Origin of the sequence: Rhodococcus sp. 3258, assembly GCF_031456475.1 — a bacterium.
In the GTDB taxonomy this organism is placed as follows: Bacteria; Actinomycetota; Actinomycetes; order Mycobacteriales; family Mycobacteriaceae; genus Rhodococcoides; species Rhodococcoides fascians.
In genome coordinates this window covers 1-115,343 of record NZ_JAVDUT010000009.1, presented here as the reverse complement: position 1 = coordinate 115,343, position 115,343 = coordinate 1, and the positions used below count along the sequence as shown (strand labels likewise).

Below are 115,343 nucleotides of genomic sequence, written 5' to 3'. Positions count from 1 at the left end.
CCTGCCGTACACGACCGGTTCGATCGTGCACCAGTACTTCCTGTCGTGGCGAACCATTGCCAAGCTGTCGCTTCCGAACAAGTACTTGAAGGCGACCAGCGACGACGCGCCGGAAACCGCGTCCGAGCGTAAATGGGAACAGGCACCTGCAGGTCTGTTCGCCGTCGACCCCGACACCGGAAAGCGGCGTGGCCTCCGGACCGCGATCGCAGAAACCAAGAAGCGCAAGGGAATTCGCAGACTGGTCGGCAAAGCAGCCTGACCGCCTCCGATTTCGAGCAGCGAAGCCTGGTACAGACCCCGTGGGTCTCTACCAGGCTTCGTTCGTTCGAACCGCTTCCAGCAGGAGCCGTACGGCAGCCACCCGTCGTGCTGCATCCCCGGTGAGCGTGTCGAGAGCGCACTCGGGATCTGCCGGCGGACCCAGGTGAGTGCAGCCGCGGGGGCAGTCCTCGATGGTCTCGGCGAGGTCGGAGAATGCGGCCACGACGTTCTCCGGCGAGATGTGCGCCAATCCGAACGATCGGATGCCGGGAGTGTCGACCACCCATCCGCCGCCCGGTAGCGGCAGCGCCACCGATTGTGTCGACGTGTGGCGGCCCTTGCCGACGCCCGAGACCACCCCGGTCGCGCGATAGGCGTCGGGCACCAGTCTGTTGACAAGCGTCGACTTGCCGACACCGGAGTGTCCGATGAGCGCGGTGACCTTGTTCGTCAGCATGGCGGTCAGTTCGGTCAGGTCCTCGGACTGGCCCGCCAGTACCACCGGGACGTCCAGATCTGCGAACGACGCGGTGAACTCGTCGGGTGCAGCGAGATCGCTCTTGGTCAGGCACAGCACCGGTTCGAGTCCGCCGACGTACGCCGCGACGAGAGCGCGCTCGACGAAGCCGGTGCGGGGAGGTGGATCGGCAAGCGCTGCGACGATCAGCAGTCGGTCGGCGTTGGCCACCACGACGCGTTCGAACGGGTCGGTGTCGTCCGCGGTGCGGCGCAGCACCGTTCGCCGCTCGGCCACGCGCACGATTCGGGCCAGAGTGTCGACCTTGCCCGACAGATCTCCGACGATGCCGACCTCGTCGCCCACCACGATCGGGGTTCGACCCAGCTCGCGGGCCCGCATCGTCACGACCGGCCGAGACGGGTCACCGTCGAGTACGCAGCCCCAGCGGCCGCGGTCCACGGACACCACCATGCCGGCTTCGGCGTCGTTGTGTTCGGGTCGAGTCTTGGTGCGCGGACGAGAACTCTTGCCCGGCCGGATGCGGACGTCGGACTCGTCGTAGCGGCGCGCGGTCAGGATCCGACCCCGCTGGGTGTGGAAGCGGACAACATCGTGTCCCACAGGTTCTCGAAGCCGGGGAGAGTCTTGGCAGTGGTGCCGATGTCGTCGACCTCGACGCCCGGGATGCGGAGCCCGACGATCGCGCCGGCAGTGGCCATGCGGTGGTCGGCGTAGGAGTGCCAGGTGCCGCCGTGCAGCGGTGCGGGATCGATGCGAATGCCGTCGTCGGTTTCGACCGCTCGCCCGCCGAGGCGCACTATCTCGGTCGTCAGTGCGGCCAGTCGGTCGGTCTCGTGACCGCGTAGGTGGGCGATGCCGCGCAGGATGGACGGCCCCTCGGCCAGGGCGGCGAGCGCTGCGACGGTGGGGGTCAGCTCGCCGACGTCGTGCAGATCGAAGTCGATGCCGCGCAACGTGTTCGGACCTTCGACGGTCAGCACCCCTGCGCGTAGTTCGACCACCGCGCCCATCTGCGTGAGGATCTCGCGGAACACATCGCCGGGTTGAGTCGTCGACTCAGGCCAATTCGGTACTCGCACAACACCTTCGGTGACAGCGGCGGCAGCGAGGAACGGGGTGGCGTTCGAGAGATCCGGCTCGATGCTCCAGTCGACGGGGGTGACCGAACCGGGATGCACGCGCCAGGTGTTCGCGTCTCCGCTCGATTCCGGGGTGTCGACTCGGACGCCCGCACGGCGCAGCATCTCCACGGTCATGTCGATGTGCGGCATGGACGGGACGGGCTTACCGATGTGATGGATCTCGATTCCCTCGTCGAACGCCGCGGCCGAGAGCATCAGGCCCGAGACGAACTGCGACGACCCCGAGGCGTCGATCTCGACGGATCCACCACGCAGCGAACCGGTACCGCGCATCGTGAACGGCAGCGCGCTGCCGTCGACGTCGGCGCCCACAGCGCGCAGTGCGTCGAGGATGGTGTCGAGCGGCCGGATGCGAGCCTGCTCGTCTCCGTCGAAGGACACCACGCCGTCGGCGAGCGCGGCCAGGGGAGGGACGAAACGCATGACCGTTCCGGCCAGGCCGCACTCGACGGATCCACCGTGCAGCGTTCCCGGCGTCACACGGAGAGACGTCGGATCGTTGCGGTCGGCGGCCACCTGCACGCCCAGTGTCTCCAGAGCATGGATCATCAAGTCGGTGTCGCGGCTGCGAAGCGCGCCGGTGACGGTCGACGGGCCGGATGCGAGCGAGGCGATGATCAACGCGCGATTGGTGATCGACTTCGATCCGGGCAGAGTGACTGTCGCGTCGATGGGTCCATCGGCGGCGGGGGCTATCCAAGTGCTCACCGGTCCATCTTCGCTCATCGGCGGTCAGTGTGCGGCGATGGGCGCGGTGACGGCGCGCGTGAGGCGAATCAGATCGGCCGGAGCGAGTTCGATCTCCAGGCCGCGGCGACCCCCGCTGCACAGCACACGGTCGAACTCGAGTGCCGAGTCGTCGATGACGGTGGGCAGGGATCTACGTTGGCCGAGCGGAGAAATTCCACCGAACACGTAGCCCGACGACCGTTCGGCGGCAGCTCTGTCGGCCATCGCTACCTTCCGCGTGTCGAGAGCTGCTGCTGCCGCTTTCAACGAGAGCAATCCGGTGACGGGGACCACCGCGACGGCCAGCGAACGATCTGCGCGTTCGACGACCAGGGTCTTGAACACCTGCTCCGGGCGCACGCCGAGGCGCTCGCCCAGAATCTCGGCGGCCTCGCTGCCGAACGACTGCGTGCGCGAATCGTGCTCGTAGGTGTGCACGATATGCGCCACCTTCCGTGCGGTGAGCAGCGCAAGAGCGGGAGTCGACGCAGCCATTCGTCGGACTCTATCGACTGCGACGGGAACACCGTGGCGCGCGGCAGTGTTGTGACAGGGCAGATACGGATGCAGGCGGAAGGAATGACGAATGGCAGTGCTGACCGCGGGACGTCCCTTGGCGATCAAGGGGGTGATCTCGTCGCAGAAGCCGACTTCGGGCGCGGTAGCCTGGGTGGTGGAAGCTACCGAAGGGATCAGCGTGACAGAAGCCAGGACTCCCACCGAAGCGGACGAGAAGGCGATCGCCGAGCAGCGGGCAGCCGAGACCGAGGCCCAGCTGACCGAACGCTTCGAGCGTGACGCGTTGCCGATGCTCGACCAGCTGTACGGTGCCGCGCTGCGGATGACGCGCAACCCCGCAGATGCCGAGGACCTGGTGCAGGAGACGTTCGTGAAGGCCTACTCGGCGTTCCGGTCGTTCCGTGAGGGCACGAACTTGAAGGCGTGGCTCTACCGAATCCTGACCAACACCTACATCAACTCCTATCGCAAGAAGCAGCGTCAGCCGGCGCAGTACCCGACCGACGAGATCAGTGACTGGCAGCTCGCCGCAACCGCTGAACACACGTCCACCGGACTGCGCTCGGCCGAGGTCGAAGCGCTGGACGCATTGCCGGACGACGACATCAAGGCCGCTCTGCAGTCGTTGCCCGAGGAATTCCGGATGGCGGTGTACTACGCCGACGTCGAGGGTTTCCCGTACAAGGAAATCGCGGAGATCATGGGAACGCCCATCGGAACGGTGATGTCGCGCTTGCATCGTGGGCGTAAGCAACTTCGAGGTTTGCTGGCGGGTGTGGCCCGCGACCGTGGATTCAACCGGGACGGCGCAGTCGACCGGCACGAGCAGGAGGTAGTCCAGTGACGCGCACCGGTGATTCCGGCGATGACATCATCGGCGGCGGTTCTGTGGGCGACGGCGGAGCCGACGCCGAATTCGAGCGACTGGATTGCTCGGCCGTGATCGCGGACGTATGGATCATGTTGGACAACGAGTGCGACGAGGCCAGCAGGCAACGGTTGCAGAAGCACATCGACGAGTGCGGATCGTGCTTCGAGGCGTACGGCATCGAGGAGAAGGTCAAGCGGCTGATCTCCCGTAAATGTGGCGGAGATCAAGCGCCCGCCGGGCTTCGCGAACGACTCAGCGTGGAAATCCGACGCACGGTTCTGACCCGTAGCGTCGACTCCGAATAACCTGATCGTACCGACGACGAAGGGCCGAGAAGCAGTGCTTCTCGGCCCTTCGTGGCTGGTGGCAGAACGTCAGCTGTTGGGACGTTTGCCGTGGTTGGCCTTGTTGCCCTTACGAGCACGCTTCTTACGTCCACGCTTTCCCATGATGGGCTCCTCTCGTTTGTTCACTACAGTCTCCCACGTGTGATTGGCTTACTGTGACGGGCATGGTCTCCGGTGTGTGCCCGCCGCGGTTCGAGGTGTCGTGAGAGAGGGGTTCGCCGGTGTCCGAGGATGTTCGTGCGGAGATGGTGTCGACGGTGTTTCAGGTGGTCGTGGCCCGCGGTGATGCCGTCGAGGTCGGTGACACGTTGGTCGTGCTGGAGTCGATGAAGATGGAGATTCCCGTGCTCGCCGAGACCGCAGGCACCGTCACGTCCGTGGACGTCGCAGTGGGGGATGTCATTCAACAGGGCGATCTCATCGCTGTGGTGTCCTGACCGACGGCTGCGTGAGAACCTGTGTCGACCCTCAGTGACCTGCTGGCCGAACACACCGATCTGCCCGGTGCCGCGGTGGACCATCTGCAGCGCGTCGTAGGGGAGTGGCAGCTCCTGGCCGACCTGTCGTTCGCGGACGTATTGCTCTGGGTCGGTACCGACGATGTCTCGGACGGGTCGGCGGATGTGCTGTGTGTCGCCCAGTGCAGACCCACCACCGCGCCGACGGTGTTCACCCACGACATCGTGGGGACGACCATCTCCGAGTCCGAGCACCCCGAAGTGCTCGTCGCGTTGCAACAGCGAAAGATCGTGCAGGGTGGTGTTCTGACCCGCAGCGAGAGCATTCCCGTGCGGTGTGGAGAGCACGTCATCGCCGTGCTGACCCGTGACACCAATCCGGCCCAGCTTCGTCCGCCGAGTGCGCTCGAGGTCGCGTATCGGGAATGTGCGGACGATCTGTGCCTGATGATCAGCGAGGGAACGTTTCCGACGCCGGAGGAGCGAACCGACGTCAACTCGTCGCCGCGGGCCGGCGACGGCTTCATCCGCATCGATACCGAGGGACGGGTGGATTACGCGAGCCCCAATGCGCTGTCGGCGTACCACCGGATGGGTTTGACGACGGAACTGTCGGGCCGTGACCTCGCGTCGGTGACGCGGTCTCTGGTGACCGACCCGTTCGATTCGCAAGAAGTGGCCGACCATATCCGGTCGTCACTGTCCGGCAACGTCGGGCACCGAATGGAAGTGGACGCCCGCGGCGCGACGGTTCTGGTGCGCACGTTGGCACTGCAGCCGCACGGTCGATCCGCGGGCGCAGCCGTACTCGTCCGAGACGTCACCGAGGTGAAGCGCCGCGACCGTGCGCTGCTCAGCAAGGACGCGACGATCCGCGAAATCCACCATCGAGTGAAGAACAACCTGCAGACCGTGGCGGCTCTGCTGAGACTGCAGTCGCGTCGACTCGAGAACGAGGAAGCTCGCACCGCGTTGTCCGAATCCGTTCGCCGCGTGACGTCCATCGCGCTGGTGCACGAGATGCTGTCGATGTCGGTCGACGAAGAAGTGGATCTCGACGAGATAGTCGACCGGTTGGTGCCGATCATGCTCGACATCGCCACCGTCAACCCTCGGGTGCGGGTGGTCCGGGACGGCCAACTCGGTGTCTTCTCCGCCGAGCGGGCGACGCCGCTGGTCATGGTGTTGGCCGAGCTGGTGCAGAACGCGATGGAGCACGGGTTCGACGCCGGATCGGTCGGCGTGGTGCGCATCGGTGCCGATCGTTCGTCGAAATGGCTCGACGTCGTCATCCACGACGACGGCCGCGGATTGCCCGCAGGGTTCTCGTTGGAGCGTTCGGACGGACTGGGGCTGCAGATCGTACGCACTCTGGTGTCGGTCGAACTGAACGGTTCTCTGGGCCTGCATCCGGCTCCTGGAGGTGGCACCGACGCCATGCTGCGAGTGCCACTGGGCCGTCGGGTGCCGCGAGCCTGACGGGCCGCTCGTGAACAGTGCGTTACGAACCGGCCGCACTGTGACGTGAGAACGCCCGATCTGTGGAAGCGCCCGCTATGCAGTCCGACATGCAGAAGGCCCGGTATCCGCTGAGCGGATACCGGGCCTACCGAGTGTTGTGTGTCTGCGTCCTAGACGGAGCTACGTGCGCGCGTACGTGCGTTGCGTCGCTTGAGTGCACGGCGCTCGTCTTCGCTCATTGCGCCCCATACTCCTGCGTCCTGGCCGGATTCGAGTGCCCAGGACAGGCATTCTGCGGTGACGGGGCACCGAGTACAGACGACTTTGGCATCGGCGATCTGCGCGAGCGCCGGACCACTGTTTCCCACCGGGAAAAATAGTTCCGGATCTTCATCGCGACAAATTGCCTTGTGGCGCCAGTCCATCCTCTGCTCCTTACCGGGCGCCGAAGCGCCGTTTCGTTTCTCTTCTGTTTCACGAGTGGGTAACCAATGTTTCCGCACTGTTGCTTGTGAATGCTTTCACGAACTCAGGTGAAGTCAAGGGATACGCGCGTGACCGTGGTCAAGCTCACTCTGTTAGGCTCGCTTTAGCCTTCTGCGCTCCTTTGTACCCCGACTCGGCGGATATTGCTCGTGATTTCGCAGGAAATTGCCCATCGAGCTTCTTCGCGCCCAGGTCACAGTGGGTCTCACGTGACGGGCGCGACAACATCCAATGCGTCGGGAGTCGAGAAGAACTCCGCCTCGGTGCGTTCACCCAGGTAGTCCCCGTCCATCTGCAGCCCCATCGGTTCTGTAGACGTAATTCGAACACTCGGGACGTCGTCGACTCGAATCAACTTGCGAGACTTCGGTTCTGCACCTTTGGCCAACAGCTGACGCGACACCCGCAGCGTGGGGAACAGTGCCGTCGAGCGCATCGCGAACACACCGAGACCCGAATCGAAAGCGGTCCCGGGATTGGTATGGACCGGACGATCGTTCAAGAAGGTCCACGGACTCGAGTTCGACACGAACGCATAGTGCACGTTCTCGAACGGATCCCGCCCGGGAACCTCCACCGTCAACTGCGCCGGACGACGCTTGTGCTTGAAGAACTCCTGCACCGAGAACCTGAGATAACGCGTCGCCGACACCGGCGTACCGTCCTTCCGGCTCGCATCGATGGCCCGACACACCTCCGCGTCCAAACCCATCCCGGCATTGAACGTGAACCACCGGTTGTCGCAATGCCCCAGACCGACCGTCCGCCGCGCCCGCGCATCCAGCAGACCGATCAACTGATTCGTGGCCGCTACCGGATCCGCCTCGATTCCGAGAGAGCGCGCGAACACATTCGCACTACCACCGGGAACGACCGCAATAGGCGGAATCGCGCCGATCGTCACCGCCTGCATCGACGTCGGCAACGGAACCCCGAGCAGACCGTTGATGACCTCGTTCACCGTGCCGTCACCCCCGTGAACGATCACCAGGCCCACCCCGTCCTCACGGGCACCCCGAGCCAACTCCGACGCATGATCACGATGCGTCGTCTGCGCCACCGTCACCCGCAACCGACTCGACAATGCATGAGCCAACAGATCCCGAGCTGCAGCCGTCGTAGAAGTCGCATTGGGATTGACGATCAGCAGCGCACGCACAGGAACAAACACTAACCGGGTGGCTCGGCGGACTCCACCGGCACCACCCGGCTCGTTCCGCAGGCTCCACTCCCGCCCCCTGGGTCGTTCCGCAGGCTCCACTCCCGCCCCCTGGGTCGTTCCGCAGGCTCCACTCCCGCCCCCTGGGTCGTTCCGCAGGCTCCACTCCCGGTTGCCTAGGCTGGTCCCGTGTCCACCCAACCCGAGAACCTCACCCCACCGGCCACTTTTCGATCCGCCGGGGTCCTCGTCGCAGCACAAGGTGCCGTCTCGCTGGTCGCGGCCTTCGTTCTCGTCGTGCGCGCGGTCTCCGGAGAGGGCGACAACGCTGTCGCCAACGGGTACGGCACGGCCGGGTGGTTCGGCGTGCTGGGCCTGGGTGTCGGCGCGGCAGGCGTCGCCCTGATTCTCGGCAAACGGTGGGGGAGAGCACTGGCAACCGTCGTCCAGCTATTGCTGCTTCCCGTCGTGTGGTCGCTGCTCACCGGTTCACATCAGACCGTCTACGGCATCGTTCTGGGAGTCGTTGTGGTTGCGGTATTGGTGCTGCTGTTCAGTCCACCCTCGTCGCAGTGGATGGCGGCCGAGTACAGCGACGTCGACGACGAACCGCGTCTCTAGGACGCTTTCGCTGCCAGGTCCCGCAGGGCACCGTCGGTCAATCGGAATGTGGTCCACTCGTCCTGAGCCTGCGCGCCCAACGCTCGGTAGAACCCGATCGACGGGGTGTTCCAGTCCAACACCGACCAGGTCAGTCGCGTGTAGCCGTTGGTTTCGCACTCGGCCGCCAACGCTGCGAGTAGTGCGGTTCCGAACCCATGGCCGCGTGCGTCCGGCTGCACGTAGAGGTCCTCCAGATAGATTCCGTTGACCCCGTCCCAGGTGGAGAAGTTCAAGAACCACAGAGCGCACCCCACCACCACGCCGTCGTGCTCGGCGACGTGCGCGAATACCGACGGATTCTCACCGAACAGAGCCGACCGAAGTTTATCGTCTCGGACCGTGCACAACGAGGACGCCTTCTCGTACTCCGCCAGTTCGTGGACCAACCCGCAGATGGCGGATACATCGTCTTCGGTGGCGCGTCGGATCATCGTGGTCCTCCGGTCGGGTCGGTGCCGATCGAGCGATCGGTGGCTGCAGAGAGAATCGAGGGGTGAACATTGTGGGCGATGAGCTGTCGAAAGGAGTGCTCGAAACCGAGCAGTGAGTAGGCGGCCGGGGACAATGCGAAGCGCTTCCCTTCGGTGATGGACGCTTCCGTCCAGCCGGCGATCAGTGCTCTCGAGAAATGGCCGTGTCCCACCAGCACCACGTCCCGGCCTTCGAGCAGTGGAAGAACAACGGACAACACCAGTTCGACGCGAACAGCGATGTCACCGATCGACTCTCCGCCCGGGCACGGGTGCGTCCAGACGGTCCAGTGCGGCACTGTCTCGTGGATCTCCGACGACGTGATGCCCTCGTAGTCGCCGTAGTCCCATTCCGACAGTGCATCCCATGTTCGATCGACCTCGAGCCCCGCGAGATCGGCTGTTCGACGGGCCCGTTCGCGCGGGCTGCTGATGACCACCGGGTCTCGCAAATTCAGGAGAGTCAGCAGTGAGCCGGCCTCGACTGCCTGCTGCTCACCGTGCGCGGTGAGTGGAACATCGGTGTTTCCGGTGTGCTTACCTGCGAGGGCCCATTCGGTTTCCCCGTGACGGAGTAGAACGACTCGGCCGGCCTCGACGGCTCCGTGGTTGGTCATGCACACGATCATGCCTGCCGGTCGGGTGTGGGCTTCGTCATACCGAACCGGCGGATGTGTCCGAAAACGCGATTGAGTCCAGACCTACCGGACGGTTATTCTCTTCTGGATCTTCACCGTCGCAGGCAACGCAGTCCTGCCCGTCAGTGTGCTCACTGCATTGACCTCGTAGCTCTTCTCATCGATCTGGAGAACAATGACCGACTTGCAGAAGCCCGCGCCCTCCGGTGCCCCGGAGAAGCTCGACGGAGCGTTGCTGAAGATCGCCGGTGTCGTCGTTCTCGGCGCGATCATGTCGATTCTCGACGTCACCGTCGTCAGTGTGGCCCTGAGGACGTTCACCGACGTGTTCGAGACCACGTATGCCAACGCGGCCTGGACGATGACCGGTTACACCCTCGCCTTGGCCACCGTCATCCCGTTGACGGGCTGGGCTGCGGACCGTTTCGGCACCAAGCGTCTGTACATCACCGCCCTGGTGCTGTTCGTACTCGGTTCGGTGCTGTGCAGTTTCGCCTGGGACATCACGTCGTTGATCGTGTTCCGCGTACTGCAGGGCCTCGGCGGAGGCATGTTGATGCCCCTGGGCATGACGATCATGACGCGTGCCGCCGGCCCCGAACGGATCGGCCGCGTGATGGCCGTGCTCGGTGTGCCGATGCTGATCGGGCCCATCGCGGGCCCCATCCTCGGCGGGTGGCTGATCGAGGCCGCGAGCTGGCACTGGATCTTCCTCATCAACTTGCCGATCGGCATACTCGCGCTGATCGCCGCAATCGTGATCTTTCCGCGAGACAATCCGACCCCGTCGGAATCGTTCGACTTCCGCGGGATGCTGATGCTCTCGCCCGGTCTGGCCCTGTTTCTCTACGGTGCGTCGTCGGTCGTCGAAACCGAGACCGTGTTGGCCGTCAAGGTGCTGGTTCCGGTCATCGTGGGCCTGGTGCTGATCGTGTTGTTCGTCTTCCACGCTCTGCGCGTCGAGCATCCGTTGATCGACCTGAGGCTCTTCCGGAACCGTTCACTCACCGTCGCAGTCATCACGACCACCTTCTTCATGGTCGCGTTCATGGGCGCAGGGTTGCTGTTTCCCAGCTACTTTCTGCTCCGCGGCGAGTCCACACTGTCGGCCGGGCTGCTTCTCGCACCGCAGGGTATCGGCGCGATGATAGCCATGCCGATCGCCGGAGTGATCGCGGACAAGACCGGTCCAGGACGAATCGTGCTGATGGGCATGGTCCTGATCACCGCAGGCATGGCGGTGTTCACCCAGGTCGGCACCAGCACGTCGTACACGTTGTTGATCGGAGCCTTGTTCGTCATGGGGCTGGGGCTCGGCTCGACGATGATGCCCATCATGACTGCTGCGCTGCAGACGTTGACGAACGAAACAGTCGCTCGCGGTTCGACATTGATGAACATCGTCCAGCAGGCCGCCGGATCGATCGGAACCGCGTTGATGTCGGTGGTGTTGACCGCGCAGCAGAAGCCGGCGCTGACGGCCTCGAGCCAGCTCGAAGCATTCGACATCTCGGCGCGCGCGTTCGGGACCACCTTCATGGTCGCGTTGGTGCTCATCGTCATCACGTTCGTGCCCGCGTTCTTCCTGCCCCGAACCAAGCACGTTTCTCAGGAATCCGCGCCGCCGATCGTGATGCACTGACGCGCCCGGAACCGACAAACCTCGCTCGAGCGGCGAATCTAGGCAAGGATCAGGGCGTGACGACAATTCTTGCGGTAGCGAATCAGAAGGGCGGCGTGGCCAAGACCACTACGGTCGCCTCGCTGGCAGCCGCGCTGCACGCACTCGACCGACGCGTTCTGGTGGTCGATCTCGACCCGCAGGGATGCCTGACGTTCTCGCTCGGTCACAACCCGGACAAGCTCGACTCGTCGGTGCACGAGGTATTGACCGGGGACGCACAGGTCGAGGACGTGCTGATCGAGACGGCGGAGGGGATCGTGCTGTTGCCCGCCACGATCGACCTCGCGGGTGCGGAGGCGCTGTTGCTCATGCGCGCCGGTCGCGAGTTCGCACTCAAGCGTGCTCTGGCACCGATTCTGCAGGATTTCGACGTGGTCGTCATCGATTGCCCACCCTCGCTCGGTGTTCTCACGCTGAACGGTCTCACTGCAGCGCAATCGGTTCTGGTCCCGCTCCAGTGTGAGACGCTCGCTCACCGCGGCGTCGGACAACTACTGCGGACGGTGTCCGAGGTACAGCAGATCACCAACCCCGACCTCGCACTGCTGGGTGCACTGCCCACCCTGTTCGATGCCCGTACCACCCACAGCCGAGACGTGCTCGGCGATGTTTCCGATCGGTACTCGCTGCCGGTCCTCGCTCCGCCGATCCCCAGGACGGTGCGTTTCGCGGAGGCGAGTGCATCCGGCGCAACGGTGCTGTCGGGGCGAAAGAACAAGGGCGCGCAGGCGTATCGCGAGCTGGCCGAGAACTTGTTGGCCCACTGGGAGGGCACAGCAGAACTAAAGACGTACGACCCTGCGGAGTAGCTCCTCCGATCGGCCGTCCTCGATCAACCCAGCGCGACCAGGTCGGAACCGCGCTGCTCGACGACGACATCGCCGATCACGGAGGTCTGCACCGGTCCGTCGTAGTCGCCGCGATCGATCGGAATCTCGGCAATCACCGTGCCGGTGGCGAGCTCGACCACCGCGATCGCGTCGGGCACGGGAACCAGTAGCCTGCCGGCCATGACGGCACCGCTGCCGAGGGCCCCGGGCATGGACCACGCCGGAGTCAGGTCGGTGGAGTTCAGTGCCTGCACTCCGGAGCCGGTGAACCAGGTGAACACCGAACCCTGTTTCGCTGCCGGCGAGGCGGGCGGTGCGGATGTTGGGCCGAGGCCCGCGGGGAGAGCGAACTCGGAGACGGCCGTGGCGGTGTCGTCGTAGAGCGCGATGCGCGCAGGGGCACCGTTTGCGGACGGAACATACAGCGCGACAAGGCTTCCCGTCAGAGCCAGGACGCGTCCGGATGTCGGCTCCTGCTCCGAGGTGACGAGATCCGGGACCACCGAGGATCCGTACTCCTCGGGTTCGCTCGCATCCTTGGGGGCAGGGTTGAGCAGAGACAGTCGTGCGGCCGGCTCACCCGGGCACTGTTCGAGTACCGCCGTCCGCGAATTGGACGACGTGGTGGACAGGAGCGTGCATCCGGTTCTCGGCTGAGTACCCGGGTTGACCGGAGCATCGACGCGCCCGTATTCGAGTGTGCGCACCATGTCCGAGCGCCACAGTTCCATCCGAGTGTCACCTCGCGAGGTCACGTAGGTGCCGTCGGACGAGAGGTACACCGAGTCGTCTGCGTCGGAAGTGCGCTGTGCTGTGCGGACGCCGGTCGATCCGTCGAGCGTGGTCACCTGCGAGCAACCGCGGTCGTCGCGGTAGACCGAGACGGCAGTGTTCCAGGAGGCGATCACCGAGCACAGGGGTAGGTCTCGCGAGTACGACCACGCCGGGTCGCCGGAACGGGGGTCGTGGCCGACGACCGAACCGCCATCGGCGGTCACGACTGCCGAACCGGTCACGACCGGAACCGGCGTATGCGCCGAATCCGTCGCCGAACTCGGTGCCCGCCACAACTCGGACAGGGCGGCGGGCACGGAGGCGGCCGCCTCGGACGGCGCGAGTGGATTGTCGGCCGTGACAGAGGTGGTGCCCCGAGCGTCACCCGTGAGCCAAGCGACGCTCGCGGCCACGACCACCGTCACCGCGATGACTGCCGCGACGACGAGATCGGTTCTCGACCTACGTTCTGGAGCCAGCACGGCTGGAGACTACTCCGACGCGCTCGCCGTCGACGGTCCGGTCTCGGCGGACGATCCGCTCGTGCGGCGACGGCGTCGGCGACGAGGAGCGGTCTTGGTCGACGCTTCCGGTGTCGACGAATCGGTCGAATCCGACTGTGCTGCAACAGGGTTCGCGGTCGATGCAGAGGCGTTGGCCGAGTCGGTCGAGGTCGAGGCCTGGTCCCCGTCCTGTCCCGCGCGGGTGCGACGGCGGCTGCGTGAGCGGCGCGGCTTGCTCGGTGCGGACGCCTCTGCCGACGGTGCTGCGGACTCGGTGTCGGGGGCCTTGTCAGCGGCCTGCTCTGCGGCTCGCGCGGGTGCCGCCTTGCGTACGGTGCCGGTCGCATCGGTGGGGATATCGAGCTCGGCGAACAGATGCGGCGAGCTCGAGTAGGTCTCGACCGGATCCGGCATACCCAGATTCAGGGCCTTGTCGATCAGCTGCCAGCGCGGGATATCGTCCCAGTCGACGAGGGTGACGGCGATACCGGTGCGCCCTGCACGGCCGGTACGGCCGATGCGGTGGACGTAGGTCTTCTCGTCCTCGGGGCACTGGTAGTTGATGACGTGGGTGACGTCGTCGATGTCGATACCTCGGGCCGCGACGTCGGTGGCGATCAGCACGTCGATCTTGCCGGTGCGGAACGCCTTGAGAGCCTTCTCGCGTTGGACCTGCCCGAGATCTCCGTGGACCGCGCCGACCGAGTAGCCACGCTCGGCGAGCTCGTCGGAGACTTTCTGCGCGGTGCGCTTGGTGCGGGTGAACACCATCGTCGCGCCGCGGCCTTCCGCCTTGAGCACCTTGGCGACCATCTCGACCTTGTCGAGTGCGTGCGCCCGGTAGACGTGCTGGGCGGTGCGATCGTGCACGGCGGAGGACTCAGCCTCTTCGGCCCGGATGTGCGTCGGCTGCGTCAGGAACGTGCGGGCCAGCGTGATGATCGGGCCGGGCATCGTCGCGGAGAACAGCATCGTCTGACGCTTGTCGGGGACCATGCCCAGGATGCGTTCGATGTCGGGAAGGAACCCGAGGTCGAGCATCTCGTCGGCCTCGTCGAGAACCAGGACGCCGACCTTGCCGAGGATCAGGTGGTTCTGCTTGGCGAGGTCGAGTAGACGGCCGGGAGTGCCGACGACGACGTCGACGCCGTTCTGGAGCGCGCTGATCTGAGCTTCGTACGGGCGGCCGCCGTAGATGGAAAGAACCTTCACCGGGCCGTTCGCGCCGCTGAGGTACTTCGATGCATTCTCGAGGTCGGAGCTGACCTGAACACACAGCTCACGGGTCGGCACGATGATCAGCGCGCGTGGCGTGCCGTCGAGCGGGGTCGTTCCGGAATTCTCCGTGGCGAGACGATGCAGAAGAGGCACACCGAAACCGAAGGTCTTGCCCATTCCGGTCCTGGCCTGCCCGATGAGGTCGTCTCCCGCGATCGCCAGCGGAAGAGTGAGCTCCTGGATGGCGAAGGTGCGCTCGATACCCATGTCGGCGAGTGCACGAACGATGTCGGCGTCGACGTTCAACTCGGCGAACGTCGGTGGCACATGCGTGTCGTCCAGTTGGGCAGACAGGGTCGTGTCGCCGGTCTCGGATTCTTGGTCTACGACTATCTTGCTCAGGGGACTGGCCTTCCTCGTGGTCGAACGTACGCACAAGGAAGGGCACAGGCCTATTGCCGGCCGAAGTCGATGCCCTCAATCCGATGTGATGTCGCCGTCAGCCTCAGCGCGGCCGCGAACTGTGACGTTCGCTGCGGCGAAGCTCTCGAGGCGACCCGGATCAGGTGCGCACACATTATCGATGATCGCCGCATCGGCTTTCGGTCCGTGTGACAGGTCCGCGAGCAACGATCGACACCATGGTAGCTTGCCCGGCCCGATTCTCCACGGTCGACGGGTCGCGGCAGGTGTGACGCGCCCCGCGACGGGGCGTCGGACACGGGTCTACGATTCGTGGAATGGGAGCCCATTCGTCGGAGTCGTCGTCGCCCGCAGTTGCATCCACCGCCCTCGTCGGGTCGAGCGATCCGGACAGAGGGGAGCCCGCGATCGCACACGATCACCCGGGCGTTCCCGACTTGTTCGCCGTGCTCGCCTACGGCGAGATCTCTGCGTTCTACCGGTTGGCGGAGGACGCTCGAATGGCTCCGTCCATGGAAGGCCGGGTGGCGCTGGCGAGTATGGCCGCCGCCGAGATGAGTCACTTCGAGACGTTGGAACAGGCTTTGTCCAACCGTGGCCTCGACGTGTATTCGTCGATGGATCCGTTCGTGCGGTCTCTGGACGAGTACCACGCCTCCACCACGCCGTCGACCTGGTTGGAGTCGTTGGTCAAGGCATACGTGGGTGACGGAATCGCCGCTGATTTCTACCGGCAGATCGCGCACAGCCTCGCCCCCGACGTCGCGGAGATCGTCCGCGACGTTTTGGCCGAGACCGGGCACTCGGAGTTCGTCGTCCACGAGGTGTCCGAACGGGTCCGGGCGAGCTCCCAGGACAAGGCACGCCTGATGTTGTGGGGGCGTCGACTGCTCGGCGAGGCGATCACGCAGGCCCAGTTCGTGCTCGCGCAGCGCGAGTCGCTGACCGATCTCGTCATCACCGCGTCGGGCGACCTCAACGGGGTCGTCGCTCTGTTCGATCGCATGCAGGAGCAGCATGCCGAACGGATGTCCTCGCTCGGGTTGGACTGATCGGCTAGATCGGGCACCGGGCGGAGCCGGTCCCCGCCGGTGTTCGCTGACAGCACAGGCCTGGAAGCGGCTGCGGCACGCGGGCTGCACTAGCCTGGCGAGAACAGCGTCAGTTGTCGAGAGTTCGGAGGTTGACCGTGGAGGTCAAGATCGGTGTGTCGGAGAGTTCCCGTGAGCTCGTCGTGAACAGTGCGCAGTCCCCGGCCGAGGTCGAAGCGCTCGTATCGACCGCCTTCGCAGGTAAGGACGGAGTGCTGTCGTTGGAGGACGAGAAGGGACGCAAGTTCTTGATCCAGACCGCCAAGGTGTCGTACGTCGAGATCGGCCCGTCCGATCCTCGCAAGGTCGGGTTCGCAACCACCTGAGACGGCCGGTAACACCACACGCCCCTCGTTCTTCTCGAACGAGGGGCGTGTGGCGTATGTGGGCGGGATGCCCGACCGGCTGGTTACGGAGACTGCAGCGGAACGTGCGACAGGCCGCCCCAGGCCAGTGAGACCGTGGTGTCGACGGCGTCTTCCTTGGAGATCGGCCGATCTGCTCCGAGCCAGTAACGCGCGGTGAACTGGCTGGCACCGACGAGGCCGACGGCCAGCACTCGTGCCCGGTACGGATCGAGTCCGGAATCGTGGGCAACCAGGTCGAAGACGGCGTCGACGCATGCTTCGGTCGCCTGCTCCACGCGGGCGTTGACCTGAGGGTCACCCATCAGATCCGACTCGAAGACCAGACGGAAGCCCTGGGTGTCGGTGTCGACGAAATCGTAGAACGCCAGAACGGCGGCGCGGACGCGTTGCTTGTTGTCGGTCGTCGAACGCAGAGCCTGACGAACCCCGGCGATGAGGGTGTCGACGTAGCTCTGCAGTACCGCCAGGTACAGCTCGAGTTTGCCGGGGAAGTGCTGGTAGAGAACCGGCTTGCTGACTCCGGCGCATTCGGCGATCTCGTCCATTCCCGACGCGTGATAGCCGCGGGTCACGAAGATTTCGCTCGCAGCAGCCAGCAGTTGCGCCCGACGGGCATCACGCGGCAGCCTGGCGCTGCGGCGGTTGCCGGTGGTGGCCGGACGGTCGGAGGACCTCCGGTCGTCGAGATCTGTCATCAAATATGTTCCCATCGCGTCGACAGCTGCGCTCGTCTTGGTTCGACAACGTGCGGTCCTTCGTGAACTTTCGGCGGGTGGCCTTCGGTTCGGACCGCTCGTAGCGCAGATCACGGGCAACGATACTCGTGGCCGTCGGCACCGCTGGGATCCTGGGGGATCCTTGTCGGAAACGGGCGATCTCGAATCACATCGGATGGTTTGTTTGTACGATGTTTGTCGTACCGAGAGCCCGATAGATCCGTCCCCGATACGGTATCGGCGTGCCGAGCGGCGAGCGAGCAGGATTGTGAGATCGTGAGCGAGTGACTGACCGAGGCGAGCCGCGAATTCGCGGCGGTGTGCAGTCCGGCGGGTTCGACGAGCGGTCGGACGATCTTCCACGCGGCGTGGGCGGTCGTGGGTCGCATCAGCCCTTGCGCGCTCAGTGGGACCCGACGCAGCGCGAGGTCAAGGACCGCAGTCGCCGTCCCGAGCGTGACGTGCGCAAACAGACCAAGCTGGGAAAGTTCGCCGCCACCTACGGTTGGCGGGCGTACGCGGTACCGATCCTGATCGCCGTCACCGCGCTCGTGGTCGTCGATGCCGTTCGGGCCGGTGACCCGGTCGTCGGCACCGCCTCTCAGGGCACCTCGCAGGACCCAGGGTTCGGCACGCTGAGCTCCGATACGTCCGGAACCGGAATCATCGGGGTCCCGCCGCAGGCCGACGGCAACTTCGCGGAAACGATCTCGTCCGGTGAGCTGCCCGACGGTGGACCGTTCGCGGTGCAGGGGGCAGGCACCTGGCACACCGTCGCCGGAAGCACCGAGCAGGTCGGCCAGGGAACCGAGCGGGTGTTCACCTATACCGTCGAGGTCGAGGACGGTGTGGACACCGTCGGTTTCGGCGGCGACGAGTCGTTCGGCCGTCTGGTGGATCAGACGTTGGCCAACCCCAAGAGCTGGACCAACGACCCACGTTTCGCGTTCCGCCGTATCGATCAGGGTGACCCGGATTTCCGGATCTCCCTGACGTCGCAGATGTCCATTCGGCAGGCGTGTGGATACGACATTCAACTCGAGGTGTCCTGCTACAACCCCGGCATCGAACGGGTCGTGCTCAACGAACCCAGATGGGTACGCGGAGCGATCTCCTTCCAGGGAGACATCGGTTCGTACCGTCAATATCAGATCAACCACGAGGTCGGGCACGCCATCGGCTACCAGCAGCATCAGCCGTGCGAAACCGACGGCGGGCTGGCGCCGGTGATGATGCAGCAGACGTTCGGAACGGCCAACGACGACATCGCGCGGCTCGACCCCGAGGGCGTCGTGCCCATGGACGGCAAGACCTGCCGGTTCAACCCGTGGCCCTATCCACGCGGGTGAGCGATCGCGGATTAGATTCGAAGGCGGCGAACGCAGTTATGTGGTCGCCCCGTCGAGTCGAGGAGAGTCGCTGAGCGTGGTCCACCTACCGCCACTGGTCGAAGCCACCGGTGAACTGACCTCCGAGGAGGTTGCCAGGTACAGCCGTCACCTGATCATTCCGGACGTCGGAACGGACGGCCAGAAGCGGTTGCGGAACGCCCGCGTGCTCGTGGTCGGAGCCGGCGGACTGGGTTCGCCTGCGCTGCTGTACCTCGCGGCCGCCGGCATCGGAACTCTGGGCATCGTGGAATTCGACGACGTCGAGCTGTCCAACCTCCAGCGACAAGTCATCCATGGGCGGTCCGACGTCGGACGACCGAAGGCCGACAGCGCACGGGACTCGATCCTCGAACTCAACGACGGCGTCTCGGTGGTGCTGCACAGGGTCCGCCTCGACTCGTCCAACGCGATCGACCTCTTCGGCAATTACGATCTCGTTCTCGACGGCACCGACAACTTCGCCACCCGCTACCTCGTCAACGACGCGGCCGCACTGGTCGGTATCCCGTACGTGTGGGGTTCGATCTACCGGTTCGAGGGGCAGGTCTCGGTGTTCTGGGATGCAGCTCCGGGCGGCGTCGGGATCAACTATCGAGATCTGTACCCCGAGGCTCCGCCGCCGGGAATGGTGCCCTCCTGCGCCGAGGGCGGCGTCCTGGGCGTGCTCTGCGCCTCGATCGGGTCGGTGATGGTGACCGAAGCCATCAAGTTGATCACCGGAATCGGCGAGACGCTGCTGGGACGGCTGATGATCTACGACGCGTTGGCCATGAGCTACCGAACCGTCGGACTGGCCCGTGATCCGCACCGAACCCCGATCACGGAACTGATCGACTACGACGCCTTCTGCGGGGTGGTGCCGGCCGTCGAATCCGACGACGCCTCGATCAGCCCCGAGCAGCTACGGGCGATGTTGGATTCCGGACGCGAGGTCGCCTTGATCGACGTGCGTGAGCCGGTGGAGTGGGACATCGTCCGCATCGAGGGCGCTCGGCTGATACCACGCGGGCGAATTCTGTCCGGTGCGGCGTTGGCCGAACTGCCACAGCAGGTACCGATCGTTCTGTACTGCAAAACCGGCATCAGGTCCGCGGAGGTTCTCGACGCTCTCGTCGGTGCCGGTTTCACCGACGCAACCCATCTCGACGGCGGAATCGTGGAGTGGGCCAAGCAGATCGAGCCCGGCCTGCCCATCTACTGACGTGGCGGCTGGGCCGCATGCGCGCGTCGTCCGCAGAGCTCTGCCCGATCGACGGTACCGTGGCGTTCGTGAGCTCTGTCGAACCTCCTCAGCACGTGATCTCTACGTTCGGGCTGCGCGATGTCGAGCCTGCGCCACTGGGTGCGGACTGGGACGGAGGGTGGCGTCTGGGTGACGTCGTGCTCTCGCCCGTCGCCGATCATGCTCGCGCAGCCTGGTCTGCGAAGGTGCGAGAAACACTGACTGTGGACGGTGTTCGCCTCGCTCGACCGGTGCGCTCGACCGATGGTCGATACGTCGTGTCCGGTTGGCGTGCAGATACGTTCGTCGCGGGCGAACCCGAGCCTCGCCACGACGAAGTGGTCTCGTTGTCCATGCGGTTGCACGCAGCGACCGCGCAGTTGGAACGTCCCCGCTTCTTGGTGCAGCCACCCGTCGCCCCGTGGGCCGACGTCGACGTGTTCGTCGCGGCCGACCGGGCTGCCTGGGAGGCCGTTCCGCTACGGACCGCTCGCGGTGCGGGTGCGCCCGAGCCGTCGTCGAGTGACGGCAAGAGCAGCCTCGAGTTGGTCAAACAGCTTGCGACACTGCGCAAGCCCGTCGAATCGCCGGATCAATTGGTACACGGCGACCTGTTCGGGACGGTGTTGTTCTCCGGCAGCGATGCACCGGGGATCAGCGACATCACCCCGTACTGGCGTCCGGCGTCGTGGGCTGCGGGCGTCGCTGTGGTGGACGCGCTCTCGTGGGGAGACGCCGACGACGGTCTGGTGGGCCGGTGGGACGATCTACCGGAATGGCCGCAGATGCTGTTGCGCGCGTTGATGTTTCGTCTGGCTGTGCACGCACTTCATCCGCGGTCGACGTCGGAGGCATTTCCCGGCCTCGCGCGCACGGCAGATCTGGTGCGTCTCATTCTGTAGGTTCGGGCGCGTGGCCCGGAGGGGCGGAGAGTTCGCGGAACAGCGACCGGGCGGAGGCGATTGCCCGGGCCGAATCACCGTCCACGATCGCGTCGACGAGGGCTGTGTGCTCGGCGACGTAGTCGTCGTCGTGAGCGGTGGCGTGTTCTCTGATCGTCTCGTGTATCACCGGTAGCAAGGAGTCGTAGAACTCCAGATAGATCGCGTTGTGGCTGGCGGCGACGATGCTGCGATGCAGGCGCGCGTCGATTCGCACGGCGTCGGCCAACGGCACGTCGCCGCTCGACCAGGCGACATTGCGGTTCTCGAGGGCGTCGTTCATCTCTCGGATGTCGTGCTCGTCGCGTCGATCCGCAGCCAATGCTGCTGCGGTCACCTCGAGAGTTTCCCGTAGCTCGGTGACGTCGCGATAACGGGCGTCCGAGAAGTACTTGCCCAGGGTGCCGCCGAGGTCCGAGCAGGTCATGACGAACGTTCCCGACCCCTGCCGTCGCTCGACCATGCCGGCGTGGACGAGTGCCTGAACGGCCTCACGAACCGTGTTTCGCCCGGTGCCGGTCATCTCGCACAGCTCCGGTTCGGTGGGAATTCTGCTGCCGACCGGCCATCGTTTCGACGTGATCTCGTCGCGCAGGGCTGCAGTGACCTGGGTGATCAGGCTCGATCGGTGGACCTGGCGCACGGAGGCTCCTCGTTCTGGGGGCGGTGCAGTGCTCGTGGTGCTGCGCCGACGATGATACTGCGTTGCACCCGATGATCCGGTCATCCTATGATTACGCGGTGAGTGCGCCTACCGTTTCCGAGACCACCCAGACCGGTACATCACTCGTTCGCGGCCGCCTACTGGTGTTCGCCGCCATCGTTCTCTCTGCGCTGACGCTGCGCGCCGCCGTGACGTCCATCAGCCCTCTGTTCGGCAGGATCGCAACGGATCTGCAGTTCGGGGACGCCGTGATCGGCGTCGTCGGGATGCTGCCGCCGGCGATGTTCGCCGTGTTCGGGTTGGCGACACCGTTTCTCGCCAAGCGCACCGGTCTCGAGCGCGCCGCCCTGCTCGCCATGGCGTTGACCACGATAGGGATGGCCACCCGGGCATTTGCGCCGAACACGGCGTCGTTGCTGGCGCTGTCCGCGATCGCCCTCGCCGGCATGGGTATCGGAAACGTCGTCATCCCACCTCTGGTCAAGCGGTACTTCTCGGATCGACTCGCAGTGGTCAGCACCATCTACATCTGTGCACTCCAGATCAGCACCATGATTCCGCCGCTGCTCGCGGTTCCGGTCGCCGATGCCCACGGGTGGCGGCTCTCCATCGGGGTCTGGGCGATCGTCGGTGTTGCCGCAGCATTGCCGTGGCTCGGTGTCGTGATCGCCCGACGTGGTCGCGACGAGAAGGACGTCTCTGCCGAGGCCGGTTCGGCGGCCGTGCACACCCGATCCGGCGGCCGCATCCATCGATCCTCGCTCGCGTGGGGAATGGTGATGATGTTCGCGATGACGTCGCTGATCACGTATTCGATGTTGACGTGGCTGCCGACGCTGTTGATCGACTCGGGTATCGGCGAGGGGTTGGCCGGAGCCTCGGTCGCCGCGTTCGGAGCGATGGGCCTGGTCACGTCGCTGGCCACGCCGACCCTCTGCGCAAAACTGCGAAATCCGTTCGGCCTCGTCCTGGTCGCCGCGGTGTGCTACCTCTGTGGGTTCTCCGGCTTGCACTTCTCGCCTGCCGCCGGAACGGTGATCTGGGTGTGCCTGATCGGCCTCGGCACGATGACCTTTCCGATGTCGCTGACGCTGATCAATCTAAGGACCCGCACCGCGGTGGGCTCATCCTCGCTCTCGGGCTTCACCCAGGGGCTGGGCTACGTGGTGTCGGCCACCGGACCGATACTGTTCGGCTTCCTGCACACCGTGTCCGGCGGTTGGGGATTGCCGCTGACGCTGCTCACCGGATGCGTTGTGATTCTGCTGGTCGGCGGCTATCTGTGCTGTCGACCTCGGATGCTCGAAGACTCCTGGTGACCCGGCTCGTCGACGCGTTCGATCTCACGTACGCGCCGACGAGCGGGTGAGAACGAGTTAATCAGCGGGTCACCGCACGCAGCGCCGCTGCAACATGGCTTTCCTATCTTGGTGTCACTCACCGAACCAGGAGGCCATACGTGACCAGCCTTTCTCGCAGCGCTTCAGCCGAAACCGGCTCTGCTGCCACCGCACCCGTTCCGCCCGGAACCGTTCCCGTCTCGGTGAATCACCGGATCGCGCATTGGAATTCCGAGGACGTGCAGGCGTGGGAAGGCGGCGGTAAGCAGATCGCCAAACGAAACCTGATCTGGTCGGTCGTCGCCGAACACGTCGGCTTCTCGATCTGGTCGATCTGGTCGGTGATGGTGCTGTTCATGCCGTTGTCGGTTTACGGCATCGATGCCGCGGGCAAATTCTTCCTGGTGGCGGTCCCCACTCTCGTCGGTGCTGTCCTGCGTATTCCGTACACGTTCGCCACGGCGAAATTCGGCGGGCGCAACTGGACCATCTTCAGCGCTCTGGTGTTGTTGATTCCCACGCTGTTGACGATGTACTTCATGTTGAACCCGGCCTCGTACACCACGTACATCATCGTGGCGGCGTTCGCCGGAGTCGGCGGCGGTAACTTCGCCTCGTCGATGACGAACATCAACGCCTTCTATCCGCAGCGCGAAAAGGGTTGGGCCCTCGGACTCAACGCCGGCGGAGGCAACATCGGCGTACCGGTCATCCAGCTCATCGGTCTGCTGGTCATCGCTACCATCGGCAACACCGCGCCCGAGATCGTCTGCGCCGTGTACCTGGTGTTCATCGCGATCGCCGCCGTCGGTGCCGCGCTGTACATGGACAACCTCGACAACCAGAAGACCAACGGCCGCTCCATGATCGACGTGTTGAAGTTCTCCGACGCATGGTGGATCGCCTTCCTCTACATCGGCACGTTCGGATCGTTCATCGGCTTCAGCTTCGCATTCGGGCAGGTACTCCAGATCAACTTCCTGGCCGGATTGACCGACGGGGCGCCCGCCACGGCGGCTCAGCAGGCCCAGGCCTCGCTGCACGCTGCGCAGATCGCGTTCCTCGGACCTCTGCTGGGATCGCTGTCGCGGCCGTTCGGTGGCAAGCTCGCCGACAAGATCGGCGGCGGAAAAATCACCCTGTACACGTTCGTGGCCATGACCTTCTCCACCGGAATTCTGGTAGCGGCCAGCACCTGGGACGACTCGACGCCAGGGGCGGCCAGCGGCACTGTGATGGTCCTCTTCGTCATCGGATTCATCGCACTCTTCTTGCTCTCGGGCCTCGGCAACGGGTCGGTGTACAAGATGATTCCCGCGATCTTCGCTGCGAAATCTGTTGCACTGCAGGGCATGACGGTCGAGGAACAGCAGCACTGGTCCCGCAAGATGTCCGGCGCACTGATCGGGATCGCCGGTGCCATCGGCGCACTCGGCGGTGTCGCCATCAACCTGGTGCTGCGGGCGTCGTACTCCGGTAGTGCGAAGTCGGCCACCACAGCGTTCTGGGTGTTCCTCGGCTTCTACGTGGTCTGCGCGATCGTCACGTGGGCGATCTACCTGCGCAGGACCGACTCCGCCGACGCCGACGCACCGGTAGCCGTCTGACGCTCGGTGCAGGCGCACTCGAAACACTCTGCACGGCAACGAAATCGGAAGGACCCGCAATGAAGAACGCGGTAGTGGTAGGGCACGGAATGGTAGGGCACAGGTTCGTCGAGGCGCTGCGGGCGCGCGACGAGGGTGCCGAGTGGAAGATCACGATCCTGTGCGAGGAAGCTCTGCCGGCGTACGACCGGGTGGGTCTGTCGTCCTACGTCGGTGCCTGGGACCACAAGGAACTTGCGTTGGCGGGCAACGACTATCCGGGCGACTCCCTCGTCGAGATGCGTACCGGGGTGCGGGCCGAACGCGTCGACCGTGACCACCGAACCGTCGTCACCTCGGCCGGCGACACCGTGGACTACGACGCGCTGGTCCTCGCCACCGGCTCCTACCCGTTCGTTCCGCCGATCGCCGGACACGACCTGCCCGCGTGCTTCGTCTACCGCACTCTCGACGACCTGGACAGGATTCGCGCGCGTGCCGACGAGGCCGGGCCGGGAGCCGTGGGCGTGGTCGTCGGTGGCGGCCTGCTCGGCCTCGAAGCGGCGAACGCGTTGAAGAAGATGGGCATGACGCCGCACGTCATCGAGTTCGCGCCGCGATTGATGCCGCTTCAGGTGGACGAAGGCGGCGGTGCGCTACTGGCCCGCCTCGTCACCGATCTCGGATTGAACGTGCATGTGGGAGTGGGCACGTCGTCGATCACCGAGAACGACAGCGCCGGATTGACGGTCGAGCTGAGCAACGGCGATACGATCGACGCGGCGCTGCTGGTGTTCTCCGCGGGGGTACGACCGCAGGACCGGCTGGCTCGCGAGAGCGGCCTCGACGTCGGCGAGCGCGGCGGTATTCTGGTCGACATCGGCTGCACCACCTCCGATCCCGACGTCTACGCCATCGGCGAATGTGCTGCGGTCGAAGGCCGATGCTACGGACTCGTCGCGCCCGGATATTCGACGGCCGAGGTGGTGGCCGACCGATTGCTCGGCGGCGCAGCGGAGTTTCCCGGAGCGGACATGTCGACCAAGCTCAAGCTCATGGGCGTCGATGTGGCGAGCTTCGGTGACGCGATGGCCGCAACTCCGGGTGCGCTCGAGGTGGTCTTCAGTGACGCACCCAAGGGCACCTACGCCAAGCTCGTCGTCACCGACGACGCCAAGACGTTGCTCGGCGGCATCCTCGTCGGCGACGCATCGGCGTACTCGTTGCTCCGGCCGCTCGTCGGACGCGAATTGCCGGGCGATCCGGGTTCGCTGATCTCTCCGGCGGCCGAGCAGGTCGGCATCGGAGCGCTTCCCGACGACGCCGAGATCTGCTCGTGCAACGGTGTGACGAAGGGTGCGATCTGCTCGGCCATCTCCGACGGTGCGTGCGATCTGGCCGCGGTGAAGAGCTGCACCACGGCAGGCACCACCTGTGGAGGATGCTTGCCGTCGATCAAATCGCTGCTGGCGGCATCGGGAGTGGTGCTGTCGAAGTCGTTGTGCGAGCACTTCTCTCAGTCGAGGGCCGAGTTGTTCGAGATCGTGCGGGCGACGAACACCCGAACTTTCTCGTCGTTGATCGCCAAGTACGGATCGGGTGCCGGCTGCGACATCTGCAAGCCCGTGGTGGCCTCGATTCTCGCGTCCACCTCGTCGGATCACATTCTCGACGGTGAACTGGCGTCGTTGCAGGACACCAACGACCACTTCCTGGCCAACATCCAGAAGAACGGCACCTATTCGGTGGTGCCTCGGATGCCGGGAGGGGAGTGCACGCCCGAGCAGTTGATCGTCATCGGTGAGGTCGCCCGCGACTTCGGGCTGTACACCAAGGTGACCGGCGGGCAACGCATCGACATGTTCGGTGCCCGCGTCGAACAGCTTCCCGAAATCTGGAAGCGGCTCGTCGACGCAGGCATGGAATCGGGTCAGGCGTACGGAAAGTCGCTGCGTACGGTCAAGAGCTGCGTCGGGTCCAGCTGGTGCCGCTACGGTGTTCAGGACTCGGTGGGAATGGCCGTCGACCTCGAGAACCGGTACCGCGGACTGCGCTCGCCGCACAAGATCAAGTTCGGAGTGTCGGGCTGCGCACGTGAGTGCGCCGAAGCCCGCGGCAAGGACGTCGGCATCATTGCCACCGAAGGTGGCTGGAATCTCTACGTGGGCGGCAACGGTGGCCAGTCGCCCAAGCACGCCCAGTTGCTCGCGTCCAACCTCGACGACGCCACACTCGTCAGCTACATCGACCGCTATCTGATGTTCTACGTCCGCACCGCGGACCGCCTGCAACGCACCGCACCGTGGCTGGAATCGCTCGATGGGGGATTGGACCATCTCAAAGCCGTCGTCTGCGAGGACAGCCTGGGCATCGGCGCAGAACTCGAGGCCGACATGGCACGCCACGTCGCCGGCTACAAGGACGAATGGGCAGGGGTGCTCGAGGACGAGGAGAAGCTCGGCCGGTTCGTGTCCTTCGTCAACGCTCCGGCCGAGGCCGATCCGACCATCGCGTTCGACGAGTCCGGCGCACGCAAGGTGCCCGTGCTGATGGGGATGCCGCGCATCGGAGCGTGACGTGCTCGAGTGACGGGTTCCTGACAACCGACAGGTCACGAACCTGAGCGCATGTGCACAGGTGGGTAATCGCCGCTTAACGGCCAAGAAACACGGGCAGCGTCAAATAGCTGACCAGGAGGTACGCCATGACTGTCATCGATTCACATACTTCGGTACCGAACGATCTTTCGCGAGACTGGACCCCGGCCTGCACCCTCGACGCTCTCATCCCGGGTCGCGGGGTGGCGGTGTTGCTGCGCGGCGGCACCCAGGCGGCACTGTTCCTGCTCGACGACGGACGACTGTTCGCCGTGGGCAACATAGATCCCTACGGCCGGGCCGCAGTGATGTCGCGTGGTCTGGTCGGCGACCGCGGCGGCGAGCCCACGGTCGCGTCTCCGCTGCTCAAGCAGGTCTTCTCTCTCGTCGACGGACGGTGCCTCGACGATGCGGAGGTCTCGCTCGGCTCGTTCGAGGTCGCCACGGTCGAGGGTGTCGTGCTCGTCCGCGGCGGATCTACGTGACCGAAAATGCCGGGGCGGACATGCCTCTGGCCGGGTTCACCGTCGGGGTGACGGCGTCGCGTCGCGCCGAGGAGTTCGCGACTTTGCTCGAGCGGCGTGGGGCCAGTGTGATGCACGCGCCTGCGATCAGGATCATCCCGCTCGCCGACGACGCAGAGTTGGAACGCGTCACCGCGGCGATCATCGCTGCACCACCAGAGATCACCGTCGCCACCACGGGAATCGGTTTTCGTGGCTGGATCGAGGCCGCCGACGGTTGGGGGCGAGCCGAAGAACTCGGTCGTGCTCTGGGTGCGTCGCGACTGTTGGCGCGCGGTCCGAAGGCCACCGGTGCCATTCGCGCGGCGGATCTGCGCGAGGAATGGTCGCCTGCCTCCGAGTCGTCCGCCGAGGTGCTCGAACATCTGCTCGCCGAGGGCGTCGAGGGCAAACGCATAGCGGTACAACTGCACGGCGCGACCACCGAGTGGGAGCCGGTTCCGGATTTTTGCGAGGTACTGCGTTGCGCCGGAGCCGAAGTGGTGCCGGTGCCCGTCTACCGTTGGACGGCGCCCGACGATCAGAGTCCGATGGATCGCATGATCGAATCGGTCGTCGTCGGTGATCTCGACGCCATCAGCTTCACCTCGGCACCGGCGGTCGCGTCGATGCTGATGCGTGCCGACGAGAACGGCGTACTCGAGCCTCTGCTGCAGTCGATGCGTACGCGGGTGCTTCCGGTGTGCGTGGGGCCGGTCACCGCAGCCCCGCTCGAACAGCTGTCGGTTGCCACCACTGCGCCTGCGCGTGCGCGCCTCGGCGCGCTCGCCCGTCACATCGCCGAGGAGCTGCCCAGGAGAACCGGTCGCCTGCACGCAGGCGGGCATGTGGTCAGTGTTCGGGGACGGTGTGTGGTGGTCGACGGGGAGGTGCGGCCCGTGTCCCCGGCCGGGATGGCGCTGATGAAGACGTTGAGTCGTAATCCGGGGCGCGTGGTCTCCCGTGAAGACCTGTTGGCCTCGTTGCCCGGAGGGGGTGGCGATACCCACGCGGTGGAGACCGCCATGACCCGACTCCGTTCCTCACTGGGGGCACCCAAGGCGATCCAGACCGTGGTCAAACGCGGCTACCGTATCGCGTTGGACTATATCGAGACCGAATCCGACTGCGATGCACACGAACCCGCGGGGGCTGTTGCCGTGAGCGAGGGGAGTAAGTACTGATGGAACCCACCTTGGTGTTGGTCGCACACGGCACTCGAAACCCGCGCGGTGTGGAGATGGTCGCCGCGCTCGCCGACGCCGTCTCGAAGCAGATCGGTACCACGCGTGTCGCCTTCGTCGACGTGCTGGGACCGTCCCCGTCCGAGGTGCTGCGCGATACTCCGGAATCCGCGGTCGTCGTTCCGGCATTTCTGGCATCGGGTTATCACGTCCACACCGACGTGCCGCGCGAGATCACGGACAGTGCGCACTCGTCGGTCGCCGTCACCCGTGCCCTCGGGCCGGACCCGGTGCTCGCACGAGTGATGGTCGATCGGCTCCGGGACGCCGGCTGGCGAGCCGGCCAGAGCATCGTGCTCGCGGCCGCAGGATCATCCGATCCTCGTGCGTTGCAGGAACATCGGATCGCGGCAGCGATGCTCGCGGACGCCGCTCGGACACCGGTGAAGATCGGATACGTGGCCACCAGTACGCCGACCGTCGCGCAGGCGGTGTCCGGACTGCGGGAAGCCGGGCACGATCGAGTGTTCGTGGCGAGCTATCTGCTGGCTCGTGGGCTCTTCCACAACCGGTTGGCCGACGTGGGAGCCGACGGCGTCGGTGCGCCGCTCGGGGTGCATCCGGCCATCGTCGATCTCGTCGTCGAGCGGTACCACGAGGGTGTTCGGCTGCTGGCCGGTTCGGAATTCAGTACGGCAACGGAAGAATTGTCACCGGCTCGTCGTCGCTGACATCGGCGGGTATCACGGCGAGCGCATCACGGCCGACGAGGTGCGCCAGATGAGCTGTCCTGACCTTGATGTCGGCTCGCCAGCGGGTACCGTCGGCCACCACGGGAACGATTCGAGGGATCGGGGCTCGAACCTCGGATGCGTTGGACAACAACCCCGTTCGCGGTGAACGCGGACCGCGAGCGGTGAGCGCGTCGACGATCGCCGGTGCCGTCAGCAGCGCCGTGCTCACTGCCGCGAGCGGATTGCCGGGGAGACCGAGGACAACCGTACCGTCGGGCAGGGTCGCGGTGATCTGGGATCCGCCGGGTCGCACGCGCACTCGCCCGACGACGGTTTCGGCACCGAGGGCGGCGAGCGTGGAGCGTAGCTGATCGGCGGCGCCTCCTCCGGTGGCTCCGACCACGACCACGAGGTCGATGTTCTCGGTACTTCCCAAAAGGTCGGCGAACGCGGTCGCCGTGTCGTCGAGCAGCAGTGCGTCCACGACAGCGATTCCACAGTGCGCCAGATACTCCGGCAGCGCCGATCCGAGTACATCCCTGGTCTCCCCGGGTGCCAGCGGACCCGATACCCGAATCTCGTTTCCGCTGATGACAATTCGTGCGCGAACCGGCCCCCGCACATCGAGTTCGGTCACCTCCGCGCTCGCGGCGAGTGACCGAACAGCAGTGTCGATCGCGGTACCCGAGGCAACCAACTCCGTTCCGGGAAGCCAGTCCTCGCCGCGGCGACGCGTGTCGTCGGTCGACGTCGCCGTCGGTGCGCGTTCCACGACGCCGGCCGGTGTCGTGACCGCGTGTTCGTCGCGAACGACCGCAGTGGCACCGGGAGGAAGCGCTGCGCCGGTCGCGATGCGTACTGCGCTCCCGTCGGCGAGTCGGGCGATGCCGGACGTTCCGGCGTAGGCGATATCGGGTCTCAGCGTCCACGGAGGGGGTCCGCTCACGGCAAATCCGTCCATCGCGGAGATGTCGACCGCAGGCAGTGCCGTTGCTGCCACCAACGGTTGCGCGAGCACGGTCCCAGCCGTGTCCTGCAACGGAATTCGATGAACCGGGAGGGCGGCTACTCGCTGTCGAATTCGTTCGTGCGCGGCGTCGATGTCGAGTACGTCCTCCGATCTCGACGCGGCTGCGGCGCGCGCGGCGACCAGATCGGCAGGGGTATCGCAGTCCTCGATATCGGCAACCGCAACGACGCGGTGCTCGTTCGGGACGAGTGCGCGCATCGGGGCACCCTCGACGGTATCGAGCGCCGCCACCGCCGAGCGCAGCGCGCTGTAGCGCCAGACTCCGAGCAGGAACTGGGTGCGGCCGGTGGCGTCGGCCGCGAACACTGCGTCGGTCTCGACTCGGTCGAAGTGATCGATCAGAGACTGCACCGCAGAAGCATTCAGCAGCGGTATGTCCGACGCTACGACTGCCACCAGATCGGCTGTCCCGTCGAGTGATTCGAGTCCGGCGGCCAGAGCTGCCACCGGGCCGCCGCCGGCGGGGGACTCTCGGGTCTGCACAACCGAACCCGGTACTGCGTCGCGTGTGGGGCCCACCAGTACCGTTCGGCGACAGTCCGAGACGGCCGCCACTGCAATGTCGACCATTCGTCGTCCGCCGACGGTGAGCGCGGGCTTGTCGACTTCTGCCGATGCCGTGCCGGCAATGCCTGCCATTCGCGAGCCGCGACCACCCGCGAGCACGATGGCGTCGCAGATCGGCTCGGTCGACGAGCCGCTCACCGGTGCGATCCCATCACGTCGGCAGCGGCACGTTCTGCAGTCGAACCTGGCCGCGCGCGATGGTCTTACCGCTGTCGGTCGCGGTGATCGTGACCAGCCAGAGTTGCTGAACGCGGCCCTGCTGCAACGGTTCCGCGAGAACATCCACCCGTCCGCCTTTGCTGGCGCGCAGGAAATCGGTTCCGTTGTGCACTCCGACCGCGAACTCACCGCGATCCTTGACCGCCTCACTCGCACCGATGCTCGCGGCGCTTTCCACAGCGCTGGTATAGACCCCACCGTGTACGACGCCCCAGGGCGTGAAATGTTCCTCGGTCAACTCGATGTGCCCCGCTACCCGCGTGCCCGAGACCTCGTCGATCACCAGGCCGGCCGCGGCGACGAAAGTGCTCGCCTTGGACAGGGCGAACTTCGCCGTAGGGCGTGGATCGAACTGCCCGAGCCGATCTCCGATGTTCATCCTTCGAGATTAGTGGTCGACGTCGGAGGCTGGGGGAGCGCCCCGAAGTCGAAGCGAACGGACTTCAGCGACACTCGCCCGTCGCGGATCTCGACACCTTCACCGCGCAGCGTCTCGAGTTGTCTCGTCGCCAGATGCGCCGCAGGCTTTCCGCTTGCACCCAGGACACGGTGCCACGGCAGATCGGCGGAGTCGGTCCGCATGATCCACCCGACGATGCGGGGGCTGGACAGGTCGGCCGCCGCCGCGATGTCCCCGTAGGTGGCAACGGAACCGACGGGAATCGACGCGACCAACGCGCGTACCCGCTCCACCTGCGCCTCGGTGATCGGAGCCATCTACAGCAGGGATCGCACCAGCTCGGCCACGTCGGCCGGCTTGGCCTGGCCGACCATGTGATCGCAGTCGAGTTCGACGGTGCGCAGGTTCTCGCCGAGCTTGTCTCGGAGCGCGGACACGAATTCTTCGGTCACATAAGGAGGTTCGACGCGCATGGCCCGCACCACGATGGTCGGGACGCTCTCGGCGGGCACCACGATCGGACGAGCGAGCTCGCCCCACGTCGCAACGATGGCCGGAATCGACATTCGCCACGCGACCTTCCCGCCGCCGGCAGGGACCAGGTGATCGGCGACCTCGCGGTCGAGCAACTCGGTGGGCACGTCCGCCCAAGCCCCGTGGATCTTCTCCGAACGCGCCTCGTCGGCGTCGGTGTAATCGGGGGACTTCGCAGTGGCCTCGGCGACCTCGAGCAGCTCCTCCGGCGGCAAGGCAATCGCAGGATCGAGCAGCACCAGCGCGCGCACCACCTCCGGGAACCGCTGTGCGAGATGCACGGCCAACGCGCCGCCGTACGAATGTCCGAGCACCACGACCGGACCGCGCGCATGGGCGTCGAGCACGGCCTTCAGTGCGGTGACCTGAGCGTCGATGTCCCACGGTGGAACGGACGGAGAACGGCCGTGGCCGATCAGATCGGGAGCCAGAATGCGGGCCTCGGGCAGGTGATTCTCGGCGAGGTCCCACCAACGGGCACCGTGGCCGGTCACACCGTGAACGGCGAGGATTTCGGGACCGTCTGCGGGTCCGAACGTATGCAGATTCAACTCGGGCACGTGAACCACTATGCCGCATCGAAGGCCCCGGTTTCGAAAGGGACGGGTCGGCTGCCGCCCCCGGGCCGCCGGATCGGGGCACGGCCGTTCGTGTCGGTGGGTCGTGATTGCATGTCCCGCATGAGCACGGACGGCAGACACGGCGCGACGGTCACCCTCGTCCGTGCACCCAGGGTGGCGCAGCCGCCCCGCCGGTGGACCGATTCCGCTGCCCGGTTGCTGGCGTGGACTCCCGATTCGGCGGCGGAGGCGGCTCAGGGCGCTCCTCGATGGAACCCCTGGCAGGTGCTCGGCGGGCCCGGCTCGGGAAAGACAGCGCTCGTGGCGGACTACGCAGTCTCCCGAATCGTGTCCGGCGATCCGGAATCGGTCCTGGTGCTCACTCAGTCGAAGCGCGCGTCCATCACGCTCCGCGAGCAGATCACCGCCGGTCTGTTCAGCGGCGATCACGCGCTGCGCGCCACGCGCGAACCGCTGGTACGCACGGTGCACTCGTATGCGTTCGCGGTACTGAGGTTGCAGGCCTCCCTCTACGGCAATCCGCCTCCTCGACTGCTGACCGGTGCCGAGCAGGACGCGGTGGTCCGCGAGATGCTGCGGGGCGACATCGAGGACGGAGCGACCGACTGGCCGGATCGATTGCGCCCGGCTCTCGGTACTGCAGGATTTGTCACCGCGGTGCGAGACATTATGCTCCGATCAGCAGAACGCGGAATCGGACCCGAGGATCTGGTCAAGCTCGGCCGCACGCACGGCAGACCCGAATGGATCGCCGTCGGCAAGTTCGCGGCTCGATACGAACAAGCCATGTTGCTGCGCGGCGCAGTCGGCGTCGAAGCCGCAGGGGCCACGGCACCGGGCCTCGACGCGGCCGAGCTCATCGGCAGCGCACTGATGGCGTTCGCCACCGATCCGGACCTGCTGCGCAGTGAGCGCGCCCGCATCCGGCACCTCGTCGTCGACGATGCACAGCACCTCGATCCGCAAGCTGCGCAGCTGATTCGGCTGATCGGCACCGATACCGAATCGACCGTGATCGCCGGGGACCCCGATCAATCCGTCTTCACGTTCCGTGGAGCGGATCCCACGTTCGTGGCCGATCTGCTCGATGCGGACTCGCCTCGACGGGTGGTTCTGACGCGGAACTTTCGATCGGTGCCTGCAGTGGCGGAACTGACCGACATCGTGGCGGGGCGACTGCCCGGGCTCGGTCGGCACCGCAGTCCCGAGCCGGTGGCCACGGCTCGGTTCGGCGAGCCGGAGGCCCGGGTACACGTCGTGTCGTCGCCTGCCAAGGAAGCCGCGATCATCTCCGACGCCATGCGACGCGCGCACCTGATCGACGGAATGCCCTGGTCCGAGATGGCGATCGTCGTGCGGTCGGTCCCGCGTACCGTCGCGCCGCTGCGTCGCGCTCTGCACGCGGCCGGTGTCCCCATGATCACCCCGGCTTCGGAGTTGCCGTTGCATCGCCAGCATGGAGCGGTGGGCTTGCTGCTGGTGCTGCGGGCGCTCTCCGACCCGTCGTTCGACGGAGAAGATGCGCTGGCGCTGCTGTCCGGCCCGATCGGGGGTGCCGATCCGGTAGGTCTGCGGCGGCTGCGCCGAGGTGTCCGCAGACTCGAACTGGCCTCGGGCGGCGAGCGCGATTCGGCCGAACTGCTCAGAGTCGTTCTCACCGGCGAGACGCGAGAGAAGTTCGGGTGGATCACTGGCCTGTCGGACGTGGAAGCGGCACCGCTGCGACGAGCCCTGAGCGTCGTTCGTAAGGCGCGAGCGGTGGCTCGGGAAGGCCGCGGAGTCGAGGACGTGCTGTGGGCTGCGTGGCAGGCGTCCGGACTCGAGCGGCGTTGGGCCGCCGCGTCCGCGTGGGGTGGGTCCGCAGGTGCTCAAGCCGATCGAGACCTCGACGCGGTGGTCGCACTCTTCGACGCCGCGGCGGCCTACGTCGACAGGCTGCCGCGCGCGCAGCTGGGCGGATTTCTCGATTACATTGCGCAGCAACAGATTCCTACCTCGAGCTCGAACCGTTCGACCGCGCCGGCCGATGCGGTGACGCTGCTCAGCGCGCACTCGGCAGCCGGTCGCGAATGGGAACTGGTGGCGGTCGCCGGGGTTCAGGAGGGGCTGTGGCCGGGTCTGCGAGCGCGCGGCAGCCTCCTCGGAACCGACACGCTCGTCGATCTGGTGTCCGGCAAGGTCGACGCGGCTGCGGCCCTCGACGGACGACTGTCGAAAGCTGCACCGCTACTCGCCGAGGAACGCAAGCTCTTCCTCGTGGCGTGCAGTCGCGCGCGCTCCACTCTGCTCGTCACCGCCGTGGACTCGAGCACGGGCGATACCGATCTGGTTCGCTCCCGATTCGTCGACGAACTCCGAGGAGTCGACGGCGACGCAGATCCCGTCCCGCTGCCCGAAGTTTCCGAGCCGCCGACCCCGCACCGGGTGTTGGCATTACCGATGTTGGTCGCCGAGCTTCGCGGGGTCGTCTGCGATCCCGTTGTTGCCGAACATGATCCGGACAAGCGAGCACGCGCCGCGCGGCACCTGGCCACACTCGCCGAGGCCGGCGTCCGAGGCGCACATCCCGACGAGTGGTTCGGGATTGCGGGGCTCAGCACCAGCGAGCCCCTGTGGCACCTCGGCGACGGGCCGGTCCCGCTCTCGCCATCGACGGTGGAACAGCTCACCACGTGCCCGCTGCGCTGGATGCTCGAACGTCACGGAGGAAACGACGGCACCAACACTCACGCCGTCACCGGAACCCTCGTGCACACTCTGGTGCAGGCAGTGGCAGGCAGGATTCCACCGGACCAGCTCAGGCGGGCACTCGAGACGGCCTGGGATGCAGTCGATCTCGGATCACAGTGGTTCTCGCGTCACGAGCTCGATCGAACCGGGGCGATGCTCGACACGTTCGAGAATTGGCTGCAGGGCACCCGAGGCGAGCTCACCGAGGCGGGCGTCGAGGTACAGGTCGACGGCATTCTGGCCGCCCGATCCGAGGACGAGCCTGCGGTCGCCCTGCGCGGCCGGATCGATCGGCTCGAACACGATCCGGACGGCCGCCCGGTCGTCATCGACGTCAAGACGGCCAAAACGGTGATGTCCAAGGAAGACGCGCGCAACCACCATCAATTGGCCACGTATCAGGTCGCCGCTGCCGCGGGTGCGATCGAAGGTGAGCCCGCGGGCGAACCCGGGGGTGCTCGGTTGGTGTTCGTGGCCAAACCGCACAACAAGGACGGCGCAACGCAGCGGATCCAGGAGGTGCCGACACCGGAGAAACTCGAGGAATGGCGAGACACCGTCCACCGGGCGGCCTCGGCGACGCAGGGTCCCGTCTTCGAAGCCAGAGTCAACGACGGGTGCAGACATTGCCCCGTCAAATCCAGTTGCCCGGCCCACGAGACAGGACGGCAGGTGACCGAGCAGTGACCGCCTCGGCGACGCGCAGCGCAACCGTGCGGGTCTCACCCGTCGAACTGTCCCGCGCCCTCGGGCAGAAGCACTCACCCACCGACGAGCAGGCGGCGGTGATCGCCGCCCCACCCGGTCCGACGCTCGTCGTGGCAGGCGCAGGGGCTGGGAAGACCGAGACGATGGCCGCGCGAGTGGTGTGGATGGTGGCCAACGGGTTCGTCGATCCGGATCAGGTACTCGGACTGACGTTCACCCGAAAGGCCGCGCAGCAACTGACGTCCCGAATCCGCGCTCGGCTGGCGCGGCTCGCCGGGTCGGATCTGGTGCGCGCGCTGGATCCGAGTCTGGCACTGCGCGAACGTATTCTCGCCGCCGAGCCGGAGGTGAGCACCTATCACTCGTATGCCGGGCGACTGCTCACCGAGCACGGCCTGTTGCTGCCCATCGAGCCCTCCGCGACGCTGCTGTCGGAGACCGAACTGTGGCAGCTCGCGCATCGTGTGGTCAGCACGTGGGACGGCGATCTCGACACCGACCGAAATCCCACGTCGGTGACCGAGGCGGTACTCGCCCTCTCCGGTCAGCTGGCCGAGCATCTGGTGGACCCCGACCAGCTGCGCGAGGCGCACGTGGAACTCGAGAAATTGGTGCACACACTCGGCCCCGGTCCGCGTCAACGTGGTGGGCCGACCAAGGAGCTGCTCAACATCCTCGATGCCCAACATCAACGAATCACGTTGCTGCCGTTGGTGGAACGACTTGCGCAGACGCTTCGGCACGAAGGGGCACTGGATTTCGGTTCGCAGATGTCGATGGCGGCGCGGGTCGCGGCCGAACATCGCGAAGTGGGAATCGCAGAGCGGCAACGCTTTCGGCTCGTTCTGCTCGACGAATACCAGGACACCGGTCATGCCCAGCGGGTGCTGCTGTCCTCACTGTTCGGATCCGGTAGCGATGCCACCCTGGCGCTGACAGCCGTGGGCGATCCGATGCAGTCGATCTACGGGTGGCGAGGGGCGTCAGCGGCGAACCTGCCGCGGTTCGCCACCGATTTCCCGCAGGCGGACGGCAGTCCCGCACCGCGGCTCGAACTCCTCACCAGCTGGCGCAACCCGCCCGAGGCACTCGCTCTCGCCAATCTGATCACCGACCCCCTGCGCCGCGTCGGTGTACCGGTGCCGACCCTGCGGGCCCGGCCGGGCGCGGTGCCCGGCGATGTACGGCTGGCCGTCACCGACACCGTCCTCGACGAACGGGAATGGATCGCCGACCGAATCGCCGAGCACTACCGCGACGCCCTCGAACTGGACCGGCCTCCGCCCAGTGCCGCGGTACTCGTGCGGCGCAACGCCGATGCCGAGCCGATTGCCGAGGTGCTGCGTAGCCGTGGCCTACCCGTCGAGGTGGTCGGGCTCGGCGGATTGCTGCATGTGCCGGAGGTCGCCGACATCATCGCGATGCTGCGTCTGGTGGCCGATCCGACTGCGGGCAGCTCGGCCATGCGCATCCTCACGGGCTCCCGATGGCAGATCGGGGCCGCCGATCTGCGGGCGCTCGCTCAGCGCGCCAAGGAGCTCGAGATTCGGGGCGGCTACGGCACCGCGGGCCGTGTCGACGACCCACAGGCGCTCGACGCCGCGCTCGGAAGTGCCCTGCCGGGGGAACAGTCGGAGCAGGCCGGTCTGGCCGACGCCATCGCCGATCCAGGTTCGGCCGAACGATATTCGGAGGCCGGGCACCGACGCATCACTGCGCTCGCCGGAGAACTACATCTGTTGCGCGACCGTATCGGGCAGCCGCTGACGGAACTGGTCGCCGACATCGAACGCATCATGGGCATCGGCGTCGAAGCGCAGGCGCGGACACCGTTCGGTGTGGATGGGGCAGTCGGGCGCGAGCATCTCGACGAATTCGCCCATGTGGTGGCCGATTACGCCGACAATCCAACGGCCACGGTCACCGGATTCCTGTCGTTCCTCGCGGCGGCCGAGACTGTCGAGGACGGGTTGGCTCCGGGGGAGGTCGATGTCGCCCCGCATCGAGTACAGGTGCTGACGGTGCATTCGGCGAAGGGCCTCGAATGGGAGGTCGTGGCCGTACCGCACGTGGCGACCGGAGTGTTCCCGTCCTCGAACGCCTCGTCGACCTGGCTCGGGGCGATGGCCGAACTGCCGCCTTCCCTGCGCGGCGACCGCGCTCTCGACGGTGAAGGTTCCGAGGGGGTACCGGTACTCGAGCTCGAGGACCTCTACAACCGAAAGGACCTCGAGGACGCCGTCAAGCGGCACAAGGATGCGCTCGCTCGGCGTCGGCTCGCCGAGGATCGTCGACTGTTCTACGTTGCACTCACCAGAACCGAACGGGTGCTGCTGGTCTCGGCGCATCAGTGGGACGAGACGTCCACGAAGCCTCGTGGCCCGTCCGAGTTTCTCGACGAGCTCCACCGGTACACCTCGACGGCAGAGGACGCCGTCGCGGTGGTCGAGCAGTGGGCACCGGCCCCCGAAGCCGGAGCCGTCAACCCGTTGGGGGCCGAGCCGCATACGGCATCCTGGCCGCGAGATCCGCTCGGGCCGCGGCGAGGCGCGATCGAGAGTGGTGCGGCCGAGGTTCTGCGGGCCCTGGCCGACAGGGCCGGCTCCCACCATGATTCGGACGAAGACGAGGACGAGGACGACCCGGAGAAGTGGGGCTTCGACGTCCGGACCTTGCTGGCCGAGCGCTCGGCGCGGGCCGTTGCCGGGGTCGATGTCGCACTACCCGAAAACCTGTCGGTGACTCAGCTGGTCGACTTGGCGGCAGATCCGGATGCGCTCGCCTCGCGACTGCGCCGGCCACTTCCGTTTCCCCCGAATCCGTTGGCGCGCCGGGGAACAGCGTTTCACGCGTGGATCGAGCGCCGGTTCGGCGCGACCCGACTGCTCGATCTCGACGAACTGCCGGGCTCCGCCGATACCGGTGCTTCTGCCGATGTGGACCTGGACACTCTTCAGCGGGCGTTCGAGGCCTCCGATTGGGCACTGCGCAGTCCGGTGGAGGTAGAGGTGCCGTTCGAGACGTCGGTGGCTGGAACAGTGCTGCGCGGTCGGATCGACGCGGTGTTCGCCGACCCGGACGGCGGCTGGACCGTCGTCGACTGGAAAACCGGTGCCGAACCGTCGGCGTCCGAGCAGCAGGCGGTGGCGATGCAGCTGGCGGCGTACCGGCTGGCGTGGGCGGAGTTGATGTCCGTCGGTCGTGCCGAGCCGGTACCGCTCGATCGCGTCCGTGCGGCGTTCCACTACGTCCGAAGCGGTCGTACCATCTCGCCCGAAAAGCTGCCTGACGCAACAGCTTTGGCGGCGCTGCTCGAAGGTCGATCCGTCGTGGACGACGTCGACACTACCGTGCCAGTCGACGAGCTTTCAGAGCCTCGGTGACCAGTGGGATCTGCAGGGGGAGACGAGCGATCATGGCGGCCTTCAAGGCCGGTGACGTCTTGGAGCTGCGTACGTACTTCCATGCGAGGTTGATGTTGGCGGGGAAGACCGCGACGAACAGGCCCGCTGCCAACGCACCGCCCACTCGACGGGTGCGGGGTGCGGCCAACGTGGCAGCCACAGCGAGCTCGGCTACTCCCGATACCTGGGTGTACGTCCGCGCCGAACCTGGCAGGGCGGTCGGTACCTGCGCATCGAAGAATTGGGGAGTGACGAAATGGAGTACTCCGGCGCCGGCGAGCAATGCCGCGAGACGCAGCGCTGCGGCCTGACTCGGTCTCTGTGTCATGCACACACCGTGCCACACGGTGCTGCATCCGCCCATCCGGTCCGCTCGAAGCGGTCGGTTGTCGACGCAGAAGCGCGGCATGGGGTTACGCTGCGTGCCGTGAATGATCTCGACTTCGGTGAGCACCTCGGCGGGCGACGTGGGAGGTAGGTTGCGCACGCGCCTGGGGGACAGCGGCGCGTTGACCGACAAGCCCGATTTCGCGCTGGTAGGTGTGCTGCGGGTTCCGGAAATCGAATCCAGCCCGTGGAGCGCGATCTACAAGCGGGTTCTGATGGCGTTGGGAATTCTCTTTCTCGCGGCGTTCGTCGTCTACCTCGATCGCGACGGCTACAGCGACAATCAGAACGGCGAGCTGTCGTTCCTCGACGCGTTCTATTACGCGACGGTGTCGTTGTCGACCACCGGATACGGTGACATCGCGCCGATGAGTCCGTCTGCGCGTCTGGTCAACATTCTGGTCATCACCCCCTTACGAGTCCTGTTCCTCATTCTGTTGGTCGGCACCACGCTGTCGGTTCTCACCGAGCGGTCTCGACAGGCATTCAAAATTCAGCGATGGAGACGCAGCGTGCGCAATCACACCGTGGTCATCGGTTTCGGTACCAAGGGCCGAACCGCAGTCGACGCGATGCTCGGCGACGGAGTGTCGGCCTCGGACATCGTCGTGGTCGACACCGACCAGACCGTGCTCGACGCGGCCTCGGCGATGGGTCTGGTCACCGTCCACGGCTCGGCCACCAAGTCCGATGTGCTTCGGCTCACGGGCGCTCAACATGCCGCGGCCATCATCGTGGCGACCAATCGCGACGACACGGCGGTCCTGGTGACGCTGACGGCCAGGGAAATCGCTCCGAAGGCCAAGATCGTCGCGGCGATCCGAGAGGCCGAGAACACGCACCTGGTGCGCCAGTCGGGTGCGGACTCGGTGGTGGTTTCGTCCGAGACGGCGGGTCGGCTGCTCGGAATTGCCACGTCCACACCGTCCGTCGTGGAGATGATCGAGGATCTTCTCACCCCGGAGGCAGGCTTCGCCGTCGCAGAGCGAGAGGTGGAGCGGGACGAGGTGGGCGGTTCACCGCGTCATCTGGCCGACATCGTGTTGGGAGTGGTCCGCGGCGGCAAGCTGTTCCGGGTCGGATCACCCGAGGTCGACGCGATCGAGGCAACCGACCGACTGCTGTACATCCGTCGCGTGGCCGACTGAGCAGGCCCAGTAGGGTCGTGAGCGTGCCGAATTTTCAGCTCGTCCATCCACCTCGACTGTCTCGATCACCGCTCGACCGGGCCGAGGAATTGCGCCGCGACACAGCGGCACTGGCCGCCGGTTGGTCCACGGCTCGCATACTCGACGTGGACGGTCGCGGCAGATTCGCAGTGGACGACGGTGGTCTGGTCTTCGTCGACGCCGCAGACGTGGCCACGGAACCGACCGAGGACGTGGTCTTCCTCGGGATTCATGAAGATCGTCACCTGTGGACCCGGCGCGTAGAACTCGTCCAGGGCACGTTGGGAGATCTGCGCACCGACGGTGAGCGCCTCGACAGTGTGTCGCTGTCGATGGTCACCGGGGCTCTGGCCATCCTCAATTGGCACGCCAGTGCGCGGTTCAGCTCGCTCGACGGCGCTCCGTCCGTTCCGTCGGCTGCAGGCTGGTCGCGGACCAGCACGTCCTCGGGTCACGAAGAGTTTCCGCGCACCGATCCTGCGGTGATCTGCCTGGTTCATGACGGCGCGAATCGAGTGCTGTTGGCGCGCGCACCGATGTGGCCCGAACGTCGGTTCTCGGTGTTGGCCGGATTCGTCGAGGCCGGCGAGTCGCTGGAGACCTGCGTCGCGCGGGAGATCAAGGAAGAAGTGGGGCTGGACGTATCCGGCATCGAATATCTCGGCAGTCAGCCGTGGCCGTTTCCGCGCTCGGTGATGATCGGCTTCTCGGCCGTCGCCGACCCGGATCAGCCGCTCGCATTTCAGGACGGCGAGATCGCCGAGGCGCACTGGTTCGAGCGGACCGAGGTCGTCGCCGCCCTCGAACTGGGCGACTGGGGATCGGAGTCGACGTCTCGATTGCTGCTTCCCGGATCCATCTCGATCGCTCGCGGGATGCTGGAGGCGTGGGCAGCGACGACCTGACGCTCGATCAGAGCGACAGAGCGCGCTTGACCTCGGCGAGACTGGGGTTGGTTGCCGTCGATCCGTCCGCGAACTGCACGGTGGGCACGATGTGGTTTCCGTTGTTGACGCTGCCGACGAACTCGGCGGACTCGGGGTTCTGCTCGATGTCGATCTCGGAGTAGGCGATTCCGGCCTCGTCGAGCTGAGTCTTGAGCCGGCGGCAGTACCCGCACCAGGTGGTGGAGTAGACGGTCAGCGCGGCCGGGGTCTGTGGGGTGTTCTCGGTAGTGGTCACGGAGACAGTCAACAGCAGGGCGCAGGTGATTGTTCCGTGACGGCGGCCTCGGCGAGTCTCGGCGGCGTCGGGCCCGGACATCGCTGTCGGTAGGCACTGACACAATGGACCCATGGCTGACGACGCGATGACTGCCGGTCTCGATCCGGAGCAATCCGCGACAGTGCTGGCCCCTCGCGGTCCGGTCTGTGTGCTCGCCGGGGCCGGAACGGGTAAGACCCGCACGATCACTAGACGCATCGCGCATCTCGTGTCCGCGGGGCACGTGTCCTCCGGCCAGGTGTTGGCGGTCACCTTCACCGCGCGGGCGGCCGGTGAGATGCGCGGCCGTCTTCGAGAACTCGGCGTCGGGGGAGAGGGCCCTCCGGTGCAGGCTCGTACCTTCCACGCTGCCGCGATGCGCCAGCTCAAATATTTCTGGCCACAGGTCGTCGGCGACACCGGGTGGCAGTTGCTCGATCGCAAATTCACCGTGGTCTCGCAGGCGGCGAACCGGGCCGGAGTGTCCACCTCCACCGACGCCATCCGCGACCTTGCGGGCGAGATCGAGTGGGCGAAAGGCTCGTTGATCGCTCCCGAGGACTACCCGCGCATTGCGGCGAGCAACCGACGCGACGTGCCCATGGACGCAGCCAAGGTCGCTGCGGTGTACGCGGGATACGAAGAACTCAAATCACGCGGCGGCGACGGCATGTTGCTCGACTTCGACGATCTGCTGCTGCACACCGCCGCGGCGCTCGAAGAGCACTCCTCGGTGGCCGACGAATTCCGCGAACGCTATCGCTGCTTCGTCGTCGACGAGTATCAGGACGTGACGCCGCTCCAACAGCGGGTTCTCGACGCCTGGGTGGGCGATCGTGACGACCTCACCGTCGTCGGGGATGCGAATCAGACGATCTACTCGTTCACCGGAGCGTCCCCTCGCTACCTGCTCGACTTCTCTCGCAAGTATCCCGAGGCCACGGTTGTCCGTCTCGAACGTGACTACCGATCGACACCGGAGGTCGTGTCGTTGGCCAATCGCGTGATCGGTGCCGCGCGGGGTCGCATTGCGGGCACTCGGCTGCAGCTGATCGGTCAGCGGGATTCCGGTCCGGAGCCGGAGTTCTTCGAGTACGACGACGAGCCCGCCGAAGCGGACGGAGTGGCACGCGCGGTGAAGAGGTTGATCTCGAAAGGCGTCGAGCCTGCCGAGATCGCAATTCTGTACCGCATCAATGCGCAGTCCGAGGCGCACGAGCAGGCCCTGACCGAGCTGAAGATTCCCTATCAGGTTCGCGGCGGTGAGGGTTTCTTCACTCGACCCGAAGTGCGGCAGGGAGTCAATGCACTGCGCCAGGCTGCTGGCCGAGACGATCTACCCGACGGTTCTCGTTCCGGGGACGGCCTGACCGGTCTGGTTCGGGCCGTGCTGGCTCCACTGGGGTTGACCGCTACCGAGCCGACCGGTGCGCAGGCGCGGGAGAAGTGGGCCTCCCTGGGAGGTCTCGTGCAACTCACCGAGGAATTGTTGCTGCACGACCCCGAACTGACCCTCGACTCACTTCTCGGTGAACTCGCGGCTCGCGCCGAGGCGCGACATCCACCGACGGTGCAGGGCGTGACGCTGGCCTCGCTGCATGCGGCGAAGGGGCTCGAGTGGGATGCAGTGTTCATCGTCGGGCTTGCCGACGGAACGCTGCCGATATCTCACGCGATCGGCAACGATCCCAGTGCGAACAACGAGGCCGCCGTCGAGGAAGAGCGTCGCCTTCTCTACGTGGGTGTCACCCGGGCGCGGGTCCACCTGCACCTGTCGTGGGCCCTGGCCCGTAACGAGGGTGGGCGCAAGTCGCGTCGCCGCTCCCGATTCCTCGTCGGATTGGTGCCCGAGGATTCGCCCGCGTCGCGCATCGCGGCACCCGCGGCCAAGAGGTCGGGGCCCAAGTGCAGAATCTGCGGTAAGCCGTTGATCGGCACGTCGGCCACGATGCTCGGACGATGCGATAGCTGCCCGTCCAACGTGGACATCGCCCTGCTCGACGCGTTGAAGTCGTGGCGCTTGGACAAGTCTCGTGAACTCAAGGTGCCCGCATACGTCGTGTTCAGTGACAACACGTTGACTGCTATCGCCGAACAGCAACCGCAGGACGAGCGTGGGCTTGTTGCGATACCGGGAATCGGGGCCAAGAAGCTCGAGCGCTTCGGCGAGGACGTGCTCACGGTGGTGCGGTCCTCCGACCGGTAACCGTCCGTCGAACAGATGCCGTAAAACTGCTGGTCAAAAATAACTTGTGCAGATCTCGGCGGGGGGCTTAGTCTGTTTCTCGTGTCGCGGGAGACCGCATACTGCCCAGTCCGCCCACGAGACCAGAACAGGAGCTGAAGAACATGATCGACACATTCGACATCGCCGGTGCAAGAGCAACCGTCGTGCTCAGCCCTGTCTGCGGTGCAACGCCCTTCGGCGATGCGCTGGTCGGTACGCCCGCTGCTGCGGCCGTAGCCGCCGGCTCGGTTGCGCAGACGTGGATTCGTCCCACCGCTTTCGGCCCGATGCACCAGTCCGCATCGGAAGCCCTCGGGTCGAATTCCGCCCCCGGCGTCCTGGCGTTGGCAGCACCCGCTGTGTACACCCATCGACGTCACCGCGCACCACGCGCGTCCGTGTTCGACAGCAGATACCGACTTCACTGTAGGTAGACGCTTCGATTTGCCCACCAGGCCACGGACCCGCACTCGCGGACCGTGGCCTTTGTCGTTCAGGTAGATCCTCTACCCGAGCGTGAGGCCGACATGGTTCGCATTACCCCTCGAACCGATAACGACGCCGCACGAAAAGTAGAGGAGACCGACGTGTCAACCGCCACGATCCGGACGACATGCCGACCAGAGTCCGAAAGCACCTACGCAGCAACAAGTTTCGCCGAATCGGCGGAGCTCGAGCTGTCGGTGCCTTGCCGAGCGGCGAACCCCGACATGTGGTTCGCCGACACCCCTGCCGAATTGGAGCAGGCCAAGGCGCTGTGCGCCGAATGCCCCATCCGCCGAACCTGTCTCAGCGCCGCATTGGATCGCGCCGAGCCATGGGGCGTATGGGGTGGCGAGATCCTGGAACAGGGTGTTGTCATCGCACGCAAGCGTCCTCGCGGACGGCCACGTAAGAACGCGGCATGAAGCTCGATCCGGAGGTCCGGCTTCACCGAGTGATTCACTCGGTGAAGCCGGGCAACCATTCCGTCAGAATTGCCATGTACGGCGCATAGGCGTCGAGCTGCGCGCAGATTCCCACCAGGCCGCCCAGTACCCGGAAGATCATCACGTACTCCGGCGGCATGTTCAGCGAGCGAACGGTGCGGAACTGTGCGCTGTTGAAATCGGCTGCGGTGCCTGCCGCTTTCTGCAGCCACGCCCGAGTGAAGTGAAAAGACTCGGTGTGAATCGGGTCTGTGAACGGGCGAAGGTAATCGGCAATTTCCTTCTCTGTCACCGTGCGACCCGGCACCACGAAGCCACTCTCGGTGCACAGTTCGACCAGCTCGTCGAACTTGTCGTCACGAGCGAGTGCGACCATCCGGCCGAGGACCGGAGGCAGGCCGTCGGGCATCGGGGCACATGCCCCGAAATCGATGACGCCCATTCGGCCGTCGTCGAGCATCATGAAGTTTCCCGGATGTGGGTCCGCGTGCAACAACTTCGCGCGCGCGGGAGACTCGAACGCGAACCGCGCCAGTAGTTCGCCGGCTCGATTACGCTCGTCCGCAGTTCCGTGCGCGATCACATCGGCCAGGGGCCTGCCCGTCATCCATTCGCTCACAACCACTTTCGGGGCGCTGGCAACGATCTTGGGTACCGCGAACCGAGGATCGCCCGCGAATTCCTTGCTGAAGGCGCGCTGATTGGTTGCCTCGATACGGTAGTCGAGCTCGTCCTCGGTGCGAGCCGTCAGCTCTTCGAGCACGGGCTTGACGTCCGTACCGGCGAGCACCGTGCTGAACAGGTTCGCGAAACGAGACAGAGTCTTGAGGTCCGACCGCAAGGCGTCGTCCGCACCCGGATACTGGATCTTGACCGCGACGTCGCGCCCGTCCGCCCACGTGGCTCGGTGGACCTGGCCGATGCTGGCCGAGGCGATTGCGGTGTCGTCGAAACTCTCGAACCGTGATCGCCACGCCGTACCCAGTTGTTGATCGAGTACGCGATGCACTGTCTTGGCCGGCATGGGCGGGCCCTGAGCCTGCAGCTTCGTCAGTGCCTCACGGTAGGGCTCCGAATACTCCTCGGGGACGGCGGCTTCCATCACCGACAGCATCTGACCGAGCTTCATGGCCCCGCCTTTGAGCTCTCCGAGGACAGAGAAGAGTTGCTCGGCTGCTTTGGCGGCCATGTCCGCGTCGATCTCGTCGCGGTTTCCGCCGGCGAGCTTCTTTCCGAAGCCCATCGCGGCACGTCCGGCCATTCCCAGGGGAATGCTGGCTAGTTTCGCGGTACGAGTGGATCCACGGCGCGGTATGTCTGACACAGCTCCATCATGGCTGAACCTTCCGACAAATGCTCGGACCGGTGAAACCGCGGCCTCGACGGCCGAGGTGGGCGGGTGGTCGAGTGACCGTGTCGTCAGTACCAGCAATCGCAATGTGGATGTCGCGTCCACTGCCGTTTGTGCACGGACGTACCGGTTGCCGCGAAACTCAGCTCCATCGTGCAGTCGGTGGTTTCGGGCATCGTTCCGTCCGTGCGATCGATGAGGGTCTCGAGTTGCGCGAACGCGAACGCCGCCGTGGCCAACACCGTGGCGGTACTCGCCTGGCCCACCGTGCCGAGCAGATGTGCGGACAGATGCGGCCACTCCGGATCGAGATCACAGCGGGTGAGATCGGCGCAGCGCAGGCAACTCGTCTGTCCGGGCACCACGAACGGGCCGACGATTCCTTTCCCGTCCCGCAGTCGCACCTGCAGGTGCGGGATCCTTTTCCGCACCAGATCGGTCACCAGACGAGGCTCGGCGACGAGGTCGTCGGTAAGCACGACCACGTCGTACTGCCACGAGTTCACGGCGAGGTGCGGATAGCGTGTCGGGGTCAGGCTCGTTCTGGTCACCGCGACACTGGTGCGCCGCAACCCGGCGGTCAGCGCATCCGAGAGCGGCCCGCGGCCCACGAGATGCACGGAACGAATGTCGCGCAGTTCACTCGACGGAGCGTCCGCGTTGCTCGCCGCCGGGCCACTCGTGCCGTGCACGAGCAGGCCGGAATCGTCCAATTCGGCGAGCATCGACGACACTCGGTTCGCGGACAAACCTAACGTCATTGCGTGACAGACGATGTGAGGCCTGGAACGTCCTGCCGCGAGAAGCCGCAGGATCTCGAGTATCGAGCCCGGTTCCGCACCGGGAGGGGGAGTGACGACGACGCTGGTCTCGGGGCTCCACCCCAGTTGGACGGTTCCGTCCCGTCGCGGCAGGATGGCCACGGCGGGATCGAGTCGAACGGTCGATGTGATCATGAACCACACTGTGACACTCGGTCGAACGGCAAACGCCCGCTCGAAGCACGTTATCCACAGGGGAAAATGGGCTTCGAGCAGGCGTTCGACGGGGCCGACGGCATTGGTGTGCGCCGTCCGGGTTCAGGGTGTGGAAGAGCCTTTGTCCGGATGGTCGTCGCCGTCCTCCGAGGCGTCGTCCGTGCCGTGTTCCGCTCGTTCGGCGGCCTCCTTTGCCTCCATCGCCTCGAGTTGCGCGATGGGGTCGTCGAAGCTGGAGGTGCCGCCGCCGACGACTCGGTCGATGAACGCCGCCGGATTGTCCAGGTCGGATGCGTCGGGCAGGAGATCCGGGTGTGCCCACACCCCGTCGCGGCCCTCCACGTCCGCGGCGGCCAGTAGTTGGCGCCACAGATCCGCGGCCTCGCGCACCTTGCGGGGACGCAACTCGAGACCGACCAACGTCGCGAACGTCTGCTCTGCCGGGCCGCCGGAGGCGCGGCGACGGCGAATGGTCTCGGCGAGGGCAACCGCGCCGGGGAGACGGTCGCCGAGTGCGGCCGTGACCACGGTCTCCACCCAGCCCTCCACCAGCGCCAGCAACGTTTCGAGACGTTCGAGAGCGTGCTTCTGCTCGGGTGTGGTCTGCGGCTCGAACGAACCCTGCTGCAGCAGCGCTTCGATCTTCGACGGATCCGTCAGTGCCGACGGGTCGAGCCCGGCTGCGGCTTCCTCGATTGCCGAGAAATCCATGCGAATGCCGCGAGCGTATTCCTCGACAGTGGCGAGAACACGCTGGCGCAGCCACGGAACATGGCTGTACAGCCGCTGGTGTGCAGCCTCGCGGGCGGCGAGGAACACCAGCACCTCACGCTCGGGCTGTTCGAGACCCTCGCTGAACGACGCGATCGCCGACGGCAGCAACGCGGCCGTGCCCGACGGGCCGAGCGGGAGACCGATGTCGGTGGAGGTCAGGACTTCTTTCGACAGTTGGCCCAGTGCCTGACCGAGTTGCGAGCCGAACGCCATTCCGCCCATCTGGGTCAGCATGCCCATCATCGGTCCGGCCATCTGCTGAGCCTCCGGCGGCAACCCCGAGGTCCACATGCCCGAGATCTGCTCGGCGACCGGATCGCACAGCCGCTTCCAGGTGTCGATGGTGTTGTCCAGCCAGTCGACCGGCGTCCACGCTGCGGTCTTGGTGGCACCGGCAGGCAATGTGGTGGCACCGTCCAGCCAGAGCTCGGCGAGGTGCGCTGCCTCGGTGATGGCCTCACGCTCCCCGGCCGACACCGGGCTGAAATCGCCCATCTGCTGTCGGGCCAATTGCTTGGCGAGGTCGTAATTGACCGGTCCGGCCGACGATCCGCCCGACCCCGCGGCACCCATGCCGCTGAGCATCTGGCCGAACTGGGTGAGCATCTGGCCCAGTTGTGCAGGGTCGAAGCCCTCGGCCCCGAACCCGAAACCGGCGGGGTTACCCGACCCGTCCGGATCCTTCTTCTTGTCCGGGTCGTCGTCGGAAGCACCGAAACCAAAATTGCTCATGGCTCAACGGTACAAGCCATGAGCACTCGGAGCGCGAAAGATCGTCACGCTGACGGCGAACAGAACGGCTTCGTCGCATCGTGCGTCGGGCTCCGGCAGGGGCGGTATCCACGCCGCCGCACGTTCGGATCTAATGTCTACCGAGTGAACCGAAGGATCGCCACACTCGTCGCAGCGCTGGTACCGGTCGTGGTGCTGGGCGTCACCGGCTCGGTCGTCACCGTTCCGTTCGCGGCACTCGGCCCCGGGCCGACGTACAACACTCTCGGCGACGTCGACGGCGTGCCCGTAGTCCAGATCGACGGCACCGACGTCGACCCCACCGCAGGCCATCTGAACATGACGACGGTGGCCGTGCGGGATCAGCTCAATCTTTTCGAGGCCCTCGGGTTCTGGGCCAGTGGGCGTCAGGGACTGGTACCTCGTGAGGAGGTGTACCCACCGGACAAGTCGAAAGAGGAAGTACAGGAAGGTAATCAGGCCGATTTCGAGCAATCGGAATCCAGTGCCGAACTCGCCGCTCTGCATCACCTCGACCTCCCGGTGTCGCTGTCGGTGACGAGCGTGGCCCAGGACGGCCCCGCCGCAGGCGTGCTGAACATCGGAGACACTCTGGTTGCGGTGGGCGGCACCCCCGTCTCGACGGCCGGCGCGGTTCGCGAGGCCGTCAGCGCCAAGGCGCCCGGCGATTCGCTCGACATCGACTACGTGCGTGATGGTGCCCCTCGTGCGGGTTCCGTTGTGCTCGGGGCCAGGCCGGACGATCCGTCCAAGGGATATCTCGGTGTGACGCCCGAGGAGCAGCCCGACGTTCCGTTCGACGTGAAGTTCAATCTCGCCGACGTCGGTGGTCCTTCCGCCGGCTTGATGTTCAGCCTCGCGGTGGTGGACAAACTGAGTCCCGGCGAGCTGAGCAACGGCGAATTCGTGGCGGGAACCGGCACGATCGACGCAGCGGGAACGGTCGGCCCCATCGGCGGTATTCCCTACAAGCTGATAGCAGCTCGCGAGGCAGGGGCCACCACGTTCCTGGTGCCCGACGCCAATTGTGGTGAGGCGCAACAGAATGTGCCCGACGGTCTGCGCTTGGTGCGAGTCGAATCGCTGGACAACGCGATCGACTCGCTCCGAGCGATCGGGTCGGGCGAAGACGTTCCGACGTGTAGCTGACCCGCTCGGTCGTATTTATTCGTCGTCGACCACATCGAACGTCGCGTACAGACCGTGGACGACGTTGGGTGCCAGGTTCTCGGCGATGCGAAGGTCGATGGGAGCGAACGGATCGGCGTTCTCGTCCGGATGCAGTTGCAACAACGTCAACGACGGTCCGTCCTTGAGCACTGCCACGATCAGCCGCGCGTCACGCTTCTCGGGATGGTTCTCGGCGGCCGATCGCGCCGCGTTGTCGGCCGCGTCGGGATCTGCGAGAAGCGGCATCAGCGCATCGTCGAGTGCCGACTCCGCCGCCGGGGGGAGTACGACGATCTCCTGGACGAGTGCGCATCCCACGACGCCCTCGGGCCACGTCGACGTGGCGAGGAATTCGTCGAGGGCGGGGGAGCCGCCGGTGATGTCCTCGGGCAACGAATGCTGCTGGATCGGTGTGAGTGCAGCACCGTCGGCCAGATCGTCGAGCAGGCCGGGTTCTGCCGCGGCGAGGGCGGCGGTGGGCACCAGCGCGAACATCTGGGGCGACTGGCCCCACCCGCCCGCGTCGACGAAGTCCGCCACCTCACGCGCGCACCGAGCCAATGCCTCGGCGACGCCGGGTCCGCCCGACTCGGGGTCGAAGTCGTCTCCGAAATGTTCCTGGCCGGGCAGTCCGTCACTGTCGTTGCTCACCGCACTATCCTCGCATCCGAATGGTTCCACGAATGTCGATGCTCCTGACCTGCGGTCCGGCGGGGCCGCGGTACGGGCGTCACAGCCGTAGGATCAACGTACGTACAGTAGGGCGAAACGGACATGCGGCGCACGCGAGGTGCGCCGTGACAGTCATCTGCGGCGCCATCGGCGTCGCCCGAAGTTGGAGTGTGGCACGTGGGCATGAGGCCCCCCACCGGTATGCCGTCGTTGTCGCGGCGAAGCCGGATCTTGCTCGTATTGGCCTTGGTAGTAGCAGCTTTGCTGCTCATCGGTCCGCGGTTGATCGATATCTACACGAACTGGTTGTGGTTCGGAGAAGTCGACTTCCGCGGCGTCTACACCACCACTCTGTTGACCCGGTTGGTGATCTTCCTCGTCGTCTCGGTCGTCGTCGGGCTCATCGTCTTCGGCGCGCTGGTCGTCGCGTACCGCAATCGCCCGGTGTTCGTTCCAGTGGCCGGACCCAACGATCCGATCGCTCGATACCGCACCACGGTGATGAGCCGATTGCGGTTGTTCGGCATCGGAATCCCGGTCGTGTTCGGTTTCCTGTCCGGCATGATCGCGCAGACGAACTGGGTCACCGTGCAGCTGTTCCTGCATGGCGGCGACTTCGGCCAGACCGACCCGCAGTTCGGCCTGGACGTCGGGTTCTACTCGTTCGATCTGCCGTTCTACCGCTTCATCCTGAACTGGCTGTTCGTTGCCATCCTGGTTGCATTCTTCGCAAATCTGGTGACGCAGTACGTCTTCGGCGGCATTCGTCTCGCCGGCCGAGAAGGAGCGCTCACCCGTGCGGCGCGGATTCAGCTCGCTGTGCTGGCCGGCACCTTCGTCCTGCTCAAGGCCATCGCCTACTGGTTCGACCGATACACGCTGTTGTCGAGCAGTCGTAAGGAGCCGACGTTCACCGGTGCCAGCTTCACCGACATAAACGCGGTGCTGCCGGCCAAGCTGATTCTGTTGGCCATCGCAGTCATCTGCGCGATTGCCTTCTTTGCGGCCATCTTCCTTCGTGACCTCAGAATCCCTGCCTTGGCCACAGCGCTGTTGGTGTTGTCGTCGATTCTGATCGGTGCCGTCTGGCCGTTGGTGATGGAACAGTTCTCGGTTCGTCCGAACGCGGCCGACAAGGAGAGCACGTACATCGAGCGCAACATCGCGGCAACGAGGTCTGCGTACGGCTTGACCGATGACGTGGTCTCGTACCGCGACTATTCGGGTGAAGCGTCGTTGAGCCCGAGCGAAGTGGCATCGGAGTCGGCCACGATGTCGAACATCCGGTTGCTCGATCCGAACATCCTCGCGCCGACGTTCACTCAGCAGCGTCAGATCCGTAACTTCTACGGATTCCCCGACACACTGGCCGTCGACCGCTACCCGGACGCGGACGGCAACCTCCGCGACTACGTCGTCGCCGCGCGTGAGATCTCACCGCAGACTCTCGACGCGAACCAGCGTGACTGGATCAACCGCCACACCGTGTTCACGCACGGAAACGGCTTCGTTGCTGCTCCTGCCAACTCCGTCGACGAGGCTGTCGCCGACGAGTCCAGCGGCGGGCGTGGTGGTTATCCCAACTACCAGGTGAACTGGATCGAGAACAACGCCGAGGGAACCGTGCGTAAGGACGGCCCAGGTGACCTCGATCAGCCGCGCATCTACTTCGGCCCGGTCATCGCGAATTCCGACGCCGACTACTCCATCGTCGGCTCGGCCGGCGAACCCCGTGAGTACGACACTGACAGCAAGAGCTACTCCTACACCGGTGCAGCGGGTGTCGACGTCGGCAACTTCTTCAACCGACTCGTGTTCGCGAGCAAGTACGCCGAGCGCAACATCCTGTTCTCGAGTGTGATCGGTGACGAATCGAAGATTCTGTTCAACCGTGATCCCCGAGACCGTGTGCAGAAGGTCGCGCCCTGGCTCACCACCGACGGTTCGACGTACCCGGCGATCGTCGACGGCAAGCTCGTCTGGATCATCGACGGCTACACAACGCTGGACAACTTCCCGTATGCCCAGCGGATGTCGCTCGAGGATGCCACTGCCGACAGCATCGAGTCGACGACGACGCGCGCACTGCCGAGCCGGGAAGTCTCGTACATCCGGAACTCGGTCAAGGCCACCGTCGACGCTTACGACGGCACTGTCAAGCTGTACGAGCAGGACGAGAACGATCCGGTGCTCAAGGCATGGGAAGGCGTGTTCCCCGGAACGGTCATTCCGAAGAGCGAGGTGTCTCCGGAACTGCGGGATCACTTCCGGTACCCGGAGGACCTGTTCAAGGTTCAGCGTGAACTGCTGACGAAATACCACGTCAACGATCCGCGAGAGTTCTTCACCAACAACGCGTTCTGGGAGGTTCCGACCGACCCGACCGCGGAGAACACTGCCGCCAAGCAGCCTCCGTACTACGTCGTCGCGTCCGATATCTCCAACGAGGAGAACCAGGCCTCGTTCCAGCTGACCAGTGCGCTGGTGGGGTATCGCCGAGAAGTGCTGGGCGCGTATGTCAGCGCGGATTCGGATCCGGAGAACTACGGCAAGATCACCGTGCTGAGGCTGCCGACCGATACGTCCACTCAGGGCCCGAATCAGGTACAGAACCAGATGACGACCACGACGGACGTCTCCGAAAGCCTCGGCATCGTTCGCCGGGAGAACACTGTCGAGTTCGGCAATCTTCTGACCCTGCCTGTGGGCAACGGCGGTCTGATCTATGTGGAGCCGGTGTACGCCTCGCGCACCAACGAGGCGTCGGCGTATCCGCAGTTGATCCGGGTGTTGGTCTCGTACGAGGGTCGTGTCGGTTACGCCGCCACGCTGCCCGAGGCCATCGAGCAGGTGTTCGGGGCCGGTGCCGGACGGACCGTCACGGCGCCGGGGGAGACCGACGGCAGTACACAGCCGGGTGCCGTACCCGAGACGACCCCGTCCGAGGGCGGTTCGACGCCGGCGAATCCGGCTCCGTCTACCGGTGGGTCGACCACCAGGGACGCCGCTGTCACCGGGTTGAACGACGCACTCTCCGCCGTGCGGACTGCACAGCAGAGCGGCAACCTGGCGCAGCTCGGTACCGCGCTGGAGAACCTGCAGACGGCGGTCGACGCGTACAACGGGGCCGGTAGCTGATCGGCACTGTTCCACCGGGTTGACTGCAACGACAGAGCCGCCTCACCGAATCGGTGAGGCGGCTCTGTCGTTGTTCGCTACATCGGATGCGCTGGGCATCCACTGCGAGCGGAACGAGGCAGTTCTAGCGAACTGCCGGTGAATCAGCGTCCGATGGGCGCGAGCACTGGAGCGTTCGCAGCAGCGAAGTGCTGGAACTGGGTGCTCAGGCCGTACTGGTCTGCGAGCTTGGATGCTGCATCGAATGCGCCCTGAGCGGCCTGTGTAGCTGCTGCGACCTCGGGTGCGACGGCAGGCGCGGGGGCCGGTGCCGGTGCTGCCTGAGGAGCCGGTGCCGGTGCCGCTTCGGGCTCGGCTGCCGAGGTGCCGGTGGTCAGCTGCTGACCACAGACGGGCCATGCGCCCGGTCCCTGGCTCTGCAGGGTGTTCTCCGCGACGCGGATCTGCTCGGCCTTGGAGGCGTTGGCCGGGGATCCGGTTCCGCCGTTGGCCGTCCAGGTGCTCTGCGAGAACTGCAGGCCACCGTAGTAGCCGTTTCCGGTGTTGATGTTCCAGTTGCCACCGCTCTCGCACTGTGCGACGCCGTCCCAGTTGTGGGTGGCTGCGTTGGCGGTTCCGGCAGAAACGCCGAGCGGAATGGCGACGGCTGCGCCGGCGATGGCGGCCAATCCGAGTGCGCGCTTACCGAAGTTGTTCTGAGTGGTCATGCGGGGTGAATCCTCTCCGCGCTCGACTGGCGCGACTGGCCTGCGAATCGTTACGCCGGTGGTGATGGCGATAACGACCAGGCACTTCGTATCGTCGCGGCTCTGCCCCCGTACGTATTGGGGACCACACCCGCGGGGCAGAGCGAAAGAAGCGGCGGGGTGGTGCAAGCCCAGCGGTTTAGGGCCGTCCGTGAAGGTAGTCGAGGATTCACTCACCGTCACTGACCGGATATGGGATGCGACCCGTCCACATAGTGGGATTGGGCCCCCTGTTCGTGCAGCTCGAGCCGCATTGTGGCGGGAATGTTTCACCTTCGTGACCCGACCGTTATGTGACTCGAAACACGCAAGAAAAGAGACCCGGAGCACTATTTCGAGGGGCTGCGAACGTGCTGTTCGGGTCGGCTCGGCCGCGCGTCGAGCCTGATCGACTGGACCGAGCACCCCGTGGTCACGTGATTTGCATTCGTCGTACACGCGGGGGTAACTTCGTAGATGCAACGCGGGGTGGAGCAGCTCGGTAGCTCGCTGGGCTCATAACCCAGAGGTCGCAGGTTCAAATCCTGTCCCCGCTACCACTCGAAAAAGCCCGAGACCACACGGTCTCGGGCTTTTTTGTGCTCTGATAGCCACCGTGCAATCACGTTGGACTGCCCGATGCCCGCGCGAAGAGGGCGAGCGAGGATGATCCTGCCCGCTGTTCGAGATCCCCGGCTCGTCACCGCCCGGCGCGGGGGACTGCTGTCCGATGACGATCATCGGGCCCTGGCACTCTGGGCTGCTGCCTGTGCCGAACACGTGCTGCCCCTGTTCGAGAGCGCGGTTCCGTCGGACGCCAGACCCCGGGAAGCCATCGACGGGATCGGCGCGTGGATACGCGGCGAGCTGCCGATGATGGAGACCCGCGCCCTCGGCGGACACGCGATGGGCGCAGCGCGTCCCCTTCGCGGAGCGGCTCGATTCGCCGCCTACGCTGCAGGTCAGGCCGCATGCGTGTCGCACGTGGCCGAACACGACCTCGGAGCAGCGGCATACGCCATCAAGGCAGTTCGAGCTGCGGCACCGTCGTCGAGCGCAGCAGCCGCGGCGTATGCGGAAAATGAGTGGCAGAGGGAACAGCTGCCGGACAGCGTGCGGGCTCTGGTGTTGGAGGACCAGCACAGGAGAAACAGCATCTGCTGGTACGTGTTCGAGTAGATCTACAGAACCGTGACCGTGAAGGACTGGGTGTCGACGACCAGAGCACGAAGATCGTGCGGCCTCAGCTGATCTGCGGCAAGCAGTGACGTATCGGGACGAAACCGGATCGTGGTACCGGTCCGATCCGTAGGGGCAGTCGACACCAATTCGGTGACGGGCAACCCGTGCTGGTATCGGCGGGTCCACGAGCCCTCACTCCGACGGTTGGTGTGCTCGAGCACCTCCGACAGCGCTGCGACAGTCGACATTCCGCGGCGGGCATGTCCGTCCGCCAACAGCACTGGCTCCAGCCGGTCAAAGAAGCGAACATCTGCAGTGCTCACAACGGGCTTGCGAATTGCGAGTCCGCGGTCGAACCGTGTGTCGGTACCTCGTCCGAGGTCCGTTACATCGATCGTGCCGTCCGAGTCGAACGTGATGGTCGCGTGACCGCCTCCCTGATCCTCGGCTTCGTCCACCGCATACGCGAGGACTTCGAGAACCAGGTGCAGCACTCCACCCGGCGCGTACTCACCGGGGCGGCGTCTGATGTGCGAGAGGTGATCTCGATCGACGTCCATCGACCAGTCGTGCGTCGTGGTGGACCAAGTGCTTCGGCCGGACACGGAGGGGTCGGGCACCGACGTCAGTCCGAGACCTGCTCCCGTGCATCGTCGCTGGTGACGATGTCATCGTCGTCGGTGGTCGCAGCATCCTCCGGCTCGTCTGCGGTGAGGTCGACGGTGTCCGCGCCCTCGAGAGCCGTCAATTCCTGTTCTGCCTCTGCCATGAGGCCCTTGGCATTCTCTTCGACCTTCTTGATCCACTCGGCCATGACTGTCACCCTTCGCTCGATCGTCTACCACCGGTCTACCAGACCCGAGCCCTCTAGGATCACCGGTGTGCGAATGCAGACCCCACGACTGGTTCTCGACGAGCCTGCAGATGCAGATCTCGACGCGTTGTACGAGATCTGCAGCGATCCGCAGTCGTGGACACACTTTCCGAGCTTGCGGCACACCGATATCGGTACGACCGAACGTATGGTGCAGAACTGGACTGCGCAATGGCGTCGAGATGGATTGAGTACGTGGATCGTTCGTGAGCACGGCAGCGACATGATCAGCGGCTACGGCGGGTGTTCCATCCGACAGAATGCCTTCTGGAATCTCGGCTACCGTCTCCATCCCGACGCGCAGGGCAAGGGGTACGCCGCAGAAATGTGTCGAACCGCAGTCGAGTGCGCGTACCGAACTCGGCCCGAAATGCCGGTCGTGGCATATCTTCTCGAACACAACCTCTCCTCCGCTCGCGTGGCAGAGCGCGCCGGCCTGAAGCTGGTATCCCGTGGACCCGATATCGGCAACCCCGATCCCGAGGCCATCCGACTGGTGTACGCAGACCGACCGCTGACGGCCGATCAGGTGGATGCTGTGCTGTCCGTCTGATCCCGTGCGTCGGCAACCTCGGCCAGTCGTCTTCTCAGCAAACGCTTCTCCGGTGCCGTTCGCGCGAAATCCAGTGCTCTCCGGTAGTGCACGGCGGCCTCGTCCATCCGGCCCAGTCGGTGCAGCAGATCGGCCTTCGCCATCGCGAACGGGTGGTACCGGCGCAGGGCCGGCTCAGCGGCGATGGCGTCCAACAACTCGAGCCCGGCCTCGGGCCCTTCGGTCATTGCGACGCCGACGGCCCGGTTGAGCGCGACCACCGGTGATTGTGTGAGTGCCATCAACACGTCGTACAGAGCCACGATCTGAGGCCAGTCCGTGCTCGCGGCGTCAGCAGCCTCGTCGTGTAATGCCGCGATGGCGGCCTGAACGGAGTACGGGCCGGCCGGCCCGCGGGTCAGGGCCTCGCTCACGAGTTCCGTTCCCTCGGAGATGAACGCGGCATTCCATACGCGCCGGTCCTGATCGGCCAACAGCACGATCTCGCCGTGTTCGTCGATCCGGGCGCGGCGTCTGGCGTCGGTCAGCAACATCAGCGCCAGCAAGCCGGTCACCTCGGACGTGCCCGGCAGAGCCGCGTGCAGAACTCTGCCCATACCGATCGCTTCGTCCGAGAGATCGACGCGTCCGACTCCATCGCCGGATGTCGCCGAGTACCCCTCGGTGAAGATGGAGTAGACGACCTCGAGCACCATCGGCACTCTTTCCGCCAGCTCGTCCGGTCCTGGAACGCGAAACGGAATGCGACCCGTGCGAATCTTGTTCTTGGCCCGCACTATTCGCTGTGCCGCCGTGGCCGGAGGGATGAGCAGTGCGCGCGCCACCTCTGCTGTGGACAGACCCGCGAGACACCTCAGCGTCAGGGCGAGTCGGGCCTGGGCAGCAAGAGCCGGGTGGGAGCACGTGAAGAACAGCTGGAGGCGATCGTCGGGCACACGATCGTCGAGCGCATTCGAGCCGGACGGGTTGTCGCGGTCCGAGTCGATCTGCAGTAAGGCCATTCTCGCAGCCAGTGTCTCATCGCGTCGAAGGCGGTCGACTGCCTTGCGCCGGGCTGTGGTGAGCAACCAGGCCCCTGGCTTGGCCGGTATGCCATCGATCGGCCAATGCTTCAGGGCCGCCTCGATGGCATCCGACGTCACCTCCTCCGCGAGGTCGAGGTCACGGTAGCGCTGCACCAACGACGCGAGCAGCATCGAGCGCTCGGCACGGAATACCGATCCGATCGTTCGACTGACCTCGACCTTGCTCACCGAACGATCCCGCGCGTCAGAATTCCGCGAGCGGGCGCACGACGACGGTGCCGCCGTCCTTGGAGCCGGGGCAGCGGGCCGCCCACTCGAGCGCTGCATCGAGGTCGGGAACGTCGATGACGTCGTAACCCCCGAGTACCTCGTGCGACTCGGCATACGGGCCGTCCGTAACGGTCCGTTCGCCCGTGCTCGGATCGACGCGTACCGCGGTAGCAGTGGTCAAGTCGGCCAGCGCGTGCCCGGCAACGTAGACCCCGGCCTCCTTCAGTTCCTTCTCGTACGTCATCCAGTCCTCCACACTGCTGCAGCCGGGTGCAGCACCGGGGGAGGTGTCGGCGTTGATCAACAGGATGTACTTCATGGTGCGCTCCTTGGCTCGGTACCTCGGTGTCGCGGCGCGATTCGCCGTACACGAAGACGACGATCGAGACATCACGATATCGACACCGACCCTCGACATTTCTTTCAAGCGCACGAAAGCGGCACCGGACGCACAGTCCGGTGCCGCTTGTCGATCACGTGCCGACTCGATGACGAGCCACTGCTTACTTCAGCTCGGCCGAGGACTTTCCGAGTACGCGACGGGCAACGATCAGCTGCTGGATCTGCTGCGTGCCCTCGAAGATGTCGAGAATCTTGGAGTCACGGCTCCACTTCTCGAGCAGTGGGCGCTCGGAGTAGCCGTAGGTACCGGCCAACTCGACTGCTTTGAGGGTGATGTCGACTGCGGAGCGTCCGGCCTTCGCCTTCGACATCGACGCCTGCAGCGAGTTGGGCTCCTTGTTGTCGGCCATCCATGCCGCGCGCAGTGCGAGCAGGTGCGCGGCTTCCCAGTCTGCTTCGAGTCGCAGGAATTCTGCGGCCGCCGCGTGCTGGTTGTAGGCGGGAGTCTCGTACGAGATGTCGACTCCGGCATCGACCAGGATCGACCGCAACTCCTCGAGTGCGGCACGGGCGACGCCGATCGCCATTCCAGCAACCAGAGGGCGAGTGTTGTCGAACGTCTGCATGACGCCCGCGAAGCCCTTTTCGACGTTGACCTCGGCGGTGCCGAGCAGGTTGTCCTTCGGGATGCGGCAATCCTCGAGCAGCAGGGCTGCGGTGTCGGACGCCTTGATGCCCAGCTTGTGCTCGAGGCGGGCAACCGACAGGCCCGGAGCGTCACGCGGGACGACGAACGACTTGATGGCCGCGCGGCCGAGAGACTTGTCGACCGTTGCCCACACCACGATGTGGGTGGAACGCTCACCGGCGGTGACGTAGATCTTCTCGCCGTTGAGCACCCACTCGTCGCCGTCGAGGACAGCGGTGGTGGTGACTGCCGCGGAGTCCGAGCCGAAGCTGGGCTCGGTGATGGCCATCGAAGCCCACACCTTGCCGAAGCGCTCGAGCTGCTCGTCGGTGGAGACCGCGGCGATAGCGGAGTTGCCGAGTCCCTGGTACGGGATCGACAGTGTGAGGCCGACGTCGCCCCAGCAGGTCTCGATGACGTTCACCAGAGCGGACATGTTGCCGCCGTTGGAGTTGGCGGTCTTGCTGGGCTTGGCCGACTCGCTGTCCTTCTCGCGGCCACCGGCCGCTCCGCCGATTTCGCCACCGGCGTCGGACATGCCCTCGACCATGGACGCCATGGTGTCGAGTTCCACCGGGTACTCGTGCTCGGCGAGGTCGTACTTGCGGGAGATGGGGCGGAAGATCTCGGCAGCGACCTGGTGAGCCTGATTCGCCTGCGCCCGAAGCTTCTTGGGAAGTTCAAGATTGATCATCGTGTGTGTCCTTGGGTGAGTGCCATGGAATTCGGGGCGGCGAGCTAGATGAGAACGATGCCTTCGGCGACGCCGACGGACCGTAGATCGCGGTACCAGCGCTCGACCGGGTGTTCCTTGGTGAAACCGTGTCCACCGAGCAACTGCACACCGTCGGAGCCGATCTGCATGCCCTTCTCGGACGCGAGTCGACGCGCGAGCGCCGATTCACGAGCGAACGACAGGCCCTGCTCGGCTCGCGACGCGCCACGCAGCGTGACCAGGCGCATGCCGTCGAGCTCGATCGCGATGTTGGCAACCATGAAGGCCACGGCCTGGCGATTACTGATCGGCTCGCCGAACGCGACGCGCTCGTTGACGTAGGGAATGACGTAGTCGAGTACGGCCTGGCTCGTACCGACGGCCAAGGAAGCCCAGCCCAGACGGGCCAAACCGATGGCGGCGCTGTACTCGGCGGCGCGCTGGTCGGCGTCACCATCACCGAGCAGGGCAGACTCGGGCACTGCCACATCGGTGAGGATCAGGCGACCCAGTCCCGCGGCGCGCAGACCCATGCTCGGATCCGCTTCCACGACGAGGCCCTTGGAATCGGACTCGACGATGAAGAAAGTCGGGCGACCTTCGAGTTCAGCGGCGATGACGAACAGCTCGGAGCTGCCGGCCGCAGGCACGAGGCTCTTGACTCCGTTGAGCTTGTACCCGCTGGGGGAGCGAACGGCCTTGGTCTGCAACGCGTACGGATCGAACAGTGCGCGGGGCTCGTTGACGACCACTGCTGCGTTCGGTACCTTCTCGCCGACGAATGCCGGGAGGTACGTCTTCTGCTGCGCGTCCGTTCCCCACTGAGTGAGGGCGACAGCGACACCGCTGGGCGCGAGGATCGGCAGGGCCAGGCCCATATCGCCGTGGGCGAGAGCCTCGGCGACGAGGGAATTGGTGACCGCACCGCGCTCGCTGGCGGCACCGTCGAGTTCCTCGGGAACGTTGATGAGCGTGATGCCGAGTTCGGCCGAGCGACGAACCAAGTCCTCGGGCGAGGAGGCGTTGTGATCAGCCTCGAAGGCGGCCGGCCGGAGGATTTCCTCGGCGAACTCCTTGACCGTTTCGACGATCATGCGCTGCTCGTCGTCGGGCGTCAGGTCGAAGTAGCTCAGGTTTTTCGCGGCACCGTCGTCGAGACGCTTGGGCTTGCCGCCTCCGGTGACCTTGGCGAACGTACGGTTGGCGGCACCGAGAGTCTTGAAACCGGTTTTGGTGCTCTCGTACGTGACGCGGTCGATCGTCTGTCGGAGGTTGTACTTCTCCGCCAGTTCGGACCCGGTGATGGCCGTCAGAACGCGCATGGCGGTTCCGATCGCATCTCTCTTGAACGGGTTGAGGCCAACCGCAGAAGTATCGCGGGGCACCTTGGGGGCCTTCGCGTCGACCACACTGTCTTGCTTGCTCATGATCACCAGTTCCTCGGCGTCGGGCACGGACTTCACAGATCTTACTCCCGAGTAAGATAGCTGTCTACTACCGAGTAAGTACTGGTGGCGCACGACACCCGGGTGAGCATTACGTATCCTGCGTCGTACCGATGTGACAGGCTGTTTGCCGTGCATCCGATAGCTCAGATCTTCGCCGCCCTCGCCGCGGTACTCCATGTCGCCATCTTCGTCATGGAAAGCGTGCTCTGGTCCAAGCCGGCCGTGTGGGCGAAGTTCGGTGTCGCCAGTCAGAGCGACGCCGACATCACCAAGCCGATGGCCTTCAATCAGGGCTTCTACAACCTGTTTCTCGGCATCGGCATCGTGGTCGGCCTCATCGTCGGCGGCTCGGCCGGCGACGCGATCGTCTACTTCGCGTGCGCCAGCATCGTCGGCGCGGCTCTGGTGCTCGCCACCGGCGGAGCGAAGTACTTCCGGCCCGCGTTCGTGCAGGGAATCACTCCGCTACTGGCCCTGGTCCTGGCCGCAGTCCTCTGACGGCTCGCTGTTCTCACCGTCCGTATCCGGTGAGTGCCGACCGATTCACACAGCGGGGGAGAGGCGGCCGAGGATGTCCTGGTGCAGCAGCCCGTTCGTGGCTACCGCGCTCCCGCCGTGCGGCCCGACGCGTCCGTCGAGCGAGGTGAACGTCCCGCCCGCCTCGCGCACCAGAACATCGAGTGCCGCCAGATCCCACAGGGAGACCTCCGGCTCGGCGGCGATGTCGAGGGCTCCTTCGGCGAGCAGACAGTACGAGAAGAAGTCGCCGTAGGCGCGGACTCGCCACACGTCATCGGTCAGTCCGATGAAGCGGTCTCTCGTTCCGAGGTCGGCCCAGCCGGACAGGCTGGAGAAGCTCAGACTCGACGCGGAAAGTGAGTCGACTTTCGACACGTGGATTCGACGGGCGGTTTCGTCGCCGACGCTCGTCCACGATCCCAGCTGGTCGGCGGCCCACCATCGGCGATGCAACGCCGGGGCGCTGACCACTCCGACGGTGGGAACGCCGTCCTCGAGCAGCGCGATCAGCGTGGCCCACACGGGTACCCCGCGCACGAAATTCTTGGTGCCGTCGATCGGATCGACGACCCATTGGCGGCCGCTGAACGTAGCCGTGCCACCGAACTCCTCGCCGAGCAGAGCATCGTCGGGACGCTCCGAACCGAGCTCCGCCCGAATCATCGTTTCCACGGCGAGGTCTGCGTCGCTGACCGGTGTGAGATCCGGCTTCGAGTCCACCGTCAGGTCCATGGCGAGGAATCGTCCACGGGTGATGGCGTCGGCTTCGTCGGCGAGCCGGAGGGCGAGATGCAGATCGGCAGAGTAGTCGGTCACCGCAGAAGACTATCGCCGCGCACGGGCCTGCTCGTACGCGGCAATATGGGTGGCCGGGCCTATCCGGTGACTTCGGTCAACTTTCCGGTGGCAACATCGAAGACGAACCCGCGCAGCGACTCGTGCTTCGTGACGAACGGGCTGAGCTCGATGCGAGCCAAGGACTGCCGAACGTCGCGGTTCAGATCGGGGAACGATTCGGCAGCCCAGTTGGGCTTCAGACCCGTTTCTTCCTGGAGGTCGTTCTTGAACTCGTCGTCGGTGAACGTGAGCATGCCGCAATCGGTGTGGTGGATCAGGATGATCTCCTTGGTGCCGAGCAGCCGCTGGCTGATGGCCAGCGAACGAATCTCGTCGTCGGTGATCACCCCACCCGCATTGCGGATCACGTGTGCTTCCCCGTCGGCCAGGCCGAGAATCCGGTAGACGTCGAGCCGGGCGTCCATGCAGGCGACCACCGCGACGTGCTTCGACGGCGGCAGCGGTAGAGGGCCGTCGAACTGGGCGGCGTATGCCTTGTTGTTCTCGAGGTACTGGTCGGTGACGGTCATACGAGACTCCTGTGTCCATCGAATGTCGCTGGCACCGTGCGGCGGCAGTGATGTCGACGTGCGCATATGTCGACGCGTCGAAAGCTAACAGCGGGCGAGGTGCCCGAACAGGGTTCGAATCAGCACGGTTCGAACCCCTGGACGACCACTCGTCATCGTCGTCGGATTCGGGGGCGGTCAGGGACGGGTTCGTGTGCCGGTAACCTTGACTCTCGTGCATCCCGACGTTTCTGCAGACCTCGCCGAGCTCGACACCACTCTGTCCACAGTCGAGTCCGTTCTCGACGTCGAGGAGCTGCGGCGACGCATCGACGAGCTGGAACATCAGGCCGCCTCACCCGACCTGTGGAACGACCAGGAACACGCTCAGCAGGTGACCAGTCAGCTGTCCCATGCGCAGGCCGAACTGCGCCGCGTCGAGGAGCTCCGGCAGCGGCTCGAGGACATGCCGGTTCTGTACGAGTTGGCCGAGGGCGAAGAGGGCGAGGCCGCCGCGTCCGCCACCGCTGACGCCGACGCCGAACGCGCCTCGCTCCGAGAGGACATCGCTGCCATGGAAGTTCGAACGCTGCTGTCCGGTGAGTACGACGCCCGCGACGCCCTCGTGAACATTCGCTCCGGTGCCGGCGGAATCGACGCCGCCGACTGGGCGGAAATGCTCATGCGCATGTACATCCGCTGGGCGGAGAAGCACGGGTACGGCGTCGAGGTCTACGACACGTCCTACGCCGAAGAAGCCGGAATCAAGAGCGCGACGTTCGCCGTCAAGGCCCCGTACACCTACGGAACGCTGTCGGTCGAGCAAGGCACGCACCGGCTCGTCCGGATCAGCCCGTTCGACAACCAGGGTCGACGCCAGACGTCGTTCGCGGAGGTCGAGGTGCTTCCGGTCGTCGAGACCACCGACCACATCGAAATCCCCGAGAACGACATTCGGGTCGACGTCTATCGCTCGTCCGGGCCAGGTGGGCAGTCGGTCAACACCACCGACTCCGCCGTCCGGTTGACGCATATTCCAACCGGAATCGTCGTGACCTGCCAGAACGAGAAGTCGCAGCTGCAGAACAAGGTGTCGGCCATGCGCGTGCTGCAGGCCAAGCTGCTCGAGGTCAAGCGCAAGGAAGAGCGGGCCGAGATGGACGCGCTCAAGGGTGACGGCGGCAGCTCCTGGGGTAATCAGATGCGCTCGTACGTGCTGCACCCGTACCAGATGGTCAAGGACTTGCGTACCGAGTACGAGGTCAACAATCCGTCTACTGTTCTCGATGGAGACATCGACGGCTTCCTGGAATCGGGAATTCGCTGGCGAATGCGAGGGGAGCAGTAACCGATGACGGCCTGGCTCAACGTGACGCCCGAGGTCAAGCTCAACGGCCTCGGAATCGTGCTGTACATCCTCGGCGGGCTACTGGCCGCGCGGTTCGTCACGTGGACCGGCTCCCGAATCACTGCCCGCATCGACCAGAACTACCAGCACAGCGACGCGCTCGTCCGGTCGGAGGCCGCCAAACACCGTCATGCCCTGGCACAGGTCATCACCTGGGTGCTGGTCACGCTCATCTACATCCTGGTCACCATCGAGGTGCTGCGCCGGTTCGGCTTCGGGGTCGGTGGACTCGTGGCACCCGCAACTGTCATCGGTGCAGCCCTCGGCTTCGGTGCTCAGCGCGTGGTGCAAGACATCCTGGCCGGCTTCTTCATCATCACCGAACGGCAGTACGGCTTCGGTGACGTGGTGCAGATCGCCGTCAACGGCTCCGCCGAGGATGCCGAGGGCACCGTCGAGGACGTCACGCTCCGAGTGACGCGGGTCCGTAGCGTCGACGGCGAGGTCATCACCGTGCCGAACGGGCAGATCGTCAAGGCGATCAACCTGTCCAAGGATTGGGCTCGCGCCGTCGTCGACGTTCCGGTCCCCAGTACCGCCGATCTGACTCAGGTGAATGCGCTGCTGCGTGCGGTAGGCCGCGATGCGTTCGCAGATTCACACTTGCGTCCGCTCCTACTCGACGAACCGACCGTGATGGGCGTGGAGAGCATCGAGGTGGGGCAGGTCAACGTGCGCTTGGTCGCGCGGACGCTGCCGGGCAAGCAATTCCAGGTGGGGCGTGAGCTTCGCGTGAGAGTGGCCGCTGCGCTGCAGCCCGAGGGCATCAACGTTGCCCCCGACGTCAGCACGGCCGGAGTTGCACCGGAATCATCGGGACGAGATCGAACGGAAGACCAGTGAGTACACCCGATACCGAAACCGAACGCTCGCAACGAAATTGGCGGCAGTGGCGCATTCCGGCCAAGATCTACGGCCGCGTCCGAACCTCCACCGTGGCGTTCGGAATCTGCTTCGTGCTCACCGCTCTGCTGTACGGGCAGGTCAGCGCAGATATCGCCGAGAGGAACGGGGAAGCGGTTCAGGGGCCGGTTGCGGTGAGCCCGGACGAGCTCACGCAACCGAGCGAATCGCAGACGTACGTACCGACCCCCTCACGTCTGTCGACCACCACCACACCCAGCACGACCACCGACCCGGAGTCGTCGACGAGCGCCGACGACACCGGTACCCAGTCGACGACGACCACCGCCCCGCCGACCACGACGACTGCCCCGTTCGGCGTGCCCATCCCGCCGGCGATTCAGTCGCTCATCCCGTCCCGGCCTGCACCGACGTCGTCGCGCTGAGGCACTCTTTACCGGCCCTCGGGACTCGCCGCGGCACCCGCTCGCTTCCGGCGGTTACCGACGGGTAAGGACTACACTGGCGACCCGTGATCAGCACCTCGAATGTGTCCAAGTCCTACAAGACCTCGACCAGGCCCGCTCTGGACAAGGTGACGGTCTCCATCGACAAAGGCGAGTTCGTGTTTCTGATCGGGCCCTCGGGTTCGGGTAAGTCGACATTCATGCGCTTACTGCTCAAGGAAGAGACGCCGACGTCCGGCGATATCCACGTAGCGGATTTTCACGTCAACCGGCTCGCTGCTCGTCGCGTCCCGCGGCTACGACAGAGCATGGGGTGCGTGTTCCAGGACTTCCGACTGCTGCAGCAGAAGACCGTGGTGGAAAACGTCGCGTTCGCGCTCGAGGTGATCGGCAAGCCTCGATCGATGATCAAGCGCACTGTTCCCGAGGTGCTGGATCTGGTGGGACTCGGCGGCAAGTCCGACCGTCTGCCCAACGAGTTGTCCGGTGGTGAGCAGCAGCGTGTGGCGATCGCCAGGGCGTTCGTCAATCGACCGCTGGTGCTGCTCGCCGACGAGCCGACCGGAAACCTCGATCCGGACACCAGTCAGGACATCATGCTGCTGCTCGAGCGCATCAATCGCACCGGAACCACCGTGCTGATGGCGACCCACGACAACCACATCGTCGATTCCATGCGTCGACGCGTCGTGGAACTGGACAACGGACGAGTCGTTCGTGACGAGGCCCGAGGGGTCTACGGCGTCGGCCGCTGACGCCGACCACCGAACTCGACCGCTCAGACTTCTCGACCGAACGAATCGAAGGGCTCGGATTCCGCGATGCGCGCAAGTTTCATCTTCAGTGAGGTCTTCACCGGGCTTCGCCGCAACATCACCATGACGATCGCCATGATCTTGACGACCGCTATTTCCCTCGGTCTGTTCGGCGGCGGATTGCTCGTGGTGCAGATGGCAGGAAAGACCCAGCAGATCTTCCTCGACCGGGTGGAGGTGCAGATCTTCCTCACCGACGACATCTCTGCCACCGACGCAGACTGTGCCCAGGAGACGTGCGCTACGTTGCGCTCGGATCTCGAGAACACACCCTCCGTGGTCTCGGTGCAGTACCTCAACCGCGAGGACGCGGTGAAGGATGCGACCGAGCGAGTGTTCAAGGACCAACCCGAACTGGCCGAGTTGGTCAGTGCCGACAGTTTCCCGGCCTCGTTCAAGGTGCGTCTGAGCGACCCGGAGCGATTCGGAGTGATCAACGACAACTTCGAGAACCGTCCGGGTGTGCAGAGCGTGCTCAACCAGCGAGACCTGGTGGAGCGGTTGTTCAGCGTCCTGAACGGAGTACGCAACGCAGCGTTCGCGATTGCCACCGTGCAGGCGATCGCTGCGATCCTCCTGATCGCCAACATGGTCCAGATCGCTGCGTTCACCAGACGAACCGAGGTCGGAATCATGCGGCTGGTCGGTGCCACCCGGTGGTACACCCAGCTGCCGTTCCTCCTCGAAGCCGTGGTCGCAGCTCTGGTCGGTTCGGCGCTGGCGATTGCCGGGCTGTTCACCGCGAAGAACATGTTCATCGACGACGTCCTCTCCGACGTCTATCAAGCGAACATTCTGGCTCGGATATCGAATAGTGACGTGCTGTTGGTCTCGCCGTTCCTGGCACTCGTCGGAGTGGGAATGGCGGCGGTCACCGCCTACATCACATTGCGCCTCTACGTGCGCGAATAAATTCGGTTGCCGATCGGTTCTATGCTGGAGCGGTTGCCGATGAGGCGGCGTCACGCATCGAACGCTCGAGAAAGGGCCCTGCAGTGAGAGAGAAGGGCCGCAAGGCCATTGCGACCAATCGCAAGGCACGGCACAACTACTCCATACTCGACGTCGTCGAGGCCGGAGTCGCGCTCGTCGGCACCGAGGTCAAGAGCCTGCGCGACGGCAAGGCCTCCCTCGTCGACGCCTTCGCGACCGTCGACGACGGCGAGATCTGGCTGCGCGGGCTGCACATCGCGGAATACACGCTCGGAAGTTGGACCAACCATGCGCCGCGTCGAAACCGCAAACTTCTTCTCCATCGTCGCGAGATCGACCGCCTGGCAGGCAAGGTCAAAGAGGGAAACCTGACGTTGGTACCGCTGTCGATGTACTTCTCGGACGGCAAGGTCAAGGTCGAACTGGCGTTGGCCAAGGGCAAGCAGGACTACGACAAGAGACAGTCGTTGGCCAAGCGCACCGCCGAACGCGAAGTCACTCGTGAGCTCGGGCGTCGAGTGAAGGGCATGCGCTGACCGCTGTCCTGCTCGCTCTGGTAGCTGCCGTGGGCTACGGGGTGAGCGATTTCGTCGGCGGTGTCGCGTCCCGTCGAGTCGCAGCCCTGCGGGTGGTCATCGTGTCCTACCCGCTGTCGCTTGTCATCGTGTTGCTCGTCGCTCCGTTCGTCGGCGGGACCATCGAACTCCCCGCGATGCTGTGGGGCCTGGCGTCGGGTGTGGCGGGCGGCGTCGCCGTGTGGTGGTTCTATCTCGCGCTCGCGGCCGGGCCGATGGCAGTGGTGTCCCCGGTGACGGCTGTGTTGGTCGCCGGGATCCCGGTTCTGGTCGGGTTGTCGATGGGTGAGCGTCCCGGCGTCATCGCCTTCGTGGGCATCGCCGTTGCCCTGGTGGCCGTCGTGCTGGTCAGCAAGGAGTCACCGGACGAGGTGACCGGCGAGGTCGCGGGCGGCCGCGACATGAAGTTCACCCGCACCGTGGCCTGGCTGACGGTCGGGTCGGGTGTGACGTTCGCCTTCGCCTTCATCTTCCTGCATCAGATCGGTGACGGCAGTGGGCTGTGGCCCCTCGCGGCGTCACGCGCATCGGCCACCGCGGTGGTCTGGGCAGTCGCGTTGGCATCGGGGCATTTCGCACCGCCCCACGGCAGCGTGCTCAAACTTGCCGCGTTCGTCAGCGTGCTCGACGTGGTCGCCAACGCCGCGATGATCTACGCATACGAGGGCGGTCTGCTGTCGTTGGTGAGCGTCATCGCTTCGCTGTATCCGGCTGCGACGGTGTTGCTGGCGATGGTGATGCTCGGCGAACGGGTCGGCGCACTGCAGAAGGTGGGAATGGCGTTGGCGCTCGGGGCAATCGCGATGATCGCGCTCGCGGGTTGAACTTGCCCGCGCACGGGTAATGAACCCGTTTATGACTGCTTCCGGTTCTACCTCCGATGTCCCCACATCCGAGAACGCGTCGTCTCGGCCGCGTGTGCTGGTCACCGGTGCCACGGGATATCTGGGCGGTCGTCTGGCACCGCGTCTGCTCGACGAGGGCTACCGAGTTCGCGTGTTGGCTCGGACCCCGAGCAAGCTCGACAACGTTCCGTGGGCGGCGGACGTCGAGATCGTCCAGGGTGACCTGAGTGATCGGGAGTCACTGAAGGAGGCGCTCAGCGACGTCGACGTCATGTACTACCTGGTGCACTCGATGGGCACCGCGGGCCATTCCGATTTTGCCGACACCGAACGCGACAGCGCCGAGAACGTAGCCACCGTCGCTGCGGATTGCGGCGTCGGTCGCATCGTGTACCTCGGGGGCCTGCATCCGCCGACGGGAGAGCTGTCGCCACACCTGAAGTCACGCGCCGAGGTCGGTCGTATTCTGATCGAGTCGGGTGTCCCGACGATCGTGCTGCAGGCGGGCGTCGTCATCGGTTCCGGTTCGGCCTCGTTCGAGATGATTCGCCACCTGACCAATCGGTTGCCGGTGATGACCACCCCACGGTGGGTGCACAACCGAATTCAGCCGATTGCCGTACGCGACGTGCTGCACTACCTCATCGGGGCCGCGAGCGCTCCGGTCACCGAGTCCCGCACGTACGACATCGGCGGGCCGGACGTCATGCAGTACGGCGAGATGATGAACATCTACGCCGACGTGGCCGGTCTGCGCCAGCGTCGCATCATCGTGCTGCCGGTGTTGACGCCTCGCCTGGCCGGTCACTGGATCGGGTTGGTGACGCCGATTCCGCGCGGATTGGCGATGCCGCTCATCGAATCGTTGCAGTACGACGCCGTCGGTCACGAAATGGATATCGACGCCGTCGTTCCACGTCCGGCCGAAGGCTTGACGGGCTACCGAGATTCGGTGCGGCTGGCTCTACGCAAGATCGACGACGGCGAAGTCGAGACACGGTGGACCGACGCCACCGGAACTGCGGCCCCGTCGGATCCGCTGCCCTCCGACCCCGATTGGGCTGGAGAGGTCGTCTACACCGATACCCGGGTGGCCCGAAGCAGCGCGCGTTCGAGCGCCATTCGGCCCGCGCTCGAACGATTGGCCGACGCCGAGGTGCTCACCGGTTGGCACCGTGACGCCACGGGGCCGGATGCGTCCGCCTCGGGAACCGAGCACACCACCCGGCTGAAGTCGTCACGACGGCTGCCGGGAGAGGCGTGGTTGGATCTCACGGTCGGTGGCACCGCCAAGCAGCCGACGATCGAACAGCGACTCGTGTTCTTTCCTCGCGGACTGGCCGGGCGAGCCGTGTGGTACGCGTCGTTGCCCGTACGCAGGGCCGTTGCTCGTCGAATGCTGCGGACAGTAGTGGATCGAGTCGAGTCCGACGCCGGTGCAGCCGCGGCGCAGGGACCTGCCGGCCGTTAACGGGATGAATATGGCCGATCGACGCGTTACACTGAACAGCCCGGGCACGGTGTCCGGGAACATACGGGGCTGAACGGTTTCGACTTTGTATGTTGAGTCAGGGGAAGCGTGTCGGTGCAGGCGAGAGACCACCGTAAGCGTCATCGCAACCTTATAAGCGCCGATTCCAATCAGCGCGACTACGCACTCGCTGCCTAAGTAGCGACTGCGTGTCTGTCAGTCCGGGCTTGCCCTCGGCCCGGGTACTGGCATCAGCTAGAGGGCTCACCGATTCATCCGGCCGCGGGATGATGAGGAACATCAAACAGTGGCTGGGATCGTCATCCTGACTTGTTCGCGAGATCGGGAGATCCAAGTAGAGGCATAGCGGACTGCACACGGAGAAGCCCTGGCAATGCAGCAGAGGACCCGGGTTCGATTCCCGGCAGCTCCACTGTGAAGGCCGGGCCGAGAGACTTTCTCTCGGCCCGGTCTTTTTTTGTGTCGGACACCTCACAAACACTGCTGTCGACCCGGTCCCACCCGGAGGGGGCTCGGTGCCGAATAGAGGGCATGAGCAACCAGCGGACCCCAGTTCTCTACGCGGGAAAGCGGCTGTCGTCGCCGTCGATGGTGGTAGTGGTTCTGAGCGGTGGCAAGGACGTGAGTCGCGCGCGCAGCAGGCCGTGGCACCTGGCGGGGTTGAGAATGTGGCCCTTCACCTGGACGCTTCGGCGGGCCGGACGTAGCCGCGATATTTCGGTCCAACAACTGCGATATCGGTTCCGCGGCTGGAACGCCCCCGAACGGACGCCGGTAGAGGACGCGCGGTGGGCGCTGCGCCGCATTCGTGACCGCAATCCCGGAGTTCCTGTGGTTGTGGTGGGGCACTCGATGGGCGGGCGCACAGCTGCTGCGCTGATCGACGACCCGTCGATCGCGGGTGTCGTTGCGCTTGCTCCGTGGTGGCCGCAGGGTACGGAGGCCGACGGATTCGACGAGAATCGCACGCTGCTCGTGGTGCACGGAACTGCCGACCGGTGGACCGACGCGCGAACCTCCCGTCGTGCGACCGAACGCGCGATGGCGAACGGTGCCGACGCCGAATATCTCTCGGTGCCTGGAGGCCATTTCATGCTGCGTGATCCGCGCGTGTGGTCGCGCGTCACTCGTGACTTCGTTCTCCGTATCGCCGACGAGTCAAGGGCGCGAGCCGATTCGAGCGAATCCGGTGCGTCGACGGGCTGCAGGGGAGAATCGTCGTGACCCGCCGTGTTGCCGTCGTGGGTAGCGGGGTGGCCGGCCTCACGGCGGCATACGCGCTGTCCAAGAACTCGTCGGTGACGTTGTACGAGGCCGACTCTCGGCTCGGCGGCCATGCGGACACCCACTTCGTGGACGGCCCCGGTGGTCCGGTGGGCGTCGACACCGGGTTCATCGTGCACAACGACCGCACGTATCCGACGCTGCTCCGTCTGTTCGACGAGCTCGACGTGCCGACGCAGGATTCGGACATGAGCATGTCCGTTCGGTGCGACGGTTGCGGGCTCGAATACTCGGGCGGACAGGGAATGCGGGGCATTCTCGCGCAGCGGACCGCGGTCCTCCGGCCTCGCTTCGTCTCGATGCTGCTCGACGTCAAGCGTTTTCATCGTCTGGCGACCGAGCTACTCGAGCGCGAGGACGCCGCGGACACCGAGACGACGCTCGCTCAATTCTTGGAGCAGCACTCGTTCTCCGCATACTTCGAATCCCACTTCATGACACCGTTGGTGTCCGCGGTGTGGTCGTGCGATCCGGACACTGCTCTCGCCTACCCGGCTCGCTACCTGTTCACTTTTCTCCGCCACCACGGAATGCTCACCGTCACAGGATCTCCCACCTGGCGTACCGTCACCGGCGGGTCGATCGAATACGTTCGTCGGGTTGCGGAGCACATCGACGAGGTGTTGCTCGACAATCCGGTACATGCTGTCTACCGGTCCGGGGATTCGGTGCAGATCCGGGACGGCCACGACGACCTGCGCACGTTCGACGCCGCCGTGATCGCAGTCCATCCCGGTGCCGCGCTGAAGATGCTCGCGGAGCCGACTGCGCTCGAACACAGCGTTCTCGGAGCTATGCCGTATTCGGTCAATCACACTGCACTGCACACCGACTCGTCGGTGCTGCCACGAAACATCAGAGCGAGAGCGTCGTGGAACTACCACCTCCCGTCCTGTAGCGCCAAACCCGATCGAGTTCTGGTCAGCTACGACCTGACGAGGTTGCAGCGATTGGGTGACAGCGATCGAAGGATGCTGGTCACCCTCGGGGGAGCAGATCGCATCGACCCGAACACGGTGCTCGACGAGATGACCTACGAGCACCCGCAGTACACCCCCGAATCCGTCGCAGCGCAGCGACGGCTGCCCGAATTGGACACCGATACGGTGTCGTTCGCCGGGGCGTACCACGGGTGGGGATTCCATGAGGACGGTGCGTTGTCCGGAGCGCGCGCCGCGCAACGGGTGGGGGCCTCGTGGCTCTGACGTCGGTTCTGCCGAACACCCGGGCGCACGGGGCGGCGCTGTATCTCACTCGGATCGATCACGTCCGACGAGCACCGATACGAAATACGTTCTCGTACAAGAGCTACAGCTGGTTCGTCGACCTCGACGCACTTCCCGAACTGCCGCGGATCCTGCGGCCACTCGCATCATTCGATTCCCGCGACCACATGGGTGACCCTGGTGCCACCATTCGCCAGAACGTCGATGCCTTCTTGGCAGAGAGCGGAATCGATCTCGGCGGCGGTCGCATCACGATGTTGGCCAGCGCGCGGGTGTTCGGGCACACGTTCAACCCATTGACTGTGTACTGGTGTCACGACCGCGACGGAGACCTCCGCTGCGTGGTGGCCGAGGTGCACAACACCTACGGGGAGCGATACCGGTACCTGTTGGACACCGGTCGCCACGGTGAGGCACGGACTTCCAAAGAGTTCTACGTCTCACCGTTCAACGACGTCGACGGCGAGTACTCCATGCAGCTGCCCGAGCCGGACGCCACACTCCGGCTGTCGATCGTCCTCGAACGTCTCGGTCACCCTCCGTTCGTGGCGACCGTCGTCGGCCGTCGCAGCCAGGTGACGACGCGATCGATTCTTCGTACCGCACTCGAGATCCCGATGGCACCGCTGCGAGTGGTGATACAGATTCGCTGGCAAGGCATTCGGCTCTGGGCGCGGGGTCTGAAGATCGTGCAGAAACCTGCCCCTCCGGGGGCGCGGAGAGTTCAGAAGGAAGGAGCTCACAGATGACGACGGTGTCTCGAACCGATTCCGTGTCGCACCCGTCCGGCCCCGGGCCGCGCCCGCTGGTCGATCCTCGGGTCTGGCCCCAGATCGCCCACGTTCCCGGTGGCGTGAAAGTTACGGTCGCCGCGCCCGTTGCCGACTTTCTCTTCCGTCGTGCGGTCGCGGGATTGCAGGTCCGAGTCGCGATGCCGGACGGCACAGTGCTCGGGGCCGGATCGTCCGACGCACCGTTGATGACGGTCTATCGGCCACACGACTTCGCCGCGCGCGTCGGCGACAGCGGCCTCATCGGATTCGGTGAGGCATACATGGCCGGAGACTGGGATGCCGAGGATCTCACCGCTGTGCTCGAGGTCTTCGCTCGTCGAATGGCGTCGCTGATTCCCGAGCCCTTGCAGCGACTCCGTGGGCTCTACATCCCGAAACCTCCACGGAGTGAGCGGAATACGACGAAGAACACTCGATCCAACATTTCGCGTCACTACGATCTGTCGAACGAGCTGTTCGAGCTCTTCCTCGACGAGACCATGACCTACTCGAGTGCGTTGTTCGCCGGATCGGGACCCGACGACAGCGTGGAGCTCGCCGACGCCCAGCGCCGAAAGATCGACCGGCTACTCGATCGCGCAGGCGTCGGCGAAGGAACCAGGGTCCTCGAGATCGGCACCGGATGGGGCGAGCTGGCCATTCGCGCGGCCGCTCGCGGTGCGACGGTCCGGTCGGTGACACTGTCGGTGGAGCAGCAGGAGCTCGCGCGTAAGCGTTGCGCGGCAGCGGGATACAGCGATCGAGTACAGATCGATCTCCTCGACTACCGGTTGGTGGACGGCCGATACGACGCCATCGTGTCGGTCGAGATGATCGAGGCCGTCGGTCATCAGTACTGGGCAACCTATTTCGGGACGATCGATGCACATCTGGCACCGGGCGGACGCGTGGCGATCCAGGCCATCACCATGCCGCACGACCGGATGCTGGCCACCCGCAATACGTACACGTGGGTGCACAAGTACATCTTTCCCGGCGGGTTCCTGCCGTCGGTGCGGGCCATCGAGGAGGTGACCGAGCAGCACACCTCGCTTCGGGTTCGTGAGCGCCTGTCCATGGGTGATCACTACGCGCGAACCCTGGCCCTGTGGGACAGTCGCTTCCGTGAATACCGCAGCGAGGAAGCGGATCTCGGGTTCGACGATGTATTCGCGCGAATGTGGCACTTCTACCTCTGCTATTCGGAGGCCGGATTTCGATCCGGGTACCTCGATGTTCAGCAGATCGTGCTCGATCGAAGGGACGACCGATGACCACCTCGACAAGTACCGTGGACCGGACCGATCGCAGCGTCGGTGTTGCACACCGAATTGCCGAGTTGATGGAACCCATGGTGGGTGGCCCGCTTCCCGTCCGGCTGCAGGCGTGGGACGGATCCGTTGCCGGCGACGCCCTGGCACCGAAAGTGCTGTTGCGGAGCCCCAGCGCTCTTCGTCGATTGCTGTGGAGCCCCGGTGAACTCGGTGCTGCGCAGGCGTACGTCACCGGGGAGTTGGACGTCGACGGCGATCTTGCCGCGGCTCTCGATCATGTCTGGGGTGTGGTCCGTGAGCGCCGGCTCTCGGCAGTACGACCGGGGCCGGCATCGTTACTGCGGCTGGCGCGGCTGGCCAAGGATCTCGGCGTGTTCGGCCGCCCACTACCGCCACCCGCGTCGCAGGCCTCGGTGAAGGGGCGGCTGCACTCGTTGCTTCGCGACCGCGCTGCGATCAGCCACCATTACGACCTGTCGAACGACTTCTACGAACTGGTCCTCGATTCGCACATGGCGTACTCGTCGGCGTACTGGACCTCGAATTCGCCGGATTACACCCTCGATGATGCCCAGCGCGACAAGCTCGACCTCGTGTGCCGAAAGATCGGGCTCGACAAACGATCCGGGCAACGGTTCCTCGACGTCGGCTGTGGCTGGGGGTCTCTCAGCCTGCATGCGGCACAGGAATACGGAGCGCAGGTCGTCGGAGTGACCATCTCGCGCGAACAAAAGGCCTTCATCGACAAGCGAATCGCCGACCGAGGACTGCAGGACAACGTCGAGATCCGAATCCAGGACTACCGCGAAATTCCGGACGGGCCCTTCGACGCGGTGGCGTCGATCGAGATGGGTGAACATGTGGGGGAGGCCAATTACCCGACCTACACCGCCGCACTGCATGCCAACGTCAAGCCCGGCGGACGAGTACTGATCCAGCAGATGTCGCGAAGAGAAGGCGACAACCCCGGCGGCGGGGCATTCATCGAATCGTTCATCGCGCCCGACATGTTCATGCGCCCCGTCGGGCGGACCGTGGCCATGATCGAGGAGGCCGGACTCGAGGTTCGGGACGTCCATGCGCTTCGGGAGCATTACGTGCGGACCGTCGACGTCTGGACCGAGCGCTTCGAGTCGCGGTACGACGACGTGGTGGCGATGGTCGGGGAAGAGGTCGCGCGCGTGTGGCGGCTGTACCTGATCGGCGGGGGAATGGCATTCCGGGACAACAGGATGGGCGTCGACCAGATCTTGTCCGTTCGCCCGGTCGACGGGTCGTCCGGGATGGAACCGGTCCGCCCGGTGTGGGTGGCCGCGCGGTGAATTGGTCCGACTTCTTCACCGTGTCACTGGCGAGTCTCGGCGGTACCGCTGTCCTGATGATGGTCACCGCCCTCGTCGGTGCCCGTATCGGACGACACAATGTCGTGGATGTGACGTGGGGTGGCGGCTTCGTTCTGATCGCGCTGATCTCGACTGCGACCGGAACCGGTGATCTATGGCGACGACTCCTGCTCGTCGTGCTCGTCGGAGTGTGGGGGCTTCGTCTTGCGCTGCACATGGTGCAGCGCTCACGCGGACACGGTGAGGATCCGCGGTACACCGAGCTGCTGTCCAAGGCCACCGGCAACAGAACCTGGTATGCCCTGCGGAAGATCTATCTGACGCAGGCGGTTGCGCTGTGGTTCGTGTCCCTTCCACTGCAGATATCCGCCGTCTCACACGGATCGGTTCTACCCGTCGTCGTACTCGGCGTAGTGATCTGGCTACTCGGATGGACGTTCGAGGCAGTGGGCGACGCGCAATTGAAGGAGTTCAAGGCGGACGCGTCGAACAAGGGCAAGATCATGGACCGAGGTCTGTGGGCCTGGACGCGGCATCCCAATTACTTCGGCGACTCGGCAGTGTGGTGGGGACTGTTCCTCGTCTCGGCCTCGGCGTGGCCTGGGGTGTTCACGATTCTGTCGCCCGTCGCGATGACGTACTTCTTGGTGTTCGCCACCGGGGCTCGGCTGTTGGAACAGAGCATGGAGAAGCGTCCGGGGTATCGCGAATATCAGCAGCGAACCAGCTATTTTCTGCCACGGCCACCGAAACGGCAGAGCAAGTAGCTCGCGGGTGGGGCAGCGGCGTTAGGGTTGAACGAGAAATTCGGTTCGTCGACCGGATTCGGTTCGTTCGAGGATTGAGGAGGCGCATCGTGGCGCACGAGAGAGCTGGAACCACTGCACTGCCGGAGGATCTGGTCGATCTCTCGCAACTCGTCACGGCGTACTACTCGCGCATTCCGGACGTGTCGGAGCCGAGTCAGCAGGTCGTGTTCGGGACCTCGGGTCATCGAGGTTCGAGCCTGGATTCGGCGTTCAACGAGGCGCACATCGTCGCGACCACGCAGGCCATCGTGGAATATCGTTCCGCGCAAGGCATCACCGGGCCACTGTTCATCGGTCGAGACACCCATGCATTGTCCGAGCCCGCGTGGACGACGGCTCTGGAGGTGTTGGCAGCCAACGACGTCGACGTTCTGGTCGACTCGGGGGATCGCTACACCCCGACGCCCGCCGTCAGTCATGCCATTCTCCGGTACAACGAGTCGGGGCCGACCGCGAAAGCCGACGGCATCGTGGTCACACCGTCCCACAATCCGCCGCGTGACGGCGGGTTCAAGTACAACCCTCCGCACGGTGGACCGGCCGACAGCGATGCGACGTCGGTGATCGCTGCCCGCGCCAACGAGCTTCTCCGCGAGGGCATTACCGGTATCAAGCGTGTGACTCTCGCGCAGGCGTTCGCGGGAAGCGTCTCGCGGTACGACTTCCTCGGCACCTACGTGGACGACCTCCCGAATGTGCTCGATCTCGATGCGATCCGCGCCGCCGGAGTTCGCATCGGTGCGGATCCGCTCGGCGGTGCCAGTGTCGACTACTGGGATGCGATCGCCGAACGACACAACCTCGATCTGACCGTCGTCAATCCGTTGGTCGACGGCACGTTCCGCTTCATGACGTTGGACACGGACGGCAAGATCAGAATGGACTGCTCGTCGCCGAACGCGATGGCATCACTGATCGCAGCCCGGGATCGATTCGACATCGCCACGGGCAACGACGCCGACTCCGATCGACACGGCATCGTCACTCCCGACAGTGGTCTGATGAACCCCAATCACTACCTCGCGGTCGCGATCGACTATCTGTTCACCCACCGACCCGGGTGGTCACCGACCGCGGCAGTCGGCAAGACGCTGGTGAGTTCCTCCATGATCGATCGCGTCGTCGCCGGTCTCGGACGAAAGCTGCTCGAGGTCCCGGTCGGGTTCAAGTGGTTCGTGCCGGGGCTGCTGGACGGCGAGCTCGGCTTCGGCGGCGAGGAGAGCGCCGGTGCCTCGTTCCTGCGGCACGACGGGCGAGTGTGGACCACGGACAAGGACGGAATCATTCTGGCGCTGTTGGCCTCGGAGATCACCGCGGTCACCGGATCGACACCGTCGCAACGCTACGCAGAATTCACAGCCGAGTACGGCGACCCGTCGTACGCCCGCGTCGACGCTCCGGCAACCAGGGAGCAGAAGGCTGTGCTCGCGAAGTTGTCGCCCGACCAGATCACAGCCACCGAATTGGCGGGGGAGCCGATCACCGCGACGCTGACCGAGGCTCCCGGAAACGGGGCCGCACTGGGTGGGCTGAAGGTGACAACGGAGAGCGCCTGGTTCGCAGCTCGTCCGTCGGGAACCGAGGACGTCTACAAGATCTACGCGGAGTCGTTCCAGGGCAAGGAACACCTCGCCGAGGTCCAGGCTGCCGCACGTGAATTGGTCTCGTCCGCTCTCGAGAGCTCGTGACCGACTCACCGACACCCGACCACGACAGCTCGGCCCCCGAGCCGGCATTCCAACCCGGAGGCAAACTCCCTCCGGAGATCTGGGTGCTGGTCTCGGCAGCGTTCGTCATCGCCCTCGGATTCGGCATCGTCGCGCCTGCCCTGCCGCAGTTCGCTCGAGAATTCGGCGTCGGATACACGGCCGCATCGGCAGTGATCAGTGCCTTCGCCCTCATGCGGTTGCTGTTCGCACCGGCGAGCGGTGCTCTGGTTCAGCGCCTCGGCGAACGACCCGTCTACCTGATCGGACTGTTGATCGTGGCGGTCTCCACCGGTGCGTGCGCTCTGGCTCAGACGTACTGGCAGCTGCTGGTGTTTCGCGGACTCGGCGGAATCGGGTCGACGATGTTCTCGGTGTCTGCTCTCGGACTGCTGATCAGAATCAGTCCACCTACCAGTAGAGGCCGCATCTCCGGGCTGTACGCGACCGCTTTCTTGCTGGGAACCATCGGTGGTCCGCTCGTCGGCGGCGCGCTCGTCGGTTTCGGTCTGCGGGTGCCGTTCGTCATCTATGCCGTGGCTCTGGTGATCGCCGCTGCCGTCGTGTACTTCACCCTCGGCAATTCCGATCTGGTCAAGCCGGAGAAGGGAACTGCGCCGCCGACGATGTCGTTGCTCGCTGCTCTGCGAATCCCGTCCTATCGGGCCGCGCTGGCGTCGAACTTCGCGAACGGATGGGCCGTGTTCGGTGTCCGGGTGGCGCTGGTGCCGTTGTTCGTCGTCGAGGCAATGCAGCGGTCCGAGGTGTTCGTCGGGATTGCTCTCACGGTGTTCGCAGTGGGTAATGCCCTGGTTCTCACCACTGCCGGTCGCCTGTCCGACGTACGCGGACGCAAACCGTTCATGCTGGGCGGTTTGGCGGTCTGCGGCCTGGGAACGGTCGTGATGGGCTATGTCCACGATCCGGTGTTGTTCCTCGCGGTGTCGTTGATCGCCGGAATCGGATCGGGCCTGATGAGTCCTGCCCAGCAGGCCTCGGTCGCGGACGTGATCGGCTCCAAGGCCCGTGGAGGACCCGTGCTGGCTGCCTTCCAGATGGCGTCCGACGTGGGCGCGGTGATCGGCCCGATCGTGGCCGGAATGATCGTGGAACGGGTCTCGTTCGGTCCGGCTTTCGCCGTGACGGGCGCACTGCTTCTACTGGCGGGGTTGTGGTGGTCGCGCGTTCCGGACACCCTCGAGCGCGAGCGCAGCTGACGGATACGTCCGTAGTATTCGCTCTGTGAGCGAGAAGAAGACATCCAGCACGAAACACACTCCGCAGGCCTCGTCGAATACCGTGACGTACATTCTGGGCGGTATTGCATTCCTCGTGGTGGTCGCGGTCGTCGTGGTAGCGATCCTGTGGCAGCGAGGCAGCGACGCGCCCCGGAACGACGGGTACGGATCGGTCAAGAATCCCGAGGTCGAATTGTCGTTGCCGGGAGACGGTGTCGTCGTATTGGCTCGTCCGGGCGCGCAGCGCGTCATCGATATCTACGAGGACCCGATGTGCCCATTCTGCAGTGATCTCGAGGTGAAGCACGGCCAGGAATTGGCTCAGAAAATCGACGACGGCGTTGTCTCGGTCAACTACCACCTGATCAATTTCCTCGATGCGAGCTCGGCCTCGGGTGACTATTCGACGCGGGCCGTTGCGGCGTCGCACTGCGTGGCCGCAACCGAGAATGCGCGGGTCTACTCGGGTTTCCACGCCGCACTGTTCGACCCGGAATTCCAGCCGGAGGAAGGAAGCGACTCCGACCGAACCGATGCCGAACTGGCGGAGCTGGCAACGTCGAACGGAGCGAGCGATCTTGCGGTGGAGTGCATCACCACGGGCGCGCAGCGTGACGCAGCGGTGGCGGACGCGACGACCGGTCGGGACGCCTTGGCCGCATCGGGCGCACGCGGAACTCCGGGTGTTCTGGTGGATGGACAGGTGGTCGACGCGCTGGGCGACTCGGAATGGCTGGCTACGGTCGGCTGATCGGGGTCGAGCGCGGGGGCCCGTACCGGAGCATCGAGTAGGGGCCGCACCAGCTGATTTGTTGCTGCCGCGAGCGATGGTGTAACTTCGTTCGAGCAACCGCATGAGCGGGAGCACGCAGTACTCGGGGCTATGGCGCAGCTGGTAGCGCACCACACTGGCAGTGTGGGGGTCAGGGGTTCGAGTCCCCTTAGCTCCACCGAGAAAGCAAAAGCGCCGCCCATCGGGCGGCGCTTTTGTTGTGTCTATGGCTTCGGCCACCGAATCGGCGTCTGCAGCGTGAGTCCTGAGACGCCGATTCGGAAGGCGGGGGTCAGTGAGCTGCGTCGAACGCCTGCTCCACTTCGGCGGGTATTCTTCCGCGCGCAGAAATGTTGTGGCCGTTCGCCTTCGCCCATTCTCTGATGGCTTTGGTCTGATTGGCGTCGCGCTTCGCCCCGGTGGCCGGGGAACTCGACTTCTTCTGTCGCTTTCCGCCCACCTTCGTCGAGTGCTCGATGTAATAGTCGAGCTTGCGGTGGAATTCTTTGGCGTTCTTGTCGCTCAGATCGATTTCGTAGCTGACTCCGTTGACCGAATAGGTTATGTGTTCGCCACCGGATTCGATCGGTTTTTCGTCGATGTCATCGACTAGTTGCACATAGACTTTTCTGGCCATGCTGAAGCTCTCCAATGGTGCAGGGAATGATGCGGGGGGATGTCCAGATCGAACTGTGTCGACTATACGGCCGAACAATGTGTATATCCATGCTGGCCGATCGATTGTTACCGGTTTCGCAGCATTGCCACAGAATCTGCAGATGTATTCGTCGAAACCGACGTGGCGCAGGCATTAAGTGTGTGCGCAGTGCGAGGGATCGCTGTTGCGGTGAACAAAGACAAACTGTCCGGTATTCATAGGAAATTCGTTCTCGGGGTCGGTTCGAGCCGGCGGCCGGTTTCGGAGTTTCGCGGCACTTGTGTCGCCGTCGTGGGAAACATGAGAAGGCTGGGCAGATCGCAACGGATCGATCACGAAATGCAATCCTTTGGCTAACGAAATTCGATCAGGGACTCGAATGGATCGATCTCTGGTTCACTCGAGCAGCAAGTGTCTGTTGTGACGCACGGTAGCTCCTGATGCCAATGGGAACCGCGTGGCTCGACGGCGTCCGAGGTGCCGAGAGGGGAGTGGCGCGACCGGCTCCACCGGAGCGCCCACGAGTCGATGAAATCTTCACGAACAGCCGGGTCGGCTGCGGTGACGCTGATGTGCGCAGGTCTACTGGGTGCTGGAGCGCTCGTCGGCGCACCGGCATCGGCCGACCCGTCCACGCCCGCCACCGCGCCGTCGGCGACACCCGGCACGGAATCGGCCGGACGAGAGTTGACGGGAAAGACGGTCTTCCTCGATCCGGGTCACCAGGGCACAGCTCACTCGGAGAATCTGCAACGGCAGGTCGACGACGGGCGCGGCGGTACCAAGGATTGCCAGACCACGGGCATGACCACGGTGGACGGGGTGCCGGAGCACACCATCAACTGGAAGGTCTCGGAGCTGGTTCGGTCCAGTCTGGAGAGTCTCGGTGCGACGGTGAAGACCAGCCGCGTCGACGACGCCGGATGGGGCGGGTGCGTCGACGATCGGGCTCGCGCTGCCAGCGCGTCCGGAGCCGATGTGGCCGTCAGCATTCATGCGGACTCGACGAGCACGACGACCGACACCGACAAGCACGGATTCCATCTGATCGTGCCGACACTGCCGATTCCGAATGCGGCGGCCGATGCGGCTCAGTCCGAGGGCGGGCGCTCGGCCTCGAAGCTGATGAGAGATTCCTACGTTCGCGCCGGGTTCGATCCCGCCAATTACTCGGGCGTTGTCGACGGGATCCAGGAACGATCCGACGTCGCGGGGCCCGCACTGACGACTGTTCCGTTGGTGTTCGTCGAGATGGGCAATGGTTCCAACCCGGACGACGCGGCGGTGCTCGAGGGCTCGGACGGTCAGGTGAAGCATGCGATCGCCATCTCCACCGGCATCATCGACTATCTTCTCGGAGCCGAGGCTGCCTCGTCGCCGGACGTCGCAGTTCCCACCGCCTCTGCGCCGACGCCGACGAGCGCGACTGTCCCCGCCGCTACGTCGACGTCCGTAGCGGGTCGTAGTGCCTTGTCTCGACTACTCGAAAGCGTCTCGCCGTATGTCGAATCGTTCGGTGTCGACGGGTTGAAGGGATTGGTGACCGACGAGAACGTCAGCAGCGTCTCCACCTTCGCTCGAGGCCTCCTGAATCGAATTCTCGCCGCCCGGTAGTCTCGACCGGCGTGGCGCGTCGACGAATTCCGGTGGTAATCGTTGCCGGCTTTCTGGGTGCCGGCAAGACCACTCTGCTCAATCATCTGTTGCGCAACGATGCGGGAATTCGGATCGGCGTCGTGGTCAACGATTTCGGTGCGATCAACATCGATTCCATGCTCGTTGCAGGACAGGTCGATTCGATGGTGTCACTGGGCAACGGATGCATCTGCTGTGCGGTGGACATCAGTGACATGGACGCGATGTTCGATACGCTGGCACACCGCCGTTCGGCCATAGACGTGATCGTGGTGGAGGCCAGCGGATTGGCGGAGCCACGGAATCTCATTCGAATGGTGCGCGGCAGTGAGAACGAGTTCATCGTGTACGGCGGATTGGTGGGAGTCGTCGACGCGGTCGAATTCGCGGTTACCCGCACCCTGCATCCCGAAATCGATCAGCATCTGCAATTGGCGGATCTGGTGGTACTGAACAAGTCCGACGCCGTCGAGGATTCGGAGCGCTCTGCGGTGGTGTCGACGGTTCGGTCCATTGTCGGCGACGTCCCTGTCGCAGCTGTGTCGTTCGGACGCGTCGATCCTCTGTTGTTGTTCGACCGGCCCCAGAACGGGCCGGTCGAATCGGCACTACCCGTGCAGTTGTCCTTCGACGAACTTCTGCGTGAGCACCTCGACGACGACAGCTGCCACGAGCACGGACACCACCGACACCTGCATGCGCAGTACTCGCATACCGAGTTCGTCAGCACAGCAGCGATGGAGCCGCGTCGGCTGATCGAATTTCTGGAGAACCCGACCGGAAACCTCTACCGCATCAAGGGTGTCGTGCATTTCGACCTGCCGGGACACCAGCAGAAGTTCATCGTGCAGACGGTAGGGCGACACATCCGGTTCGAGAGTGCAGCGTGGTCACGGGGTGAAGCCCAGCAGACATCACTGGTGCTGATCGGCACCGAACTCGATGCGGACGCGGTCGAACATCGACTGCGGGCCTGCGTGCGCGGCCCTGACGACGCAGTCGACGCCTCGGCCATGTTGCCGGTCCATCGATACCTCGAGCCGGCGTAGGTCTTCTACAGTCCGACCCATTCGGTGCGCCCGCCTTCGAAGCCCTGCCGTTTCCAGATGGGTACCTCGGCCTTGATGCGTTCGACCAGTCGGGCGCACGCCTCGAACGCCTCGGCGCGATGAGCCGATCCGACTGCGGCCACGAGCGCGAGATCGCCGACCCGCAAGTCCCCGACGCGATGCACGGCAGCGACCGCAAGACCGGTTTCGGACGAGACCTCCGAGCAGCATCGGCTCAAGAAGCGTTCCGCATCGGGGTGGGCGCGGTATTCGAGAGTTTCCACGGCGTGGCCACCGTCGTGGTCACGAACGATTCCGCTGAACAGCACCACGGCACCGTGGTGCGAATCCTGTACCGCGGCCTCTACCTCGGCGGTCGTCAGCGGCTCGTTCGAGATGCGGGCGACGAGTTCAGTCATCGTGGGGTCCTCCTCCTGAGATCTGGGCGAGTACATGATCGAGGAGCGGATCGAGAACGGCCAAGCCGTCTTTCACGGCTCCCGGTGATCCGGGCAAATTGACGACGAGGGTACGTCCGATCAACCCGGACACTCCGCGACTCAGCACCGCGTGCGGCGTCGCGGAGGTTCCCTTGGCGCGGATCTGGTCTGCTATTCCTGGCATCTCGATGTCGAGCAGTGCCGCCGTGGCCTCCGGAGTTGCATCGGTAGGGGAGACGCCGGTTCCGCCGGTCGAGATGATCAGCGACGGCTCGCCGCGTAGCGAGTCGCGCAGTCCGGCCTCGATGTCGGCATCGGCGTACACCAGCGGGCCGCGCACCGCGAAGCCCCGATCGGTCAGCCAGGATGCGATGGACGGGCCGGTGGTGTCCGGGCGGGTTCCGCGAGCACCGCCGGTGGAGGCCACGAGCACGACCGCCGACTTCGTCCCCTCCGACGGCCGAGCGTCGTCGTCGGGGGCGGTCGCCTTCGCATCACGCTGCCAATGTCCATGCTTACCACCGTCTTTGGTGATCAGCCGGACGCCGTTCATCGTCGCACCCGGGTCGACTGCCTTGACCATGTCGTGCAGGGTCAGCCCGGCAACCGCGACGGCGGTGAGGGCTTCCATCTCGACGCCGGTCCTACCGGTCGTGCGCGCGGTGGCTTCGACCGTGATGGAGGTGTCGGTGAATCCGAAGGAGATCTTGACCGACGAGAGCGCGAGTTGATGGCACAGCGGAATCAGATCGGACGTGCGCTTGGCAGCCGAGATACCGGCGATCCGAGCGGTCGCCAGGACATCGGCCTTCGGCATGCCGTCCGCCTGCACCAACCCGATGACCTCGGGCGTGGTGACGAACTCGCCTGCCGCCACAGCGGTTCGGGAGGTCTCTTTCTTGTGCGCCACATCGACCATGCGGGCGCGGCCCTCGTCGTCGAGGTGCGACAGGGGGTTCTGCGGAACTTCGGTGGTCACAGCGGCCATACCTCCACGGGTGATCCTGCGGCGAGTTCGGTCGTCTCGGCGGCGATGTCGATGAGCACGTCGGCCCACGCCAGTGCGGCCACCAGGTGGGACCCCGGTCCGGCGACCAGTTCGACCCGGCCGTCGTCACGCAATTTCCCGCGGAGCAGTTGACGCCTGCCCGGCGGCGAGGTGATCGACTGGAACAGAGTCGCAGGGCCCGACAAGACCGGTGGCAGGCCGCCAGATCGCCGAACGATGTTGCGCGCGAACATGATGTACGACACCACGGTGCTGACTGGGTTGCCGGGGAAACTCAGGACCGGAGTGCCGTCGAACATCGTGATGCCCTGCGGTCCACCCGGTTGCATCCGAACCGATCCGAACTGTCCACCCAGCGGCGCGAGAACGTCCTTGACCACCTCGAAGTCGCCCATCGACACTCCACCGGAGGTGATGATGAGCTCCGCCGATGCGGCTGCGGAGGTGAGGATGCTTCGGAAGCGTTCCGGATCGTCGGTGCTGCGTGCGACGGTGACCACGTCGGCACCGCTCGCGCGCAGGTGCGCGGCAAGAGTGATGCCGTTCGAGTCGAAGATCTGACCGGGCGAGAGCGTCTCGCCTGCGTCGGCCAACTCTGCTCCGGTGGTCACCACGGCCACACGAGGACGCGACCGTACGTCGACGGTGGCCAGTCCGACGGCCGCGAGAACCGAGATGTGCCGGGGCTCGAGCACTCTGCCCGCGTCGATCAGGATCGTTCCCGCGCGTACGTCGCTACCCTGTTCGCGCACGAATTCGCCTGCGACGCGGGCTCGTTCGACGGTCACCGCACCTGCGGTGGTCACCGTGGTGTCCTCCACGGGGACGATGGCGTCCGCTCCGTCGGGTATCGGTGCACCGGTCATGATCTTGGCTGCGCTACCGGGCGTGAGCGTCGAGGGTCGGGTGGGTCCGGCAGCGATGATCGTCGATACCGGAAGCGTCACGGGCGCAGACTGCACCGAGCGAGAATCGACCGCATAACCGTCCATCTGCGAATTCCGGAACAGAGGTAGATCGACGGGGGAGGTCACGTCGTGGAATGCCACCCGCCCCAGTGCGTCGGTCAGCGGCACTCGTTGAGCTGCTCGGGTGCCCAAGTCTGCGAGCAGCCACTCGATCGCTGCTGCGTGCTCCTCGACGGATACGGCGCTCACAGTGCAGGTCCGGTGATCGCTCGAGTGTGCTCAGCCGTCATGGCTGCCAATCCTAGGCACGCCGACACGACGGGCGCGTGTGGGCTGCGGCATACTGGGTAGACAAGCCGATGTGAGACATGCAGGAACAGACGGATTCGAGGTGTGAGGTGACGGTGGACAGTGTCACGTCCCTCGGGATCCCACGTATAGGCGCAGCTTCCTCGGGGTCGTCGTTCGGCCCGGTGGACGATCGTCCCGACGTGCCGCATCTGATCGATCGCTTCGGGCGGGTGGCACGCGATCTGCGCATCTCGATCACCGAGAAGTGCTCGCTGCGGTGCACGTATTGCATGCCGGAGGAGGGGCTGCCGGCAATCCCCGCAGCCGACCTACTGACCGCTGGCGAGATCGCTCGGGTCGTCTCGGTTGCCGTGCGCCTGTTGGGAATACGCGACGTGCGTTTCACCGGCGGTGAGCCTCTGATGCGCCGAGACCTGGACGAGATCCTTCGTTCGTGCTCCGCTGTGGCGGACGGCGTTCCGTTGTCCATGACCACCAATGCCGTCGGTCTGGAACATCGTGCGCAGGCCCTCGCCGAGGCCGGTCTGACGCGCGTCAACGTGTCGTTGGACTCGGTCGATCGTGAACAGTTCGCGCGCTTGACTCGACGCGATCGTCTGCCGTCGGTGCTGGCCGGTATCCGAGCGGCCAAGAAGGCGGGCATCGGTCCGGTGAAGGTCAATGCCGTACTGATGCGAGATACGCTCTCCGGCTCCGTGGATCTGCTCCGGTGGTGTCTGGACGAGGGGGTCGCGCTTCGATTCATCGAGCAGATGCCACTCGACGCCGATCACGAATGGGCCCGCAACAACATGATCGACGCCCAGACGTTGCTCGACGAGCTGTCCACTGCTTTCGATCTTCGTGAAGTGGGTCGCGCCGATCCGTCCGCTCCCGCCGAGGAATGGAGCGTGGACGGCACGGAGGCAACCGTGGGAATCATCGCGTCCGTCACGCGCTCGTTCTGCGGCGACTGTGATCGCACGAGGCTCACCGCCGAGGGGACCATCAGGTCCTGCCTGTTCAGCGACGACGAGACGGATCTTCGCGCGGCGCTGCGGGGCGGTGCCACCGATGACGAGCTGGCAGCAGTATGGCGCGGAGCCATGTGGAACAAATGGGCCGGGCACGGCATCGACGCCGAGGGCTTCGTGCCACCGACCCGCAGTATGGGAGCAATCGGTGGTTGAGACACAGCCCAGCACGACCGATAGTCGAACGATGCAGGTGGAGGTGCGGTACTTCGCAGCCGCCGTCGACGCGTCCGGCTGCGAGTCGGAACACCTCACTCTGCCGGCCGGTGCGACGCTGGGAGAATTGCGCGAGGCCATCCGTTCTCGGTACGGAGCCCCGATGGAACCGATTCTGCGGGTGTCGGCGTATCTGGTCGGAGACGAGTTGACCCGCGATCTGGGGCGGTCCGTAGGCAGCAGAGTCGACGTACTGCCGCCGTTCGCCGGCGGCTGATCGTCACCGATCGCCGCCGACGAAGGTCGGTCAGTGACCGTTCTTCCACCAATCGTCGAACGGTGTCACTGGAACGGTTCGCTTGTGCCGCGTCGCGGCGAACATCTTCTCGAGTTTGTCGGCCACTTCCTCGGTGACGTCCTTGCCTTCGAGGTAGTCGTCGATCTGCTCGTATGTGACGCCGAGTGCTTCCTCGTCGGGCAGAGCCGGTCGATCGTCTTCGAGATCCGCGGTGGGGACTTTGCGCCAGGTACTTTCGGGCGCACCGAGCTCGCGCAGCAGCGCAGCGCCTTGTCGCTTGGTCAGGCCGGTCAGAGGTGTCAAATCCACCCCGCCGTCGCCGAACTTGGTGAAGAAGCCGGTGACCGCCTCGGCCGCGTGATCGGTGCCGACGACCACATAGCCGAGTTCGCCGGCGATCGCGTACTGGGCGACCATGCGTTGACGTGCTTTGATGTTGCCGCGCACGAAATCTCGGACCTCGCCGGTTCCCAGAGCCTCGGCGGTCGCAGCGGCTGCGGCATCGGAGGCCTCCTTGATGTTCACCGTCACCGTGCGGTCGGGATCGATGAACTTCAGTGCGATCGCCGCGTCGTCCTCGTCGGCCTGCACACCGTAGGGGAGCCGTACGGCGACGAATTCGGCCTCGTGCCCGTCGGCACGTAGTTCGGTCACCGCCCGTTGTGCGAGCTTGCCGGTGAGCGTGCTGTCCTGTCCGCCGCTGATCCCGAGTACGAAACCGGAGGCCGGGGTCGACGCGAGGTAGTCCTTGAGGAAGTCCACGCGCCTGCGGACCTCCGTCACCGGATCGATGGTCGACTGTACCGCCAGCTCACGCATGATTCCGGAGCGCAATTCCGAGTTGATGTGTCCCATCCGATCATCCTAATGACGAGTGCGGGTACGCGTTCGGGTCGAGAAGGATGCGTAGTGTCGTTCGACGTGAGCGGATCCACGGATACCTTCGTCAAGCGAGATACCCGCGCGCACCCGGACTTCTTCGAGGCCGAGGCGACGGGACTCGCGTGGCTCGGTGAGACAGGGGTGCCTGTCGTCGGTGTTCTCGATCGCGGACCGACGTTCATCGAACTCGAGCGGTTGACGGCCGCGCGTCCCACTGAGATCGCGGCCCGTCGATTCGGGCGCGCACTGGCCCGGATGCACGACGGCGGCGCGGCCGGATTCGGGGCTCCGCCGAATCGCCCGGACGGCACACCGTTTCCCGGGCAGTTGTTCATCGGCTCGCGGCCCATGACCAACACTGTCCACGCCACGTGGGGTTCGTTCTACGCCGCCGAGCGAGTGCTGCCGTATCTGCGGATCGCGGTCGACGCCGGAAACGTGACGCAGTCCGAGGCGGCGACCGTCGAGGCGGCGTGCGGACGGGTGGCGGACGGCGAGTTCGACGACGGTGAACCGCCCAGTCGAATCCACGGAGACCTGTGGAACGGCAACGTCTTCTGGACCGATGCGGGTGTCGTGCTCATCGATCCCGCGGCACACGGCGGCCATCGCGAAACGGATCTGGCGATGGCGGCACTGTTCGGCTGTCCTCATCTGGACGCCATGGTCGACGGCTACGAGTCCGTGCACCCGCTGCGGACGGGGTGGCGCGACCGGACCGCCCTCCACCAGTTGCATCCTCTGGCCGTACATGCGGCCGGACACGGCCGTTCGTACGGAACTGCCTTGCATTCGGCGGCACTGTCGATCCTCGCGACGTGACCGACAACCGCTATGGGACGCGAGTTGCTCTGCGCACCAGATCTTCCCACCCGTCGGCCAGACGATCCATCGTCATTCCGAGGTCTCGGTACTGGTGCAGCACCAACGTGGCTTCCAGGGGTGTGAGCAGCCAATAGGTGAGAAGTTCCAGGTCTCCCTCCACGCCGGCTGCACGGAGCAAAGACAGAACGTGTGTGAAATTGACCATGTGCGCCGGAGCCGAATACCGAGCGTCGGCCGAGCTTTCCGCGGCCCGCAGCACCTCACCCTGAACCCTGACGAACTCCAGCCGTGCCCGACCGAACGCGACGAGGCGGTCGATGGGATCGGCACCGGGCCCGAGCGGCGGTTCGCCGAACATGAACGAGCTCTGCAACATCTTCTCGGTGTGATCCAACAGGGCTCGCATCAACCCGGCGCGGTTGCCGAAGCGCCGGAACACGGTGCCTTTGCCGACGCCGGCCCTCGTTGCCACGGCCTCCATGGTGACGGCGTCGGCACCGAGGGTCGCCACCAGCTCCGTCGCCGCGTCGAGGAGCAGCCGGCGGTTGCGGGCAGCGTCACAGCGTTCGGAGTCTTCGCCTACTACGGGCAGCATCGGACCGGTCACCTGTTCAGGGTACCTCGCTGAGGAATACAAGTGGACCGCGGTCCGTTTGGATGGTATGAATTGACACGACGATCACGTCATCCGAACTTTCGAAGGAAGATTTCATGTCAGACGCACACGTACTCGTTCTCGTCGGAAGCCTGCGCGCCGAATCGGTGAACAAGCAGATTGCCGAGACTGCAGTCACCGTCGCACCGGCCGATGCCGAGATCGTGGTCTACGACGGGCTGGGCGACGTTCCCTTCTACAACGAGGACATCGACGTCGACGGCTCCGTGCCTGCGGCCGCCCTCGCTCTGCGCGCCGCTGCCGAGAAGGCTTCTGCGCTGCTGTTGGTCACGCCCGAATACAACGGCACCATTCCGGCCGTGCTGAAGAACGCCATCGACTGGCTCTCACGTCCCTATGGTGCCGGTGCCATGGTGGGCAAGCCGGTCGTGGTCATCAGCGCATCGCCGAGCGGCAACGGGGCCAAGTGGGCCCACGAGGACACGAGCAAGGCCGTCCGCATCGCCGGCGGATCCGTACTCGAGGACGTCCAGCTCTCCATCGGCGGCACCATCGACAAGTTCGGGACCGCTCACCCGCGTGAGAACGCCGAGGTGTCCGGTGAGATCGGTCACGTCGTGGCCGAGTTGGTCAAGGCATCGAAGGAACTCGTCAGCGCGTGACCGCTTGATGGTATCGGGAATCGTTTTCATGTAGCCTGGTCTCATGAAGGTGAGAAATTCTCTGAAATCGCTCAAGAACAAGCCCGGTGCCCAGGTGGTTCGCCGCCATGGGGTCGTGTTCGTGATCAACAAGAAGGAGCCGCGGTTCAAGGCGCGTCAACGCTGACGCTCGCGTGATCCACGTGACGGCCCCTCGGAGCAATTCCGAGGGGCCGTCGTCGTGCGCGGATGTCGTAGGGGAACGTCACTGTCGGGGCGACGGTCGGTAGTGACGAAAGACACCTCGTTTTGTGACGTCCGACACGCCGATGTGGGGTGGACGAGCGTCGGTCGCACGGCCGTGACCAGCGAATACCACGCATGTTGTTCGCAACATCTCGTGTTCTAGGCAGATGGGGGACACTAGGTGTAGTGTTTGACCCGCCGAGAGACCACAACTCGAAGAGCCCGAACGACGTGGGTTCGAGCAGGTCGCAGTCGCCCTGAGCGGGAGATGTTCTCGGTGCCACACGCAGAGCACATCGTCGCCATCGGTGCACCCGACGGCGACAACGGAAAGAGGGACACCATGAGCATCACCGTTTACACCAAGCCCGCCTGCGTCCAGTGCAATGCCACCTACCGCGCCCTCGACAAAGCGGGTATCGAGTACTCCGTCATCGACATCTCGCAGGACCCCGAGGCACGTGACTACGTCATGGCGCTCGGTTACCTGCAGGCCCCCGTCGTCGTCGCCGGTGACGACCACTGGTCCGGTTTCCGCCCGGATCGCATCAAGACCCTAGCGACGAACGCTGCTTGAACAGATCGAGAAAGTGAGTGAGCGGTGAGTTCACAACAGCAGTCCTCGAACTCACTCGTCTACTTCTCCAGCGCGTCGGAGAACACGCACCGTTTCGTGTCGAAGTTGGATATCCCCGCGACGCGCATTCCCTTACGAGATCCGGACGGCACGTTTCGCGTCGACTCTCCCTACGTCCTGATCGTGCCGACGTACGGCGGAGGAACGACGTACGCCGGCCGCGACACCAACTACGTCCCCAAGCGTGTGATCAAGTTTCTCAACGACAAGCACAATCGATCGTTGATCAGAGCCGTCATCGCTGCCGGAAACACCAATTTCGGTGACTCCTTCTGCTTTGCCGGAGACGTCATCTCGCAGAAATGCGCGGTTCCGTATCTCTACCGCTTCGAATTGATGGGCACCCCCGAGGACGTAGTGCGAGTCCGCGAGGGACTCGAAGACTTCTGGGAACGGGAAGTCCGTCGCGCTGCCCACACGCACTGAGCATCAACCACCACAGACCAGTAGGAGCACCGCCGTGGCACCGACCATCACCGACGCAGCACCCGCACCCGCGCCCGTTCGCAGCGACGGTGACATGGACTATCACGCGCTCAACGCGATGCTCAATCTCTACGGGCCCAACGGTGAGATCCAGTTCGAGAAGGACCGCGAAGCTGCCAATCAGTACTTCCTGCAGCACGTCAACCAGAACACCGTGTTCTTCCACGACCTGGACGAGAAGCTGGACTACCTGGTCGAGGAGAACTACTACGAGCCCGAGGTTCTGGACCAGTACTCACGTGAGTTCGTGAAGTTCCTGATCAACCACGCGTACTCGAAGAAGTTTCGATTCCCGACCTTCCTCGGCGCGTTCAAGTACTACACCTCCTACACGCTCAAGACGTTCGACGGCAAGCGCTACCTCGAACGCTTCGAGGACCGTGTGTGCATGGTGGCATTGACGCTGGCGGCCGGTGACGAAGCCCTGGCCACCGATCTCGTGGACGAGATCATCGCCGGCCGATTCCAGCCCGCGACGCCCACCTTCCTCAACTCGGGCAAGAAGCAGCGCGGCGAGCCCGTCTCGTGCTTCCTGCTCCGCATCGAAGACAACATGGAGTCCATCGGACGATCCATCAACTCCGCGTTGCAGCTGTCCAAGCGCGGCGGCGGAGTTGCATTGCTGCTGAGCAACATTCGCGAAGCAGGTGCGCCGATCAAGCGGATCGAGAACCAGTCGTCCGGTGTCATCCCGATCATGAAGCTGCTCGAGGATTCGTTCTCGTACGCCAACCAGCTCGGGGCACGCCAGGGCGCGGGCGCGGTGTACCTGCACGCGCACCACCCCGACGTGTACAAGTTCCTCGACACCAAGCGTGAGAACGCCGACGAAAAGATCCGCATCAAGACGCTGTCCCTCGGAATCGTCATCCCGGACATCACGTTCGAGCTGGCGAAGAAGAACGAGGACATGTACCTGTTCTCGCCGTACGACGTCGAGCGCATCTACGGAGTGCCGTTCGCCGACATCGACGTCTCGGAGAAGTACTACGAGATGGTCGACGACAAGAGGATTCGCAAGACCAAGATCAAGTCGCGTGAATTCTTCCAGACCCTCGCCGAGCTGCAGTTCGAGTCCGGCTACCCGTACATCATGTACGAGGACACCGTCAATCGTGCGAACCCGGTGAAGGGCAAGATCACTCACTCCAACCTGTGCTCGGAGATTCTCCAGGTCTCGACGCCGTCGACGTTCAACGACGACCTCTCGTACAGCCATGTGGGCAAGGACATCTCGTGCAACCTGGGCTCGCTGAACATTGCCAAGACGATGGATTCGCCCGATTTCGGTAAGACCATCGCGGTGGCGATCCGTGGTCTGACTGCGGTGTCGGATCAGACCCACATCTTCTCGGTACCGTCGATCGAGCAGGGCAACAACGACTCTCACGCGATCGGCCTGGGTCAGATGAACCTGCACGGCTACCTCGCCCGCGAGCGCATTCACTACGGCTCGACCGAGGGAATCGACTTCACCAACATCTACTTCTACACGGTGTTGTTCCACGCCATCCAGGCGTCGAACCAGCTGGCGAAGGCGCGCGGCCAGTACTTCAAGGGCTTCCCGGATTCCAAGTACGCGTCGGGTGAGTTCTTCGACAAGTACACCGACCAGGTGTGGGAGCCTGCGACACCGAAGGTCGCGAAGTTGTTCGCCGATTCCGACGTCGCCATCCCGACCCAGGCCGACTGGGCCGCGCTGAAGGCGTCGGTGCAGGAGTACGGAATCTACAACCAGAACCTGCAGGCCGTTCCGCCGACCGGCTCGATCTCGTACATCAACAACTCGACCTCGTCGATTCACCCGGTGGCGTCGAAGATCGAGATCCGCAAGGAAGGCAAGATCGGCCGCGTCTACTACCCGGCACCGTATCTCGACAACGACAACCTGGATTACTACCAGGACGCGTACGAGATCGGCTACGAGAAGATCATCGATACCTACGCTGCCGCAACGCAACACGTCGATCAGGGCCTGTCGTTGACGCTGTTCTTCAAGGACACGGCCACCACCCGCGACATCAACCGCGCACAGATCTACGCATGGCGTAAGGGCATCAAGACGCTGTACTACATCCGTCTGCGTCAGATGGCCCTCGAGGGCACCGAGGTCGAGGGCTGCGTTTCCTGCATGTTGTGAGGGCTCGGCATATCAGCCAGAGAACTGAATAAAATTCGGTCTGGCTCCGCGGCAACGGAGCCAGACCGATCTCGGCCCGGAGGCGCGAGGGTGACTTCATCAGTCCACTTGAGCGTATCGGAACTTCTTGAGGCAAGATGCCTCTTTCCGTCCTCTGGGCCTAAATCCCCAGGAGGACCGCATTATGAAAAACATCACTCAGTATTTCGGTATCACCAGAGCAGTCCCGTTCGTCGATGTGGCTGTCGCTAGGGACAACCTTCTCTTCATTGATCCGCATGCGATCAGGCTAAGTAGAACTCCTGGTCCGTTTGCGGGAGAAGCGATTGACTGCATCGACAGTTACTTCGACACGATCGCTCGATGTGTGATGTCACCATCGGTGTCGGATCGCATGCGCGGACGGGCCTTGCTTAATCACTTTCCGGAGCCGAAGGAAACTCGATTTGGTATGTCCGTCAATGGATTCCATGGACACGGGGGAGCTGCCGACGTTGGACGTTGGATCTGGAACGGCCTGTCGACTGATCTTCATGCCCTGCTGAGGGTGGGCGTCCTCAAGCGCCTGGAGGAATTGCCGCTGTACATCGACGGTGTCGGGGATGACATCACGTCGGACATAACGACCAGAATCATCTACGGACCTCTCGCCCGGTACACGGCAGAGATGGTCAGGAGGTATCCCGAGTTTTCATCGCACGGTCATAAGCTGGTGACCATACGATCGCAGGCGTGGGATCCGTCGACGCGAGAATGGGTTGTAGCAGCGTTCACGTTGCCCGTGGCACATGGCGAGCCGCTTCTGCTCGTGCCGACGAGTTGGGCTCGCTCTGGGATGCTCATGTCTGCTCGCCGCTTCTACGAGACAAGCGTACTGACTTATGTGCAGGACGAGCAGGCGGTTCTGAACTCTAGAGGGAAATTGTTGAAGAGTCCGAAGTACAGGCTCAGAACATTGCCAGGGCTTGAGCCGGGCAGGCGGACGAACCTCAAGGTGACTCTGCGAGCTTTGGAAAGCTCCGATGACGTGTTGGATTTGTTTCGGAAGTTTGTAGCAATGCGCGCGGCTCTACAGGAGCGCGACGCTGGTTGATCTGGCTATTGCAGCTGGCCGCGATGGCACAATTGAACGAACAGCACTAGTGGCGACAAGCTATCTTGTCGCCACTAGTGCTGTTTCACAACAAGTTTCGGTGAATTGTGCAAACTGCTGCATCAGGCGAGTCGTCAGCCAACTGAGTTGCATGGGTGTAGTTTGAAGGTCAAGATTGATTCAGGTCGCCGATCAGCATCGAGCGGCAGGCCGACCATCAGAAGCTAAGTTGAGTTTGAGGGTCGGACACACATAGATTTGACCAACCCAAGCAAACGACTCGACACCGGGGACCCAAATGACGACCGCATCCAAGCCGCAAACGCCGGCTCACGGAACTCCAGCGCTAAAGCTCATCGATCGTGTCACCGCGATCAACTGGAATCGGGTCCAGGACGACAAGGACTCCGAAGTCTGGGAGCGTCTCACCAGTAATTTCTGGCTGCCCGAGAAGGTGCCGGTGTCGAACGACATCCCGTCGTGGGCCACTCTGACCGCCGTCGAGAAGCAGTTGACGATGCGCGTGTTCACCGGACTGACGCTGCTCGACACCATTCAGGGCACCGTCGGTGCAGTCAGCCTCATTCCCGACGCGATCACTCCCCACGAGGAGGCGGTGTACACCAACATCGCGTTCATGGAGTCGGTGCACGCGAAGAGCTACAGCTCCATCTTCTCCACCCTCAGCTCCACCCGCGACATCGACGATGCGTTCCGCTGGTCCGAGGAGAACGTCAACCTTCAGCGCAAGGCCGAGATCGTGCTGAACTTCTACCACGGTGACGACCCGCTCAAGCGCAAGGTGGCGTCGACTCTGCTCGAGTCGTTCCTCTTCTACTCCGGCTTCTACCTGCCGATGTACTGGTCCTCACGGGCCAAGCTGACCAACACGGCGGACCTGATCAGGCTGATCATTCGCGACGAGGCCGTGCACGGGTACTACATCGGATACAAGTACCAGAAGGGTCTCGAGAAGGTCAGCGAGGAGCGGCGCGAGGAACTCAAGAACTACACGTTCGAGTTGCTGTTCGAGTTGTACGACAACGAGGTCGAGTACACCCAGGATCTGTACGACGAGATCGGTCTGACCGAGGACGTCAAGAAGTTCCTGCGCTACAACGCCAACAAGGCACTGAACAACCTCGGCTACGAGGGTCTGTTCCCCAAGGACGAGACGGATGTGAATCCGGCAATTCTGTCGGCACTGTCACCCAACGCCGACGAGAACCACGACTTCTTCTCCGGCTCGGGATCCTCGTACGTCATCGGAAAGGCCGTCAACACCGAAGACGAGGACTGGGACTTCTAGAAACCCATCCTCGCGCCGGGCCGCTCACTCCTTCGGTGGGCGGCCCGGCGCGCGAATGTCTTTGGCCTCCTTCGGCATTCGGCCCTGCTCGCTCAGTGCTCGACGCAGTAGGAACTCGATCTGAGCGTTGGTGCTTCGGAGCTCGTCGGAGGCCCAGCGGGCAAGAGCGTCGTGCACCGCTGGGTCCAGCCGAAGCAGAATTTTCTTACGCTCGACGGCCATGGCTCACTGGTACAGCGATCCGGTGTTGACGACGGGCTGGGTATCGCGATCGCTGCACAACACCACGAGCAGATTCGACACCATGGCCGCTTTCCGCTCCTCGTCGAGTTCCACGACGTGTTTCTCCTCGAGCTTCGAGAGTGCCATCTCCACCATTCCCACCGCACCTTCGACGATCTGCTGACGCGCTGCGATGACAGCTCCGGCCTGCTGGCGTCGCAGCATGGCCTGCGCGATCTCCGGAGCATAGGCAAGACGGTTGATGCGGGTCTCGATCACCTCGACGCCGGCCGATCGCACCCGCGCGTGTACTTCCTCCGACATGGCGGCGGTGATCTCGTCGGCGTTCTCGCGCAACGACATTCGTCCTTCGGCGTCGTACGGGTAGCTACCGGCGATATGCCGAACCGCAGATTCGGTCTGAACGGCCACGAACTCCTCGTAATCGTCGACCTGGAAGGACGCCAGGGCGGTATCGGCAACCTGCCAGACGACGATGGCAGAGATCTCGATCGGATTGCCGTCGGCGTCGTTGACCTTCGATTGACCGGTCTCGTGGTTGCGAATTCGCGTCGAGATGGCCCTGCGGTACGTCAACGGATTGGTCCAGCGCAGCCCCGGTGTACGCAGCGTCCCGCTGTACGAACTGCCGAGTAGCTGCAGAACGCGAGCTTGATTCGGTTGCACCAGAGTCAATCCCATGAGTGCCGGCAGCGAGAGCACGAACAGGACGACTCCGACGACCGTGAGCCCCACCACGGAGAAGACCAGTCCGAGAGCGAACGCGGCGATTCCGCCGAGAAACAGCGCGAGACCGACGCCGAGCATCGACCAGCCGGGTAGATCCCAGCCGGTGCGCTCGGCAATGGTGGTGGTCGGAGTACCCGTCGGCTTCTCGGCGACGGTAGTGGGTACGGACATCGGAACCTCCCTCTCGTGAGTGATACTAAAGTGATATCACATTATCGACCGAGTGGGGGACGGTTCGACGGAGCTGCGGTCTCGGGATGGTGGGGGAGTCAGCGTCGGAACCACGCCGACGGGTCGTCGGCGATGGCCTTCTCGATCCGCAATCGTGAGGTGGCCGTGAGGTTTTCGGGTAGGCCGTCGAGTTCGAACCAGGCCACGTCGAGGTTCTCGTCGTCGGCGACATGAGGAGTGCCGCCGGTGTAGCGAGCGAGGAACGTGATGTCCAGATATTGCGCGACGTCGCCGTTGGGGTAGGTGATGGGCTCTGTCACGTCGACGCTCGTCAGGCGCACGATCGTGGCGTCCACACCGGTCTCCTCACCGATCTCACGCAGCGCGGCGGGTGCAGGTTCCTCGCCGGGCTCGAGGATTCCGGACACCACCGCCCAGGTGTTGTTGTCCGCCCGCAGAGTCAGCAGCACGCGCCGATCGTCGTCGAGAACGACAGCGCTGACGCCGGACAGCCACAGCGGGGACGTGCCGACGACGCTGCGCAGCGCCTGAACGAAGTCCGGAATGGGCATCGCGTCAGGACACGTAGGCGTTCAGAGAAGCGGACAGGTCGGCCAGAACCGCCCGCGCCGCGACGACCCCGCTGCCCGACCAGACCGTGTCGTTCACCACGAACACCCGCCCGTCGGTGACCGAGCCGAGAGCGTGCCACGCGTCGCCGTCCATCACCTCACGGCCGAAGGTCTCGCCGTCCGGACCCGCGAATCGCACGTAGACGATGTCGCCCTCGACGGGCTCCAGGTTGCCGGGCTCGACCGAGAAACCGGTGTCACGCTGATTCTGTGGCCGTGCAACGCCGACCTCGGCGAGCACCTGGCCCGCGAAGGAATCCTGGCCGTCGACCTCGACGGAGTCGGCATCGAATCGGACGACCGACGCCTGCGTCTGGGTTGCATCGATCTCGCGACCGACGCGTTCGGCATCCGCGGAGAACGACGCGAGCTGGTCGAATCCTGCCTGGCCTCGACCCAAGGCGGCTGCGGACTGCAGAAAGGTGTCTTTCCATCCCTGTCCGGTTGCGGTGAACACGGTCGGCGCGATGGCAGTCAGCGAATCGTAGGTATCGGATCCGAGAGAATCGGCACCCAGGATCAGGTCCGGGGCGAGGGCGGCGATCGCATCGAGGTCGGGGGCACCGACCGGGCCGACCGACGGAACCGACGCCAGGCCGGTACCCAGGTACAGCGGTTGGTCTCCGTCTCCCCGGAAGTCGGGGTCGAGCGTGGCCGCGCCGACGACGCGTTCCCAGATCCCGACCGCGCAGCTGGCGTCGAGGCCTGCAGCGTCGAGGACGACGATGCGCTGTGGATCGGCCGGGATGGCACTGATTCCCTCGGCGTGCCCGACGGGGCGCGTATCGCCCTCGACTCCCGTCGGGTCGAGTGGGGCAAGTGCGGGACACAGTCCGACGGTGTCCCGGTTGTTACCGACCACCCCCGCTCCGGCAATGTTCGTCGTACTGCGAACGATGGTGGATGCGTCGTCCTCGGTCGCGGAGTCGGAGCATCCGGTCAACGCCACGGCTGCCATCAGACAGACAGCGGCCGCCGTGCCCGTGGTGTGTGGCGCGAACCGGCGGGGGAGTCGTGGTCGAAGTGGCAACGCGGAACTTCTTTCTGCGGGTCGGGTGGTCTCACACAGTAACGGAAATCGCCTCGCGCAGAGCACTGCCGCGGACCCTTCTCGGCCATCTGTTCGCACGGTGTTCCGGGGTGTGCCGGCGGGCTCGTAAAGGCCGACGGCGCAGGCAGATCGCACCCCGAACCATGGTTCGATCGAATCCAATACGACACACGGTAGGACCGGTTCGGCAAGCGCCGGTCCGACGGTCTACGATTCGAGTAGCGCACGACTAGTGACGTCGCCTCGTGATTCGGGGTCGGACGCGCAATCAGGAGGATCTGTGACTGCCCTAGCGCCTAGGCCCGCTCCCGCGGTGGATGCTGCTCGGCCTTTCCCGCCGCGGATGGGACCGAAGGGTTCGTTCATCCACAAGGCGGTGACCACAACCGATCCCAAGGTTCTCGGGATCATGTACATCGCGACGTCGTTCGCCTTCTTCCTCGTCGGTGGACTGATGGCGCTGTTGATGCGCGCCGAGTTGGCCGTGCCGGGGATGCAGTTCCTGTCCAACGAGCAGTACAACCAGCTGTTCACGATGCACGGCACCATCATGTTGCTGCTGTACGCAACGCCGATCGTGTTCGGCTTCGCCAACTACATTCTTCCGCTGCAGATCGGTGCGCCGGACGTGGCGTTCCCGCGTCTCAACGCGTTCTCCTACTGGCTGTACCTGTTCGGTGCGCTGATCACCACGGCCGGCTTCATCACCCCGGGTGGCGCGGCCGACTTCGGATGGACGGCGTACACGCCGCTCACCTCTGCTCTGCACTCGCCCGGTGTCGGTGCCGACCTGTGGATCATGGGCCTCGCCGTCGCCGGTCTGGGAACCATCCTCGGTGGCGTCAACATGATCACCACGGTGATCTGCCTCCGCGCCCCCGGTATGACGATGTTCCGGATGCCCATCTTCACCTGGAACATCCTGGTCACGTCGATTCTGATCCTGCTGGCGTTCCCGCTGCTGACCGCCGCACTGCTCGGCCTTGCCGCCGACCGCCACCTGGGCGCGCATCTCTTCGACCCGGCAACGGGCGGAGTGCTGCTGTGGCAGCACCTGTTCTGGTTCTTCGGGCACCCCGAGGTCTACATCATCGCGTTGCCGTTCTTCGGAATCGTGTCCGAGGTGTTCCCGGTCTTCTCCCGCAAGCCGATCTTCGGTTACTCGGGTCTGATCTACGCGACGATCGCCATCGCTGCACTGTCGATCGCCGTGTGGGCCCACCACATGTACGCCACCGGCGCGGTACTGCTGCCGTTCTTCTCGTTCATGACATTCCTCATCGCTGTTCCGACCGGTGTGAAGATCTTCAACTGGGTCGGCACGATGTGGCGCGGACAGGTCACGCTCGAAACGCCCATGCTGTTCTCGATCGGCTTCCTGATCACGTTCGTGTTCGGCGGACTGACCGGTGTGCTGTTGGCTTCGCCTCCCATCGACTTCCAGGTCACCGACACGTACTTCGTCGTCGCCCACTTCCACTACGTGGTGTTCGGCACCGTGGTGTTCGCGACCTACGCAGGAATCTACTTCTGGTTCCCGAAGATGACGGGCCGGATGATGGACGAGGCTCTGGGCAAGTGGCACTTCTGGCTGACGTTCTTCGGATTCCATGCGACGTTCCTGGTGCAGCACTGGCTCGGTAACGAAGGCATGCCGCGTCGCTACGCCGACTACCTGCCGTCCGACGGCTTCACCGAACTGAACATCATCTCGACCATCGGTGCGTTCATCCTCGGTGCCTCGACGCTGCCGTTCGTCTGGAACGTGTTCAAGTCGTACCGATACGGTGAGGTCGTCACCGTCGACGATCCGTGGGGTTACGGAAACTCGTTGGAGTGGGCCACCTCGTGCCCGCCCCCGAGGCACAACTTCACCGAGCTGCCCCGGATTCGTTCCGAGCGTCCGGCGTTCGAGCTGCACTACCCGCACATGGTCGAGCGGATGCGGTCCGAGGCGCACGTCGGTCCTGGTGCTCACGGTGGCAAGACCACCGCGGTACTCGAACAGGCCCGCCGGGCTCCGATCGCCACCAGCGATCACGAAGGTTCGGGCGACCCGGATCCCCGGTAGTCCACAGCACAGCGAGAGCCCCTCCCGGCTACCGGGCGGGGCTCTTCGCTTGCGACAATCTTTCCTGCGCGTCCGGCCCGTTCGGCGGCAGTCGCGGGACACGAGCAGGGCACACCAGTAATGGGGGGACAGTGCGAAAGGGAGATTCGGTGAGATCGAGCGACACTGCGGTGTTGGTAACGGTGACGGGACCCGACAAACCAGGTGTCACATCGGTGCTGTTCGCGGCCCTGTCGCGGCACGACGTCAGCCTGCTCGACGTGGAGCAGGTGGTCATCCGCAACAGGCTGACCCTCGGGGTGTTGCTGACCTGTCCACGCGATCCCGAGGCGCTCCAGGAAGAACTCGAAGACGCGATGGCCACCGTGGGCGTCCATGTCGATGTCGAAATCGACGCGGCACAGAACGGTGGACGCACGCTGGCCACGCATGTCGTCGTCGTGCTCGGCCGTCCGGTCACCGCGCGAGCGTTCAGCACCATCTCGAGGGAATTGGCCCGGCAGGGGACCAATATCGATTCCATCCGTGGGATCGCGGACTACCCGGTGACGGGCCTCGAACTTCAGGTCACCGCCACCGACACCTCGCCTGAGGCAGACCTCCAGCTACGCACCGGCCTCGCCGCGATCGCAGCGGGAATCGGCGTCGACATCGCAGTGGAACGAGCCGGCATCGCACGGAGGTCGAAACGACTCATCGTGTTCGACGTGGACTCGACGTTGGTCCAGGGCGAGGTCATCGAGATGCTTGCCGCCCGGGCCGGGCGCGAAGACGAGGTACGTGCCGTCACCGAGGCGGCGATGCGCGGGGAGATCGACTTCGCCGAGTCGTTGGAACAGCGTGTCGCGGCGCTGGCAGGCCTCGACGCCTCCGTCATCGACGACGTCGCCGACAGCTTGGAGCTGACGGCAGGGGCTCGAACGACCATCCGGACGCTTCGCCGCCTCGGCTTCGCCTGCGGTGTCGTATCGGGTGGATTCCGCCAGGTGATCGAGGGCCTGGCTCACGAACTCGAACTCGACTATGTCAAGGCGAACACACTCGAGATCGTCGACGGGAAGTTGACCGGTCGCGTCATCGGCGACGTCGTCGACCGCGCTGCGAAGGCGACCGCACTGCGGGAGTTCGCCGCCCAAGCCGGAGTGCCGATGGAGCAGACGGTCGCGGTCGGCGACGGTGCCAACGACATCGACATGCTCACCGCGGCCGGGCTCGGCGTTGCGTTCAACGCCAAGCCCGCGCTTCGCGAGATCGCCGATACTGCGATCTCGCACCCGTACTTGGACGCCGTCCTGTTCATTCTCGGGGTCACCCGAAACGAGATCGAAGCCGCGGATGCCGTCGACGGGGGAGTCCGCCGCGTCCCGATCCCATGACCGACGCCCCCGCCGTCGGCGACTCCGTCGATCGGGACCGTGCCGGGTCGACGTCCGATACGGCTGAACCCGAGCAGTTCTCGGACGCCAACACGTTCGCCTCGCGTCACGCCGAGTTGGCCCGCGGCTATGGCGGCGCGGACGATCCCGAGGACCCGTCGGAGGTTCTGGCGATGCCCATGGTGCTGCACATACCCAAGGCCGATCCGCCGGTGCGCAACGACCTACTCGAAGCCGCCGCCCGAGCCGTCGTGGCGCTGTGCCTCGACCCACGGGTCGGTGTCGACGCCTCGTGGCACGAGCCTTTCGTCGCGTGGACCTCGGCGCGGATCAGGAAGGTGGCCCGCCGTGCCCGCGGCGCGCAATGGACTGCAGCGCAGGAAGTTCCGGGTGTCACGGTCGACGTCGGGAACGCTTCGGCCCGTGCTTTCGTGCCGGGCCGCGTCGGCGATCTGGATCCGCGCATCAAGCGTCTTCAGATCGGCGGCACCGACGTGCCGGCCGAGGAAGAGTCACCGCCGAGCGCCGGTCCGGTGCTGTGGATCGACGCGTCCCTGTCGATGACAGTGGGCAAGGCCGCGGCGCAGGTGGGTCATGCGTCGATGTTGCTGGCCGGTGCGATGAGCCTCGACGACTGTCGAGCCTGGGCCGATTCCGGTTTCGCCTGTTCGGTTCGATCGGCGGATCCGGAGCAGTGGGCGCACGCGCTGGACGAGGTCCGCGCGGGTCGCGCCGTCGCAGTTCGAGATGCTGGTTTCACTGAAGTGGCTCCCGGTTCGACGACCGTGATCGCTGTCCGGACGTAACGCAGCATCGGTCGGGGTCCACTGTCGCATAACTGGCTATCGAACGAGGTATCCAGTGGCCGGACACTGACACCATGCCTTTCTCACCGCTACGCGTCGCCGGCCGTCGTCTCCCGTCTCGCCTGACGGCGCTCTACGTCGGCCTGTGGCTGTACGGCGCGTCCATGTCGCTGATGATCGCCGGTGGACTCGGAGTCAACCCCTGGGATGTGTTCCACCAAGGTCTGTCGCGGCACCTGTCGCTCAGCTTCGGAACCATCACTGCCATCACCGGCGTGGCGGTGCTCCTGATGTGGATACCGCTGCGGCAGCGTCCGGGTTTGGGGACCGTGAGCAACGTGATCGTCATCGCTGTCGCCGTGGATACGACGTCGGCGATTCTGCCCCATCTGGACGGGCCGATCGTTCGGACACTGGCAATGGTGTCGGGCATCGTCGTCAATGCCTTCGCCACGGCGCTCTACATCGGTGCGGGAATGGGCCCGGGCCCCCGAGACGGTTTGATGACCGGGTTGGTGGCGCGCACCGGATGGTCGATTCGCCTCACTCGCACGGGAATCGAACTGACAGTGGTACTCACCGGCTGGCTGCTCGGCGGAACTCTCGGTGTCGGTACGGTGCTCTACGCGCTCGGGGTAGGACCGCTCGTGCAGCTGTTCATGACTCACCTACCGGCGCTGCGGAACACGAGAACGGTCGAGCCGGTCACCGAAATCTTCGAACCTGCCTCCAGTGCAGTGGTATCGGGTGGGACGCCGTCCACGCGAGAGGAATCGAGGACGGGCACAAATCGAGACGACGACCAACTGGGGCAGGCCAGCGTGATTTCGGCGGGACCGCCGGAATGCAAGATCAGCAACGAACTCGCGTCGTCCACCTGCCCGCCGTCGGAGGCGTAGGAACGCACGTCGGACCCGTCGACCCAGGCGGAGATCGTGCGCACCGAATCGTCGTTCCATCTGTCGTGATCGAATTCGATTCCGGCGGAATCGAACCAGACGAGGTCCGGTCGACCGGTCGGCGTCGCCCGTCCGGTGAAGAACTCCTGCTGACGCAGTGTCGGGGCGCTCGCACGTACGCGCAGCAGGCGCGCGACGAAGCGAATCATGTTCTGGTCCGCGCTGTCCCAGTCGACGGCCCAGGCGTCGGATGCCGGTGCATCGTGAGATACGCAGTAGGCGTTGTTGTTTCCGCCCTGGCTGTGGCCGAGTTCGTCACCTGCGAGCAGCATCGGTGTTCCGGTCGACAGCGTCAGGGTGGCAAGCAGAGCACGGACGTGTCGTCCACGGTCTCCGAGGACGGAGGGATCGTCGGTCGGACCCTCGACGCCGTAGTTGACCGACGAGTTGTTGTCGGTGCCGTCTCTGTTCTCTTCGCCGTTGGCTTCGTTGTGCTTTCGTTCGTACGAGACCAGATCGTGTGCGGTGAATCCGTCGTGTGCGGTGACGAAATTGATCGACGCCCACGGCAGTCGACCGCTGCCGGCATAGAGGTCCTCGGAACCGGCCAGGCGGGAAGCCAATTCGCGCACTCCGTGATGGCCGGCCCAGAATCCTCGCACGGTATCTCGGTAGCGGTCGTTCCACTCGGACCACATGACCCCGAAGTTGCCCACCTGATATCCGGCACCGGTCGCATCCCAGGGTTCGGCGATCAACTTGACGTCCGACAGCACCGGATCGGTACCGATCGCCGTCAACAGCGGTGCACGAGAATCGAATCGCCAACCGCCCGGTCGGCCGAGCGTGCTGGCCAGGTCGAATCGGAATCCGTCCACGCCCATGTCCTGCACCCAGTACCGCAGGCTGTCGCACACCATGCGGACCACGGCGGGAGACGCCGAATCGAGTGTGTTGCCGCAACCGGTCAGGTCGACGTCGGATCCGCGACCGTCGAGCAGGTAGTACCCCGGCGCGTCGAGACCCCGCCAACTGATCGACGGCCCGTCGACCGCGGATTCACACGTGTGGTTGTAGACCACGTCGAGAATTACTTCGATCCCTGCGCTGTGCAACGCGTCGACCATCGTCCGGAACTCGTCCACTTCGTTGCCTCGCACGGCGGCGAAACGCGGATCGGGAGCGAAATACGCGCCCGTGGAGTAGCCCCAATGGTTTCGCATCCCTCGAGCGCGCACGCCGGGTTCGGTGAACGTGGTGTGGACCGGCAGCAATTCGACCGACGTGATGCCCGTTCGAGCCAGGTGTTCGAGTACGGCCGGTTGCGCGAGCCCGAGGTAGGTGCCACGAAGGTGTTCGGGTACGCCGTTGTGGCGCGCGGTGAACGACCCGACGTGCAATTCGTAGAGCACGGTTCTGTCCCAGGGAACGGCAGGCCTCACCGGTCGGTCGCCGTTGTCCGACGGTCCGCGGACGACGCCGAGCGGGAGGTGGCCGAGGGAATCGCGACTGCTGGGGGCTCCGAACGGGTCGTCCTCGTAGGCCAACAGGGCCGCGGGATCCCCGAAGTCACCGGACACCTGGCGGGCGGACGGGTCGAGCAGGATCTTGGCCCCGTTGAATCGTCGGCCCGAGTGGGGATCCCAGGTGCCGTGCGCGCGAAAGCCGTACCGCACGCCTGGCCCGACGTCAGGGACGAAGGCATGTCTGATGCCGAAAGTCCGGTTGGTCAACTCCACACGCCGCTCGCCGCCGTCCGGGTCGATCAGACATACCTCGACGCCATCCGCACCGGGAGCGTGGACTGCGAATTGCGTACCAGTGGGGTGCACAGTGGCACCCAGGGGGAACGGCTGCCCGGGCGGGTTCACGCGAGTGACCCCGTCGACAGGACGGCGGGAGGTGCGAGGTACATCGTCAATGGGCGACACGCGTGCACATCCTGCCGTGTCTGCGCGGGGAGTGTGCGGGAGGATAGGAGCCGTGTCTGAACCGGATCCCGACCTGCTCGTAGATTTCACCGATGTCGTAGTCCGCCGAGGTGGCGTGACGTTGGTGGGTCCCGTCACCTGGAAGGTGGAACTGGACGAACGGTGGGTCGTACTCGGGCCCAACGGTGCAGGTAAGACGTCGCTGCTCCGTATCGCTGCCGCCGAGATCCATCCCACGTCCGGTGTCGCTCACGTCCTCGGTGAGGTGATGGGCAGAACCGATGTCTCGGAACTGCGTCCTCGAATCGGCCTGTCGTCGTCCTCGTTGGCGCACCGAATCCCTGCCGACGAACTGGTCTCCGATCTGGTCGTATCCGCCGGCTATTCCGTGCTGGGGCGCTGGCGGGAGAAGTACGACGCGATCGACACCGAACGGGCCGTCGAGATGCTCGAAAGCCTCGGGGCCGAACATCTGGCGACGCGGACCTACGGCACCCTGTCGGAGGGTGAGCGAAAGCGTGTACTGATCGCCCGTGCCCTGATGACCGACCCCGAACTGCTGTTGCTGGACGAGCCCGCTGCCGGCCTCGATCTCGGCGGCCGCGAGGAACTGGTGGCCCGGTTGGCCGATCTGGCTGCCGACCCCGACGCTCCCGCGACCGTGCTGATCACCCACCACGTGGAGGAAATTCCGCCCGGCTTCAGCCACGCACTACTCCTCAAGGAGGGCGGCGTGGTTGCGCAAGGCCTGGTCGACGATGTCATCACGGCGGAGAACCTGACCGAGGCGTTCAGCCAGTCGATCACGCTCGATCGCGTCGACGGTCGCTACTTCGCGCGGCGCACGCGCGCTGCCGGGGCGCACCGCCGCTAGAGCGGACCCCGTGCCCGGGCGCGCCGGCTCAGCGGTACGTTGCGGAGATGAGCTCGAGCACCGCCGCCGATCCCGTTCCAGCACGTGATGCGTCGACCGTCATTCTGATCCGTGACGGCCGATCACAACCCGGCATCGAGGTGTTCCTTCTCGAACGCGTCGGCGGGATGGCGTTCGCGGGCGGCATGACGGTATTTCCCGGCGGCGGTGTGGATCCGTCGGATGCGGCCGCGGACATCGAGTGGGCAGGTCCGCCGCCGTCGTGGTGGGCCGACCGGTTCGGTACCGACGAGGGGAAGGCGCAGGCGTTGGTGTGCGCAGCGGCACGCGAGACGTTCGAGGAGTGCGGCGTGTTGTTGGCCGGTCCGACGGCGGATTCGGTGGTCGCCGACACCGCCCCGTTCTCTGCGGAACGCGGTCGACTGGAACGCCGGGAGCTCTCGTTCGCCCAGTTTCTCACCGACCACGATCTGGTTCTGCGAGCAGATCTGCTGCGGCCGTGGTCGCACTGGATCACCCCGATCGGTGAAGCCCGACGGTACGACACGAGGTTCTTCGTTGCCGTGCTCCCCGAGGGGCAGAACGCCGACGGTGAGACCAGCGAGGCGGCGTCGGTGAGCTGGCGCTCGGCCGAGGACGCGTTGACGGACTGGCGTTCGGGGACCACCGTCCTGCTGCCACCGACGTGGAGCCAGCTCGATGCGCTCGGCCGTTTCGACACGGTGGCCGACGTTCTCGATCACGAGCAGACGATCGCGGCGGTCCTGCCCGTCCTGACCCGGGAGAACGGCACCGTCCGAGTGGAGTTCGACGGCGAGGACGCGTACTACGCGGGCACGGTCCATCCCTGGTCGGATCGCTGAACTCGGGCGCGGTAGCCTTCGGCCATGGCTGAGTTCGTGACTCTCGAAGTATCCGACGGTATCGGCACCATTCGCTTGGATCGCCCACCGATGAACGCGCTCAATCGTCAGGTGCAGGAGGAGATCCGGGCTGCGGCACGCGAAGCCACCGTGAACTCCGACGTCAGAGCGGTCATCGTCTACGGCGGCGAAAAGGTGTTCGCGGCCGGTGCCGACATCAAGGAAATGGCGGCCATGTCCGTCGTCGAGATGACCGATATCGCGGCGGAACTGCAGTCTGCCCTCGGCTCGCTCAGCACGATTCCCAAACCGGTCGTGGCCGCAGTGACCGGATACGCACTGGGCGGTGGACTCGAGGTCGCGCTCGGCGCGGACCGACGCATCGCCGGAGACAATGCCAAGCTCGGCGTTCCCGAGGTGCTGCTCGGAGTCATTCCAGGGGGCGGCGGCACGCAGCGCCTGGCCCGTCTGATCGGGCCCAGTCGCGCCAAGGACATGGTCTTCACCGGCCGTTTCGTCGGAGCCGAGGAGGCCCTGCGCATCGGTTTGGTGGACGAGGTGGTCGCGCCGGACGAGGTGTACAACGCGGCACGCGCATGGGCGGGGCAGTTCACGACCGGAGCGTCACGCGCTCTGGCTGCGGCCAAGGCGTCCATAGATCAGGGGTTGGACGTCGACCTGACCAACGGACTGCGCGTCGAGGCACAGCAGTTCGCGGCCCTGTTCGCCACCGAGGACCGCACCGTCGGGATGGAATCCTTCATCGCGAACGGACCGGGTAAGGCCGCTTTCACCGGGCGTTGAGCATCGAGGTCGGTGGACGAACTTGTTCCATGGCTACCGGATAGTAGGCTCGCCTCATGACTGCAAGCCCCCACGACGGTGCGAATCGACCGACTGCTTCTGTGACGCCTCTCGTCTCGGCCGAGGCGCGAGACCGCGAGGTCGATCCGGCACCGAATCCGCACGCCACGGCCGAGCAGGTCGAGGCAGCGCGGTCGGACACCAAACTGGCGCAGGTGCTCTACCACGACTGGGAAGCCGAGACCTACGACGACAAGTGGTCGATCTCCTACGACGAGCGCTGCATCGATTACGCCCGAGGCAGGTTCGATCAGGCGGTGTCCGGTGACGCATCGGCTCGAGCGGCTCTGCCGTACGGTCGTGCGCTCGAATTGGGTTGTGGCACAGGTTTCTTCTTGCTCAACCTGATGCAGGCCGGGATTGCCGACAAGGGCTCGGTCACCGACCTCTCACCCGGAATGGTCAAGGTCGCGCTGCGCAACGCCGAGCACCTCGGACTCGAAGTGGACGGCCGGGTGGCCGACGCAGAAACGATTCCGTACGACGACGACACCTTCGATCTGGTGGTCGGTCACGCCGTGCTCCACCACATCCCGGACGTCGAGCAGTCTCTTCGAGAAGTTCTGCGCGTTCTCAAGCCGGGTGGACGCTTCGTCTTCGCAGGCGAGCCCACCACGGTGGGCAACTTCTACGCGCGCTGGCTGGGCCGTATCACCTGGGAAGCGACCACTCGTGCCACCAAGCTGCCGTTCCTGGCGGACTGGCGCAAACCACAGGAAGAACTCGACGAGTCCTCGCGAGCTGCAGCACTCGAGGCCGTCGTGGACCTGCACACGTTCGATCCGACCGACCTCGAGAACATCGCGTTGTCGGCGGGTGCCGAGGCCGTTCAGGCGAACACCGAAGAATTCGCTGCCGCTCTGCTCGGGTGGCCGGTGCGCACGTTCGAGGCCGCCGTTCCGGCAGGCAAGCTCGGCTGGAACTGGGCCAAGTTCGCGTTCAACGGGTGGAAGACGCTGAGCTGGGTCGACGAGAAGGTCTTGCAGCACGTGGTACCGCGAGGCATGTTCTACAACGTGATGATCACCGGAACCAAGCCCGCGCCCCGCGCTTGATTCGTTCCACCACCGTCGGCGGTACGGCCGACGCTGCATCGATCGGTCCCAACCGTGGGCTATGACTTCACCGGCACCGACCTCGACTTTCTGCGAAGCGAGGCCGGTGCCGAGGCACTCGGTGCAGTCGACCGACTCGAGCTCGATGCGCGAACTTCGCTGCGCGATATCGCCTCGGTACGTGCCCGCTACCCCGAGCACGTTGCGGCCCTCGTCGAGACGGTGACGGTGCGGCGGAAAGCACGGGCGAAGCTGCTGGGGTCCGACGGCTGGCTCGTCACCGACGACGCGGTTCAGCAGGCGACGCCGACGACCGTCGCTCGCAGGCGCGCGGCCCGCCTGGCCGGACGGCGGGTGCACGATGTCACCTGTTCCATCGGCAGCGAGCTGGCGGCGTTGGTCGACACGGCGGCCGTCGCGGTCGGAAGTGACCTGGACCCGATTCGGGTGCGCATGGCTGCCCACAACGTGCCTTCCGCGACGGTACTGCGCGCCGACGCACTGACCCCGACGACGCGGGGGACCGTGATCGTGGCCGATCCCGGACGACGCGTCGGTGGTCGCCGACGGCACGATCCCGCGGCGCTCGAGCCTCCGTTGCCGCATCTCCTCGACGCGTATCGGGGGCGAGATCTGGTCGTCAAATGCGCGCCCGGGTTGGATTTCGATGCCCTCGATTGGCCCGGTGAGATCGAGGTGGTCTCCCTCGACGGGGGAGTACGCGAGGCGTGCCTATGGTCGGAAGGTCTCGGCGACAGCGGAATTCGGCGTCGTGCCGCGGTCCTGCGATCCGACGGAAGTGCGCTCGAGATTACCGACGCCGAGTCGGACGAGATTCCCGTTCGGCCGCCCGGTGATTACATCGTGGATCCGGACGGTGCGGTCGTGCGGGCCGGGCTGGTGCGGCACTACGGTGCCAAATTCGGCCTCTGGCAATTGGATCCGAGGATCGCGTACCTGACGGGCGAAGCCGTACCCGTCGGCGTGCGTGGTTTCCGAATCCTCGAGCAGTCGAAGTTCTCGGAGAAAGTGCTTCGGCAGCAACTGAATCGACTGGGGTGTGGCGCGGTGGAGATCCTGGTGCGCGGAGTCGACGTGGATCCCGCGTTGCTCAGGCCCAAACTCAAGCTGCGGGGCCGGGTCTCGCTGTCGGTCGTCATCACTCGCATCGAGCGCTCGGCCGTGGCGTTCGTCTGCGAGCCGGGCGCGGTCCGTCAGCCGGTGTAGGTGAAGATCTCGCCCAGGTAGCTCGCCGTGACGACCTGCCCGTCGGGACCGACGGACGTGCCCACGGTGGTGCCGACGACATCGGGTAAGGGCTGCGAATCGATGCTGTCGCCCGTCGTCGCGTCGAACGTGAGCAGAGCCAGTCCGTCGCCGTCGCGAACGACGGTGTGGCCGCGCCCGTCCGCGGATTGTGCTGCTGCCCCGGCCTGTTCGACGTCGTCGCGAACCCACACGCGCTCGGCCGAGTCGCCGTTGTCTCGAAGTCCCATCAGGGTGCCGTCGCCGCCGGCCGGGACGATGGTGCCGTCCGAGGCGATCGATGGACTGCCTCCGATTCCGAGTCCCGTGCCCTCGGTCCACTTCTGTTTCCCGTCCGAGGTGTCGAATGCGGTCAGTCGCCCGTCGACGTCGGCGATGTAGACCGTCGATCCGTCCTCGGAGAGCACCGGGCTCGATGCGACGCCTGCAGGGAGGAGGTCCGAGGACCACCGTTCGACGAGTCCAGGTGCGCCGTCGCGGGAGTACTGCAGCGAGACGAGTTGCGGCGCAATCGAACCGGGTCGCCACAGGGTCAGGTAGATGGCGTCGCTGTCGCGGTCCACCGCGGGCGCGGCGGGCACAGCGCATTCGGATTCGCCCGAACTGCACTGGGCGAGTCCGGTGTCCATCGGCTCGAAGTCCGCATCGGGGTCGGTCAAGAAGTCCGGGGCCGGAACGAGATCGAGGATGGGTACTCGCAGTTGGCCGTTCTGGGAATCGAGGACACTGACCTGACCCATCTGGGTGATCGACAGCACGCTGCCGTCGCCCAAGAACTGGGCGGATTTCGGAACACCGTATACCGGTGTACGCCAACGTAATTGCCCATGATCGTTGTACGAGTTAAGCCCGCCTTCGTCGCCGATGTAGACATTGATCGCAGAATCGACGGTGGGGGTGGCGGTCACCACGGAAGGGCCGATCCGGTTGCACCAGCGCTTGCGGGCGGACTCGATCTCGAACGAGAACAGATTGCAACCCGATTCGGTTGCGGCAGTGACGAACATCTGACCGTTCGAGCCGATCGATACCGGTGACGTCACGGTGCCGCCGGTGGGTCGAGTCCAGTCCAGCGTCAGTGGAGCACCGACCGATACGTCCGTCGAGCCACTGTTGCGGAGGTTCGCGTGCGCCGCGGGCCAGGAGTCGGGCGAGAGCGGTTCGATGGCAGCAGGTTCCGTGCTGCACCCGGCAAGGGTCAACAGGACCGTCGCAGCCACTGCAGTCAGACCCTTGCCTGCTCCGGACGTCGAACCTGCACCGAACCCGACACGCATTCGAGCACTCCCCATGATGTCCGTTGTGCCCTTTCGATCGGCGGTCGCTCGGCCCGTTGCGCCGATGCCCGGGCATCGGTCGAGAGACAACACTAGCCCGCTGACGGGTGCCGGCAGAGAGCGGGCGAGCGAGAAACTAGGGTGAACGTCCATGACGAGTATGTGGAACGCGCCGCTGCGAACACGCTGGCGCGGGTCGAGACGACGCGACAGCGAGCAGGCGCGGTTTCTCACGCGGGCGTCCCTCGACTGGGTGCTCGCCAACAAGGCCTACACCCCCTGGTACCTGGTTCGGTACTACCGTCTGGCCAAGTTCAAGCTCGCGAACCCGCACGTGATCCTGCGGGGCATGGTCTTCCTCGGCAAGAACGTCGAGATTCACTCCACCCCTGAACTGTCTCGCCTCGAGATCGGTCGGTGGGTCCACATCGGCGACGGCAATGCCATCCGGTGCCACGAGGGTTCGCTCCGCATCGGAGACAAAGTGGTGTTCGGCAAGGACAACGTCGTCAACACCTACCTCGACATCGAGATCGGCGCGTCGACGCTCGTGGCCGACTGGTGCTACATCTGCGATTTCGACCACCGGATGGACGACGTGAACATGCCCATCAAGGACCAGGGAATCGTCAAGGGCCCGGTACGAATCGGACCCGACACCTGGATCGCCGCCAAGGTGACGATCCTGCGGGAAACCAGAATCGGGCGAGGCTGCGTCCTCGGTGCCCATGCCGTCGTCAAGGGTGAGATTCCGGACTACAGCATCGCCGTCGGTGCCCCGGCCAAAGTCGTCCGCAATCGCAAGACGGCCTGGGAGGCCGGCGCAGCCGAGCGAGCGAAGTACATCGCGGCGCTCGAAGACATCGCGCGCAAGAAGGCTCTCGGTCAGGCCGAGGCGGCGCGGGAGAGCTGAGACCCATGTGATGCTCCTATGAGTGTCAAGTGGCAGTTTTCTGGGTGAGAAGTTGGAACATTTCGCGGGCGACGGCTCGTTTGAGGCAGCGGATTATGT

General features: G+C 65.0%; 112 protein-coding genes, 2 tRNA genes and 1 other RNA gene (1 of these 115 running past the window's edge). 72 read left to right on the top strand and 43 right to left on the bottom strand.

Features of this window, described 5'->3' with window-relative positions:
• Positions 1–262: the final stretch of a fatty acid desaturase gene (locus J2X62_RS22380; RefSeq protein WP_310183438.1), read on the top strand. 989 nt of this gene lie to the left of the window's left edge; only the last 262 of its 1,251 coding nucleotides appear in the window; its start codon lies off the left edge, out of view; its stop codon occupies positions 260–262.
• A 48-nt stretch (positions 263–310) separates the two neighbouring features.
• Here J2X62_RS22380 and rsgA read toward each other — a convergent pair whose 3' ends face one another.
• From rsgA to ybaK, 3 genes are read right to left on the bottom strand one after another with little or no spacing between them, the layout of a single operon-like run.
• Entirely contained in the window at positions 311–1,345 is a 1,035-nt protein-coding gene (gene rsgA / locus J2X62_RS22375; RefSeq protein WP_027496518.1) for a ribosome small subunit-dependent GTPase A, read from the bottom strand.
• Positions 1,297–2,613, bottom strand: coding sequence for a 3-phosphoshikimate 1-carboxyvinyltransferase (aroA, locus tag J2X62_RS22370; RefSeq protein WP_310183435.1), 1,317 nt, complete (start codon positions 2,611–2,613; stop codon positions 1,297–1,299). The genes rsgA and aroA overlap by 49 nt, the downstream gene beginning before the upstream one ends.
• A gap of 6 nt (positions 2,614–2,619) precedes the next feature.
• The gene (gene ybaK / locus J2X62_RS22365) at positions 2,620–3,111 is read right to left on the bottom strand and encodes a Cys-tRNA(Pro) deacylase (RefSeq protein WP_310183433.1); all 492 of its coding nucleotides are present in this window, start codon (positions 3,109–3,111) and stop codon (positions 2,620–2,622) included.
• 91 nt (positions 3,112–3,202) lie between these two features.
• Between ybaK and J2X62_RS22360 the strand changes: the two genes are divergently transcribed.
• Both J2X62_RS22360 and rsrA read left to right on the top strand, forming a co-directional pair.
• Complete coding sequence (locus J2X62_RS22360) at positions 3,203–3,979, top strand: sigma-70 family RNA polymerase sigma factor (protein WP_027496521.1); 777 nt, start codon at positions 3,203–3,205, stop codon at positions 3,977–3,979.
• A gap of 44 nt (positions 3,980–4,023) precedes the next feature.
• Positions 4,024–4,311, top strand: a complete 288-nt coding sequence (gene rsrA / locus J2X62_RS22355) for a mycothiol system anti-sigma-R factor (RefSeq protein ID WP_027496522.1) — start codon at positions 4,024–4,026, stop codon at positions 4,309–4,311.
• 69 nt (positions 4,312–4,380) lie between these two features.
• On the opposite strand, the gene J2X62_RS25475 is transcribed toward rsrA, so the two are convergent.
• Entirely contained in the window at positions 4,381–4,455 is a 75-nt protein-coding gene (locus J2X62_RS25475; RefSeq protein ID WP_370878772.1) for a 50S ribosomal protein bL37, read from the bottom strand.
• Positions 4,456–4,574: 119 nt separating this feature from the next.
• Between J2X62_RS25475 and J2X62_RS22350 the strand changes: the two genes are divergently transcribed.
• A complete protein-coding gene (locus J2X62_RS22350; protein WP_027496523.1) occupies positions 4,575–4,790 on the top strand; it encodes a biotin/lipoyl-binding carrier protein in 216 nt (71 codons plus the stop codon).
• 21 nt (positions 4,791–4,811) lie between these two features.
• Positions 4,812–6,290, top strand: coding sequence for a sensor histidine kinase (locus J2X62_RS22345; protein ID WP_027496524.1), 1,479 nt, complete (start codon positions 4,812–4,814; stop codon positions 6,288–6,290).
• A gap of 152 nt (positions 6,291–6,442) precedes the next feature.
• Here J2X62_RS22345 and J2X62_RS22340 read toward each other — a convergent pair whose 3' ends face one another.
• Positions 6,443–6,697: a WhiB family transcriptional regulator gene (locus J2X62_RS22340; RefSeq protein WP_032366305.1), complete on the bottom strand. Its 255-nt coding sequence runs from the start codon at positions 6,695–6,697 to the stop codon at positions 6,443–6,445.
• 266 nt (positions 6,698–6,963) lie between these two features.
• Complete coding sequence (locus J2X62_RS22335) at positions 6,964–7,917, bottom strand: diacylglycerol kinase family protein (protein ID WP_032366306.1); 954 nt, start codon at positions 7,915–7,917, stop codon at positions 6,964–6,966.
• 189 nt (positions 7,918–8,106) lie between these two features.
• On the opposite strand from J2X62_RS22335, the gene J2X62_RS22330 reads away from it, so the two are divergent.
• Positions 8,107–8,538, top strand: coding sequence for a hypothetical protein (locus J2X62_RS22330; protein ID WP_222062117.1), 432 nt, complete (start codon positions 8,107–8,109; stop codon positions 8,536–8,538).
• On the opposite strand, the gene J2X62_RS22325 is transcribed toward J2X62_RS22330, so the two are convergent.
• Together J2X62_RS22325 and J2X62_RS22320 are read right to left on the bottom strand one after the other, a co-directional pair.
• Positions 8,535–9,011, bottom strand: coding sequence for a GNAT family N-acetyltransferase (locus J2X62_RS22325; protein ID WP_283348067.1), 477 nt, complete (start codon positions 9,009–9,011; stop codon positions 8,535–8,537). The genes J2X62_RS22330 and J2X62_RS22325 overlap by 4 nt on opposite strands.
• Positions 9,008–9,667: an acid phosphatase gene (locus tag J2X62_RS22320; protein ID WP_048320261.1), complete on the bottom strand. Its 660-nt coding sequence runs from the start codon at positions 9,665–9,667 to the stop codon at positions 9,008–9,010. Before J2X62_RS22320 ends, J2X62_RS22325 begins: the two co-directional genes overlap by 4 nt.
• A gap of 196 nt (positions 9,668–9,863) precedes the next feature.
• On the opposite strand from J2X62_RS22320, the gene J2X62_RS22315 reads away from it, so the two are divergent.
• Positions 9,864–11,330, top strand: coding sequence for a DHA2 family efflux MFS transporter permease subunit (locus J2X62_RS22315; RefSeq protein ID WP_032372689.1), 1,467 nt, complete (start codon positions 9,864–9,866; stop codon positions 11,328–11,330).
• A gap of 56 nt (positions 11,331–11,386) precedes the next feature.
• The gene (locus J2X62_RS22310) at positions 11,387–12,181 is read left to right on the top strand and encodes a ParA family protein (RefSeq protein ID WP_027496529.1); all 795 of its coding nucleotides are present in this window, start codon (positions 11,387–11,389) and stop codon (positions 12,179–12,181) included.
• A 23-nt stretch (positions 12,182–12,204) separates the two neighbouring features.
• Here the strand turns inward: J2X62_RS22310 and J2X62_RS22305 are convergent, their stop codons facing one another.
• Both J2X62_RS22305 and J2X62_RS22300 read right to left on the bottom strand, forming a co-directional pair.
• A complete protein-coding gene (locus tag J2X62_RS22305; RefSeq protein ID WP_094622384.1) occupies positions 12,205–13,458 on the bottom strand; it encodes a hypothetical protein in 1,254 nt (417 codons plus the stop codon).
• Positions 13,459–13,467: 9 nt separating this feature from the next.
• A complete protein-coding gene (locus J2X62_RS22300) occupies positions 13,468–15,024 on the bottom strand; it encodes a DEAD/DEAH box helicase (protein ID WP_230074291.1) in 1,557 nt (518 codons plus the stop codon).
• A 413-nt stretch (positions 15,025–15,437) separates the two neighbouring features.
• On the opposite strand from J2X62_RS22300, the gene J2X62_RS22295 reads away from it, so the two are divergent.
• Together J2X62_RS22295 and J2X62_RS22290 are read left to right on the top strand one after the other, a co-directional pair.
• A complete protein-coding gene (locus J2X62_RS22295) occupies positions 15,438–16,172 on the top strand; it encodes a ferritin-like fold-containing protein (protein WP_236253824.1) in 735 nt (244 codons plus the stop codon).
• A 137-nt stretch (positions 16,173–16,309) separates the two neighbouring features.
• Positions 16,310–16,537, top strand: coding sequence for a DUF3107 domain-containing protein (locus J2X62_RS22290; RefSeq protein ID WP_027496533.1), 228 nt, complete (start codon positions 16,310–16,312; stop codon positions 16,535–16,537).
• A gap of 83 nt (positions 16,538–16,620) precedes the next feature.
• Here the strand turns inward: J2X62_RS22290 and J2X62_RS22285 are convergent, their stop codons facing one another.
• Positions 16,621–17,274, bottom strand: coding sequence for a TetR/AcrR family transcriptional regulator (locus J2X62_RS22285; protein ID WP_310183420.1), 654 nt, complete (start codon positions 17,272–17,274; stop codon positions 16,621–16,623).
• 341 nt (positions 17,275–17,615) lie between these two features.
• Between J2X62_RS22285 and J2X62_RS22280 the strand changes: the two genes are divergently transcribed.
• From J2X62_RS22280 to J2X62_RS22270, 3 genes are all read left to right on the top strand, one after another.
• Entirely contained in the window at positions 17,616–18,644 is a 1,029-nt protein-coding gene (locus J2X62_RS22280) for a DUF3152 domain-containing protein (protein ID WP_370878773.1), read from the top strand.
• A gap of 76 nt (positions 18,645–18,720) precedes the next feature.
• Positions 18,721–19,887, top strand: coding sequence for an adenylyltransferase/sulfurtransferase MoeZ (gene moeZ, locus J2X62_RS22275; protein WP_027496536.1), 1,167 nt, complete (start codon positions 18,721–18,723; stop codon positions 19,885–19,887).
• A 68-nt stretch (positions 19,888–19,955) separates the two neighbouring features.
• Complete coding sequence (locus J2X62_RS22270) at positions 19,956–20,810, top strand: TIGR02569 family protein (RefSeq protein WP_027496537.1); 855 nt, start codon at positions 19,956–19,958, stop codon at positions 20,808–20,810.
• Here J2X62_RS22270 and J2X62_RS22265 read toward each other — a convergent pair.
• Complete coding sequence (locus J2X62_RS22265) at positions 20,800–21,492, bottom strand: FadR/GntR family transcriptional regulator (protein ID WP_027496538.1); 693 nt, start codon at positions 21,490–21,492, stop codon at positions 20,800–20,802. The genes J2X62_RS22270 and J2X62_RS22265 overlap by 11 nt on opposite strands.
• A gap of 98 nt (positions 21,493–21,590) precedes the next feature.
• Between J2X62_RS22265 and J2X62_RS22260 the strand changes: the two genes are divergently transcribed.
• From J2X62_RS22260 to J2X62_RS22235, 6 genes are all read left to right on the top strand, one after another.
• Positions 21,591–22,832, top strand: a complete 1,242-nt coding sequence (locus tag J2X62_RS22260) for an MFS transporter (protein WP_230074289.1) — start codon at positions 21,591–21,593, stop codon at positions 22,830–22,832.
• A gap of 224 nt (positions 22,833–23,056) precedes the next feature.
• Positions 23,057–24,460, top strand: a complete 1,404-nt coding sequence (locus J2X62_RS22255; RefSeq protein ID WP_027496540.1) for a NarK/NasA family nitrate transporter — start codon at positions 23,057–23,059, stop codon at positions 24,458–24,460.
• Positions 24,461–24,519: 59 nt separating this feature from the next.
• Entirely contained in the window at positions 24,520–27,015 is a 2,496-nt protein-coding gene (nirB, locus tag J2X62_RS22250; protein ID WP_048320220.1) for a nitrite reductase large subunit NirB, read from the top strand.
• Positions 27,016–27,143: 128 nt separating this feature from the next.
• A complete protein-coding gene (nirD, locus tag J2X62_RS22245) occupies positions 27,144–27,521 on the top strand; it encodes a nitrite reductase small subunit NirD (RefSeq protein WP_027496542.1) in 378 nt (125 codons plus the stop codon).
• 20 nt (positions 27,522–27,541) lie between these two features.
• On the top strand, positions 27,542–28,723 hold the full coding sequence (locus J2X62_RS22240; RefSeq protein WP_045841967.1) for a uroporphyrinogen-III synthase: 1,182 nt from the start codon (positions 27,542–27,544) through the stop codon (positions 28,721–28,723).
• Positions 28,720–29,454: a sirohydrochlorin chelatase gene (locus tag J2X62_RS22235; protein ID WP_080729270.1), complete on the top strand. Its 735-nt coding sequence runs from the start codon at positions 28,720–28,722 to the stop codon at positions 29,452–29,454. The genes J2X62_RS22240 and J2X62_RS22235 overlap by 4 nt, the downstream gene beginning before the upstream one ends.
• Here the strand turns inward: J2X62_RS22235 and J2X62_RS22230 are convergent.
• Genes J2X62_RS22230 through J2X62_RS22215 form a run of 4 tightly spaced genes read right to left on the bottom strand, consistent with a single transcriptional unit; the run spans position 29,411 to position 32,767 of the window.
• A complete protein-coding gene (locus tag J2X62_RS22230) occupies positions 29,411–31,192 on the bottom strand; it encodes an NTP transferase domain-containing protein (protein WP_310183413.1) in 1,782 nt (593 codons plus the stop codon). The two genes, J2X62_RS22235 and J2X62_RS22230, sit on opposite strands and share 44 nt — an antisense overlap.
• Before the next feature lie 13 nt (positions 31,193–31,205).
• Entirely contained in the window at positions 31,206–31,652 is a 447-nt protein-coding gene (locus tag J2X62_RS22225) for a PaaI family thioesterase (RefSeq protein WP_228139195.1), read from the bottom strand.
• Positions 31,649–31,990 carry an MGMT family protein gene (locus J2X62_RS22220; RefSeq protein ID WP_027496546.1) on the bottom strand — a complete coding sequence of 114 codons (342 nt, stop codon included), beginning with the start codon at positions 31,988–31,990 and terminating at the stop codon, positions 31,649–31,651. The genes J2X62_RS22225 and J2X62_RS22220 overlap by 4 nt, the downstream gene beginning before the upstream one ends.
• Positions 31,991–32,767, bottom strand: a complete 777-nt coding sequence (locus J2X62_RS22215) for an alpha/beta hydrolase (protein ID WP_310183410.1) — start codon at positions 32,765–32,767, stop codon at positions 31,991–31,993. It lies immediately after the preceding gene.
• Between the two features lie 111 nt (positions 32,768–32,878).
• Between J2X62_RS22215 and J2X62_RS22210 the strand changes: the two genes are divergently transcribed.
• Positions 32,879–36,205: an ATP-dependent helicase gene (locus tag J2X62_RS22210; RefSeq protein ID WP_371832749.1), complete on the top strand. Its 3,327-nt coding sequence runs from the start codon at positions 32,879–32,881 to the stop codon at positions 36,203–36,205.
• Positions 36,202–39,609 carry an ATP-dependent DNA helicase gene (locus J2X62_RS22205; protein ID WP_310183405.1) on the top strand — a complete coding sequence of 1,136 codons (3,408 nt, stop codon included), beginning with the start codon at positions 36,202–36,204 and terminating at the stop codon, positions 39,607–39,609. The genes J2X62_RS22210 and J2X62_RS22205 overlap by 4 nt, the downstream gene beginning before the upstream one ends.
• Here the strand turns inward: J2X62_RS22205 and J2X62_RS22200 are convergent.
• Positions 39,572–39,958 (bottom strand): hypothetical protein, encoded by a 387-nt coding sequence (locus tag J2X62_RS22200; protein ID WP_310183402.1) that lies wholly within the window; start codon positions 39,956–39,958, stop codon positions 39,572–39,574. The two genes, J2X62_RS22205 and J2X62_RS22200, sit on opposite strands and share 38 nt — an antisense overlap.
• Before the next feature lie 139 nt (positions 39,959–40,097).
• Between J2X62_RS22200 and J2X62_RS22195 the strand changes: the two genes are divergently transcribed.
• A complete protein-coding gene (locus J2X62_RS22195) occupies positions 40,098–41,165 on the top strand; it encodes a TrkA family potassium uptake protein (RefSeq protein WP_027496550.1) in 1,068 nt (355 codons plus the stop codon).
• Between the two features lie 23 nt (positions 41,166–41,188).
• On the top strand, positions 41,189–42,091 hold the full coding sequence (gene nudC, locus J2X62_RS22190) for an NAD(+) diphosphatase (protein ID WP_032391659.1): 903 nt from the start codon (positions 41,189–41,191) through the stop codon (positions 42,089–42,091).
• Positions 42,092–42,098: 7 nt separating this feature from the next.
• Here the strand turns inward: nudC and J2X62_RS22185 are convergent, their stop codons facing one another.
• Positions 42,099–42,368, bottom strand: coding sequence for a mycoredoxin (locus J2X62_RS22185; protein WP_032366324.1), 270 nt, complete (start codon positions 42,366–42,368; stop codon positions 42,099–42,101).
• Positions 42,369–42,480: 112 nt separating this feature from the next.
• Here J2X62_RS22185 and J2X62_RS22180 point away from each other — a divergent pair, with 112 nt between their 5' ends.
• The 3 genes from J2X62_RS22180 (at position 42,481) to J2X62_RS22170 (ending at position 45,524) form a co-directional block, all read left to right on the top strand.
• On the top strand, positions 42,481–44,595 hold the full coding sequence (locus J2X62_RS22180; protein WP_310183398.1) for an ATP-dependent DNA helicase UvrD2: 2,115 nt from the start codon (positions 42,481–42,483) through the stop codon (positions 44,593–44,595).
• A gap of 143 nt (positions 44,596–44,738) precedes the next feature.
• Positions 44,739–45,050, top strand: a complete 312-nt coding sequence (locus J2X62_RS22175) for a hypothetical protein (protein WP_032366326.1) — start codon at positions 44,739–44,741, stop codon at positions 45,048–45,050.
• A 153-nt stretch (positions 45,051–45,203) separates the two neighbouring features.
• Positions 45,204–45,524: a WhiB family transcriptional regulator gene (locus J2X62_RS22170; protein WP_027496555.1), complete on the top strand. Its 321-nt coding sequence runs from the start codon at positions 45,204–45,206 to the stop codon at positions 45,522–45,524.
• A 34-nt stretch (positions 45,525–45,558) separates the two neighbouring features.
• On the opposite strand, the gene J2X62_RS22165 is transcribed toward J2X62_RS22170, so the two are convergent.
• From J2X62_RS22165 to J2X62_RS22155, 3 genes are all read right to left on the bottom strand, one after another.
• Complete coding sequence (locus tag J2X62_RS22165; RefSeq protein ID WP_027496556.1) at positions 45,559–46,869, bottom strand: AarF/ABC1/UbiB kinase family protein; 1,311 nt, start codon at positions 46,867–46,869, stop codon at positions 45,559–45,561.
• 95 nt (positions 46,870–46,964) lie between these two features.
• Positions 46,965–47,852 (bottom strand): hypothetical protein, encoded by an 888-nt coding sequence (locus J2X62_RS22160; protein WP_032407098.1) that lies wholly within the window; start codon positions 47,850–47,852, stop codon positions 46,965–46,967.
• Positions 47,853–47,975: 123 nt separating this feature from the next.
• Positions 47,976–49,379 carry a zinc-dependent metalloprotease gene (locus tag J2X62_RS22155; RefSeq protein WP_032366328.1) on the bottom strand — a complete coding sequence of 468 codons (1,404 nt, stop codon included), beginning with the start codon at positions 49,377–49,379 and terminating at the stop codon, positions 47,976–47,978.
• Positions 49,380–49,523: 144 nt separating this feature from the next.
• Here J2X62_RS22155 and J2X62_RS22150 point away from each other — a divergent pair, with 144 nt between their 5' ends.
• A complete protein-coding gene (locus J2X62_RS22150; protein ID WP_310183394.1) occupies positions 49,524–50,549 on the top strand; it encodes a PDZ domain-containing protein in 1,026 nt (341 codons plus the stop codon).
• A gap of 15 nt (positions 50,550–50,564) precedes the next feature.
• On the opposite strand, the gene J2X62_RS22145 is transcribed toward J2X62_RS22150, so the two are convergent.
• Positions 50,565–51,131: a PPA1309 family protein gene (locus J2X62_RS22145; protein ID WP_310183501.1), complete on the bottom strand. Its 567-nt coding sequence runs from the start codon at positions 51,129–51,131 to the stop codon at positions 50,565–50,567.
• 288 nt (positions 51,132–51,419) lie between these two features.
• On the opposite strand from J2X62_RS22145, the gene J2X62_RS22140 reads away from it, so the two are divergent.
• A complete protein-coding gene (locus J2X62_RS22140) occupies positions 51,420–54,380 on the top strand; it encodes a UPF0182 family protein (protein WP_310183392.1) in 2,961 nt (986 codons plus the stop codon).
• A gap of 143 nt (positions 54,381–54,523) precedes the next feature.
• Here the strand turns inward: J2X62_RS22140 and J2X62_RS22135 are convergent, their stop codons facing one another.
• On the bottom strand, positions 54,524–55,087 hold the full coding sequence (locus J2X62_RS22135; protein WP_032370731.1) for a transglycosylase family protein: 564 nt from the start codon (positions 55,085–55,087) through the stop codon (positions 54,524–54,526).
• Positions 55,088–55,588: 501 nt separating this feature from the next.
• On the opposite strand from J2X62_RS22135, the gene J2X62_RS22130 reads away from it, so the two are divergent.
• Positions 55,589–55,665 (top strand) — tRNA-Met (locus J2X62_RS22130).
• 106 nt (positions 55,666–55,771) lie between these two features.
• On the top strand, positions 55,772–56,284 hold the full coding sequence (locus J2X62_RS22125; protein ID WP_201009507.1) for a putative immunity protein: 513 nt from the start codon (positions 55,772–55,774) through the stop codon (positions 56,282–56,284).
• A 2-nt stretch (positions 56,285–56,286) separates the two neighbouring features.
• Here the strand turns inward: J2X62_RS22125 and J2X62_RS22120 are convergent, their stop codons facing one another.
• Both J2X62_RS22120 and J2X62_RS22115 read right to left on the bottom strand, forming a co-directional pair.
• Positions 56,287–56,907 (bottom strand): hypothetical protein, encoded by a 621-nt coding sequence (locus J2X62_RS22120; protein ID WP_201009506.1) that lies wholly within the window; start codon positions 56,905–56,907, stop codon positions 56,287–56,289.
• Positions 56,908–56,912: 5 nt separating this feature from the next.
• The gene (locus J2X62_RS22115) at positions 56,913–57,101 is read right to left on the bottom strand and encodes a hypothetical protein (protein ID WP_201009505.1); all 189 of its coding nucleotides are present in this window, start codon (positions 57,099–57,101) and stop codon (positions 56,913–56,915) included.
• A 73-nt stretch (positions 57,102–57,174) separates the two neighbouring features.
• Here J2X62_RS22115 and J2X62_RS22110 point away from each other — a divergent pair, with 73 nt between their 5' ends.
• Entirely contained in the window at positions 57,175–57,714 is a 540-nt protein-coding gene (locus J2X62_RS22110) for a GNAT family N-acetyltransferase (RefSeq protein ID WP_201010648.1), read from the top strand.
• On the opposite strand, the gene J2X62_RS22105 is transcribed toward J2X62_RS22110, so the two are convergent.
• From J2X62_RS22105 to J2X62_RS22090, 4 genes are all read right to left on the bottom strand, one after another.
• Positions 57,687–58,967, bottom strand: coding sequence for an RNA polymerase sigma factor (locus J2X62_RS22105; RefSeq protein ID WP_310183385.1), 1,281 nt, complete (start codon positions 58,965–58,967; stop codon positions 57,687–57,689). The two genes, J2X62_RS22110 and J2X62_RS22105, sit on opposite strands and share 28 nt — an antisense overlap.
• Positions 58,968–58,983: 16 nt before the next feature.
• On the bottom strand, positions 58,984–59,328 hold the full coding sequence (locus J2X62_RS22100; protein WP_027496565.1) for a YciI family protein: 345 nt from the start codon (positions 59,326–59,328) through the stop codon (positions 58,984–58,986).
• 184 nt (positions 59,329–59,512) lie between these two features.
• Entirely contained in the window at positions 59,513–60,733 is a 1,221-nt protein-coding gene (locus J2X62_RS22095) for an acyl-CoA dehydrogenase family protein (protein WP_032366333.1), read from the bottom strand.
• Positions 60,734–60,777: 44 nt separating this feature from the next.
• The gene (locus tag J2X62_RS22090; RefSeq protein ID WP_027496567.1) at positions 60,778–62,187 is read right to left on the bottom strand and encodes an acyl-CoA dehydrogenase family protein; all 1,410 of its coding nucleotides are present in this window, start codon (positions 62,185–62,187) and stop codon (positions 60,778–60,780) included.
• Between the two features lie 144 nt (positions 62,188–62,331).
• On the opposite strand from J2X62_RS22090, the gene J2X62_RS22085 reads away from it, so the two are divergent.
• Complete coding sequence (locus tag J2X62_RS22085) at positions 62,332–62,700, top strand: DUF1304 domain-containing protein (protein ID WP_310183381.1); 369 nt, start codon at positions 62,332–62,334, stop codon at positions 62,698–62,700.
• Between the two features lie 45 nt (positions 62,701–62,745).
• On the opposite strand, the gene hisN is transcribed toward J2X62_RS22085, so the two are convergent.
• Positions 62,746–63,537: a histidinol-phosphatase gene (hisN, locus tag J2X62_RS22080; protein ID WP_310183378.1), complete on the bottom strand. Its 792-nt coding sequence runs from the start codon at positions 63,535–63,537 to the stop codon at positions 62,746–62,748.
• A 59-nt stretch (positions 63,538–63,596) separates the two neighbouring features.
• Positions 63,597–64,088, bottom strand: a complete 492-nt coding sequence (locus J2X62_RS22075; RefSeq protein ID WP_310183376.1) for a carbonic anhydrase — start codon at positions 64,086–64,088, stop codon at positions 63,597–63,599.
• A gap of 214 nt (positions 64,089–64,302) precedes the next feature.
• Here J2X62_RS22075 and prfB point away from each other — a divergent pair, with 214 nt between their 5' ends.
• From prfB to J2X62_RS21980, 19 genes are all read left to right on the top strand, one after another.
• Complete coding sequence (gene prfB, locus J2X62_RS22070) at positions 64,303–65,415, top strand: peptide chain release factor 2 (protein ID WP_027496571.1); 1,113 nt, start codon at positions 64,303–64,305, stop codon at positions 65,413–65,415.
• A gap of 3 nt (positions 65,416–65,418) precedes the next feature.
• Positions 65,419–66,318 (top strand): mechanosensitive ion channel family protein, encoded by a 900-nt coding sequence (locus J2X62_RS22065; RefSeq protein ID WP_027496572.1) that lies wholly within the window; start codon positions 65,419–65,421, stop codon positions 66,316–66,318.
• A complete protein-coding gene (locus J2X62_RS22060; protein ID WP_032390065.1) occupies positions 66,315–66,764 on the top strand; it encodes a hypothetical protein in 450 nt (149 codons plus the stop codon). Before J2X62_RS22065 ends, J2X62_RS22060 begins: the two co-directional genes overlap by 4 nt.
• An 86-nt stretch (positions 66,765–66,850) precedes the next feature.
• Positions 66,851–67,540, top strand: a complete 690-nt coding sequence (ftsE, locus tag J2X62_RS22055; protein ID WP_027496574.1) for a cell division ATP-binding protein FtsE — start codon at positions 66,851–66,853, stop codon at positions 67,538–67,540.
• A 66-nt stretch (positions 67,541–67,606) separates the two neighbouring features.
• Positions 67,607–68,512: a permease-like cell division protein FtsX gene (gene ftsX, locus J2X62_RS22050; RefSeq protein WP_032366335.1), complete on the top strand. Its 906-nt coding sequence runs from the start codon at positions 67,607–67,609 to the stop codon at positions 68,510–68,512.
• Between the two features lie 83 nt (positions 68,513–68,595).
• Positions 68,596–69,069 (top strand): SsrA-binding protein SmpB, encoded by a 474-nt coding sequence (gene smpB, locus J2X62_RS22045; RefSeq protein WP_027496576.1) that lies wholly within the window; start codon positions 68,596–68,598, stop codon positions 69,067–69,069.
• An 8-nt stretch (positions 69,070–69,077) separates the two neighbouring features.
• Positions 69,078–69,932, top strand: coding sequence for a DMT family transporter (locus J2X62_RS22040; RefSeq protein ID WP_072692108.1), 855 nt, complete (start codon positions 69,078–69,080; stop codon positions 69,930–69,932).
• 31 nt (positions 69,933–69,963) lie between these two features.
• A complete protein-coding gene (locus J2X62_RS22035) occupies positions 69,964–71,424 on the top strand; it encodes an SDR family NAD(P)-dependent oxidoreductase (protein WP_052057229.1) in 1,461 nt (486 codons plus the stop codon).
• Positions 71,425–71,489: 65 nt separating this feature from the next.
• Positions 71,490–71,860, top strand: a transfer-messenger RNA (tmRNA) gene (gene ssrA, locus J2X62_RS22030).
• A 116-nt stretch (positions 71,861–71,976) separates the two neighbouring features.
• The gene (locus J2X62_RS22025; RefSeq protein ID WP_310183359.1) at positions 71,977–72,669 is read left to right on the top strand and encodes an alpha/beta fold hydrolase; all 693 of its coding nucleotides are present in this window, start codon (positions 71,977–71,979) and stop codon (positions 72,667–72,669) included.
• Positions 72,648–73,934 (top strand): NAD(P)/FAD-dependent oxidoreductase, encoded by a 1,287-nt coding sequence (locus tag J2X62_RS22020; RefSeq protein ID WP_201010647.1) that lies wholly within the window; start codon positions 72,648–72,650, stop codon positions 73,932–73,934. The genes J2X62_RS22025 and J2X62_RS22020 overlap by 22 nt, the downstream gene beginning before the upstream one ends.
• Entirely contained in the window at positions 73,925–74,704 is a 780-nt protein-coding gene (locus J2X62_RS22015) for a DUF1365 domain-containing protein (protein ID WP_052057230.1), read from the top strand. The genes J2X62_RS22020 and J2X62_RS22015 overlap by 10 nt, the downstream gene beginning before the upstream one ends.
• A complete protein-coding gene (locus J2X62_RS22010) occupies positions 74,701–76,002 on the top strand; it encodes a cyclopropane-fatty-acyl-phospholipid synthase family protein (protein ID WP_310183356.1) in 1,302 nt (433 codons plus the stop codon). Before J2X62_RS22015 ends, J2X62_RS22010 begins: the two co-directional genes overlap by 4 nt.
• A complete protein-coding gene (locus J2X62_RS22005; RefSeq protein WP_310183353.1) occupies positions 75,999–77,324 on the top strand; it encodes a cyclopropane-fatty-acyl-phospholipid synthase family protein in 1,326 nt (441 codons plus the stop codon). Before J2X62_RS22010 ends, J2X62_RS22005 begins: the two co-directional genes overlap by 4 nt.
• 56 nt (positions 77,325–77,380) lie before the next feature.
• A complete protein-coding gene (locus J2X62_RS22000; RefSeq protein WP_310183499.1) occupies positions 77,381–78,112 on the top strand; it encodes a DUF1295 domain-containing protein in 732 nt (243 codons plus the stop codon).
• Positions 78,113–78,201: 89 nt separating this feature from the next.
• Positions 78,202–79,842, top strand: a complete 1,641-nt coding sequence (pgm, locus tag J2X62_RS21995) for a phosphoglucomutase (alpha-D-glucose-1,6-bisphosphate-dependent) (RefSeq protein WP_027496584.1) — start codon at positions 78,202–78,204, stop codon at positions 79,840–79,842.
• A 77-nt stretch (positions 79,843–79,919) separates the two neighbouring features.
• A complete protein-coding gene (locus J2X62_RS21990; RefSeq protein ID WP_045841964.1) occupies positions 79,920–81,077 on the top strand; it encodes an MFS transporter in 1,158 nt (385 codons plus the stop codon).
• Between the two features lie 25 nt (positions 81,078–81,102).
• On the top strand, positions 81,103–81,849 hold the full coding sequence (locus tag J2X62_RS21985) for a DsbA family protein (RefSeq protein ID WP_032390069.1): 747 nt from the start codon (positions 81,103–81,105) through the stop codon (positions 81,847–81,849).
• 126 nt (positions 81,850–81,975) lie between these two features.
• A tRNA-Ala gene (locus J2X62_RS21980) sits at positions 81,976–82,048 on the top strand.
• Positions 82,049–82,162: 114 nt separating this feature from the next.
• Here J2X62_RS21980 and J2X62_RS21975 read toward each other — a convergent pair.
• The gene (locus J2X62_RS21975; protein WP_032370939.1) at positions 82,163–82,507 is read right to left on the bottom strand and encodes an Lsr2 family protein; all 345 of its coding nucleotides are present in this window, start codon (positions 82,505–82,507) and stop codon (positions 82,163–82,165) included.
• A gap of 549 nt (positions 82,508–83,056) precedes the next feature.
• Between J2X62_RS21975 and J2X62_RS21970 the strand changes: the two genes are divergently transcribed.
• Together J2X62_RS21970 and J2X62_RS21965 are read left to right on the top strand one after the other, a co-directional pair.
• The gene (locus J2X62_RS21970) at positions 83,057–84,142 is read left to right on the top strand and encodes an N-acetylmuramoyl-L-alanine amidase (protein ID WP_230591971.1); all 1,086 of its coding nucleotides are present in this window, start codon (positions 83,057–83,059) and stop codon (positions 84,140–84,142) included.
• A gap of 11 nt (positions 84,143–84,153) precedes the next feature.
• Complete coding sequence (locus tag J2X62_RS21965; protein WP_032366342.1) at positions 84,154–85,212, top strand: GTP-binding protein; 1,059 nt, start codon at positions 84,154–84,156, stop codon at positions 85,210–85,212.
• 5 nt (positions 85,213–85,217) lie between these two features.
• Here the strand turns inward: J2X62_RS21965 and J2X62_RS21960 are convergent, their stop codons facing one another.
• Genes J2X62_RS21960 through glp form a run of 3 tightly spaced genes read right to left on the bottom strand, consistent with a single transcriptional unit; the run spans position 85,218 to position 87,818 of the window.
• Complete coding sequence (locus J2X62_RS21960; RefSeq protein ID WP_027496591.1) at positions 85,218–85,631, bottom strand: molybdenum cofactor biosynthesis protein MoaE; 414 nt, start codon at positions 85,629–85,631, stop codon at positions 85,218–85,220.
• Positions 85,624–86,631: a bifunctional molybdenum cofactor biosynthesis protein MoaC/MoaB gene (gene moaCB, locus J2X62_RS21955; RefSeq protein ID WP_310390578.1), complete on the bottom strand. Its 1,008-nt coding sequence runs from the start codon at positions 86,629–86,631 to the stop codon at positions 85,624–85,626. Before moaCB ends, J2X62_RS21960 begins: the two co-directional genes overlap by 8 nt.
• Positions 86,628–87,818 carry a gephyrin-like molybdotransferase Glp gene (glp, locus tag J2X62_RS21950; RefSeq protein ID WP_032366343.1) on the bottom strand — a complete coding sequence of 397 codons (1,191 nt, stop codon included), beginning with the start codon at positions 87,816–87,818 and terminating at the stop codon, positions 86,628–86,630. Before glp ends, moaCB begins: the two co-directional genes overlap by 4 nt.
• Positions 87,819–87,997: 179 nt before the next feature.
• Between glp and moaA the strand changes: the two genes are divergently transcribed.
• The gene (moaA, locus tag J2X62_RS21945; RefSeq protein WP_094643087.1) at positions 87,998–89,050 is read left to right on the top strand and encodes a GTP 3',8-cyclase MoaA; all 1,053 of its coding nucleotides are present in this window, start codon (positions 87,998–88,000) and stop codon (positions 89,048–89,050) included.
• Positions 89,051–89,081: 31 nt separating this feature from the next.
• Positions 89,082–89,327 (top strand): MoaD/ThiS family protein, encoded by a 246-nt coding sequence (locus tag J2X62_RS21940; RefSeq protein WP_027496595.1) that lies wholly within the window; start codon positions 89,082–89,084, stop codon positions 89,325–89,327.
• A gap of 30 nt (positions 89,328–89,357) precedes the next feature.
• Here the strand turns inward: J2X62_RS21940 and nadE are convergent, their stop codons facing one another.
• The gene (gene nadE / locus J2X62_RS21935; RefSeq protein WP_032366345.1) at positions 89,358–90,203 is read right to left on the bottom strand and encodes an ammonia-dependent NAD(+) synthetase; all 846 of its coding nucleotides are present in this window, start codon (positions 90,201–90,203) and stop codon (positions 89,358–89,360) included.
• 66 nt (positions 90,204–90,269) lie between these two features.
• Here nadE and J2X62_RS21930 point away from each other — a divergent pair, with 66 nt between their 5' ends.
• Positions 90,270–91,052 (top strand): fructosamine kinase family protein, encoded by a 783-nt coding sequence (locus J2X62_RS21930; RefSeq protein WP_032366571.1) that lies wholly within the window; start codon positions 90,270–90,272, stop codon positions 91,050–91,052.
• 10 nt (positions 91,053–91,062) lie between these two features.
• Here J2X62_RS21930 and J2X62_RS21925 read toward each other — a convergent pair whose 3' ends face one another.
• A complete protein-coding gene (locus tag J2X62_RS21925) occupies positions 91,063–91,662 on the bottom strand; it encodes a TetR/AcrR family transcriptional regulator (RefSeq protein WP_027496598.1) in 600 nt (199 codons plus the stop codon).
• A 104-nt stretch (positions 91,663–91,766) separates the two neighbouring features.
• Here J2X62_RS21925 and J2X62_RS21920 point away from each other — a divergent pair, with 104 nt between their 5' ends.
• The 7 genes from J2X62_RS21920 to nrdF all read left to right on the top strand — a co-directional run bounded on the left by J2X62_RS21920 (position 91,767) and on the right by nrdF (position 98,223).
• On the top strand, positions 91,767–92,333 hold the full coding sequence (locus J2X62_RS21920; RefSeq protein ID WP_032366346.1) for an NAD(P)H-dependent oxidoreductase: 567 nt from the start codon (positions 91,767–91,769) through the stop codon (positions 92,331–92,333).
• A gap of 43 nt (positions 92,334–92,376) precedes the next feature.
• A complete protein-coding gene (ykgO, locus tag J2X62_RS21915) occupies positions 92,377–92,499 on the top strand; it encodes a type B 50S ribosomal protein L36 (protein ID WP_027496600.1) in 123 nt (40 codons plus the stop codon).
• A 402-nt stretch (positions 92,500–92,901) separates the two neighbouring features.
• Positions 92,902–93,135, top strand: coding sequence for a redoxin NrdH (locus J2X62_RS21910; RefSeq protein ID WP_027496601.1), 234 nt, complete (start codon positions 92,902–92,904; stop codon positions 93,133–93,135).
• 24 nt (positions 93,136–93,159) lie between these two features.
• Complete coding sequence (nrdI, locus tag J2X62_RS21905; RefSeq protein WP_027496602.1) at positions 93,160–93,621, top strand: class Ib ribonucleoside-diphosphate reductase assembly flavoprotein NrdI; 462 nt, start codon at positions 93,160–93,162, stop codon at positions 93,619–93,621.
• A 34-nt stretch (positions 93,622–93,655) separates the two neighbouring features.
• Entirely contained in the window at positions 93,656–95,821 is a 2,166-nt protein-coding gene (gene nrdE / locus J2X62_RS21900) for a class 1b ribonucleoside-diphosphate reductase subunit alpha (protein ID WP_032366347.1), read from the top strand.
• Positions 95,822–96,005: 184 nt separating this feature from the next.
• Positions 96,006–96,914, top strand: a complete 909-nt coding sequence (locus tag J2X62_RS21895; protein WP_032366348.1) for a hypothetical protein — start codon at positions 96,006–96,008, stop codon at positions 96,912–96,914.
• A 298-nt stretch (positions 96,915–97,212) separates the two neighbouring features.
• Positions 97,213–98,223, top strand: a complete 1,011-nt coding sequence (gene nrdF / locus J2X62_RS21890) for a class 1b ribonucleoside-diphosphate reductase subunit beta (RefSeq protein WP_032366349.1) — start codon at positions 97,213–97,215, stop codon at positions 98,221–98,223.
• A 24-nt stretch (positions 98,224–98,247) separates the two neighbouring features.
• Here nrdF and J2X62_RS21885 read toward each other — a convergent pair whose 3' ends face one another.
• The 4 genes from J2X62_RS21885 to J2X62_RS21870 all read right to left on the bottom strand — a co-directional run bounded on the left by J2X62_RS21885 (position 98,248) and on the right by J2X62_RS21870 (position 100,956).
• Complete coding sequence (locus J2X62_RS21885; protein WP_027496605.1) at positions 98,248–98,445, bottom strand: hypothetical protein; 198 nt, start codon at positions 98,443–98,445, stop codon at positions 98,248–98,250.
• A gap of 3 nt (positions 98,446–98,448) precedes the next feature.
• Complete coding sequence (locus J2X62_RS21880) at positions 98,449–99,366, bottom strand: SPFH domain-containing protein (protein WP_032366350.1); 918 nt, start codon at positions 99,364–99,366, stop codon at positions 98,449–98,451.
• Positions 99,367–99,464: 98 nt separating this feature from the next.
• Complete coding sequence (locus J2X62_RS21875; RefSeq protein ID WP_027496607.1) at positions 99,465–99,938, bottom strand: NUDIX domain-containing protein; 474 nt, start codon at positions 99,936–99,938, stop codon at positions 99,465–99,467.
• A gap of 4 nt (positions 99,939–99,942) precedes the next feature.
• On the bottom strand, positions 99,943–100,956 hold the full coding sequence (locus J2X62_RS21870; RefSeq protein WP_052073790.1) for an iron-siderophore ABC transporter substrate-binding protein: 1,014 nt from the start codon (positions 100,954–100,956) through the stop codon (positions 99,943–99,945).
• Between the two features lie 373 nt (positions 100,957–101,329).
• Between J2X62_RS21870 and ctaD the strand changes: the two genes are divergently transcribed.
• The 3 genes from ctaD to J2X62_RS21855 all read left to right on the top strand — a co-directional run bounded on the left by ctaD (position 101,330) and on the right by J2X62_RS21855 (position 105,302).
• Positions 101,330–103,120 carry a cytochrome c oxidase subunit I gene (ctaD, locus tag J2X62_RS21865; RefSeq protein ID WP_027496609.1) on the top strand — a complete coding sequence of 597 codons (1,791 nt, stop codon included), beginning with the start codon at positions 101,330–101,332 and terminating at the stop codon, positions 103,118–103,120.
• 149 nt (positions 103,121–103,269) lie between these two features.
• On the top strand, positions 103,270–104,496 hold the full coding sequence (gene serB / locus J2X62_RS21860; RefSeq protein WP_027496610.1) for a phosphoserine phosphatase SerB: 1,227 nt from the start codon (positions 103,270–103,272) through the stop codon (positions 104,494–104,496).
• Positions 104,493–105,302: an aminoacyl-tRNA hydrolase gene (locus J2X62_RS21855; RefSeq protein ID WP_032366352.1), complete on the top strand. Its 810-nt coding sequence runs from the start codon at positions 104,493–104,495 to the stop codon at positions 105,300–105,302. Before serB ends, J2X62_RS21855 begins: the two co-directional genes overlap by 4 nt.
• Before the next feature lie 664 nt (positions 105,303–105,966).
• On the opposite strand, the gene glgX is transcribed toward J2X62_RS21855, so the two are convergent.
• Positions 105,967–108,072: a glycogen debranching protein GlgX gene (glgX, locus tag J2X62_RS21845; RefSeq protein WP_032366353.1), complete on the bottom strand. Its 2,106-nt coding sequence runs from the start codon at positions 108,070–108,072 to the stop codon at positions 105,967–105,969.
• A gap of 112 nt (positions 108,073–108,184) precedes the next feature.
• On the opposite strand from glgX, the gene J2X62_RS21840 reads away from it, so the two are divergent.
• Genes J2X62_RS21840 through J2X62_RS21820 form a run of 5 tightly spaced genes read left to right on the top strand, consistent with a single transcriptional unit; the run spans position 108,185 to position 113,015 of the window.
• A complete protein-coding gene (locus J2X62_RS21840; RefSeq protein WP_027496614.1) occupies positions 108,185–109,006 on the top strand; it encodes an ABC transporter ATP-binding protein in 822 nt (273 codons plus the stop codon).
• A gap of 47 nt (positions 109,007–109,053) precedes the next feature.
• Entirely contained in the window at positions 109,054–109,869 is an 816-nt protein-coding gene (locus tag J2X62_RS21835; protein ID WP_027496615.1) for an NUDIX domain-containing protein, read from the top strand.
• Positions 109,870–109,893: 24 nt separating this feature from the next.
• The gene (locus J2X62_RS21830; protein WP_032366354.1) at positions 109,894–110,673 is read left to right on the top strand and encodes an enoyl-CoA hydratase/isomerase family protein; all 780 of its coding nucleotides are present in this window, start codon (positions 109,894–109,896) and stop codon (positions 110,671–110,673) included.
• A 56-nt stretch (positions 110,674–110,729) separates the two neighbouring features.
• On the top strand, positions 110,730–111,788 hold the full coding sequence (locus tag J2X62_RS21825; RefSeq protein WP_032366355.1) for a class I SAM-dependent methyltransferase: 1,059 nt from the start codon (positions 110,730–110,732) through the stop codon (positions 111,786–111,788).
• A 54-nt stretch (positions 111,789–111,842) separates the two neighbouring features.
• The gene (locus J2X62_RS21820) at positions 111,843–113,015 is read left to right on the top strand and encodes a THUMP-like domain-containing protein (RefSeq protein WP_310183325.1); all 1,173 of its coding nucleotides are present in this window, start codon (positions 111,843–111,845) and stop codon (positions 113,013–113,015) included.
• Here the strand turns inward: J2X62_RS21820 and J2X62_RS21815 are convergent.
• Positions 113,003–114,331 (bottom strand): PQQ-binding-like beta-propeller repeat protein, encoded by a 1,329-nt coding sequence (locus tag J2X62_RS21815; protein WP_052053371.1) that lies wholly within the window; start codon positions 114,329–114,331, stop codon positions 113,003–113,005. The two genes, J2X62_RS21820 and J2X62_RS21815, sit on opposite strands and share 13 nt — an antisense overlap.
• 151 nt (positions 114,332–114,482) lie before the next feature.
• Here J2X62_RS21815 and J2X62_RS21810 point away from each other — a divergent pair, with 151 nt between their 5' ends.
• Positions 114,483–115,244 (top strand): acyltransferase, encoded by a 762-nt coding sequence (locus J2X62_RS21810; RefSeq protein WP_027496620.1) that lies wholly within the window; start codon positions 114,483–114,485, stop codon positions 115,242–115,244.
• The last annotated feature ends 99 nt before the right edge of the window (positions 115,245–115,343 follow it).

What these genes read in the sequence shown, in the direction of transcription:
- J2X62_RS21940 (WP_027496595.1), top strand. Translation starts at nt 89,082, where the DNA reads ATGCAGGTGGAGGTGCGGTACTTCGCAGCCGCCGTCGACGCGTCCGGC.
- J2X62_RS21855 (WP_032366352.1), top strand. Translation starts at nt 104,493, where the DNA reads ATGACCGACGCCCCCGCCGTCGGCGACTCCGTCGATCGGGACCGTGCC.
- J2X62_RS21885 (WP_027496605.1), bottom strand. Translation starts at nt 98,445, where the DNA reads ATGGCCGTCGAGCGTAAGAAAATTCTGCTTCGGCTGGACCCAGCGGTG.
- J2X62_RS21960 (WP_027496591.1), bottom strand. Translation starts at nt 85,631, where the DNA reads ATGACTGAACTCGTCGCCCGCATCTCGAACGAGCCGCTGACGACCGCC.
- aroA (WP_310183435.1), bottom strand. Translation starts at nt 2,613, where the DNA reads ATGAGCGAAGATGGACCGGTGAGCACTTGGATAGCCCCCGCCGCCGAT.
- ykgO (WP_027496600.1), top strand. Translation starts at nt 92,377, where the DNA reads ATGAAGGTGAGAAATTCTCTGAAATCGCTCAAGAACAAGCCCGGTGCC.
- J2X62_RS21825 (WP_032366355.1), top strand. Translation starts at nt 110,730, where the DNA reads ATGACTGCAAGCCCCCACGACGGTGCGAATCGACCGACTGCTTCTGTG.
- J2X62_RS22225 (WP_228139195.1), bottom strand. Translation starts at nt 31,652, where the DNA reads ATGAACATCGGAGATCGGCTCGGGCAGTTCGATCCACGCCCTACGGCG.
- nirB (WP_048320220.1), top strand. Translation starts at nt 24,520, where the DNA reads ATGAAGAACGCGGTAGTGGTAGGGCACGGAATGGTAGGGCACAGGTTC.
- J2X62_RS22135 (WP_032370731.1), bottom strand. Translation starts at nt 55,087, where the DNA reads ATGACCACTCAGAACAACTTCGGTAAGCGCGCACTCGGATTGGCCGCC.
- J2X62_RS22065 (WP_027496572.1), top strand. Translation starts at nt 65,419, where the DNA reads ATGACGGCCTGGCTCAACGTGACGCCCGAGGTCAAGCTCAACGGCCTC.
- J2X62_RS22220 (WP_027496546.1), bottom strand. Translation starts at nt 31,990, where the DNA reads ATGGCTCCGATCACCGAGGCGCAGGTGGAGCGGGTACGCGCGTTGGTC.
- J2X62_RS21815 (WP_052053371.1), bottom strand. Translation starts at nt 114,331, where the DNA reads ATGCGTGTCGGGTTCGGTGCAGGTTCGACGTCCGGAGCAGGCAAGGGT.
- J2X62_RS22075 (WP_310183376.1), bottom strand. Translation starts at nt 64,088, where the DNA reads ATGACCGTCACCGACCAGTACCTCGAGAACAACAAGGCATACGCCGCC.
- J2X62_RS22100 (WP_027496565.1), bottom strand. Translation starts at nt 59,328, where the DNA reads ATGAAGTACATCCTGTTGATCAACGCCGACACCTCCCCCGGTGCTGCA.
- J2X62_RS22115 (WP_201009505.1), bottom strand. Translation starts at nt 57,101, where the DNA reads ATGGCCGAGTGGATCAAGAAGGTCGAAGAGAATGCCAAGGGCCTCATG.
- J2X62_RS21920 (WP_032366346.1), top strand. Translation starts at nt 91,767, where the DNA reads ATGTCAGACGCACACGTACTCGTTCTCGTCGGAAGCCTGCGCGCCGAA.
- J2X62_RS22325 (WP_283348067.1), bottom strand. Translation starts at nt 9,011, where the DNA reads ATGATCCGACGCGCCACCGAAGACGATGTATCCGCCATCTGCGGGTTG.
- J2X62_RS21975 (WP_032370939.1), bottom strand. Translation starts at nt 82,507, where the DNA reads ATGGCCAGAAAAGTCTATGTGCAACTAGTCGATGACATCGACGAAAAA.
- J2X62_RS22035 (WP_052057229.1), top strand. Translation starts at nt 69,964, where the DNA reads ATGACTGCTTCCGGTTCTACCTCCGATGTCCCCACATCCGAGAACGCG.
- J2X62_RS21875 (WP_027496607.1), bottom strand. Translation starts at nt 99,938, where the DNA reads ATGCCCATTCCGGACTTCGTTCAGGCGCTGCGCAGCGTCGTCGGCACG.
- J2X62_RS22340 (WP_032366305.1), bottom strand. Translation starts at nt 6,697, where the DNA reads ATGGACTGGCGCCACAAGGCAATTTGTCGCGATGAAGATCCGGAACTA.
- J2X62_RS22360 (WP_027496521.1), top strand. Translation starts at nt 3,203, where the DNA reads ATGGCAGTGCTGACCGCGGGACGTCCCTTGGCGATCAAGGGGGTGATC.
- J2X62_RS21895 (WP_032366348.1), top strand. Translation starts at nt 96,006, where the DNA reads ATGAAAAACATCACTCAGTATTTCGGTATCACCAGAGCAGTCCCGTTC.
- J2X62_RS21835 (WP_027496615.1), top strand. Translation starts at nt 109,054, where the DNA reads ATGAGCTCGAGCACCGCCGCCGATCCCGTTCCAGCACGTGATGCGTCG.
- J2X62_RS22200 (WP_310183402.1), bottom strand. Translation starts at nt 39,958, where the DNA reads ATGACACAGAGACCGAGTCAGGCCGCAGCGCTGCGTCTCGCGGCATTG.
- ftsX (WP_032366335.1), top strand. Translation starts at nt 67,607, where the DNA reads ATGCGCGCAAGTTTCATCTTCAGTGAGGTCTTCACCGGGCTTCGCCGC.
- J2X62_RS21910 (WP_027496601.1), top strand. Translation starts at nt 92,902, where the DNA reads ATGAGCATCACCGTTTACACCAAGCCCGCCTGCGTCCAGTGCAATGCC.
- J2X62_RS22000 (WP_310183499.1), top strand. Translation starts at nt 77,381, where the DNA reads ATGATGGTCACCGCCCTCGTCGGTGCCCGTATCGGACGACACAATGTC.
- nrdF (WP_032366349.1), top strand. Translation starts at nt 97,213, where the DNA reads ATGACGACCGCATCCAAGCCGCAAACGCCGGCTCACGGAACTCCAGCG.
- J2X62_RS22285 (WP_310183420.1), bottom strand. Translation starts at nt 17,274, where the DNA reads ATGACAGATCTCGACGACCGGAGGTCCTCCGACCGTCCGGCCACCACC.
- J2X62_RS22210 (WP_371832749.1), top strand. Translation starts at nt 32,879, where the DNA reads ATGTCCCGCATGAGCACGGACGGCAGACACGGCGCGACGGTCACCCTC.
- J2X62_RS22125 (WP_201009507.1), top strand. Translation starts at nt 55,772, where the DNA reads ATGATCCTGCCCGCTGTTCGAGATCCCCGGCTCGTCACCGCCCGGCGC.
- J2X62_RS22175 (WP_032366326.1), top strand. Translation starts at nt 44,739, where the DNA reads ATGATCGACACATTCGACATCGCCGGTGCAAGAGCAACCGTCGTGCTC.
- J2X62_RS21870 (WP_052073790.1), bottom strand. Translation starts at nt 100,956, where the DNA reads ATGGCAGCCGTGGCGTTGACCGGATGCTCCGACTCCGCGACCGAGGAC.
- J2X62_RS22180 (WP_310183398.1), top strand. Translation starts at nt 42,481, where the DNA reads ATGGCTGACGACGCGATGACTGCCGGTCTCGATCCGGAGCAATCCGCG.
- J2X62_RS22155 (WP_032366328.1), bottom strand. Translation starts at nt 49,379, where the DNA reads ATGAGCAATTTTGGTTTCGGTGCTTCCGACGACGACCCGGACAAGAAG.
- J2X62_RS22240 (WP_045841967.1), top strand. Translation starts at nt 27,542, where the DNA reads ATGCCTCTGGCCGGGTTCACCGTCGGGGTGACGGCGTCGCGTCGCGCC.
- J2X62_RS22025 (WP_310183359.1), top strand. Translation starts at nt 71,977, where the DNA reads ATGAGCAACCAGCGGACCCCAGTTCTCTACGCGGGAAAGCGGCTGTCG.
- J2X62_RS22005 (WP_310183353.1), top strand. Translation starts at nt 75,999, where the DNA reads ATGACCACCTCGACAAGTACCGTGGACCGGACCGATCGCAGCGTCGGT.
- J2X62_RS22010 (WP_310183356.1), top strand. Translation starts at nt 74,701, where the DNA reads ATGACGACGGTGTCTCGAACCGATTCCGTGTCGCACCCGTCCGGCCCC.
- J2X62_RS22110 (WP_201010648.1), top strand. Translation starts at nt 57,175, where the DNA reads ATGCAGACCCCACGACTGGTTCTCGACGAGCCTGCAGATGCAGATCTC.
- J2X62_RS22315 (WP_032372689.1), top strand. Translation starts at nt 9,864, where the DNA reads ATGACCGACTTGCAGAAGCCCGCGCCCTCCGGTGCCCCGGAGAAGCTC.
- nirD (WP_027496542.1), top strand. Translation starts at nt 27,144, where the DNA reads ATGACTGTCATCGATTCACATACTTCGGTACCGAACGATCTTTCGCGA.
- J2X62_RS21970 (WP_230591971.1), top strand. Translation starts at nt 83,057, where the DNA reads ATGAAATCTTCACGAACAGCCGGGTCGGCTGCGGTGACGCTGATGTGC.
- J2X62_RS22320 (WP_048320261.1), bottom strand. Translation starts at nt 9,667, where the DNA reads ATGACCAACCACGGAGCCGTCGAGGCCGGCCGAGTCGTTCTACTCCGT.
- J2X62_RS22095 (WP_032366333.1), bottom strand. Translation starts at nt 60,733, where the DNA reads ATGATCAATCTTGAACTTCCCAAGAAGCTTCGGGCGCAGGCGAATCAG.
- nadE (WP_032366345.1), bottom strand. Translation starts at nt 90,203, where the DNA reads ATGGGACACATCAACTCGGAATTGCGCTCCGGAATCATGCGTGAGCTG.
- J2X62_RS21810 (WP_027496620.1), top strand. Translation starts at nt 114,483, where the DNA reads ATGACGAGTATGTGGAACGCGCCGCTGCGAACACGCTGGCGCGGGTCG.
- J2X62_RS22160 (WP_032407098.1), bottom strand. Translation starts at nt 47,852, where the DNA reads ATGATCACATCGACCGTTCGACTCGATCCCGCCGTGGCCATCCTGCCG.
- J2X62_RS21830 (WP_032366354.1), top strand. Translation starts at nt 109,894, where the DNA reads ATGGCTGAGTTCGTGACTCTCGAAGTATCCGACGGTATCGGCACCATT.
- ybaK (WP_310183433.1), bottom strand. Translation starts at nt 3,111, where the DNA reads ATGGCTGCGTCGACTCCCGCTCTTGCGCTGCTCACCGCACGGAAGGTG.
- J2X62_RS21880 (WP_032366350.1), bottom strand. Translation starts at nt 99,366, where the DNA reads ATGTCCGTACCCACTACCGTCGCCGAGAAGCCGACGGGTACTCCGACC.
- J2X62_RS22295 (WP_236253824.1), top strand. Translation starts at nt 15,438, where the DNA reads ATGGGAGCCCATTCGTCGGAGTCGTCGTCGCCCGCAGTTGCATCCACC.